Source organism: Rhodococcus sp. P4_C10 (genome assembly GCF_056402135.1).
In genome coordinates, this window is record NZ_JBFUHZ010000003.1 from 1 (window position 1) to 110,741 (window position 110,741).

The following is a 110,741-nucleotide window of genomic DNA, read 5'->3' on the forward strand; positions in this document are numbered from 1 at the left end:
GCCCGAGGCAGCGGGGAGGGCGCATCTGTGCCCGAGCCCGGCAGGCGCGTCCGCGGGCCCAGGGGGGATTGAGCCGCGGGCCGCGCCGCGGCGGGCTCGGCGGGTCCGGCCGAGCTCGTGAGGGGCGAAGCCCCGACCGGACGAGTCTGCGGGCCGACTGGGTCGGCCAACGGCATCAGCCGAGGCTGAGGGGTTGACGGCCGCGGCTCCGGTGGGCGCCGCAGCGCGGGTGGAATTGCGGTCGTCGGCCGTCCTGCAAATTATCGCCATCATTGGATTGAATGCAATGAATAATTGAGATGCGCATAAGTGACACCTATCACAATCGGTGGCGGGTGGCGCCATACGCGCAGATCATGCCGGGGCCAATGATTTTCGGCGGTATGGTCCTTACCGCCGAGTAGGTAGCCGGGTCAGCTTCAGGGGGGTTCAAATGGTGGACAAGTTCGATCGGCCGCAGAAAACCGCGATGATCGTCGCGCGGCGGATAATCGCGGACATCTCGGACAGGGGTCTCGTTCCGGGGGATCGACTGCCCCCCGAGAGGGTGATGCTCGAGGAGTACAACGTCGGCCGCGGCACCCTCCGCGAGTCCCTGCGCTTCCTCGAGCTCTCGGGTGCGATCTCGTTGAAGCCCGGACCGGGCGGCGGCCCCACCGTCGAGAAGCCCGAGGCCTCGCACCTGATGAACAGCCTGGGTTTGCTGCTCCAGTTCGAGGGCGCCCAGTTCGCCACCATCGTCGAGGCGCGGATCGGGCTCGAGCCGTTGATGGCACGGTTGGCGGCCGAGCGGATCACCGCCGATCAACTCGTCCAGCTCGAGGTATCGCTCAACGACATGCGCGGCAGTGTCGACGACCTGACGCGGTTCCTGGCGGCGAACGGTCAATTCCACAACGTCATCGCGTGGGCGTCGGGCAACGCGCTGTTCGGATATCTCATCGACGCGCTGGACGGCGTCTTCGCCGGCGCCTCGCTCGGGGTGGACTACCCGGAGCTGGCGCGGGCCAAGGTGCTCGAGGCCGACATTGCGGTCTTCGAGGGGATCGCCGCCGGCGACCCCACCGCAGCGGAGCTGGCGATGCGCAGCCACGTCTCGGAGTGGACCGCTTTCCTGGTCAAGAAGTTTCCCGCCGCGCTGGCCCGGCCGATCACCTGGGAGTCCATGCTCTAGCGTGTCGTCGCGGCCCCTGTTCAGGCGGGTCTCAGGTTTCCGTCCTATCCTGCAGGGTCGGGACCGTACCCGTCGAAAGAGCAGGGCTGAGACATGAGCAACCCGGACGATCCGCGCAATGGGCGTGAAGACAGCAATGGGCGCGACGACAGTGCTGCGCAGGCGCGCGAGCACGGCACCGCCGAGCCCGCCGAGACGGTGCAGTGGTCGCGCGGGCCGGGGGTCGGCGATGCCGCCGGGCCGGCGCCGGACCAGCGGACCGAACAGTTCCCCGCCCCGCAGCCCTCGTACACCGGCGACCCCACCCAGGCCTACGGGCCGGTCCCGAACCCCACCCAGGCGTACCCGACGTACCAGGGGCAGAACCCCGGCTACGACCCCAACCAGGGGTACGCGCCGCCGTCGAACCCCACTCAGGCCTACCCGACGTACCAGGGGCAGAACCCCGGCTACGACCCGAACCAGGGGTACGCGCCGCCGCCCAACGCCACTCAGGCCTACCCGACGTACCAGGGGCAGAACCCCGGCTACGACCCGAACCAGGGGTACACGCCGCCGCCCAACGCCACTCAGGCATACCCGGCCTACGGCACCCCGCCGCCTGCCGATCAGCCCCCGTTGCCGCCCGACGACGGGCAGCCCGACGGCGGGAAGAAGGGGCCCAACAAGGGGGTGCTCGCCGCGGCGCTGGTGATCGCGGGGCTGTTGCTCGTCGCCGTCGTGGGGTTCGGCGTCATGCTGCTGACGTCCGGCGGTCCCGACTCGGGGTCGACGGCGGCCGGCCCGAAGGTCACCACGACCGTGCCGCGGCCCTCGACGACGCCGCGCACCACCACCCCGCCCGCACCGCAGACCACCCCGCCGGACCTGTCCCAGATTCCAGGTGGCCTCGGCGAGGTGATCGGGGCCGCGGGCGCGGCGGTGGGGACCGTCGACTCGAACGACGGCTCCACGCTGATCCTGGACGGCATCGGTGGCTCCAAGGTCACCGTCACCACCAGCGCCGACACCAGGGTGATCTCGCTGACCGCATCGAAGGTCGGCGACCTCGCGCCGGGTGAGATGGTGGTGGTGCAGGGCGACAAGGCGGCCGACGGCACGGTGGCGGCCAAGGTGATCGTCAGCACCGCCCTGCCGGAGTTCGGGCACTTCGGAAACTGAGAATTCGGCGCGGCATCGAGCCGAGTGGCCCGCAGTGGCCTGACGATCGATAAGGTGACTGGCGATGACGCTTATCTGGTTCGCTCTCTCTGCGATCGCGCTCGCGGGCGCGCTCGCGCTCCTCTATGTCGATCGCAGCCGACGTGAACAGTTCGGCAAGGTACGGCAGATCTGGGCAAAGGCCCAGGGCTACGCGTACAACGAGGCCGACCCGCAGTTGCCCTCGAAGTGGCACCGTGCCGCGATGGCCAAGCAGGAGTACCTGGGCGCCATCGACGTGGTGCACGGCACCCGGCGCGGTGAGAGCTTCGTGTTGTTCGACCTCGAGGAGACCGCGACGGTGGTCGCGGTACACCGCGCGGTCGGCTCCGACGTCGACGTGGACCTGCGGCTCAAGTCCACGCCGCCGCCCAAGGACTCCGACATGAACCTGCTGGGCGCGATCGGTCCGCGGGTGGTCTTCGCGACCGATCTCGAGATCGCCCGCCGCGTGTGCGACCAGCGGATGGTGCACTTCACCGAGTCCGTGCCGCCGCAGGTGCAGATGCTGTGGAGCGAGGGCGCCTGGACCCTCGGCACGCTGCCCACCAGCAGCACCGGCCGCGACTGGGACGCGGCGATCGACGCCGTCGCCCGTCTCTCCGGTCTCCTGCACGTGCTGCCGCCGGTGTCCGAGCCGGCCGGGATTCCCGCGGACACCAGCCACGATCCGGGACGGCCCCGCGCGCACGGCGATCGCTCGGACAGCGCCCCGCGCAACTGATCTGATCGCTAGCCTGGGCGCATGACGCTCCCAGGTGACAGTGCCCGCCGCCCGTCCAGTCGTCCCGTCGCCCTGGTCACCGGGCCGACCTCCGGCATCGGCGCCGGGTTCGCCCGGCAGCTCGCCGCCTCCGGACACGACCTGGTGCTCGTCGCGCGGAACGGCGACGCGCTCACCGAGCTCGCCGCCGAGTTGAAGTCCGCGTACGGGGCCGCCTCCGAGGTGCTGCCGGCGGACCTGGCCACCGAGAGCGGCCGTGCACTGGTGGCCGACCGGCTGCGGCCCGGGGTGGACGTGCTGGTGAACAACGCCGGCTTCGGCACCTCCGGCGAGTTCTGGACCGCGGACCCCGCACTGTTGCAGGCGCAGCTCGACGTCAACGTCACCGCGGTGATGACACTGACCCGGGCCGCGCTGCCCGCGATGATCGCGGCGAAGTCCGGTGCGGTGGTCAACGTGGCGAGCGTCGCCGGCCTGCTGCGCGGCCGCGGCTCGACCTACTCGGCCAGCAAGGCATACGTCGTCTCGTTCACGGAGGGCCTCGCGGGCGGGCTGCACGGCACCGGGGTCCGCGTGCAGGCCCTGTGTCCCGGCTTCGTGCGCACCGAGTTCCACCAGCGCGCGGGCATCGAGATGGGATCGATCCCGAACGCAATGTGGCTGTCGGTGGACCAGGTGGTCACGACCAGCCTCGCCGATCTGGGCAAGGGCAAGGTGGTGAGCATTCCGGGCGCGCAGTACAAGGTGTTGACCACGGCCTCGCGGCTGGTCCCGCCGTCGCTGGCCCGCACGCTGGCGAACACCTTCGGCCGCGGCCGGGGCCGAACGTAGCCAGAATGCGCGGATTGCCCCGGAGTGGGTAGATTCCATCGCGTGACTCTTGTGGCGGTAGTGGCTGTTGTTGTTGCTGTTGTCGTGTGTGCCTGGGCGGTGGCCGTCGTGCGGCGACTGCGACGGATCCAGGCGAGCCTGTCGGCCAGTCGCCGCCTGCTCGAGGTCGAACTGAACCGCCGCTACGAACTCGTCGACGCACTCGTGGTCGCGGCCCGGCGGGCCGACGCGCCGTCCGCGGCGCTGGCGCCGCTGGCCGGGGCGCGGTCGCTGGCGCTGGGCTTCCGTGAGCAGCAGTTGACGCTCGGCGAGCAGGCCGGCTCCGAGAACGCGCTGTCGGTCGCGCTGCACCGGGTGCTGCTCGAGGTCGCGGAGGACCCGGCGGTCAAGAACGACTGGTCGGTGCAGCGACCAGCCCTCGAGGTGCGCAACACCGAGCAGCGACTGGTCGGGGCGGCCCGCGTCTACAACGGCACCGCCACCGCCCTGAACACGTTGGTGCGCGGGCTGCCGGCAGGTCCGGTGGCGCGGGCGTTCGGCGGTCGTCCGGTGCCGCTGTTCGAGGCCACCGTCGCAGAGCTGCACGTGGCCGCACCGACGGCAGCGCCGGCCAACAGCTAGCCGCATCCGCCACGGGCGGCGAAGCGCCGACGGGGCCGCACGCCCGCGGCCGCCGACACCCCGACTACGCTCGATGCCGACAGTGGCATGCGAGAAGGAGCGGTCGATGACGGAGAAGGCGGAGCTCGCCGGGCTGGTACGCGAGCTGGCTGTGGTGCACGGCAAGGTGACGTTGTCGTCCGGCAAGGAGGCCGACTACTACGTCGACCTGCGCCGCGCGACGCTGCACCATCGGGCCGGACCGCTGATCGGCACGCTGCTTCGCGAGCTGGTCGCGGACTGGGACTTCGACGCCGTCGGCGGCCTCACCATGGGTGCGGACCCGGTGGCGATGGCCGTCATGCACGCGCCCGGCCGCCCGATCGACGCGTTCGTGGTGCGCAAGGCCGCCAAGGCGCACGGCATGCAGCGGCAGATCGAGGGCCCGGACATCGTCGGCAAGCGGGTGCTCGTCGTCGAGGACACCACCACCACCGGCAACTCGCCGCTCACCGCGGTGAAGGCGCTGCGCGACGCCGGCGCCACCGTCGTCGGCGTGGCCACCGTGGTGGACCGCGCGACCGGTGCGGACGCCGTCATCGCGGCGGAGGGCCTCGAGTACCGGTCCCTGCTCGGACTCGGCGACCTCGGCCTGTAACCCGGCGGGCGGCATCCGCCTGCGGCTATGACGCCTGACGCATCACCATGTCGCCCAGTCCGACGACGTACTCGTCGGCCTCGTCGTCATAACTGACGCTGACGGTGGAGGGGTAGTAGCCGCTCTGCTGATACGCCTGCGGCTGCTTGATCGGCTCCTGGAGTTGCGGCTTCGTCAGCAGCCACTCACGGGTCATCATCGGTTCCATGAAGGAGTACTTGCCGTCCCAGGTCCCGTTGATGAAGACCTCGGTGAAGTCGAACTCGCCCGGAATCATGGGTTCGGTGGAGTCGGCCCAGTGGACGCCCATCTTCGGCTGTGCCTGCTGGGCGAGCGGTGGTTCGGGCGGGGTCGCGTAGTCCTGCGGGACGTACTTTCCCTCAGGGACGTGCTCGGCCATCGCCGCGTAGTCGGGGTTCGCGGGATCGACCTCGGCCACCGAGTTCTTGTCGACCATGTAGAAGTGTGTGTCGAAGTGTGGCTTGTCGAAGACCCCGGGGGGAATGTGACCGTGGGGGTTCCAGTCGAGGGTGGCGTACTCGAAGGCCGTCGCAGAGGCCTGCTCGGGCAGATCGAGTTCAAAGACGTCCGAGGGCGTGTCCATGTTCTCCGGAAGGCCGTCGAGCGCAGACTCCGATATGCGCATCCCGACATCGGTCGGGTTGCCGTCCGCATCGACGGTGACGAACGCCCGGGCGGTGCCGTTCCCGACATCCTGCGGGGGGCCGTAGAACACGCCGCCCTGGCTCTGCTCCGCCTGGTCGCTCTGCTCCGCCTGGTCGTCGCTGCAACCGGCGAGCATCACCGAGGCACAGGCGACCGCGACCAGTCCGGTTCTGTGGAGTTTTCTGCTCGAACACATCCTGCACCTCGATCGATGAGTGCCGTGGGTGGGGCGAACCCATCCAGTCTAGGCGCCCGACGGGTCGGGCTGTAGTGCAGAATCTGGGCGGCGGAGGAACATTCGTGACGAGGGGAGAATCGGGTCAGATGACGGTCAGAAGGACGGCGACCACGCTCGCGGACGGTCGGGAGTTGCTGTACTTCGACGACACCGAGCCCTACGCGAGCGGCGCCGCGACCCGGCAGCTGAGCGACACCCGGGAGCTGCCGGCGACCACGGTCGACTCGACCATGCGCTACGACGTGCTCACCGGCGAGTGGGTGACGCTGGCCTCGCACCGGATGGACCGCACCTTCCTGCCCGCGGCGGACGCGTGCCCGCTGTGCCCGACCCAGCCGGGCCGCGCCGCCACCGAGATCCCCGCCGACGGGTACGACGTCGCGGTGTTCGAGAACCGCTTCCCGTCCCTGGCCACCTCCGCGGCCGATCCGGCGACGGAATGCGTTGACGGCGAACCGCTCTGGCCGCACCGCGCCGCCGCCGGCCGGTGCGAGGTGGTGTGCTTCACCAGCGACCACGACCGGTCCTTCGCGCAGCTGCCGGCCTCCCGGGTACGGACGGTGCTGACGGCGCTGGCCGACCGGACGCGGGAGCTGTCCGCGCTGCCGGGCATCGCGCAGGTGTACTGCTTCGAGAACCGCGGTGCCGAGATCGGCGTCACCCTCGAGCACCCGCACGGGCAGGTGTACGCCTACCCGGCGCTGCCCCCGCGCGCGGAAGCCCAACTGCGACAGGCGGACCGGCACTTCCGGCAGACCGGACGGTCGCTGCTGCGTGACGTGCTCGACGCCGAGCGCCGGGCCGGCACCCGGGTGGTCGCCGAGACCGCGCACTGGACAGCGTACGTCCCCGCCGCCGCACGCTGGCCGGTCGAACTGCACGTGGCGCCGCACCGGGACGTCGCGGACCTGACCGAGCTGACCGGCCCGGAACTCGACGACCTTGCGCCGCTCTACCTCGACGTCCTCGGCCGGCTGGACAGGTTCTTCGACGGGGTCGAGAAGCTGCCGTACATCGCCGGCTGGCACCAGGCCCCCACCGGCGAGGGCCGGGAACTGGGAAGGCTGTACCTGCAGGTGTTCTCGCTGATGCGTTCGCCGCACCGGATGAAGTTCCTGGCGGGCTCGGAGTCCGGGATGGGCGCCTGGATCAGCGACACCACGCCCGAGCGGATCGCCGCGCGGTTCCGGGAGGTCGCGCCGTGAGCGACGCGGTGTGGGTCGACCCGGTCTCGGACGCGGCACTGGTCGCCGCCGTCACCGCCGGCTTCCGCGGCGAGTTCGGCGCCGACCCGGAGGGCGTGTGGACGGCGCCGGGCCGGGTGAACCTGATCGGCGAGCACGTGGACTACGCGGACGGACTGTCGTTGCCCGTCGCGCTGCCGCACCGCACGGTGGTCGCGGTGCGGCGACGCCGCGACGGGGTGCTGCGGTGTGCGTCGAGCCTCGGTGGGCCCCCGTGGCACGGCCGGGTCGAGGAGATCGGACCGGGGTGCCCGTCGGGTTGGGCGTCGTACCTGGCCGGCGTGGTGTGGGCGATGCGGCGGGAGGGCCTGCTCGGCAACGACTTCGGGGGCGCGGACGTGTGTGTCGAGTCCTCGGTCCCGGTGGGGGCCGGGTTGTCGAGTTCTGCGGCGCTCGAGTGCGCCCTGGCCCTGGCACTGGCCGAACTGTCCGGGCTGCCGACCGACGACGCCGGCCGCGCCGCGCTGGCCGCGTGCTGTGTGCGGGCCGAGAACGAGATCGCGCTGGCACCGACCGGCGGCATGGACCAGGCGGTCGCGTTGCGGGCCCGGGCCGGTCACGCCCTGCTGGTGGACTCGGCGGACGGCTCCGCGACGCCGGTGCCGCTCGACCTGTCGGGGGAGGGGCTGGCGCTGCTGGTGATCGACACCCGTGCCCCGCACCAGCTGGTCGACGGGCAATACGCGCAACGCCGGAAGTCGGTGGAGGAGGCGGCGGCCCGGCTGGGGGTCGCTTCGCTGCGCGAGGCGGCGGACGCGGGCACGGACATGCGTGAGCTCACGGACCCCACCCTCACCCGGCGGGCCCGGCACGTGGTCACCGAGATCGTGCGGGTGCGGGAGACGCTCTCGCTCATGGCATCCGGGCGGTACCGGGATCTCGGCCCGGTGCTGACCGCCTCGCACGTCTCGCTGCGCGACGACTTCGAGGTCTCGTGTGCGGAACTCGACTGCGTGGTGGAGGCGGCCGTGGCGGCGGGCGCGTACGGCGCGCGGATGACCGGCGGCGGATTCGGTGGGTCGGCGGTCGCGCTGGTGGAGGCCTCGTCCGTCGACGCGGTCGCGGAGTCGGTGTCTGGCGCCGCGCGGTCGAGAGGCCTGACCGCGCCGCGCTTCCTGGCGGCGGTGCCGTCCGACCCGGCTCGTCGCGTCTTGGCGGTGCACGCGGCACCGACCCAGAACGGCAGGTGGATGTTGCTCTCGCCGAGCTTGCCCGCCAGGTACGGGGCCGCGGCGCCGCCGACGAAGCGCACGAAGCTGTAGGCGGCCGACGCGGTGGACCGCTCGACCGGGGCCGAGATCATCACCGTCTCGGTGATCAGTGTGTTGTTCACGCCGAGGAACAGCCCGGCGGCGACGACGCCGACGACCAGCACGGTCTTGTTCTCGGTGAACGCGGCCATCACCGCGAGGTCGACGGCGAACAAGGCGAGCGAGGCCGTCATCATGTTCAGCGTCCCGTAGGCACGCTGCAGTCGCGGGGCCAGGAACACCGACGAGACCGCCAGCATCAGACCCCAGCCGAAGAAGATGAATCCGATTGAGTACGTGCCCATGTCGAGCGGGAACGGGGTGTATGCGAGCAGCGTGAAGAAGCCGTAGTTGTAGAGCAGTGCGGTGATCGCGACGGTGAGCAGGCCGCGGTGCCGTAGCGCCCGGAACGGGGCGGCGAGCGAGGTGCGGTCGGCCTTCGGTGCGGGGGTCGCGGGGAGCATCACCACGATCAGGATGAACGCGACCGCCATCAGCACCGCGACGCCGAAGAACGGCCCGCGCCAACTGACGCTGCCCAGCACACCGCCGAGCAGCGGTCCGGTGGCGATGCCGATGCCCAGGGCCGCCTCGTACAGGATGATCGCGCGGGCGACGCCACCGCTGGCCGCGCCGACGATGGTGGCGAGCGCGGTCGCGATGAACAGCGCGTTGCCCAGGCCCCAGCCGGCGCGGAAGCCGACGATCTGGCCGACGGTGTCGGACATGCCGGCGAGCGCGGAGAACACCACGATGATCGCCAGGCCGGAGAGCAGGGTCTTCTTGGGGCCGATCCGGCTGGACACCACGCCGGTGATCAGCATGGCGACGCCGGTGACAAGCATGTACGAGGTGAACAGGAGCGAGACCTGGGACGGCGTCGCGTTCAGTTCCTCGCCGATCGGCTTGAGGATGGGGTCGACAAGGCCGATGCCCATGAAGGCGATGACGCTGGCGAAGGCGACCGCCCACACCGCCTTGGGCTGGTGCAGGATGCTGGGGCTGTCGGTCTCGGCGCGGGAGGCCGTGGTGGTGCTGCTCACGGGCAAGTCCTTTGGAGTGAATGGGCCGCTGTGGCGAACGGGCTACGGCGGCCAATTGACGAGCTAGCGCTGAACTGCCGAGGACCGCAGGGCCGCGCGCAGGGCGGCCAGGCTTCGCGAAAGCTGTTCGACCTCTTCGCTGTCCATGTCCGGCAGGTGTTCGGCGAGGGTCGCCCCGATCTCGGCGCGTCCCGCCATGAGCCACTGGTGTCCGGCGTCGGTCAGTTCGACCACGACTGCCCTCGAATCCGAGGGGTCGCGTTGCCGGGTCGCCAGGCCGGCGTCGGTGAGCTGCTTGAGCAGCGCCGTCGCCGTCGGCTGTGAGCAGCGGTCGATGCGGGCGAACTCGCTGATGCGTAGCGCGCCGTACTCGTCGAGGTGGCCCAGTGCCCGCATCCACGCCCGCGGCCGGTCGTCGGTCGAGATCGACGACGCCAGCCGGGTGAAACGTGAGGTGTTGGTGACCAGCTCCGCGAGAACCTCGCGGAGCCTCGTCTCGGAACCGGCCTCGATGCTCACCGAATTAATATTGCATAGGCAAACTATGTATGTAAACCCCCGGGGGTTGGGATCTTCACCCTCGGGGTGAAGAAGTCGGCCGTCGGCCGGACGAAACTCGCAGTTCAGGGTGTTCGCCCGCGACCGCGAAAAGGTCGTCGCCGCCACACCGGGAGAGGGGGAGCGATGCCGACCGAATTCTGCTCCGATCCGGCCGGGACTGTTGTCTCCCCCGCAGGGGCGGGAGACACTGGACTGGCAGCGTGTGGAGCTGAGGGGGTGGGGCGGATGCCCCCACTGGCTGGCCCGCGGCGAGCGGCATTCCTGTTCGCCGCCGTGCTCGCAGTGATCGGATACATCGGTGGTCTCGGACCCGCGTCGGCCGCTGCCTACCCGTCGGCCGGCGACCCGTCCGGTTCCGTGCTGAACGGCGCCGAGGCGCCCGTTGCGGGTCTACCCCCGGCGATTGGAGCGGATCCCGGCGCGGGCGTGCCTCGGGCGGGGGTACTGCAGGGGCAACAGTTGCCGGGGTGCAACCAGACAGTCGACTGTCAGCCGCCCGATCTGGGGACCGTGCCCGACTACGGAGTGCCCGATGACGGGACCGTGCCCGACTACGGTGTGCCGGACACGGGACCCGCGCCTGATTACGGTGTGCCGGACACGGGACCTGCGCCTGATTACGGAGTCCCCGACACCGGACCCGTGCCCGACATCGAGGTTCCGCGGTGCAACCCGGACCTGATGCCGTGTGGACCGGTGGATCCTCCCGAGATCGTATGTCCGCCGACGTGCATTCCCGACTGTGAGCCTTATTGCAGTGGGCCGCCGCCGATCACGTGCGAGCCGAACTGCGTGCCGCCGCCGATCACGTGCGAGCCGAACTGCGTGCCGCCTCCGGTGAAGGTCTGCCCCGAGGATCCGTCGCTGTGCCCGCCGGGCGGAGAGATCAAGCCCGGTGAGATCAAGCCCGGCGAGATCAAGCCCGGCGAGATCAAGCCCGGTGAGACCAAGCCCGGTGAGACCAAGCCCGGTGAGATCAAGCCCGGCGAGACCAAGCCGGGGGAGGGCGCCCCGGTCGAGCGACCGGCGGCCATCCCCGGCAGCGCGCCCCCGCTGACCACGATCCCCGTCCCGATCCCGGCGGGAACGCCATCCCCGGCGCCCGACCAGGGTCTGCTGCTCAGCACCCCCGTGGTGGCGCCAGGCGAGGCGCTGACCGCGACCGGCGAGGGCTGCCCGCCAGGTGCGACGGTGTCCATCTCGCTCGGCGGCGCGTCCGCCGGGCAGGTCGCCGCCGACGATGCCGGCACATTTACCGCGCCGCTGTCGACGGAGACAACGTCGGTCGGGCAGTACCGGGTGGCCGCGGACTGCGGACCGGTCCTCACCGCACCGCTCGACGTCGTGCTGGTCAGTCACGCGAGCGGCGCCACGTCCACCGGGGTGGTCATCGTGTTCTTTCTTCTCGTCGGCCTCCTGATCTACCGGCGCCGCCTGCTACCCGTGTCACCGCCTGCCGAGGAGCACTCATGAAGTCGTGGTTGATCGTGCTGGCCGTCGTCCTGTTGGGCGCACTGGGCCCCACGACCGGAGCGGCCGTGGCGTCGGACGCGGCGACACTTGCCGCAGACGCGGTGACACTGTCGGCGACCGTCAACGGGCAGGACGTGGCGTCTGCGGACCAGCAGCACCCGGTCCGGCTCGACCCCGCCACACCTGCGGACGTCGCGGTCACCGTCACCAACGGGGGCTCGGTGCCGCTCACCGTCGCCGCCGTCGACTTCTCCGGGCATGTCCTCGGGCTGAGCTTCTTCGCATTCCATACCTCCGTGGCCGCGACGGTCGGGCCGGGTGCGACGAAGACGCTGTCCTATCCTCTCGACCTGTCCGGGCTCGACGGCCAGGCCACCGGTCTGGTCAACGGCACTCTGGCGGTACAGGGGGCCGACGGCGAGCCGGTCGCACAGTTGCCGACGGTCGTCGACGTGCAGGGCTCGCTGGTCTCCGTGTACGGACTGTTCGGGCTCGCGCTGGTGATCCTGACAGTCCTGGCGCTCGTCGACACGGCGCTGGCGATCGCCCGGAACCGGATGCCGCAGAACCGGTGGCGGCGTGGGCTGCGGCTGCTCACCCCCGGGATCGGGATCGGGCTGGTGCTGGTGTTCACGCTGTCCGCGTTCCGGGTGTGGGTGCCGAGCACCGAACGCTGGCTGTTCGTCGCCGGGGCATTCGCCGTGGGGTTCTTCCTTCTGGGCTACCTCACGCCGACGCCGCCGGACGCCGACGCGGAACTCGACGAGGCACTCGCCGATCAGGAACGAGCTGAACAGGAACTGGCGGATCAGGAACTGGCGGAACGCAAGCCGGCCGGACGGGACGAGCGATGACCACCGAAGCGGAATCGGCACTGGTTCGGGACTCGTTGCCCGGCTACGAGATCGGCGGCGAGATCGGCCACGGCGGCTGCGGCGTGGTGCTCTCCGGCAGGCACCGGGCGCTCAGCCGCCCGGTCGCCATCAAGCAGTTGCCGCCGGCATTCGCGTCGGACCCGGCGGTCCGGCACCGATTCGCCGCGGAGGGCCGGTTGCTCGCCTCGCTGGACCATCCGCACGTGGTGCCGGTGTACGACTTCGTCGAGCACGACGGGCTGTGCCTACTGGTGATGGAAATGCTGCCCGGCGGCACCGTGTGGAGCCGCTTCACCAAGGTCGGCTTCAACGCGCACTCGGCGGTCGCGGTGGCCCTGGCCTGCGCGGCCGGTCTGACGGCGGCTCACACGCGCGGGATCCTGCACCGGGACGTCAAGCCGGAGAACCTCATGTTTGCCGCGTCCGGGGCGGTCAAGGTCACGGACTTCGGGATAGCGAAGGTGGTCGGCGGCGATCAGACCCTCGCCACCCGTGAGGGCGACGTCCTTGGCACGCCCTCGTACATCGCCCCCGAACAGGCGCGCGGCGGGGATCTCTCGCCCGCGACCGACGTGTACGCGCTGGCGACGATGCTCTACGAACTGCTCTCGGGTTCGCTGCCGTTCCCGGCCGTCGACACCGCAATGGCAATGCTCTTCATGCACGCCTTCGACGAGCCCATCCCGTTGCTCGAGGTGGCGCCCACGATCCCGGAACCGATCGCCGAGGTGGTGATGCGGGGTCTCGCCACCGACCCGGCTGTCCGGTTCCCCACGGCGGAGGCGTTCGGAGTGGAGCTGGCCGCGGCGTCGACGGGGCGTTGGGGTCCGGGTTGGCTTGCCTTGGAGGGTATTCCGGTGATGGGGGCGGACTCGATCGTGACCGCCGCCGGGTCGGGTGTGGTCTCGCCGACTGCGCCCGAGTCCGAGACCTCGCCGCTGCCGGTGACCCGGCCGCATCCGAAGCGGGCGACCGGCGCGGACACCGCGCCGCCGACCGAGCGGGGCGGGGCGGAGCCTCCGCCGACCGCGCCCGGGTCGCCCTCGTCGGCCGGCGCGACGGCTGACCGGCCGACCGCAGCGTCCGAGTCGACGGCGGGCTACGACTCGGACGCGACAATGAATCCCACTGTGCAGCACAGGCCCACGTCGAGCCCCCCGGTCCGCCCGTCGATCACGGTGCACGCACCGGGGGCCCGGTTGGTGGACCTCAGGGACTCGGACCTCGTGCCGGTGCAGTCGGTCCTGACGGTCCCGTCACCGCGGGTGCCGTTCCTCGCGGCCGGAGCACTGGGGGCGCTCGCGGTCGCGGTCGCGCTGGTGGGGGTCGGCTCCCCGGCGTCGGCCCCGCTGCCGCCGCCCGGGGCGGTCACGGTGGCGGGTGCGGACCCCGCCGTCACCGACCCGGTCGCGCTCGACCTCACCCAGCCGATCCCGGTGACCGTCGCCGATCCCGGGCCGGCGGACGCCGCGACGGTCTCGCTACGGGTGCTCGGACGGGCCGTGCAGAGTCAGAGCGCGCCGCTGCTGCCCGGCGCGCCGGCCGCGGCGACCGTGCCACCGCTCGGTGGTGGCTACCTGGTGGCGGGCTCGCTCACCGGCGAGGTGGCGCTGACCCAGGCCGGCGGGGTGACACAGACCTGGCAGTTCCCGGTGCGGACCGCCCAGCGCCCGACGACCACGGCGGTGGCGGCGGGCGTGGTGGTGCTGCTGCTGTTCGCCTTCGCGTACCTGGAGTCGTTCCTGCGCTCGCTGTTGCGCGGGCGCCGGCGGGTCACGGGGTCCGTCGGGGTGCCGGCGAGCGCGGCAGTCCTGGCGGTGGGAGCGGTGGGAGCGGTGTGGGTGCTGCTCGGTCACCAGCCCACCGTCGCCACGATCGTGGTCAGCGCCGTGCTCGCGTCGGCGGCCGGGGTCGCCGCCGTGGTCGGCGCGTCGCGGGTGGGCCGCACCCGCCGGTACCGGCGGGCGCAACGCCGCTGACCGGTCAGCCCTGAGGGGAGCGGACGGCCTCGGCGAACGCCGTCATCAGCGCGGGGTCCTTCACGCCGCGGCTCGACTCGATGCCGCTCGACACGTCGACGCCCCAGGCGCCGCTCGATGCCACCGCCCGCGCCACGTTCGCCGGCGTCAGCCCGCCGGCCAGCACCCAGCGCCGGGTGGGCAGCGCGCTGCGGTCCTGCCAGTCCCAGGTGACGCCCGCGCCCGCGACCGCGCCGTCCACCAGCAGCAGGTCCTCGCCGAGGTCCGAGTCCAGGTCGGTCGCGCTCCCGGTGTTCAACGCCCGCACCACCTTCAGGCCCGCGTCGTGCAGCAAGGCGACGTCCGCCGCGGACCGCAGGTCGTGCACCTGCACGGTGCCCAGTCCCGCCACCCGGGCCGTCTCGACGATCTCGTCGAGGCCGATGCCGACGTACACGCCGACGGCGAGGGTGCCGTCGGGGACGCGGGCCCGCAGTCGCGCCGCGTGCTCCGCGGTCACCTGTCGCGGGCTGCGGGCCAGCACCAACCCGACCGCGTCGACACCCAGGCCCACGGCCAGGTCCACGGTGGCCTCGTCGCGCAGTCCGCACATCTTGATGAAAGTCATGAAACTCGAGGTCCTCCCGGTGGGCGTTCGGTTCCAGGATATTCGGTGCATCGGGCCGGTCCGGCCGCGGCAGCCGTTACGCTCACCCCGCACACGAGACGGCACGCACACGGAGGTTGACGGCATGAAGCTCGAGCACGCGGTGTTCCTGGGCGCCACGACGGCGACGGTTGTCGGTGCCGTCATCGGAAACGAGCGGCTCCAGCAGGTGGCCAAGCCCCTGATGGCGCCCGCGCTGGCGGTCCGGGTGCTGCGCCGCCGCGCGGACGTGGACGCCGCCGACGCCGGGCTGCTGCTGGCGGGGCTCGCGGCCGCCACCGTCGGCGACGTGTTCATGATCGAGCCCGACGACGACGCCCGGTTGGTGCGCGGCGCCTCCTCGTTCGCGGTGATGCAGGCCGGCTACTCCACGCTGCTGGCCCGCCACGGCGCCCGCCCGACGGCCCCCGCGCTGGTGCCGCGGCTGGCCGGCTGGCTGGGTGCGGCTGGCGTGCTGCGGTCCCGGGCACGGACGGTGTCCACCCCGCTCACCGCGTACGGCGCCGTGCTGGGCACCACCTCGACGCTGTCGGCAGACCCGGCGCTCGCGCCTGGCGCGACGGTGGTCGCCGGCACCGCACTGCCGAACGCGGACCGCCGCAGCTGGCTCGCCCTCGGCGGCATGCTGTTCACCGGGTCGGACGCGCTGATCGTGGTGCGGCGCTTGTTCGTTCGCGGCGAGGGCGGTCGCCGCGCGGCGGAGGGCGTGATCCTGGCCAGCTACGCCGCCGCCCAGGTGCTGCTGGTCGAGGGCATGCTCGCACTCGGCGCTTCGAGGCGTGGCGGGAACTGACGTCTCGGCGGGAAGTCCTCAGGGGCACAAGATGATCCGGTCTCGGTTCTTGGGGTCGACCCGGATGGTGACCGTCGCCCCGGGGGCGAAGCGTTCGCGGTCCTCCTCGGCGACCTCGTAGACCACCCGGCCGGTGTAGCTCTCCTCGCCCGGCACCACCAGCCGCAGTTTCAGCGCGGTGAGCTGACCGTGGTCGGGGGTCTCGGCCAGGCGCTGGGCGCTCTCGACCGTGGCCCAGCCCTCCATCCCGCGCTTGAGCAGCTTGCGGTCCGCGTGGGTGGGTCGGTTCGCCCACATCATCCCCAGTCCGAGCGTTGCCCCGTACGCCGCGAGCAGTCCGCCGACCTGATAGGGCGCGGTGCCCTCCTCGGTGTACTGGATCAGCCAGCCCAGCCAGACCGCCAGGACGATCACGTAGCCGGCCGTGATGGCGAGCACGGTGCGGACGATGCGATCATGGAACATCACAGTCCTCCTCCGTCCAGGATAGGCGCGACGGTGCCCGGCGACCTGCACGGCTTCGTCCCGCGATCGCCGGGCCACTAGGGTCGTTTGTGACGGCAGCGTCGGGACGGCGTTGCCATTGCCGACGGTTGAAGGGGTGTGCGCGTGGGTTCACGTCGAGTGTGGCCGGTTGTGATTGCCGCCGTGGTGGCGACTACCGCCGCGGCCTGCGGGACGTCCACCGCGGAGCAGGCGGCGCCGTCCGCCGACACGACCACGGCGGTGGAGACGACGACTCCGGCACCGGCGACCACCGCCGCGGTCACCACGACCACCACCCCGGCGCCGCTGACCGCCACGACCACTGCCGGGCCCACCACGCTGGCGACCGTCGAGTTCGTCCGGAACGAGGCCGTCTACTTCTCCTCGGCCGACGGCCGATTCCAGTGCGGCATCGTCGAGCTGGCCTCGCGAGTGGAAGCCGGATGCCAGGGCACCACCACCCCGGTTCCTCCGCGTCCGGACGACTGCATGATCGGCTGGGGCAACGGCATTCGCATCACCGGCGACGGCCGCGGCGCCTTCATGTGTGCGGGCGGGCCGATCTACCTCACCGCGACCGATGCCCCCGGCGCCCCGCTGGCCGCGGGGCAGAAGGTCAGCTCGTTCGGGTACACCTGCACGTCCGAGGCGGCGGGCGTGACCTGCCGCAAGGACGACACCGGCCACGGCTTCCGGATCGCCGCGACGTCCAACGAAGTCTTCTGAGAGCGGGCACCACGACATGACCGAACACGAGCCCGGACCCACCGAGTGGGGGGAACACCCGCACGGGGTGGGGCCGTGGGCGGTCGAGCACGACGAGCCCGAACCGACCGACCCGCGCTACGACCCGGAACTGCTGGCGTTGGGGGACCGGCGCAATGTCGTCGACGCCTACCGGTACTGGACGCGCGAGGCCATCGTCGCGGACATCGACAGCCGGCGACATCCCTTCCACGTCGCGATCGAGAACTTCGGGCACGACGCGAACATCGGCACCGTGGTCCGCACCGCCAACGCCTTCGCAGCCGCCGCCGTGCACATCGTCGGCCGTCGGCGCTGGAACCGCCGGGGCGCCATGGTCACCGACCGGTACCAGCACATCGTCCACCACCCCGACGCCGCCGAACTGTTCGAGTTCGCCGCGCGGGAGGACCTGGTCGTGGTCGCCGTCGACAACACCCCGGGCTCGGTGCCGATCGAGACGGCCAACCTGCCGCGCGGGTGCGTCCTGCTCTTCGGCCAGGAGGGGCCTGGGGTGACCGAGCACGCGAAGCGGTCGGCCGCGATGACCGTCTCCATCGCGCAGTTCGGCTCGACCCGCAGCATCAATGCGGGGGTCGCGGCGGGGATCGCCATGCACGCCTGGATCCGCCAGCATGCGGACCTGGGACAGTCCTGGTAGCCAATCGGCGCGCGAGTAGGCAGGATCTGTTGTCATGGGGGACGAGTGGTCGAGCAGGGCGGACGCAGCCGAGGAGGCGATGGTCGCCCGACACGTCCGGCGGCTGTGGGCGCTGCCGGGGACCGCGCTCGGCGTGGTGGCCTGGCCTGCGGTACGTAAGGAACGACTCTTCCTGACCTGGCACTACTGGTGGCAGGCGCACCTGCTCGACTGCATGATCGACGCGGCCGAGCGGGAACCGACCGCGAAGCGGCGCCGCAGGATCGCGAAAACCGCCCGGGCCCACCGGATCCGGAACCTGACCGGCTGGACCAACAGCTACTACGACGACATGGCCTGGCTCGGCATCTCGCTCGAACGCGCGCAGCGACTCCAGCACGTCGACTACCGGATCCCGATCCAGGCGCTCGAGTCCGAGGTCTTCGACTCCTGGGCGCCGGAACGCGGCGGCGGCATCCCCTGGTGCAAGAGGTCGAACTTCTACAACACCCCGGCCAACGGTCCGGCGGCGATCATGCTCGCCCGGACCGGGCGGCTCTGGCGCGCGCAGTCGATGTCCGACTGGATCGACGCCACCCTGCGCGACCCGGCAACCGGCCTGATCTTCGACGGCATCCGGACCGGGATCCGGGCGAGCGGCATCGATCTGGCGGCCCAGGCGCTGCTCAGCGGACGGCGGCGGACACCGAACCTCGAGCCGGGCGCGGAGCGGCAGGAACTCGACCGCGCGATCTACAGCTACTGCCAGGGTGTGGTGCTCGGGCTGGAGACGGAACTCGCCGTGCGGGTGGGCGATCCGCGCCACCGGGAGCGGGTGCACGCGCTGGTCGCCGCCGTCGACCGGAACCTGACCGTGGACGGCGTCATCTCCGGGGGCGGGGGCGGGGACGGCGGACTGTTCGACGGCATCCTGGCCCGGTACCTGGCGTTGGTCGCCGCCGACCTGCCCGGCGACGATGCCGCCGACCTGAGGGCTCGCCGGACGGCCGGGGCGATCGTGCTGGACTCGGCCGACGCGGCCTGGGACAACCGGCTGCAGGTGGAGGGGTTGCCGCTGTTCGGCCACGACTGGGCGAAGCCCGCGCAGATGCCGGGGCTCGGCGACGGCATCGCGACCTTCACCGGCGGGACCGTCCGGTCCTCGGACATCGCGGAGCGGGACTTCTCGGTGCAGCTCGGCGGCTGGATGCTGATGGAGGCCGCGCACGTCGCGGCCGGGGCGTTCGGACGCTGACCGGAACGTCGAGCGGGCCGGTCAGGTCGGGGTCGACTCCGCCTGGATCACCCGGGTCACCGCGTCGATCAGGGCGAGGTGGGTGAAGGCCTGCGGGAAGTTTCCCTGGTGCCGACCGGTGGCCGCGTCGATCTCCTCGGCGTACAGCCCGAGCGGGCTGGCCAGCGCCAGCAGCCGTTCGCACAGCGCGCTCGCCCGCTCGTCCTCGCCGATCATCGACAGCGTCGTCACCAGCCAGAACGAGCAGGTCACGAAGGCGCCCTCGGCGCCGCTGAGCCCGTCGTCGGTCTCGGCGGTCCGGTAGCGCAGCACCAGACCGTCGGCGGTCAGTTCGTCGGCGATCGCGTTCACCGTGGCCCGCACCCGCGCGTCGTCCGGGGGCAGGAACCCCATGATCGGGAGCAGCAGCACGGCCGCGTCGAGCGAGGTGGAGCCGTAGCTCTGCACGAACACCCCGCGGGCGTCGACGCCGTGCGCGCACACGTCGGCGTGGATCTCGTCGGCCTGCTCGCGCCACCGGCGGGCCAGGTCGGCGTCGCCTCGGTCGGCGGCGAGCGTCGCCCCCCGATCGACCGCTACCCAGCACATCGCCTTCGACGCGGTGAAATGCTGCGGCTCGCCACGGATCTCCCAGATGCCGCGGTCCGGTTCGCGCCACACCGCGAGCGCGCCCTCGACCAGGTTGGTCACCAGGGTCCAGGCCGGGGGACCGAGCCGGCTGGCATGTTTCACGTGGGTGGCGATGGAGTCGACCGCCATGCCCCACATGTCGTGCTGCTGCTGGTCCCAGGCGCCGTTGCCGATCCGCACCGGCCGGGCGCCGTCGTAGCCGCCGAGGTGGTCGAGGGTGTGCTCGGTGAGCTCCCGTTCGGCGTCGAGGCCGTACATGATCTGCAACGGACCGGACGCGAGGGTGTCGACGAGGAAGGCGAAGTACTCGAACGCCTCCCACTCGTGGCCGAGCTCGAACAGGGCCCGCAGGATGAACGTCGAGTCCCGGATCCAGGTGAAGCGGTAGTCCCAGTTGCGTTCGCCGCCGGGCGTTTCCGGCAGCGAGGTGGTCGCGGCGGCCATGATGGCGCCGGTCGGCGCGTAGGTCAGTCCCTTGAGCGTGAGCACGCTGCGCTCGAGGTGCGGTCGCCACCGGTGGTCGGGCATCCGGGTGTGCCGCAGCCAGCGCAGGAAGAACCGCTCGGTGTCGTGGACCTGCCGCGCCGCCTCGTCGTAGTCGGCCGGCGCCCAGTCTCCCCAGGACAGCGCGACGAAGGCGGTGTCGCCGGCGTCCAGGTCGACCCGGCCGCCGGCGCGCGCGCCGCCGAGGCCCAGTCCGAGGCTGGTGGTCAGTGTCAGCGCGACGGTCGAACCGTGCGCGGCGGCGCGTGCGGACCCGTAGCCGTCGGCGGAGTACCGCCACGAACCGGGAGTGCGGCCGTAGTCGAACAGCGGAAGGCAGTTCGTGGTGAGCTCGACGGTCCCCTCCACGCAGACCACGGTGCGCACCAGGCAGCCCAGCGCCACGAAGCCGGACGGCGGCCGCCGGTAGTGCTCCATCCGCCCGCCACCCCGATACGGCGCCATCGCCATGGCGTCGCGCACCACCAGGGTGCCGGTGGGGGTGCACCAGGTGGTCTCGAGCACCAGTGTCCCCGGCAGGTAGCGGCGCTGGGAGGGCACGGTGAGGCCGGCGGGCGCCAGCCGGAAGTAGCCGGCCGTCCGGTCCAGGAGCGTGCCGAACACGCTCGGGGCGTCGGGCCGCGGCAGGCACAGCCACTCCACGCTGCCGTCGGGGGCGATCAGTGCGGAGGTCTCGCAGTCGGAGAGGAAGGCGTAGTCCGCGATCGGCGGGAAGTCGGACATCGCGTCGGCCGTCCTTCCCTGCAGTCGGGGAGGACGACTCTACCCAGGCCCCGCCCGTCAGTCGACGGTGTAGTCCTCGGCGGGGCGCGCCATCTCCTGCCGGTACTGCCGAATCCCGATGATCGTGCCCACCACCAGCAGGGTGATCAGGACTCCGAGCACGGCGGGCATCAGCCACGGGACCCGGTGCAGGAAGCCACCGGCGTAGAACCCGAGCAGCAGCAGCACCGGGGCCCAGGCGAGGGCGCCGAGGGTGCTCGCCACGGTGTACGTGCGGTGGTTCATCCGGGCCGCGCCCGCGACCATCGGGCAGAGCGTGCGCACCCACGGGATCCAGCGGGCGACCAGCACCGACCAGAACCCGTGCCGGTCCAACAGCGTGTTCACCTTGTGCAGGTGCTCGGTGGTGACGTACTTGCCGCCGCGGCGCGCGACCAGTCGATGACCGGTTCGGTGCCCGATCGCGTACCCGACCTGGTTCCCGGCGATCGCGGCGATCGCGGCGCCGGCGGCCAGCGCCCACACGTGGACGGCGCCCGAGGCGTGTCCGGCGAGCACGATGCCCGCCGTCAGGAGCATCGAGTCGCCGGGGAGGAACAACCCGACAATGAACGCGCACTCGAGAAACACGAAGGTGACGACGATCAGCCACACCAGCATCGGCCCCGCCGTCTCGAGCGGTCCGAAGACGCCTGCGGCAAGTGTCACTGAGTCGAGTCCGGTGTCGGAGCCGAGGTCGGCGTGGGGACTGGGCCGGTCATGAGGGCGGCGCCTGTCACAGAACTTCGAGCATCACGGGATCAGGGCGTGCGCTCGTCTTGGGGCGCGGCGGCGGGTTCGGGCGCCACGCCACCGGCCTTGCGGGAGGCCAGGAACCGCTTGCCGACCTCCAGCATGATCGGGATCACCGAGACGAAGACGATGAGGATGAAGATGACGTCGACGTTCTTCTGGATGAACGTGATCTGGCCGAGGAAGTAGCCGAGCAGCGTGACGCCGGCACCCCACACGATGCCGCCGATGACGTTGTAGGTGAGGAACACCGAGTACTTCATCTTCGCCGCGCCGGCCACCAACGGGGCGAAGGTGCGCACGATCGGCACGAAGCGGGCCAGGAAGATGGTGGCGGGGCCGTGCTTGTCGAAGAAGGCGTGCGACTCGTCGAGGTAGGCCTTCTTGAAGATCTTCGAATCGTTCGACTTGAAGAGGGTGGAGCCGCCCTTTGCCCCGATGAGGTAGCCGACCTGGTCGCCGAGGATCGCGGCGATCGGGATCGTCACCATGAGCACCCACAGCGGTGCGAACGGCTCGATCTCCGTCGACTTCGACGCCGCGATGAGACCCGCCGTGAACAGCAGCGAATCACCGGGCAGCAGCGGGAACAACAGGCCCGACTCGATGAACACCACCAGCAGCAGGCCCGCGAGGACCCACGTGCCGAACGAGTTCAACATGTTGACGGGGTCGAGGAATCCGGGCAGCAGCGCCAGATTCGTGGTCACGGACTCTGATGCCGCCTGCACAATCACGCGGCCCAGAGTACCGGGGTCCGCTGAGTGCACGCTGAGCCCGTCGCCTTGACATGCGGAATCAAGCCTGGTCAGTGGCCGCGGGCCTGGTCAGGGGACGCAGAGGAGACTATCGGCGTCCGGGTTGCCATACTGCATGTACCCAACCGGAGCACCGACACGATCGGTGCCACCCCCACCGACTCGCTTTATGGAGGTCAGTTCCGTGCCGATCGCAACTCCCGAGGTCTACGCCGAAATGCTCGGTCGGGCCAAGGAGCACTCCTTTGCCTTCCCCGCCATCAACTGCACCTCCTCCGAGACGATCAACGCCGCGATCAAGGGCTTCGCGGACGCAGGCAGTGACGGCATCATCCAGTTCTCGACCGGCGGCGCGGAGTTCGGCTCCGGCCTCGGCGTCAAGGACATGGTGACCGGCGCCGTCGCGCTCGCCGAGTTCGCGCACGTCATCGCCGCGAAGTACGACGTGACCATCGCGCTGCACACCGACCACTGCCCGAAGGACAAGCTGGACGGCTTCGTCCGCCCGCTGCTGGCCATCTCGCAGGAGCGCGTCAACGCCGGCCAGAACCCGCTGTTCCAGTCGCACATGTGGGACGGCTCCGCCATCCCGATCGACGAGAACCTGGAGATCGCCAAGGAGCTGCTCAAGCTCTCGGCGGCCGCGAACATCATCCTCGAGGTGGAGATCGGCGTCGTCGGCGGCGAGGAGGACGGCGTCGAGGCCGAGATCAACGACAAGCTGTACACCTCCCGCGAGGACTTCGAGAAGACCGTCGACGCCCTCGGCGTCGGCGAGAACGGCAAGTACCTGCTGGCCGCCACCTTCGGCAACGTGCACGGCGTCTACAAGCCGGGCAACGTCAAGCTCAAGCCCGCAGTGCTCGAGGAGGGCCAGCGGGTCGCCGCGGCGAAGCTCGGCCTGATCGCAGGCTCGCAGCCGTTCGACTTCGTCTTCCACGGCGGCTCAGGTTCGCTGAAGTCGGAGATCGAGGACTCGCTGAACTTCGGCGTCGTCAAGATGAACGTCGACACCGACACCCAGTACGCGTTCACCCGCCCGATCGCCGGACACCTGTTCTCCAACTACGACGGCGTCCTGAAGATCGACGGCGAGGTCGGCAACAAGAAGGTCTACGACCCGCGCAGCTACCTCAAGAAGGCCGAGGCCGGCATGACCGCTCGCGTCATCGAGGCCTGCAACGACCTCAAGTCCGCGGGACGGTCCGTCTCCGCCGGCTAGTTCGACCCGACGAAAGTGCAGTTGTCGACGCGGCCACTCGGCCGATACGTCGACAACTGCACTTTTTTCGTTGAGCCCGAGTTGCCCGAGGGGTTTTTCGTTGAGCCCGAGTTGCCCGAGTTGCCCGAGTTGCCCGAGGGGTTCGTCGTTCGTGCCCGGGTCAGCAGACCTTCCAGACCTCGCCGTCCTGCTGCAGGGTGAACGAACGCGCGGACCGGTCGTTCGGGGCGGCCGCGGTGTGGACCGTCACCTGGGCGATGGCGGTGCCGTCGGTGACGGAGACCGCGTCGACGCTGTCGATCACCGGAATCGAACCCTGATCCGTCGAGGCCTTGTACACCTGGGCGAACTGCGCGTCGTGGATCCGCTGGTAGTAGCCGCCCAGCTCGCCGCACGTCGAGGCGCGCAGCGTGGTCAGGTCGCCCGCCGCGATCGCACCGGTGAAGGTGTGGATGGCGTCCTCGACCTGGGACTGCGTGTTGTCGGCGCTGCGACTGGACAGCAGGTACGCCCCCGCGCCGACGGCCAGGGCCACCACCGCGACGACCGCCACCAGCAGCGGCCACCGTCGACGGCCGGTCGGGCCGGGCTCGGTCGCGGGGATCCTCGCCGGCCGCGGCGCGGCGGCCGGGACGTTCGCCGCGGGTGCCGCAGGAACCTCCTGCGCGCCTGCGGCCGGGGGCTGGACCCGGGCGGGCGCGGGGCGACCCGGCCCCACCCGGACGGGCGCGGCCCGCGTCGCGTGCGGGATGACGGTGGTGGGCGTCGAGTTGTCCGGTGCGGGGTCTCCCGGCGCCGTCTCCGCAGTTTCAGTCGCCGGGGCCGCCGTCGCCGGGGCCGCCGACTTCTCGGCCGCCGTCGCCGGGGCCGCCGACTTCTCGGCCGCAGACGGCTCGGACCGCGTCTGCTCGGGGGCAGGCCGTTCCAGCCGGACCGTCGCGCTGTCGGCGTCGGCCGATGCCGCTGTCGAGGCATCCGGGCCCGACGCGTCCGCAGTCGGGGAGTCCGAGAGCGTGGGGTCAGGCGTCTTGGGGTCCGGCACGTGGTGCACCCTTTCAATCGTCGATCCGTGTCCTGGTGTGGGCAGCCTATCGAGCATGGGGCCGCCGGGGCACAATGGTCGCCATGACCTCTTTCGGTGATTTGCTCGGCCCGCAGCCCACCCTCCTTCCCGGAGACGAGGACGCGGAGTCGGAACTGCTCAACCATGCCGACCCCAAGCAGGTGGCCGCGGAGCACCCGACGGCCTCGATCGCCTGGGCTTACCTGGCGGAGGCGGCCCTGGACGGGGGCGAGACGATCACCGCCTACGCGTTCGCCCGCACCGGCTACCACCGGGGCCTGGACCAGTTGCGGCGCAACGGATGGAAGGGCTTCGGCCCCGTCCCGTACAGCCACGAGCCGAACCGCGGATTCCTCCGCTGCGTCGCGGTGCTGGCGAAGGCCGCCCAGCAGATCGGTGAGTCCGACGAGCACGCCCGCTGCCTCGACCTGCTCGAGGACTGCGACCCGCGGGCCGCGGAAGCACTGGGTCTCGGCTAGCCGGTGGCGGCCCGCCGGCTTCGTCTCACGGAGCGCGGCCGGAGGCGATTGAAGGTCTCCACCACGCGTCTTCGCGCCTCCCTGTTCCCGGTCCTGCAGTGTGCGATTGCGGCCGGGCTGGCCTGGTGGGTCGCCAATGACCTTCTCCACCACCCGAATCCGTTCTTCGCGCCGATGGCCGCGGTCATCTCGCTGGGACTGTCGATCGGTGCGCGGCTGCGGAGATCGATGGAGTTGGTGGCGGGTGTCGCCGTCGGTATCGGCGTCGGCGACCTGCTGATCTCCCAGATCGGCAGTGGCGCCTGGCAGATCATGCTTGTCGTGGCGCTGGCCATGGCCACCGCGACCTTCGTGGACGCCGGACCGATCATCCCGATGCAGGCCGCCACCTCGGCGGTACTGGTGGCGACGCTCATCCCGCCGGACGTGGGCGGTGGTCCCGACCGGATGATCGACGCGCTGATCGGCGGGATGGTCGGGGTTCTCGTCGTGGCCTTCGTCCCGAGCCACCCCGTGCTCCGCGCCAGGCAGAGTGCCGCCGGCATTCTCGGCACGGCCGCCGAGGTCCTGCAGATGGTCGCGGACGGCCTGATCGCGAACGACCCGGAACCGATCGTGGCGGCGCTGCGCAAGGCCCGCGGCACGCAGGCCCAGATCGACGGGCTGCGCGCGCAGATCGTCGGGGGCCAGGAGGTCAGCCTCGTCTCCCCGATGTACTGGCGTTCGCGGCCCCGGCTCGAACGGCTCAGCGCGGCCGCCGACCCGATCGACAACGCGATGCGCAACATCCGGGTGCTGGCCCGGCGGTCGCTCACGCTGGTCCAGGACGACGAGATCCTCGACCCCCGGCTGGTGGACGAGATCGAACGGCTCTCGCATGCCGTGGAGGTGCTGCGCCGGATGGCGCTCGCCGACCCGGGGCAGCAACCGGACCGGGCGGAGGCGGCCCGGGTGTTGCGGTCGGTGGCAGCCGCGGCGAAGCCGGAGATGGTGAAGGGCGCGGGCATCTCGGCGACCGTGGTGTTCGCTCAGATCCGGTCGCTGATCGTCGACCTGCTCCAGGTCGCGGGCCTGAGCCGGATCTCGGCCATCGCAACGCTGCCGCCGACCGTGCCCCATCCCGCGTATCCGCCGGACCTGTGACCTGACCGGGCCGCTTCCCGACTGCCTCAGGGGTACGCCCGGACTGCCTCCGGTTTCGACATATGCGAATGTGTGCATATGATGGGTCGCGAGTCGGCGGCGGGTTACCCGCGTGAAGGAGGCAGTCATGGGTGTGGGGCACGGTCACAGTCACGGTGGTGCGCCGACCACGGTCGGGCCGTCGCGGTCGCGGATCAGCCGGATGGTGATCGCCCTCGGCATCCTGCTGGCGTTCCTGGGACTCGAGGTGGCCGTCGGGCTCGCCATCAACTCTCTGGCGCTGCTCGCGGACGCCGGCCACATGCTCACCGACGTGGTGGGGATGTCGATGGGCCTGGTGGCGCTGCTGCTGGCCAGTCAGGGTTCCAAAGCCGCCGCCCGGACCTTCGGCTGGCATCGCGCCGAGGTGCTCACGGCGATGGCCAATGCGGTGCTGCTGCTCGGGGTCGCGGCGTGGGTGATGTACGAGGCGATCGGCCGGATCGGGGACGCTCCGGACGTTCCGGGCCTGCCCCTGATGCTGACTGCCGCCGCCGGTCTGGCGGCCAACATCGTGGTCATGCTGCTGCTGCGCGCCGACGCGAAGGACAGCCTTGCGGTCCGCGGCGCCTACCTCGAGGTGCTCGCCGACGCGGTCGGCAGCGTCGGGGTGCTCATCGCCGGCGCCCTGGTGATGGCGTTCAACTGGGCCTACGCCGACATCGTGGTGGGCGTGCTGATCTCCCTGTGGGTGGTGCCGCGTGCGGTCAAGCTCGCGGGGGCGGCGCTGCGCATCCTCACCCAGGCCTCGCCCGCCAACGTCGACGTCGACGCGGTGCGGGCGGACCTGCACGCCCTGCCGGGGGTCCAGGACGTGCACGACCTGCACGTGTGGACCCTCACGACCGGGATGGATGTCGCCACCGTGCACCTGACCTGTGAGTCCGGGGCCGTGGGGGTGCTCGGCGCGGCCAAGGTGGTGCTCGACGGACACGGCCTCGGCCACGCCACCGTGCAGGTGGAGTCCAGCAGCGAGGGCTCGCGCTGCAAGGAGGACCTCACCTGGTGAAGCGGGTGACCCCGGCTCCCGGCCGCCAGAGGTCGACGTGCAGCTTGTCCTCCTCCACGGTGGTGAGCACCGCCTCCTCGACGGCCAACTCGAAGATCTCCGCGTCGCCGGGGTCGTTCGGGTAGGCGTCGATGATCTTGCTCTTCTCGGCCCCGAGCAGTTCGCGTGCCCGGCCGGAGATCTTCGCGTCGCCGCCGGACATGGTGGCGTCGCCCGGATTGGAGTGCAGCGCGTAACGCGGATCGCGCCGCAGGTCGAGCACCTTGCGGGCGCCCGGCATGGAGCCGAGCACCAGAAGTCCCTCGAACATCTCCACCTCGGTGCCGCTGACGCGGGGCGCGCCGTCGGTCCTGAGGGTGGCCAGGACGTGGTGTTTGTTCGCCTCGAGCCGGGCCCGGATCGCCGCGGCCAGAACGGGGGCCTCTGCGCTGAACTGCTGCCAGGTGGTCATCGGTCCAGTGTGCACGCGGGCACCGACAAATCTCCGAGACCCGATGGGCCGCCGCGGAACCGGTCCTGACCGAGTGGTTACTGGACACAGGTAGGACACAGGTAGCCAGTACTCATGTGGTCGTCGGTGCCAGACGATAGCGTCTGCGACGTGAACCCAGTCAGCATCCTCCGCGGTGGCCGCAGGGCGCGCCGGACGGGCGCCACTGGTCCCCACACGAACTCGGCGAGCACGCCGGCTGTGGTGGGGTCCGAGCCGGTGCCGCTCGCGTCCGGTCCGGGCGAACTGTGGCGCGCCCAGGTGCAGCGGCCGGACCTGGCGTTGTGGGTCGCCCACTGTGTCGAGATCCGTTGCGCCGAGACGGGTGGCGCCGAGACCGGTGGCGCCGCGGGCGTCGGTTCGGGCTCCGGGGCGAGGCTCGACGTGGACCGGCTGCGGGCGGCCAGTCGTTGCGCGACCGCGGAACTGGGGACCGGGCTGGTGCGGCTCGTGGAGGTCGACGGCCTGCCGCACCAGCTGTTCGACCCGACACTCGATGTCGAGCCCGACTACCTCGACCTGCGCGACGAGGCCTCCCCGCGGGCAGCGGCGGAGGCGTGGATGCGTGCGGAGCTCACCGGACCGGTGGACTTCGGCAACGGCCGGCTCGCGCGGATCGCGGTGCTGCAGATCGGCGATGCGCACCACCTGTGGTTCAGCCGCGCCCATCGAACCGTCCTGGACGGATTCGGGGCGGTGACCCTGCTTTCGCGCGCCGCGGAACTGTACGACGCCGCGACCGGCGGCGGCGCCGCGCGTCCGAACCGGGCCCTCGCGCCCTCGGCGATCGACGACCTGGACCGTGGTTACGCCGTGTCGCAGCGACGGAGCACGGACGCCGCGTACTGGGCCGAACGGCTGGCCGGTGCGCCCGTGTACACCGGCCTCGCCGGGGAGGTCGCGCCCGGCTTCGGGCCCGGCGAACTCGCGCCCGCGGACGGCTCCCGGCGCGGTGACCTGACCGTCGACGCGGTGCTGCCCGGCGGATCGGACCTGCTGGTGGCGGCGGAGCGACGGTACGGACTGGGTTCCGCCGCGCTCGCCGCGTCGGCCCTCGCGGCCTACCTCGCGCGGGTGACCGGGCGGACCGACCTGGTGCTGGACCTGCCGGTACCGGCCCGGATGGGGGCAGGACTTCGGTACTCGGGCGGCTCGCGGGAGAACACGGTGCCGTTGCGGTTGCATGCCCCCGTCGACGCCACGGTGGGGGAGCTGCTCGCCGATGCCCACCAGGCCCTGGTCGGGGCGGTGCAGCATCAGCAGTTCCGGGTCGCGGCCGGTGACGGGCCCGTGGCACACGGACCGTTGCTGCAGGTCGCCCTGTCTCCCAGGGAGATTCGCCTGACCGGGCTGGACGTCGAGATTCGCGACCTGTCCACCTCGCCTGTGGTGGACCTGCGGGTCGAGCTGGCCGAGTGCCCGGACGGCATTGTGCGGCTGGGGTTCACGGCGAACCCGTACCGCTACGACGAGGGCACGCTCGCCAGGCACCACCGGCGGTTCCTGTGGCTGTTCACCCGGCTGCTCGAGGCCGCGCCGTCCGACCTCATCGGTGAGTTACGGACGGAACCGAAGGTGCCCCTGCGGGTGGTCTGAGCGGGTCAGAGCCAGAAGCGCATGAGGTAGTTGCCGTACTGGGCCCACTCAGCGGGCACCCCGGACAGGCCGAACAGCCCGTAGATCGCGTCGAAGAAGACGATGTTGATCGCGGGCACGAACAGCAGGGCGACCAGGAACAGCAGGCCGAGGCCCTTGAACTGGTCGAGCGAGCGCCGGGTCCGGGGCGACAGCGAGGGCTCGAGGGCGGTGTAGCCGTCGAGGCCGGGTACCGGGATCAGGTTCAGCACCGTCGCCATCACCTGGAGGAACGCCAGGAAGCTGAGCCCGTACCAGAACACCGGGTGGGTGCCGACGTCTGCGAACAGCCGGATCACCGCCAACAGCACCACCGCCGAGAGCGCGTTCGCGGCGGGGCCGGCCAGCGCGATCCGGCGCGCCGCGCCGGCCGGCAACAGGTCGATGCGCAGGTACACCGCGCCGCCCGGCAGGCCGATGCCGCCGATCGCGATGAACAGCACGGGCAGCCCGATCGACAGCAGCGGATGGCTGTACTTGAGCGGGTTCAGGGTGAGGTAGCCACGGGCCGCCACCTCGTCGTCGCCGTACCGCCACGCCGTGTACGCGTGCCCGAACTCGTGCAGGCACACGGTGACCACCCAGCCCGCGACGACGAGCAGGAAGACCCCGACGTTCGCCAGCGTCGACCGCGGCTCCGCCTGCCAGGCGAGCACGCCGCCCGTGACCGCGATCGCGACCACCCCGAGGAACACGGGGCTCGGTCGGACCGCGGCCCGTCGGGTGGAGGCGCCGGGGAATGTCATAGGCCCAGTATCGCCCGTGGGTGGTGCGTCATCCGGTATCCATGGATCAGCCGCGGACGAGCAACCACTCCCGGGTGTCCCGGTAGAAGCTCGACCGTTTGAGCGCCCGCGGCGTGGTCACCCCGTCGCGGGTCACCACCGCCCCGACCGCGCCGAGCTGGATCGCCCGTCCCGGTGACCATCTGGTCGGCAGGAACGCCCACCGGCGCGCGACGCCCGCGCGCAGGCCCGGCATCTCGAGGGTGGGGGTGATCCGCAGCGTCGGCACGGTCCCGGAGAACAGCCGGGTCGAGTCGATGTAGGCCTCGCCGACCAGTTCGGCGCCTTCCGGGCCGGTCACGGTGGCCTCGCCGACCAGCGCGGTGCCCGCGTCGTCGCGGATCAGCGGCACGGTTCGCGCCCGGCCGTGCCGTGCCAGTTCGGCTGCGCGGTCGCCGACCGGCAGCCCGTACAGCCGGGTCGCGGCAGACCGCGTCGGGCTCACGTAGGCGAGTTCGACGTGCAGTCGGTCGCTGCGCATCAGCCGGGTCAGGGCCGCGGCCAGGGCGCCGTCGCCGCCCACCACCACCAGCCGGGGAGCGCCCGGGCCGGCGTCGTCGAACTGCGGGAGCAGGGTGTCGAAGTCGGGCTTGGCGGGCACCGCGGGCGCCGTCACGGCGGGCAGCTGCGCCAACGGCCCGGGCACCGTCACGTCTCCACAGGCAAGCACGATGGTGGTCACAGGGTCAGCTCCCGGTCGGTGTGAATGTCGCGGTGGTCCGCCCCGACGATACGAACGTCGCGCGCGGCCGGCGACACCGGTGGCCCGGAACCGCGGAAGTTCCGCAGATCAGGTAGCGCAATACGCGTGTGCGGCGGGCCGAAGAGTCCTAGCGTTGAACGGTGTAGTCGCTACGCCCTCGCGTGGCTACGCCATCTAGTCGCTACCGACATCGGAGTGCACGATGCAGATCACCGAGATGCAGCTCAACGAATTCTCGCGGGCACGATCCCGCACCCACGCCCGCGTCACCAGGTTCTGTCGGTCCGGTCTCGCGGCGGTGGTCACCGAACTGCGTCGCGACGGTGCCGCCGAGACCTCGGAGGAACTGGCCGCCGCCCGCACGCTGCTCGCGTTGGGGATCGGCCAGATGTCCACCCTGACGTCGCTGCACGAGCACCCGTTCCAGGTGCAGCCCGTGTTCGGCGAGCAGGAGGTGCATGCGGACATCGGCCGGTTCGTCGCACACCCGGACCGGGTGCAGGTCTCCGCGGACCTGCCCGCGGACGCGCCGCACGGACCGGTGCGGATCGTCTGGTTCAACATGGACTCCCTGGTCGGCGGGACGCAGACCGTCGAACCGCACCTCGAGGGCGACGGGTCGTACCGGGCCGAGAGCGAGGTCCAGTCGGGTGTCGGCGTGGTGGTCGCGGGGCTGGTCCCGGCGGTCGACGAGGGTCAGGTCCGGGCCGGGTTCGCACTCGTCGCGGAGTGAGCGCGGCCGGCCCGGGTGGCGCCGGATGCCGGAGTGCCGGGGACGGGACACCTTGTCCCGAGAAATGTCGGGCCAGGTCATAGACTCGGCAGATGGTCGTTGCATGGTCCACGGTGAACCGTGATGCGCAACTGCACACGGTGATGTCGGCTCTTCGCAACCGACGCGGCCCGTGGGGGGCCGTGCTGACAGGTGACGCCGGGGTGGGGAAGACAACGTTGGCCCGCGACGCCGTCGAGGCGTTTGCGCCGCAGAGCCGGTGGGCGGCGGGCACCGAATCCGCACGCAGCGTTCCGTTGGGGGCGTTCGCGCACGTGGTCGGGGTGTCCAGTCCGATGGAACCGGCGTCGGTGCTGCGCGCGGCCCGGGCACACCTGCAGGAGCTCGGCACCGACGTCGTGATCGGCGTCGACGATGCGCACCTGCTGGACAAGCTCTCCGCCACCTTCGTGCATCAGCTGGCGGTCAATCGCATTGCGCCCCTAGTGGTTACCGTGCGCAACGGGGAGCAGGTGCCGGATGCGGTCACCGCCCTGTGGAAGGACGGGTTGCTCGAGCGGGTGGAGCTCGCGCCGTTCACGCTGGACGAGACCAGGGCGTTGGTGCAGTCGGTGCTCGGCGCGCCGGTCGAGGAGTCCAGCGTCAAGCGAATCCACCTGATGTCGGAGGGCAATCCGCTGTTCCTGCGGCACGTCGTCGACGGTGCGGTCGAGGTCGGGCGGCTGCGTGAGGTCGCCGGGGTGTGGCAGCTGCGCGGCGAGACGGTCGTCAACCCGCACCTGAGCACGCTGATCGAGGCGCGCATCGACCACCTGGACCCGGCATTGCGACACGTGTTGGAGCTGTTGGCCTTCCAGGAGCCGTTGTCGCTGGAGGTGCTCTCCACGCTGAGCGACCCCGCGACGGTGGAGGCAGCCGAGAGCGCGGGGCTGATCCGGGTGCGTCAGCGCGACGACACCGGGCTGACGGTGAAGCTCGCGCACCCGCTGTACGGCGAGGTGGTGCGCGCCGGCACCGGCGTCCTGGCGGCCCGGAGGCTCCGCGGCGAGCTGGCCCGGCAGATCGCCGCGCACCCGCCCGCCCACGTCAGCGACCGGATCCGGCTGGCGGCGCTGGCGTTGGACAGCGACTCGCCCCCCGAGCCCGACCTGCTGATCTCCGCGGCCAGCGCGGCGCTCACCCTCGGCGAGCTGGAGTTGGGGGAGCGGCTGGCCCGGGGCGCGATGGCGATGGGGGCCGGGTTCGCGGCGGCCCTGCCGTTGGCGAACACCTTGGCCTGGCAGGGACGTGGCGCCGAGGCGGAGGCCGTGCTGGGGCCGATCGACACCACGAACCTGGGCGAGTTCGACCTGCTGCTGTGGTGCCTGCCGCGCGCGGCGAATCTGTTCTGGATGCTGGGCAGGCCCGCCGACGCGGCCGCGGTGATGGACTCGACGCGCGCCCGGCTGACCCACCCGTCGGCGCTGAACCTGGTGGACGCGCTGGAGGCGATGTTCGCGGTGTACACCGTCCAGGCCGGGGCGACCGCCCAGATCTACGACGTCATCGACTCGCCGCACGCGCTGCCGCTGGCGACGGCCTGGGCCGGTGCCAGCGGCGCCCTCGCCACCGCGTACCTGGGCCGGTTCGACGAGGTCGAGCCGTTCGCGGTGCGGGGGCTGGCGGCCGCGGCGCAGTCCGAGAGCGGGAATCTGCGCTTCACCATCGGACTCGGCCAGGTGTACACGCACAGCATGCGGGGCGACTTGGGCGCCGCGGCGGCCATGGCTCGTGAGTACGCCGACTACGCGGAGATGCAGCAGCCGGGGCGCTCCCTCGGCGGGGTGCTGCTCGGGCGCGTGTACTACCTGCAGGGTGCGCTGTCGGCGGCGGAGACGGAATTCCGTCAGGCCGCCGCGGTCCTCGAGGGCACCGGGTACTCGTGGGCGTTCCTGTCGGCGGCGTTCCTGTGCCAGACCCTCGCGGCGCGAGGCCTGGCCGTCGAGGCGCAGGAGGCGTTGATCCGGGCCGAGCGGCTCTTCGGCGCCAACACCGAGTTGTTCCGGTCGGACCTCGAGGTGACCCGTGCCTGGGTGGCGGCTGTGGTGGGCGGCCCCCCACGCGCGGACCGGGGCCCGGGTCGCGGCGGCGGCGGACCAGCTGGCGCAGGAGGCGTTGTGCCTGTACCTGGCGGCCCGCTTCGGCGACGGCAGTGTCGCCGACCGGCTCGGGCAGATCGCCGCGCGCGTGGACAGCCCCCTGATCTCGATGGGTGCCGCGCACGCCCGGGCGGTGGCCGACCGGGACGGGGCCCGACTCGACGTACTCGCCGGCAAGCTGGAGGCCGTGGGCGCGCTGCTGGCGGCGGCCGACGCCTGGGCGCAGGCCGCGACGGCACACGCCGCGGCGGGCAACCGCCGCGCGGAGCTGGCGTCCACCGCGTCGGCCAAGCGGCTGGCGGAGCGCTGCGACGGGGCGTCGACCCCGGCGCTGACGGCGGTCTCGAACCCGCTCCCACTGACCGGCCGGGAGCTCGAGGTGGCGTCGATGGTCGCGCAGGGGCTGTCCAACAAGGAGATTGCCGAGCAGTTGGTGGTCTCGGTGCGCACCGTGGAGGGCCACATCTACCGGTCCTGCACCAAGCTCGACGTGCCGGACCGGTCGGCGCTGGCCGCCGCGGTCCGGATCGAGGGCAGGTAGCCCACTACCCGCGCGGGAGTCCGTCACCTCGGCAAGACTGATGGGGAGCGACGGCGATCTGCGAGTCCAGGAGGGAATGGCGATGATGCGGCGTTCGCGTCCCGCGGGACCGGACCCGGCGCGTCTGGGCGGGGCGAAGTTTGCGCCCCCACCGGTGCGTGCCGCCGAGCCGGTGGTGTTCGAGACCGTTCCCTTCCGCACCACCGAGTCGCCGCCGCGTCAGCTGAACCTGCGGCACGTGGTCTCCGGCCCGCGACCGACCCGGGGGCCCGTGCTGATGATCGCGGGCACGAGTGTGCGGGCGAACATCTTTTCGCCGCCGACCGAGGACACCCTGCCGGGAATGCTGTCCCGGGCCGGGTTCGACGTGTGGATCTCGAACTGGCGGGCCAGTTTCGAATTCGCGCCGAGCCGGTTCTACCTCGACGACGCCGCGGTCCACGACCACCCGGCGGCGGTCGCGACGGTGCTCGCGGCGACCGGTGCGCAGACCCTCAAGGCCGTCGTGCACTGCCAGGGGTCCACCAGTTTCATGATGTCCCTGATCGCGGGGCTCGTGCCGGAGGTGACCACCGTGGTGAGCAACTCGGTGGCGCTGCACCCGCAGTTCCCCACCCTGGCGTTCCTGAAACTGCCCCTGGCCGTGGCCACCTTCGGGAAGGTCATGCCGTACTTCAACCCGCAGTGGGGCCTGCACGCATCCGGGTTCTGGCCCAAGGTGTTCGACTGGGCGGTGCGGGCGACGCACCACGAGTGCAACAACGCGGTGTGCAAGCACACCAGCTTCACCTACGGCAGCGGCTTCCCGACGTTGTGGTCCCACGAGAACCTCGACGAGGCCACGCACGAGTGGATCAAGGGTGAGTTCGGATTCGTCCCCGTCACCTTCTTCGAGCAGATGGAGAAGTGCGCGCTGCACGGAAGGCTGATGTCGATGGGCGTCTACGACGAACTGCCGGAGGACATGCTGGCCCAGCCGCCGCAGACCGACGCCCGGTTCGTGTTCATGACCGGCGACCAGAACCGGACGTTCCTGCCGTCGGGCATGGCGAAGACCTTCGACTACTTCGAGGCCATCGCGCCGGGGCGCCACGTCTTCCAGCAGATGGCCGGGTACGGCCACCTCGACGTGTTCCTCGGCCGACATGCGGCCCGCGACGTCTTCCCGTTCATCGTCGACGAACTGGGCAGGGACTGACATGCCGCGCTCGCTGCTGTGGAGCCACCTGGTGCTGCTCGGATGCGCCTCCCTGCTCGCGGGGTCGGCCGTCGCGGCCGCGCTGACACCGGGCGGCAGCGGCCCACGGCCACTGCCCGACGGCGTGTTCCTGGCCGTGTCGCTGCTCGCGTTGGTGACCGGGCTGCTGATGGCAGGGACGGAATGGCTCAGCGGACTGGGCTGGCCGCCGCGGGTGGCGGTGGTCGCCGGGCTGGTGGCGATGGCCGTTGCCTACCAGTCGGATTCGCTGGGTGCGGTCGCGGTGGCGGCGTGGTGCGTTCAGTGGTGTGCGGTCGCGTACTGGTTCTACCGGCTGGCCTTCGACGCGAGGGCGGACCGGTGACCGGGGCGGGCGGGGCGACCGGTGTCCGCTTCGACGAGGTGATGACCGGCCGGCTCGCGCTCGGGGAGACGGACCCGCGGGCCGGATACCGCAGCCCCGGCGCGGTGGGGGTGGTGTTGCGCGGCCGGATCCGGATCGCGGACGTCGACGCCTTTCTCGACGACCCCGCGCACGGCGCGGAACTGCTGGGGGACGTGGACATCCCGGTGCTCGGTGGCCGGTTCGAGTCGGAGGCGGGCCGGTTCGGGCTGTTCGTGCCGAGCGGCAGTGCCCGGCTCACCCACATGGTCTACCAGTCGCGGGTGCTGATCGACGGCCGACCGCACTGGTTCCACGGGCACAAGGAGATTCGGGTCGCCGGCCCGTGGCGGCTGTGGCCGGCGACCACCACCCTGCTGGTGACGCTGCACGACGGGGCAGGGCAGGCCGAGGACGCCGGACCGGTGGTCGGCGCGGGGGTGCTGCGACTGCGGCCGACGGACTTCCTGTCGCTGCTCGGCTCGCTCCGGGCCACCGGCGGCGCGACGGTGCGTCGGCGCTGGTCGGCCCGCGGCCGGTTCGCCGCCTTCTTCGCCGGGGGCCTGGTCTCGACGTACCTGCTCCGGAGGCGGGCATGAGCGGGCGGGGGAGGGTGGCGGCGAGCTACGACGTGGTGATCGTGGGCAGCGGGTTCGGGGGTGCGGTGGCGGCGTGCCGGCTGTCCGCGGCGGGGCGCAGCGTCCTGGTCCTCGAACGCGGGCGCCGTTGGGACCCGGCGACTTTCCCCCGTCGGCTCCGCGACCCGTGGCTCTTCGACGGCCGGGTTCCGCACCGGCGCAACGGCTGGCTGGAGGTGCGCTGGCTGGACCAGATGCTGGTGGGACTGGGTGCCGGGGTGGGTGGCGGGTCGTTGATCTACGCCAACGTGTGCATCGACGCCCGGCCGGAGACCTTCCGATCGGGTTGGCCGTCGGCGATCACGGCGGCGGAACTCGAGCCGCACTACCGGGCGGTCGGCGAGATGCTGCGGCCGACCACGGTTCCGGAGGGCCAGCACCCGGCGCGGCTCGACCTGATGCGCAGGGCGGCCGGCAAACTGGAGGACGGTGCGCGATTCCGGAAGGTGCCGCTGGCCGTCAGCTTCCGGGAGGACCTGGTGCTCGACGGCGCGGCACCGCCCGGACTCGGGGCGTCGATGGAGTTCCTCAACGCGCACGGCGTGCGGCAGGGCACCTGCGTGCACTGCGGCAGCTGCGATGTCGGCTGCCCGGTCCGGGCGAAGAACACCCTGGACATGAACTACCTTGCCGAGGCAGAGAATTCGGGGAACGCGACGATCTCGCCGCTGTCACTGGTCCGGACCCTCTCGCGGGAGCCGGGCGGTGGCTGGCGGGTGCACTACGACCACCTGGAGGACGGGCGCCGGCGGCCCGACTCGGTGGTGGCCCGGCGGGTGATCCTGGCGGCCGGTTCCCTCGGGACCACCGAGTTGCTGCTGCGCGCGCGGGACGACTACGGCACGCTGCCCGGGCTGCCGCGGGCGCTCGGCCGGGGGTGGAGCTCGAACGGGGACTTCCTCACCCCGTCCCGGCACCGTGGCCAGGTGGTTGCGCCCACCGTCGGACCCACCATCACCTCGGCAATCGACCACCTCGACGGGGATCGTGGCCGCAGGTACTTCGTGGAGGACGGCGGTCTCCCGAACCTGTTCCGGAACGCGTACGAGGCACGGCTGCGCGAAGGCGGCGGCACGTCGTGGCAGCGCTGGTACTGGGAAAGGCTCGCCAGGGCAGGTGAACTCCGTACGGTGATGCCCTGGTTCGGGCAGTCGATCGACGCGGCGGACGGGGTGTTCCGGCTGCGGCGGTCCCGGGTGCGTCCGCGGCGCAAGGTGATGAAACTGAACTGGAACCCTTACCGAACCGAGACGGTCATCGTCGCGATGGCGGCCGAGCACGAGCGGTTGGCGAAGGCGACCGGGGGCGAGGTGCTGCCGCTCGCGAGCTGGAAGTGGCTCCGCGCCCTGGCGACGCCGCATCCGCTCGGCGGGTGCAACATGGCCGCCGCGCCGGGGGCCGGCGTCGTCGACCACGCGGGAAGGGTGTTCGGTCACGACGGGTTGTACGTGATGGACGGTTCGGTCATCCCCAGGGCGATAGGCAGGAACCCCTCGAAGACGATCGCCGCGGTCGCCGAGCGGGCGGTCGCGTTGCTGCTCGAGGAACCGGAGCGGCGGATCGAGTAGTCGCCTACGGGTGTCCGTGTCGGTCCCTGGTGGCATGCTTGAACCCGAGGCGGAAGACATTCGTGGTGCGGATGAATCCGAGGTGAGTGGCGATGACAACCGTGACAGTCACGATGGTCAACACGACCAACGAGGAACTGCTGCTCGACCCCGTCGAGTTCGGCTACCCGCTGCCGCCGGGTCTGGAGCGACGCAAGGCCCCCAACCGGGTCGGTCCGCACGCTTCGGGCGAGTTCGTGATGCGCCGCGGTCTGAGCTTTCTGCTCGGTGGAGACGCGGACCGCCCGATCTACGTTCAGGTCGACGGCGCGGTCTGGTCGACCCCGGCCTGCGTGGTGCGGTCCAACGCCGGGGAGCGGGGGCTCGAGGTCCAGGTCAGTCCCGCGCCGTGGTTGCACGGCAACGGGCGGCACGGGCGCAAGCCGTCGCGCACACCCTGACGAGTGATTCGGCCGCGGACGGTGGTGCGCCACGGGGTGCGAGGTGGTCGCCGGAGCGGCATCGAGGGGCCTCCGGCCGCCGCCGCGGCGCGGGCCGAACGGGCCCGCGCCCGTACTGGACTCAGGTGCGTCACACCTCTGGACTAAACTGTCCTTCCGGCCACTGTCCACGGACGGCTGGCCTCTGCGCTGAGATGTGCAGACGCCCGTCAACCGTAGGAGACGTCATGCCGGCAATCGTCCTGATCGGAGCCCAGTGGGGCGACGAGGGGAAGGGCAAAGCCACCGACCTGCTCGGTGGTCGCGTGCAGTGGGTGGTTCGCTACCAGGGCGGCAACAACGCCGGTCACACCGTCGTGCTGCCCAATGGCGACAAGTTCGCGCTGCACCTGATCCCGTCCGGAATCCTCACCCCCGACGTGACCAACGTGATCGGCAACGGCGTGGTCGTCGACCCGGGCGTGCTGCTCACCGAGCTCGCGGGCCTCGAGGACCGTGGTGTGGACACCGACCGGCTGCTGCTCAGCGCCGATGCGCACCTGATCATGCCGTACCACGTGGCCATCGACAAGGTCACCGAGCGCTACCTCGGCAACCGGAAGATCGGCACGACCGGCCGTGGAATCGGCCCGTGCTACCAGGACAAGATCGCCCGCGTCGGGGTCCGCGCGGCCGACGTCCTGGACGAGAAGATCCTCACTCAGAAGGTCGAGGCGGCACTGGAATTCAAGAACCAGGTGCTGGTCAAGATCTACAACCGCAAGGCCCTCGACCCCCAGCAGGTCGTCGACGAGGTGCTCGCGCAGGCGGAGGGCTTCAAGCACCGCATCGCCGACACCCGGCTCCGGCTGAACCAGGCCCTCGACGCGGGCGAGACGGTGCTCCTGGAAGGCTCCCAGGGCACGCTGCTCGACGTCGACCACGGCACCTACCCGTACGTGACGTCCTCGAACCCCACCTCCGGCGGCGCCGCGGTGGGCTCGGGCATCGGCCCCACCAAGATCACCACGGTGCTCGGGATCCTCAAGGCGTACACCACGCGCGTCGGCTCCGGTCCGTTCCCGACGGAGTTGTTCGACGAGTTCGGCGAGTACCTGGCGGACAAGGGCGGGGAGGTCGGCGTGACCACCGGTCGCGGCCGCCGCACCGGCTGGTTCGACGCGGTCATCGCCCGGTACGCCACCCGCGTCAACGGCATCACCGACTACTTCCTCACCAAGCTGGACGTGCTCTCCAGCCTCGAGACCATCCCGATCTGCGTCGCATACGACGTGGACGGCGAGCGGGTCGAGGAGATGCCGATGTCGCAGACCGGCGTGCACCACGCCAAGCCGATCTACGAGGAGATGCCCGGCTGGTCCGAGGACATCTCGGCCGCCCGCACCTTCGAGGACCTGCCGGCCAACGCGCAGGCGTACGTGCTGCGACTCGAGGAGCTCTCCGGCGCGTACATGTCGTGCATCGGCGTCGGCCCCGGCCGCGACGAGACCATCGTCCGCCGGGACGTTCTGCGCTGACCTCAGCGTCGACACAATCGGCACCGACAACCCTGCCCCGCGTACCCGTACGCGGGGCAGGGTTGTCTCCGGAGGTGTTGTCCCTGCGTTCAGCCGACCAGCAGCTCGGCCCGCCCGATGTGCAGCGGACGCTCGGTGGCCGTCGGCAGCCCACACTCCGCGGCCCGCTCGTGGGCCCCGGTGGTCGGCAGCACCGCCTGCACGGTGACGGTCAGCGACCGCGGGTCCCACCGCCGTGCGGGCGCGAGGATCTGCACCAGCGCGGTGACGTCGAAGGTGAACCCGACCGCGGCCGTCCCCGGCCCCGGGTCGGCGTCGAGGCCGAACGCCGCGAAGGTGCCGGCCAGGTGCTGGTCCGGGAGGGCATCGGCGGTCGGGTCGGGGGCGTTGAGGTACACCTGGTAGGCGACGCCGGGGGTGCGGTCCGCAGCGAGTCCGTCGACGGCGAGCAACACCGCCCCGAAGCCCGCGGCGGCGGCGGTCTCCGGCGCGTGCGCCACCGTTTCCAGACAGCTGTCGGGGACGACGAGTTGCGTGGTGACCCGATCCGTCACCTCGAACGGGCCGTCGGTGGCGGCGACGCGCATCGGTGTCGGCGCGACGGCGACCAGGCGCCGCGAGGACGCCGACGCCTGCGGCTGGTCGTCGTAGCGGTAGCCGAGTTGCTCGGTATGGTCGAGGACGTCGCCGACCCGGCAGCGCACCGGCGTCCCGGTCGGGTCGAAGAATTCGAACTCCGCATCGATCCAGGCCGGGTCCGACGGATTCGAGTGGCGTTCGAGCCACTGCACCCACAGCCGGTCGAGGTTTGCGTGATGCAGCCAGTACACGGGGTCGAGGGCGCCGCGGACGGCGCTGCTCATCAGGGCGCCGGGCTCCGAGTCGCACCCGCTGCCGCCCACCGCGACGCGGACGCTGCCGTGCGGCACGTTTTCGAGCTGACCGGAGAACCCGGTGCGGTTCGGCTCCGCGAACGACGGCTGCCACATGGCGGTGAACGTGGAGGTGATGCTCGGGCTCAACGCGGCGCCCGCCATCACGTCGGCGTTGCGCAGCGGGGACGGCAGGGCCAGAGGGTTCGGCGAGCCGTCCGGCAGCCGGAGGCCGGTGTCGCGGAACGGGTGTGGCAGCGCGTTCTGCGGGGCAGGGTTGCCGTAGTTCCAGTAGGGCAACGCGAAGTCGGTGGGCCCGCCGTTGGCGGCGACGGTGTCCCGGACGATCAGCTCGAAGTAGTGCAGGTGCATCCGGTGCCAGGGTAGGAAGAACCAGTTGCCGTGGCCGCTGCTCGCGGCGCCCGCGGCGGCGACGGCGGCGTCGAAACGCGCTCGTAGCCCGGCCTGGAAGGCCCAACTGGTGGGGTCGTGCGCCGGCCGCGACTGCATGGTCCGCACCGCCTCTGCGTAGGCCAGCAGGGTCGGGTCCCAGGACGCGTCGGTGCTCAGCCGCCAAACGTTGCGGCGGACCCGTGGCAGCGGGTCCGCCCCTCGGCTCTCCGCCGTCGCCTGCAGGCGGTCCAGGTGCAACACGATCTCCGGTCCCGCCACGTCCGTCGCGCTCGCCTCCGGCTCACCGAGCACCGTGACCTTGAACCGGCGGACGGCGGCGGCGGTCTCCGCGCAGTAGGTCGGTGCCAGGTCCTGTGCGGGCAGGCAGTGCGGGTCCCAGTTGCGCAGCGCCGTCTGCAGCTTGCCGACCGCGTCCCCCGACGCGTTGCGGGCAGTCGACATGCGGTCGAGTCCGCCGGCGATTGCGGTCAGCACGTCGTCGCCATGGAACAGGACAGAACAGATCATCAACAGGCTCCCCGGCATTTCTGGGACAGGTGCGGTTCCGCAGTTCCTCAATCTTGGTGCTGGACCCGTCCGCGGTCGCGCGTAGTGGACTACCTGTTACGCCGCGGGCCGGGTGGAAGCGCTCCGACGGCGTTTCGGGCCTGGGAGAGGCTTTGCGGTGCGCCAGGGTCCCGGTAATGCGCTTCCGGACGGCCGCTCGTCGAATTCCGGTGATTCCGAGGCGGTGTCGGCGACGGTAAGGACGGTCTGCCGATGTTCGGCACCCCCGCCCAGGGGGCGCGGAGGCCTCGCAGCCGGGGGGACTAGAAGAGCGTCGGCTCGTCGAAACCCGGCACGTGCTCGAGGGCGAGCAGCACGCGCTTGGTGACGGCGCCGCCGTGGGCGGAGAACCCGCCGACCTTGCCGCCGGCGGCAAGCACCCGGTGGCACGGGACCAGCAGCGGAATCGGGTTGCGCCCCAACGCCTGTCCGACGGCTTGCGCCGCGCCGGGGCTGCCGACCCGGTCGGCCACCTGCCCGTAGGTGAGGGTGGACCCGGCCGTGATCGTCCTGGTCACGGCGTACACCCGCGCATCGAAATCGGGAACCTGGCTCAGGTCGAGCGGCACCTGAGCGCTGGGGTCCCGGCCGCTGACCAGCAACTCGGTGACGGCCTCGACGGCCCGCCGGCCGACGGCGTCCGGATCCGATTCGACAGCGGCAGGGAACTCGGCCCGGATCCGTTCTCGGGTGGCGACGTCGCTGCCCTCCGGCAACTGGACCCCGACCACGCCGCGATCGCCCCAGGCCAGTGCGCACCGCCCGATCGCGGTGTCGAAGAGGGTGTATCGGACGTCGGGCACGACCCCAGTATGCGTCAGGGGCGAGGAGTCGACCGGCGCATGCAGTCCAGTTGAGTGGAACTGGACCCCTTCAGTTGTGGGCCCGTTCTAGTGGTGCGGCGCGGACTTCGTCAGGAACTCGACGTTCTGCCGGGCCCGGACCGCCTCCAGGTCGTGGCGGGCGCGGGCGGCGTCGCGTTCCTCCGGAAGCACTCCGGCCAGCGGTGCAGCCGGGCGGAACTGCTCGAGCCGGAAGACCTGGCCGCCGTTCGAGCGGAGGGCGGCGAGGTAGAGCACGGCGGCGCCGAGGATGAGGGCGAGGATGGTCAGCGCGGGGATCATGTGCTCATCCTGCGGGCGACTGGACTTATTGCAAATATCCAGTTTTGTGTATCTGGACCCTTCGGCTCGCTGGGGTGTCGTCGCGGCACGGCGGCGAGGTGGTTCCCCGGCGCCGCCACCAGCTGGCATTGAAATCAATGGCCATTGACTCAATACTGGCCTCTATGGCAGTGAGAGTGCTCGGCGCAACAACCCTGGCCCGCGACCTCGGCAAGTGGCAGGGCGACCAGGGCCGGGGCGACGAACCGAGGGACGCGGACAGGGCAGGCGACGACCGGGGCGGCCGCCGCAGGCTGAGCGTGCCCGCGTACCGGGCGCTCGCGGACAGCGTGCGTCTGCTGGTCCTCGACGGCCGGATTCCGATCGGCGTCGCGCTGCCCAGCGAGCGCGACCTGGCGGCGGTCCTGGAGCTGAGCCGGACCACCATCACCTCGGCATACGCCGTCCTGCGCGAGGAGGGCTACCTGCAGAGCAGGCAGGGTTCGCGCAGCACCGTCGCGCTGCCGGCCGTCGTCGGCGGTGCGGGCCGGTCCGGGGGAGTGGTGCGGACCGCGGCGTCGCTCCGGGCGGTGTCCGCGGACGAGGAGGGCTCGGCGCCGCCGGTGGACCTGACCTGCGCCGCCATGTCCGCGGCCGTCCCGCAGGTGCAGGCCGCGTTCGCGTCGGCCCTGGAGGAACTGCCGGCGCACCTCGCCGGTCACGGGATGGAACCGGCCGGCATCGAGGTGCTCCGCAGGGCGGTCGCCGACCGCTACTGCCGACGCGGGCTGCCCACCGAGCCCGAACAGATCATGATCACCTCCGGCGCCCAGCAGGCGCTGGTGCTGCTCCTCGGGCTGCTCACCGCGCCCGGTGAGCGGGTGCTGATCGACCACCCGACCTACACCAACGCCATCGAGGCGATCAGGCGCGCGGGTGCCCGGCCGGTGCCGGTACCGCTCCGGCTGTCCGAACAGGGCTGGGATCTCGACGGAATCCGCAGCAGCGCAAGGCAAACCGCGGCCAGACTGGCCTACCTGATCCCGGACTTCCACAACCCGACCGGATTCTGCCTCGACGAGCCGGGCCGCGCGGAGCTGGTCGAGATCGCGCGCGAGACGTCGATGACGCTGATCGTCGACGAGACGATGACGGACCTGGGCCTCGACATGGACGCGCCGCCGCCGGTGGCCTCGTTCGCGCGGGGGCCGGGGCGTGCGCAGGTGATCACCGTCGGCTCGGCGTCCAAGGCGTTCTGGCCGGGACTGCGGATCGGCTGGATCCGGGCCGAGACGTCGATGATCGGGGCGCTGGTCGCGTCCCGGTCTGCCCAGGACCTGGGCACCGCGGTGCTGGAACAGCTGGCCACGGTACCGCTGATCGAGGGGGCGGAGCTGGTGCTGCCGCAGCGCCGCGAGCAGCTGCGCAGGCGGCGGGGCGCCCTGCTCGAGGCGGTGGCGGAGGAGCTGCCGCAGTGGCGGTGCCAGGTCGGCAGCGGCGGGATGGCGCTGTGGTTTCAGCTGCCCGCGCCGATGTCGACGGCGCTGGCAGCGACCGCGCCGTACCACGGGGTGCTGCTCGCCGCGGGTCCCCGTTTCGGCGTCGAGGGCGCCTTCGAGCGCTACGTGCGACTGCCCTACGCGCTCGACGAGGAGTCCCTGCGGGCCGGGGTGCGGGGCGTCGCCGCCGCGTACCGCGCGCTGGACGGCGGCGTCGAACGGGTGCGCCCGGCCATGGTGGTGTGAGGCATCCTTGTCGCAGCAGGACGCTCGGCCGGGGTGGCCCGGCCGAGCGTCTTGCCGTGCGGGGTGGAGCGGCTCAGCTCCAGATCGTGTCGATGTCGGTCGCGGTACGGGCCGGCGGCGCCGGCTCGTCGGTGGCGGTGCGCGAGAAGCGCGGCGCCGGGTAGTGCTGGGTGACGCCGTCGATCTCGACCAGCGACCCGCGGGCCGCGATGTGCGGGTTGTCCGAGGCCTCGGCGAACGTGAGCACCGGGGTGGCGCAGGCGTCGGTGCCGTCGAAGATCGCGGCCCACTCGTCGCGGGTCTTGGACAGGAAGCGCTCGGTGAACACCTTGCGCAGCTCGGGCCACGCCTTCGTGTCGTTCTGCGCGGGCAGTTCGGCCGGGTCCAGCTCGAGACCCTCGAGCAGCACCGCGTAGAACTGGCGCTCGATGGCGCCGACCGCCATGTACTTGCCGTCGGCGGTCTCGTAGGTGTCGTAGTACGGGGCGCCGGTGTCGAGCATGTTCACCCCGCGCTCGTCGGACCACACGCCCTGGCCGCGGAAGCTCCAGATCATGTGCGAGAGGGCGAGGGTGCCGTCCACCATCGCCGCGTCGACGACCTGGCCCTGGCCGGAGTTCTGCCGCTCGACCAGTGCGGCGAGGATGCCGAACAGCAGGAACATCGAGCCGCCGCCGAAGTCGCCGACCATGTTCAGCGGCGGCACCGGCCGCTCACCCTGACGGCCGATCGCGTGCAGCACGCCGGTCAGCGAGATGTAGTTGATGTCGTGGCCGGCGGACTGCGCCAGCGGGCCCTCCTGGCCCCAGCCGGTCATCCGGCCGTAGACCAGGCGCGGGTTGCGGGCGAGCGCCGCGTCGGGCCCGAGGCCCATCCGCTCGGTGACGCCGGGGCGGAAGCCCTCGATCAGCACGTCGGCGCGCTCGATCAGTCCCAGGACCTTCTCGATGTCGGCGGGGTCCTTGAGGTTCGCCTCGACGATGCGGCGCCCGCGCTGGGTCTGGTCGTGAGGCAGGTCGGGGCCGGGGATCATGCCGGCGCGCTGCACCCGGATCACGTCGGCGCCGAGGTCGGCGAGCAGCAGTGCGGCGTGCGGGCCGGGGCCGATCCCGGCGAGCTCGATGACTCGGACGCCCGCGAGGGGGCCCTTCCCCGACCCGGGCTGAGCGACGGGGGATGTAACGGCGGCGTCTTCGGCGGACACGGTTCTCCTCGTTCTGGGTCTGGCGTTCTGGGCATGGTGGGGCGTGTTGAACAGACGTTAACTTGATTCTGCGGTGGGGTGTGCCGCGGGTCACGGGTGGGCGGGGTATTGCCTGTTCCGCCGTCGCCGAGCACAGTGGAGCGATGACGTTCCCCGGTCGGCTCGTCGCGTTCATCGCCAGCACCGATCTGGACGTGTCGTCGATGTTCTACGTCGACACGCTCGGTCTCCGGCTCGTCGAGCGCACCCAGTTCGCCCTGGTCGTCGACGGGGGCGGCACCTACCTGCGGGTCACGCTGGTGCAGGCCAAGGAGGACACCGGGTACACGGTGCTCGGCTGGCAGCTCGACGACCTGGACGCCGGCGTGGACGAGCTGCGGTCCAAGGGGGTGGAGTTCACCCGGTACCAGGGCATGGATCAGGACGAGCACGACGCGTGGACCGCCCCCGACGGCACCCGCGTCGCCTGGTTCCGGGACCCGCACGGCAACGTGCTCTCGCTGCACCAGACGGCCGCGGGGCAGGCGTCAGCCCAGTAGCTCGCCCCACACGAAACCGGCCAGCAGGACCGCGAATCCGCCCATCTCCCCGACGATGAGCAGCGTCATCGACAGGTGCAGGCCGACGCCGCCGTGCGCGAACTGGTTGTCGGTGTCGCGCCGTGCGCCGTGCAATACGTAGCTGCCGATCGCCGAGACGAAGAAGAACACCGCCGTCGCCGCCGCGGTCAGGTTCAGCCAGGTCGGCCACGCGCTGAGCTCGACGAACACCGCGATGAGCAGCGTCGCAAACGAGTACATGAGGGCGGCGCGGTGCGCGATGTCGACGTACGGGTGCGCCAGGTGGTTCTCGGAGAGCGCCATCTGCCGGTACTTCCACACCCCGAGGCCGAGCGCCAGCAGGAAGAGGAGTCCGGCGGCGAGCAGCGTCAGCGTGGTGTCGATCCCCAGGTCCATCCGGACATTGTGGCCTGACCGCGGCGGCTGACCCGGTGTCCGGATCCGGTCTGGCACAGTGACGCCCGTGAGCACGGGCGCGGAGGTACTGGTCGGTCTGGCGATCGTGGTGGGGCTGGTGGGGATCGTGGTGCCGATCCTGCCCGGCGCGCTGCTGATCTTCGGGGCGATTGCGGTGTGGGCGATCGTCGAGGGCACGGGCAGCGCGTGGGCGGTGTTCGGTGTCGCCTCGGCCGCGCTGGTGGTGTCGGGCGTCGTCAAGTACACCTGGCCGGGACGCCGGATGCGCGACGCCGGGGTACCGACGCGGTCGCTGGTTGTCGGCGGGTTGCTCGGCATCGTCGGCTTCTTCGTGGTGCCGGTGATCGGTCTGCTGATCGGATTCCTGCTGGGCACCTACCTGGCCGAGGCGGGCCGTCGGCGCACCCATGCCGACGCCTGGCGTGCCACGGTGCACGCCACCAAGGCGGTGGGACTGTCGATGCTGGTGGAACTGCTCGGCGCCCTGGTCGCGGCCGGAATCTGGTTCGGCGCAGTCCTTCTCGCCTAGCTGTGGGCCGCTCTCAGCTGGGGGACGGGTCGGTCAGCCGGTACCAGGCGCGGGCGTTGCCGCTGAGCACGGCGTCCAGGTCGTCGCCGACTGCCTCGGTCACCAGGTCCAGGTCCGCGGCCTCGAAGGCCCGTCGCGCCCGGGTCCCGGGGAGGTCCGTGCCGAACATCAGCGCCGACGGGTTCACCGCGTGCAGGCGGCGCAGGGCGTCGCCGACGTCGTCGATGGTGGCCCGGCCGAACCCGGTGGCCTTGACCTTCGCGCCCCGGTCCACCAGGTCCAGCAGGTACGGCAGCCCGCGGGTGGACATGCCCAGATGGTCGATGCTCACCGCGGGGAGCTTCTTGAACACCGGTTCCAGGGACAGCAGCAGCGAGGCGTCCACGTAGAACTCGGCGTGCCAGCCGGCGAGGTCCCAGGCGCGCAGGGCCAGCGTCGTCAACAGCTTCATGTCGGTTGCGCTGCGCCGTAGGTTGAACCGCAACGCGCGGACCCCGGCCCGGTCCAGCGCGAGGATGTCCTCGTCGGTGGCGTCGGCGTCGAGTTGGGCGACTCCCACCCAGCCGGGACCCAGCTCCTGCAGGGCCGCGAACAGGTACGACTGGTCGGTGCCCTGGTACGAGGCGGTCACCACGGCGCCGCCGTCCACCCCGAATCCGTCGACGCGGGCGCGGTAGTCGGCGATGGTGAACGGCTCGGGGAGGTAGCCGTTGTTCTCGACCAGCGGGAACCGGGGATCGAGGATGTGAACGTGAGCGTCAAACACGATAAGAGCATGCCACCTGTGTGGGAAAACACTGCGGCGCCCGACCCGTGACGGGTCGAGCGCCGCAGTACCGTTCGGAAACTACTTCTTGGAAGCGCGCAGCATGTCCTCGCGCTCGACGACCTTGATGCGCTCGCGGCCCTCGGGCTCGCCGAGCGAACGCTCGTGGGCGTCGAGGCGGTACCAGCCGTCCCAGGTGGTGTAGGGGACCTGCTTCTCGTCGAGGAACTTCACCACTGCGTCCTCGTCGGGCTCGGCGGCGCCGACCAGGTCGGGGGCGTCCGCGAGCAGGTTCGCCACGGTCTCGTTGGCGTCACCCTTGGTGTGGCCGATGAGGCCGACGGGGCCGCGCTTGATCCAGCCCGTGACGTAGGTGCCCGCCAGTGGCGCGCCGTCGTCGCCGATGACGCGGCCGGCCTCGTTGGGGACCGTGCCGGCCTGCTCGTCGAACGGCAGCTTGGCGATGTTCTGCGAGAGGTAGCCGACGGCGCGGTAGACGGCCGTGACGTCCCAGTCGTTGAACTTGCCGGTGCCCTTGACGTTGCCGGTGCCGTCGAGCGCGGTGCGCTCGGTACGCAGACCGACGACCTTGCCGTCCTCGCCGAGGACCTCGGTGGGGGACTCGAAGAAGTGCAGGAACAGCTTGTGCGGGCGGTTGCCCACGTCGCGGATGGCCCAGTCCTGCAGGGTGTTCGCGACCATGTCGACCTGCTTGGAGCCGCGGCGGGCGGCCTCGGAGCCCTCGTCGTAGTCGATGTCCTCGGGGTCGACGATGACCTCGATGGTCGGGGAGTGGTCGAGTTCGCGCAGTTCGAGCGGGGTGAACTTGGCCTGCGCGGGTCCGCGGCGTCCGAAGACGTGGACCTCGACGGCCTTGTTGTTCTTGAGGCCCTCGTAGACGTTGGCCGGGATCTCGGTCGGCAGCAGTTCGTCGCCGGTCTTGGCGAGGACCCGCGCGACGTCGAGGGCGACGTTGCCGACGCCGAGGACGGCGACCTTCTCGGCGTCGAGGGGCCACTCGCGGGGCACGTCGGGGTGGCCGTCGTACCAGGAGACGAAGTCGGCGGCGCCGTAGCTGCCGTCGAGGTCGATGCCGGGGATGTCGAGGGCGCGGTCGGCGTTGGCGCCGGTGGAGAAGATGACGGCGTCGTAGTAGCGACGCAGGTCTTCGAGGTTGATGTCGGTGCCGTAGTCGATGTTGCCGAGCAGGCGGACCTGGTCCTTGTCGAGCACCTTGTGCAGGGCGGTGATGATGCCCTTGATGCGGGGGTGGTCGGGCGCGACGCCGTAGCGGATCAGGCCGAAGGGGGCCGGCATGCGTTCGAAGAGGTCGATCGAGACGCCGCGGCCGGCGGCGGTATCGGATTTCATCAGGGCGTCGGCGGCGTAGATGCCGGCCGGACCGGCCCCGACGATGGCCACGCGCAGTGGGCGGGCGAGGTTCTGAGTCATCGGAAACGAACTACCTTTTCGATTAGCGGACAGGCGGCGCGGTGCTCTGGATCAGGCAAAGGTGGAGAGCTTTCAGCTTAAGCTAAGCCCTGCCTAACGTCCTGTCCGGTCCAGGACAGTCGTGTCCGGTCCCAGGCGCAGGCGGCAGTCTTCGATCATGCACCGCCCGGCCCCGGATGGGTAGACCACCGACATTTGAGGGGCCACAAACAGCGGTTGTGTCAAGGCATTGTTGTGGGGGTCGACCAGGGCCGCAACCATTCGAGTCACGGCTGAGCGAAACCCTTCACCGCCTCGCGGGCGCCGCGTAGCAATGCTCCTCATGACCGAGACGCTCGCCCGCCGCGCCCCGGCCGCCGCCACCCGGCCCGGGACGGCGGCGCCCAGGGAGGCCCCCGCCGGGGCCACGCCGCGCCGGCTTCGCCGCGGCGGCCGGGCCGCAGTGCCGCTGCTGCCGGTCCTGGTCTTCCTGGGGTTGTGGCAGCTCGCCGCGGTCAGCGGGCTGTGGAACGAGATCTTCGTGCCGTACCCGGCGACCGTCTGGCGCGCCGCGGTCGATGCCTCCACCACCCACGACGGGGTCCGCGGCTACCAGGGACACCTGCTGTGGGAGCACCTGTACATGACGCTGCGCCGGGTCACGGCGGGCGTGGTGATCGGCGTGGCCGTCGGGGTGGCGCTCGGTCTGGCGATGGGCACCGTCGGCTGGTTGCGCCGCATCCTCGAACCCTGGCTGACGTTCCTGCGGGCGCTGCCGCCGCTGGCCTACCTGTTCCTGCTGGTGATCTGGCTCGGGATCGACGAGGCGCCGAAGATCGCCCTGCTCGCCCTCGCGGCGCTGCCGCCGGCCGCCGTCGCCACGACCGCCGCGGTGCTCGCGGCCCCGGTCGGCCTGATCGAGGCCGCGCGTGCCCTCGGTGCCACCCGGGCCCAGGTGATCCGCGACGTGGTGGTGCCCTCCGCGCTGCCGGAGACCTTCACCGGGGTGCGTCTCGCGGTCGGCATCGCCTACTCGTCGGTGGTCGCCGCGGAACTGTTCAACGGCCTGCCCGGAATCGGCGGCATGGTCAAGGACGCCTCGAACTACAACAACACACCGGTGGTGCTGGTGGGCATCGTCGCCATCGGACTGTCCGGACTCGTCATCGACGCCCTGCTGCGTGCCGCCGAACGGCGCGCGGTGCCCTGGAGAGGAAATCTATGAGTAACCCCGTCAGTCGTGCCCGCCGGGTGCTGGCCGTCGCCGTGGCCGGAGCGGTCCTCGCGCTGGGCGTGGCGGCCTGCTCGGTCGACTCGTCGGCGAGCAACGACAAGCCGACCATCCGCGTTGCGTACCAGTCCTTTCCGAGTGGCGACCTGGTGGTCAAGAACGGTCACTGGCTCGAGGACGCGTTGCCCGGCTACAACGTCAAGTGGACGAAGTTCGACTCCGGAGCGGACGTCAACACCGCGTTCGTCGCGGGCGAGGTCGACTTCGGCGCGATCGGATCGAGCCCGGTGGCGCGCGGACTGTCGGCGCCGCTGAACATCCCGTACCAGGTTGCGTTCGTGCTCGACGTGGCCGGCGACAACGAGGCGCTCGTCGCCCGGAACGGCACCGGCATCGAGTCCGTGGCCGACCTGCGTGGCCGGAAGATCGGCACCGCGTTCGCCTCCACCGCCCACTACAGCCTGCTGGCCGCGCTGAACCAGGCCGGCCTGTCGGCCTCCGACGTGCAGCTGGTGGACCTGCAGCCGCAGGCCTCGCTCGCGGCGTGGCAGCGCGGCGACGTCGACGCGGTCTACACCTGGCTGCCGACGCTCGACGAGCTCCGCCGCGGCGGCAAGACCCTGATCACGAGCCGTGAGCTGGCCGCCGCCGGCAAGCCCACCCTCGACCTGGGCGTGGTGTCCGCGGACTTCGCCGCCGCGCACCCCGAGGTCGTCGACGCCTGGCGCACGGCCCAGGCGCGGGCCCTGACCGCCATCGCCGACGACCCGGCCGCGGCGGCCGAGGCGGTGGCAGCGGAGATCGGAAGCACGCAGCAGGACGCGGCCGCACAGCTGAAGCAGGGCGTCTTCCTCGCGCCCGCCGCGCTGTCCTCGCCGGACTGGCTCGGCACCGAGGGCGCGCCCGGCAACCTGGCGAACAACCTGCACAGCGCCGCGCAGTTCCTGGCCGAGCAGAAGCAGATCGGTGCCGCGCCGGACCTGGCCGTCTTCCAGCAGGCGCTGTACGTGGAGGGACTGCCCGGTGCCGTCCAGTGACGCGGAGCCGCACGTCCGGCTCGGCGACGTCACCCATTTGTACGGGGAGGTCACCGCGGTCGGGCCGCTCTCGCTCGACGTGCCCGCCGGGGAGTTCCTGGTGCTGGTCGGGGCGTCCGGCTGCGGCAAGAGCACCCTGCTTCGGCTGATCGCCGGCTTCGAGCGACCGACCGCGGGCGAGATCAGCGTCGCGGGCGTGTCCCCGGAACCGGGTGTGAGCGCGGGCGTGGTGTTCCAGCAGCCGCGGCTGTTCCCGTGGCGCAGCGTCGGGGGCAATGTCGACCTGGCGCTCGAGTACGCCGGGGTGCCGCGGTCGGAGCGGGCCGCGCGGCGCGAGGAGCTGCTCGTGCGGGTCGGTCTCGACGCCGTGTCGGACCGGCGGATCTGGGAGATCTCCGGCGGCCAACAGCAGAGGGTGGCCATCGCACGGGCACTGGCCGCGGACACCTCGCTGCTGCTGCTCGACGAGCCGTTTGCCGCGCTGGACGCCCTGACTCGCGAGCGGCTCCAGGAGGATCTGCGGGCGGACGGCGCGGCATCCCGTCGAACCACTGTGTTCGTCACGCACGGTGCGGACGAGGCGGTCTTCCTCGGATCGCGCATCGTCGTACTCGGCCGGCGGCCGGGCCGGATCGCGCTGGATCTGACGGTGGACCTGCCGCGTTCGGGGGTCGACCCGGACGAGTTGCGGGGGTCGCCGCGATTCGCCGCGCTGCGTGCTCAGGTGGGGCACGCGGTCAAGGAGGCTGCCGCCGCGTGAGCCGCTCCGGGAGGTTGTGAAAAACTGTCCCCATGAGCTACGCAGGCGACATCACTCCCGAGCAGGCATGGGACCTGCTGCGCGAGCATCCCGGGGCGGTCCTCGTCGACTGTCGTACCGACGCGGAGTGGCGGTTCGTCGGGGTTCCGGACACCTCGGAACTGGGCCGGACCCCGGTGTTGATCGAGTGGGTCAGCGTCAGTGGCGCCCGCAACGACAACTTCGTCGACCAGCTCAAGGAAGCCGGCATCACCGGCGGCGAGGCGCGCGAGGTCGTGTTCCTGTGCCGTTCGGGCCAGCGTTCCATCGGCGCGGCCGAGGCCGCGACCGCGGCCGGAATCGGCCCGTCCTACAACGTTCTCGACGGCTTCGAGGGTGGCATCGGCGCGGACGGTCACCGCGGCGCAGCCGGCTGGCGCGCGGTCGGACTTCCCTGGAGGCAATCATGAGTGGCATTCCCCGCGGCGGCGCGTTCCACAAGGAACTGCCCCCGAACGTCGGCCTGGGCACCCTCGGGGTGCGGGGCGGTGTGATGCGTACCGGCTTCGAGGAGACCTCGGAGGCGATGTTCCTCAACTCGGGGTTCGTCTACGAGTCGGCCGGTGCGGCGGAGGCCGCCTTCACCGGCGAGGTCGACCACTTCGTGTACTCGCGGTACGGCAACCCGACCGTGAAGATGTTCGAGGAGCGGATGCGCCTGATCGAGGGCGCCGAGGCCTGCTTCGCCACCGCGAGCGGCATGTCCGCGGTGTTCACCGCGCTCGGCGCACTGCTCGGCGCCGGTGACCGGCTGGTCGCCGCCCGCAGCCTGTTCGGCTCCTGCTTCGTGGTGTGCAACGAGATCCTGCCCCGCTGGGGCGTCGAGACCGTCTTCGTCGACGGCGACGACCTCGAGCAGTGGGAGCAGGCACTGTCGGTGCCGACGACCGCGGTGTTCTTCGAGACGCCCTCCAACCCGATGCAGTCGCTGGTCGACGTGCCGCGGGTCTCCGAGATGGCGCACGCCGCCGGCGCGAAGGTGGTGCTGGACAACGTCTTCGCGACGCCGCTGCTCCAGCGCAGCCTCGACCTCGGCGCGGACGTGGTGGTCTACTCCGGCACCAAGCACATCGACGGCCAGGGCCGGGTGCTCGGCGGTGCGATCCTCGGCAGCGAGGAGTTCATCGACGGGCCGGTCAAGAACCTGATGCGCCACACCGGCCCCGCGCTGAGCCCGTTCAACGCGTGGACCCTGCTCAAGGGCCTCGAGACCATGCCGGTCCGGCTGCGGCACACGGTGGACTCCACGCTGCAGATCGCGAAGTTCCTGGAGGGACACAAGGCGATCCGCTGGGTGAAGTACCCGTACCTGGAGTCGCACCCGCAGTACGACCTGGCGAAGCGGCAGATGAGCGGCGGCGGCACCGTCGTCACCTTCGAACTCGAGGCCCCCGAGGGCGAGGGCAAGAAGCGGGCCTTCGAGATGCTCGACGCGCTGCGCGTCATCGACATCTCGAACAACCTCGGCGACGCCAAGTCGCTGATCACCCACCCGGCCACCACCACGCACCGCGCGATGGGGCCGGAGGGTCGCGCGGCGGTCGGGATCACCGACGGCGTGGTGCGGCTCTCGGTGGGTCTCGAGGACGTCGAGGACCTGCTCGCGGACCTGGCCGGCGCGCTCGACTAGTCGAGCCAATCCGGCGGCCGACGCCGGCCGCCGGGCACGTAGCGAACTCTCGGAGGTCAGTGTGTCGGTGGCAGGTGCGGCGATGGTCGGGCGCGGTGCGCCTGTTCCGCGTCGGCGTCGAGGGCGGATGGTCGCCGCGGCGCTGATCGCGGTGGTGGCGACGTTCGCGTCGGCGGCCTGCGGCGGCTCGACCGGTACCGGGGGCGCCGACGCGTCCGGCGGCGCGTCCGCCGGCGACGGCACGTTCCCGGTGACCGTGCGGTCCGGGGCGTCGGGATCAGGCGACGAGGTGACGATCGCCGCGCGGCCGGAGGCCGTGGTCTCGCTCAGTCCCACCGCCACCGAGACGCTGTGGGCGCTCGGCGCCGGCGAGCAGGTGGTGGCCGTCGATGCGCTGTCCGACTACCCGGCGGGCGTGCCGACGACCGACCTGTCCGGCTTCTCCCCGAACGTGGAGGCGGTCCTCGGCTACCAGCCGGACCTGGTGATCGCGATGGACGACACCGGCGGACTGGTCTCCGGGCTGAAGGCGGCCGGGGTGCCGACCCTGCTGCTGCCCGCGGCCGCCGACCTCGACGACGCGTACTCGCAGATCGAGCGGATCGGCGCGGCCACCGGACACCTGCCCGACGCGGCGGCGCTGGTGGCGTCCATGCGCGGGGAGATCGACGCGGCGGTGGCGGCGGCCCCGCCCCGTGCCGAGCCGTTCACCTCGGGCGGAGCCCCGGGTCGTGCATCGACCTCGGGCGGAGCCTCGGGCCGTGTATCCACCTACTTCCACGAACTCGACGACACCCTCTTCACCATCTCGGGCCAGACCTTCCTCGGCGAGATCTACGGCCTGTTCGGGCTGCGGAGCATCGCCGACGCGGCCGGCGCCGGGGACGCCTACCCGCAGCTGTCGGCCGAGTACGTGGTGGCCGCCGACCCCGACCTGATCTTCCTGGCCGACGGCCAGTGCTGCGGGGTCACCACGGAGAAGGTTGCCGCCCGGCCCGGCTGGTCCGGGATGGCCGCGGTCCGGGACGGCCGGGTGCACGTGCTCGACGAGGACGTCTCGAGCCGCTGGGGCCCGCGGGTGGTGGACCTGGTGACCGCGATCGGCGGCGTGCTCGCCGCCCAGCCGGCGCCCGTCGGGTGACCGTCCCGGCCGCCGGCGCCGGGCCCGCCGGGACCACGGCGGCGTCGCGCGTCGACACCGGGCCGCGCCGGGGACGGTCCGCGCTGGTGCTCGCGGCGGCAGTCCTGATCCTGATGGCCGCGCTGCTCGTCGGGGTGCTGGTCGGCCCGGCCGGGCTCACCGCCCGGTCGGTGCTGCTGGATCTGCTCGACGCGATCCCCGGTGTGCACGTGGACTCGGGGCTGACCCCGCAACAGCACGCGATCCTGTGGCAGATCCGGCTGCCGCGGGTGGTGCTCGGTGCCCTCGTCGGCGCGACCCTGGCCATCGCGGGCGCCGCCTACCAGGGCGTCTTCCGGAACCCGTTGGCCGATCCGTACCTGCTCGGAGTGTCCAGCGGGGCCAGCCTCGGTGCGACGGTGGCGATCGTGGCCGGTGGCGCCGGCGTCGCCTACGGGGTGCCGGTCGCCGCGTTCGTCGGCGGGGTGCTCGCGGTGGCCGCGACGTACCTCCTGGGCCGCGGCATCGGCGGGGTCCGCAGCGAGGTGGTGATCATCCTGGCCGGCGTCGCGGTCGCGGCCTTCGCCAACGCCGTCCAGACCTTCCTGATGCAGCGCTACGACGAGACGCTGCGGCAGGTCTACAGCTGGCTGCTGGGCCGGCTCAGCACCGACGGCTGGACCGACATCCGGGTGGTGCTGCCGTACGTGGTGGTCGCCGCGGCGGTGATCCTGCTGCACCGGCGGACGCTGGACGTGATGGCCGTCGGTGACGTGGAGGCCGCCAGCCTTGGCGTGAATCCGGCTCGGGTGCGGCTGGTCCTGGTGGGCGCCGCGACCCTCGGCACGGCCGCGGTGGTCAGCGTCAGCGGGCTGATCGGGTTCGTCGGCATCGTGGTGCCGCACGCGATCCGACTGGTCGTCGGGCCCGGGCACCGGTTGCTGCTGCCGTTGTCGCTGCTGCTGGGTGCGGCGTTCCTGGTGCTCGCCGACGTGGTCGCTCGGTGGGCGCTGGCGCCGGCCGAGTTGCCGATCGGCGTGGTGACGGCCGCGATCGGTGCGCCGTTCTTCCTGCTGGTGCTGCGTCGCAGCCGGGGCGTGGCATGAGCGGGGGAGTCGGGGCGCCGGGTGTGCCGCCGGCCGTGGCGTGCGTGGGGCTCGGGGCGAGCCGGGGCGGCGTCCCGGTGCTCGACGGGATCGACCTGCTGGTGCGGCCCGGCGAGTGGGTCGCGATGGTGGGACCGAACGGCGCGGGCAAGACCACCCTGCTGCACGCCCTGGCCGGGCTGGTGCCGTCCACCGGGACGGTCACGGTCGGTGGCCTCGACCCGTCGCAGACCGCGCGCCGGGCGATGTCGCGGGTGGTGGCCCTGATGCCGCAGCGGCCGGTGGTGCCGGAGGGGGTGACGGTGACCGAACTGGTCCGGCTCGGACGCACGCCCCACGTGCCGAGGTTCGGCACCGAGTCCGCGCACGACCGCGACGTGGCCGACGAGATCATGGCGCGACTGGACCTGACCCGGTTGGCGCACCGACGCGTCACCGCGCTGTCCGGCGGCGAACTGCAGCGGGTGGGCCTGGCCCGCGCGCTGGCGCAGGAACCGCAGGTGCTGCTGCTGGACGAGCCGACCAGCGCACTCGACATCGGTCACCAGCAGCAGGTGCTGGACCTGGTGGAAAGCATGCGGGCGGCCGACGGCCTCACCGTGGTCGCGGCCATGCACGACCTGACGCTCGCCGCCCAGTACGCGCGCCGGCTGGTGCTGCTCGCCGGCGGCCGGGTGGTCGCGGACGGGACGCCGCGAGAGGTGTTGCAGGCGAAGACGATCGACCGGGTCTACGGCGCCCGGGTGGAGGTGCTGGACCGGCCCGGCGGGCTGGCGGTGCTGCCGGTTCGCAGCCGGCCGGGCGACGGCTCGGTGGCGGGCTGATGGAACTGGTCCTGCTGGGTACCGGCGCCGCGGACGGCTGGCCGAATCCGTTCTGTACCTGCGCGTCCTGCATGCTGGCCGCGGCCCGCGGCGACATCCGGGGGCAGACCTCCGCGTTGGTCGACGACGTGCTGCTGCTGGACTGCGGGCCGGAGGCGCCACGCGCGGCGGTCCGGTCGGGTCGCACCCTCGCCGGGGTGCGGCACGTCCTGCTCACCCACGCTCATCCGGACCACGTGGGCCCGGCGGCGTTGCTGTTCCGGTCGTGGGCGGGCCGGACCGAACCGCTGGACGTACTCGGCCCGCCGGAGGCGCTGGACCTGTGTCGCGACTGGGTCGGTCCGGACGACCCGGTGCGGTTCGTGCCGGTCGCGGCGGGGGATACGGTGACGTTGGGCGGGTACCTGGTGCGGGTGCTGGCCGCCACCCACTGGGCGGTGCGCGAGGGCGACGCCGTGCTCTACGACCTCGCCGGGCCGGACGGCCGAAGGTTGTTGTGGGCCACCGACACCGGGCCGCTGAGCGGGGCTGCCCTGGCCTGCGTCCGCGGCGCCGCCTACGACGCGGTGTTCCTGGAGGAGACGTTCGGCACGAAGACCGACCACGGCGGCGACCACCACGACCTGACCAGCTTCCCGCGGACGCTGGCGGCGCTCCGTGAGGCCGGCGCGGTCACCGACGGCACCGACGTGGTCGCCGTGCACCTGGGCCACCACAACCCGCCGCTGCCCGAGCTTGCCGAGCGGCTGAGTCATTGGGGTGCAAGGGTTCTCGACGACGGTGTGGTGGTGTCGATCGGCGGGGACTCGATCGGTGCGCCACCGCTCCGCCCGGCCGGCGCGTCCCGGACCTTGGTGCTGGGCGGCGCCCGGGCGGGAAAGTCCACCTACGCCGAACGTCTGCTCGCCGCCGAGCCGAGGGTGCTCTACCTGGCGACGGGCGGAACCGACGGCGGCGACGCCGACTGGGCGGTGCGGGTGGCCGCCCACCGGGCCCGGCGGCCCGAGGGCTGGCACACCGTCGAGACGGCGGACGCGGCGGTGGCGCTGCGGGGCGCGCGCGATCCGGTGCTGTTCGACTGCGTCGGCACCTGGCTGGCGGGCCGGCTCGACCACCATGATGCTTGGCGCAGTGGCGATTTCAGTGCGGTCGACGCGGACGTCGAGGACCTGCTGAGTGCCTGGCGGTCGGCGTCGGTGCGGGTGGTCGCGGTGAGCAACGAGGTGGGCAGCGGGGTGGTCCCGGCGACGGCGTCGGGTCGCCGGTTCCGGGACCTGCTGGGCCGGGTCAACGCGTCGCTGGCCGCCGAATCCGAGTCCGTGGTGCTGGTCTCGGCCGGGCTGCCGGTCACCCTCCGCTGAGGTTCCCCAATGTCACATTGAGGGTCGTGAAGTGAGCCGATGTGACATTGGGGGCCGCGGTAGGTCGGTTCGTTCGTTGTCGACGCTTGGGGCCGCGCGGCACGTGGCGCTACACGTTGAGCCTGCCGAGCCTCATCACCTCGCGGTTGCCCGTGCACCAGCGCTGGACCGCGCACACCGAGCTGATCCGCCAGCCATCCTCGCCTCGCCGGAGACCCATGTCGTACTGACCACCGGAGGTCCACAGTGGTCCACCGGTGTTGTTGGGCTTCACGTGAGTGGCCACGACCTGCGAGATGCACCTGGCCTCGTCACCCGAGCCACTGACCAGGTGCCCGGACACCTGGTGTTGCGTCGCGTCGAGGTTGCCGAGCAGGCGCTCGGCGTTCTTGACGTAGTCGGCGCGCGGCGTGTCGGTCGGAGCGCCACCGAAGACGCCGCTGTAGTCCAAAGTGATTGTCTCGGTGAAGACCTCGTGGAGGTCAGCCCACCGGCGCTCGTCGATGTAGTAGGTCATCTTCGTGCAGGTCTCGATGATTTCCGCACGATCGTCGGCGCTGAAGCGCTCATCGGTCATTCAACTGTTCCCTTCGTTCACGGGTGATTGCGGACGCTCGCCGGCCGCGCCACTGGCGAGGAGATCGTCGATCGCCATGGTGTCGACGCCCCACTCGCCCAGGACTGCACGGGTGTGTGCGCCGGGCGCGGCCGCCGGTGCCGGGAGCCCAGGAGGCGTGCGTGAGAAACGCGGGGCCGGAGCTGGTTGTACGACGCCGCCGACCTCGACGAAGACATTCCGCGCGCGGTTCGCCGGATGCCGGGTCGCCTCCGTCGGGCTGAGCACCGGCGCGAAGCACGCATCGGTGCCCTCGAGCAGGTCGCACCACTCCTGGCGGGTCCGGGTGGCGAACAGCTCGGCGAACGTGGACCGTGTCGCTGCCGCGTCGGCCGTACGGTCGACTTCGACACCCAGACGGTCGCACAGGTCGTTGTAGAACCGGGACTCCAGAGCGCCGATCGCGACGAACTGGTGATCGGCCGTCTCGTACACGTCGTAGTGACCGGCACCGCCGTCGAGGACGTTGCTGCCGCGTTTCTCGGACCACTCTCCGGAGCCGATGAGTTCGTGGATCGCGGTGGTGAGGAGCGCCGCCCCGTCCACGATCGCGGCATCGACCACCTGGCCCCGTCCCGACGACCTCGCCTCGAGAAGCGCGCTCACGACACCGAGGGCGAGCAACATGCCGCCGCCGGCGAAGTCGCCGACGATGTTGCCGGGCGGGACGGGTCGATCGGGTGTCCCGATGCCGTGGAGCGCACCGGCAAGCGCGATGTAGTTGATGTCGTGGCCGGCGGTCTGGGCGAGTGGGCCGTCCTGGCCCCAGCCGGTCATGCGCCCGTAGACCAGACGCGGGTTGCGTGCACGGCAGGTCTCGGGACCGATGCCGAGGCGTTCGGCCACGCCGGGACGGAAGCCCTCGATCACCGCATCCGCGCTCTCACAGAGGCGGAGGAATGCCTCGACGGCGTCAGGGTTCTTGAGATCGAGTGCCACGGAGCGGCGGCCTCTCCCGACCGGCTCGTGCTCCAGCAGTGCCTCACCGCGCGGTGCGAGACGGTCTATGCGTACGACGTCCGCGCCGAGGTCGGAGAGCAGCATGCCGGAGAAGGGCAGTGGACCCATGCCCTGCAGTTCCAGCACGCGTACTCCGGCGAGAGGGCCGCTCAAAGCCCGGCCCCCGGAGCGGTGGCGGGCTCGCTGGTCGACCCGAGGGTGCGCACCAGCTTGACGGTGTTCTCCAGCAGCTGCCCGATCAGCTTCGTCGCCCCGGGGTCGATGAGTGTGCCGTCCTCGAAGCGGGTGTGCGCCCGGGTGACGAAGACCTCCGGATGGTTCACCACATGGGACTGGGTGAACACGAAGGACTGACGCAGTTGGGATTGCGCGCGCGCCGTGCCGAGGATGCTCGGCGATGCGCCCATGAGCGCTACCACCTTGCCCTCGAGCCCGGAGTTCCCTGGTGGGATCGAGATCCAGTCGAGTGCGTTCTTGAGCACCCCGGGGACTCCGTAGTTGTACTCGGGAGTCGCGATGACGAGAACGTCGGCAGCGCGAACCGCCTCTCGCAACTCGGCCACGACGGCGGGTCCGCCCTGGCGGGCGTCGTCCTCGTTGAACGGCGGAATCTCGGCCAGCCGGGTGAACGGTTCGATCTTCAGTTCGTCCGGGCTCAGCCGGATGATGTTGTCGAGCAACAACTGGTTGTAGGAGCCGGCGCGAAGGCTGCCTGCGATCCCGACGGCAGAGAGAGTGCGGGGGACGTTCACGTCATTGGTCATCGTCAGGAGCCTTTCTCACTGCTGTTGGACGCGTGGCTCGCGCGGGAGTCCCAGGACGCGTTCGGCGATTGCGTTCTTCATGATCTCGTCGGTTCCGCCGCCGATCCGCAGGCCCAGGGCGCCGGTGAGCAGTTCGGTCCAGGGGTTCTCGAGGACGCCGTCCGGGCCGAGGGCGCGCAATGCGGTGTCCGCGGCGAGGTACTGGCCCTCCGTCGAGAGCAGCTTCGTGATCGAGCCCTCCGCCCCTGGCGGACGCCCCTCGTTGGCTGCGGTGCGCAGCCGGAGCTTGAGGATGCCCAGGATGTGCTGGATCGTGTGCACGTCGGCGAACTGTCGTCGGATCGTCGGGTCGTTGCTGTGATCGCTGGTGCGGAGCAGCTCCAGCAGTGGTTGCGCGCCAACGATATCCGGCTCCAGCGAGTAGCGCTCGGCCATCAGGGTGGTCATCGCGACCTCCCACCCCTGGCCGGGTTCGCCGAGAATCGCGTCGGCCGCGACCTCCGCGTCGTCGAAGAAGACTTCGTTGAAGGTGTGTGCTCCGGTCGCCTGCTTCAGCGGCCGAACCGTGACTCCCGGCTGCTTCAGGTCGACCAGGAACGCGGTCAGACCGTGATGTCGGGGAGCGTCCTCGCTGCGGGCGAGGAGGTAGCCGAAGGACGCGTACTGGGCGTAGGACGTCCAGATCTTCTGCCCGTTGATCCGCCAGCCGTCCGCCGTCCTGCGTGCGGTGGTCCGGATGGCGGCGAGGTCGGATCCGGCGTCGGGCTCGGAGAACAGCTGGCACGAGAGTTGGCGGCCGGCCAGGAGCGGCGTCAGGTACCGCTTGCGTTGCTCGGCGGTTCCCCACCGGGCAAGGGTCGGCACGATCATTCCCATCGTGACCGACTGGGCGTCGAGCGGCAGGCGGAATCGACCCTCCTCTTCGGCGAACAGGAGTTTCTGGGGGACGTCACCGCCCGCGCCGCCGTACTCCGTCGCGATGCCGATACCCGCCCAGCCCTCCGCGTGTTTGCGGGCCTGCCAGGCGAGTGCCTGCTCCACGTGGCGAACGGATTCCTCGGCGGTACGAGCGCCGAAGACGGTCAATCTGCCGGTGTCCGGCTCCTCGAAGAACGGGGCGTTCGCGGCGAGCCACTTCGCGGCTTGCTCGCGGTAGGTGACGTCGGCGGGCGAATCAGCGAAATCCATGGTTGCTCCTAGCGGGTCTCGGCGAGCAGAAGGCGGGCGGCGACCGCGTCGCGGTGATCGTCGGGACTTCCCAGAGTCATTGCGCGGCTCCGGGCCCGGCGGACGTGCAGGTGCGCGTCGTGTTCCCACGTGAATCCGATCCCGCCGTGGGTCAGCAGATTCGCCTCTGCTGCTTGCACATAGGTGTCCGAGCACCACGCCTTCGCCATCGATGCGACGAGGACGAGTTCCTCCGTCGCGCCCTGGTCGGCGAGCCATGCAGCGTGATAGACCAGCGACCGTGCGCCCTCGATCTTGAGCAGCACGTCAGCGCACCGGTGCTTGATCGCCTGGAAGGACCCGATTGCCCGTCCGAACTGCGTTCTCGTCTTCGCGTACTCCACACAGGTGTCCAGGCAGGCCTGTGCGCCTCCCAACTGCTCGGCGGCCAACGCGATGTTCGCGAGCGCGAACGCCCGCTCGACCGTGTCCGAGTCGGTCGCGCCGAGTCGGACGGCCGGGGTGTCGTCGAAGCGGATCCGGCTCGATCGGGTGACCAGATCGTAGGGTGTGGCTTCGTCTGTGGGCGCGTCGAGGGCTCCGCGCTCGACAGCGAACAGACCGGTCCCGGTGGTCGTGCGCGCCGGCACGATCAACAGACCTGCCGACTCCGCGTCGATGACCGCTTCGGCGACGCCGGTCAGCCGCGCGTCGTCGGACGAGTGGACCGGAAGGTTCGCCATCGACCCGACCCCCACGGGGAGCGCGAACGTGGCGATCAGCTCGCCGTCGGCGATCCGGGGGAGGAAGTCGGCGCACGCCGTGTCGTCATCGGCCGCGAGGAGTGCGGTGGCAGCCAGGCCGACACTGGCCAGGTACGGCGACCGGACGAGACGGCGGCCGAACTCTTCGAGGACGATCGCGAGTTCGACCATCCCGCCACCGGCCCCGCCGTACTCGACCGGAATCGGGACCGACATCAGGCCGAGCTCGTCGGCCGCGCGGCGCCAGGCCGTTTCGTCGTAGTGGAGGCCGGCCTCCATGAGTGTTCGTACCTGCTGCCGATCGGAGGTGTCGAGGAATCGACCGACGCTGTCGCGGAGAGCAGCCTGCTCTGGGGTGAAACCGAATTGCACGATCTTCCGCCTAGGTGAGGAGGTCGGCCATGAGGCGAACCGCCTCAGGCTGTCGGGTCATGAGGGACATCGAAGTAATCGGCGCCGACGTCCAGGGGTCGAGCAGTTCCTTGATCCGTTCGGGTGGGCCGCACAGGGCGATGTCGTCGACCAGGTCGTCCGGTACGGCCGCGATCGCCTCTTCCTTGCGTCCGGCAAGGTACAGATCCTGGATCTTCACTGCCGCGTCCGTGTAGCCGTAACGGCATGCGACGTCGTTGTAGAAGTTCTTACCCCTGGCGCCCATGCCGCCGACGTAGAGCGCGATGCTCGGCTTGACCTGGGCTCGGCACTCGGCGGCGTCGTCCCCCACCACCACGTCGAGGATCGGGCACAGGTCGAAGTCGGGTCGGGGTGTGAACCCGGCGGGAACGATCGCGTCGAACCGGCGCGGGGAGAAGAACACCGGGAACCAGCCGTCGGCGATCTCACAGGCCAGTTCGATGTTGCGTGGCCCGATGGCCGCGAGGTAGATCGGCAGGTTCTCTCGTCGGGGATGCAGGATCATCTTGAGCGGCTTGCCCAGGCCGCTGCCGTCGCTCCCCGTGTAGGGGACGTCGTAGTAGGTGCCGTGGTGTTCGAGGGGGGCCTCGCGGCGGAGCACCTGCCGGACCACGTCGACGTACTCCCGGGTGCGCTGCATCGGCTTGCCGTAGGGGATGCCGTGCCAGCCTTCGACGACCTGCGGCCCGGACATGCCGAGGCCGAGGCGGAATCGGCCGTCGGAGAGATGGTCCATCGTGGCTGCGGTCTGTGCCGTGAGAGCTGGTGAGCGGCCGGCCATGCCGAGGACGGCGGTGCCGAGTCCGATCCTGGACGTTTGTCCGGCAAGCCATGCAAGGGGCGTGATGCCGTCGGACCCGTAGGCCTCGCCGGACCACACGCAGTCGAATCCGACGTCCTCCGCGAGACGCACGAGGTCGAGAGTGTTGTCTCTTCCAGATCCCCAATAGCCAAGGTTCAGGCCGAGTTTCATGACTCCTCCAAATATGGACTTGGGCGGCAGAGAGTGCCGCGGGAGTGAGCGGGATCGTCAAGGGTCAGGTCCCTGTTGGTCGCGTCGCATCACGAACATAGCAGCAGATTCTGATCTCCAGAAGTATTTTCTGGAACCTCTTGTGGCGTCAATGAACTCGTGCCATGCTCTCCTCCAACCGAGCACATCGAGTGAGCCGACCGGGCAGGTGGGCCGCGCGATCGGTATCCAAGTTTCCGACCGAGCGGTCGGGCCGCCGCTGAGACGGATTCTGGCTCACCGCCGTTGAATGGAGTCCTTATGAAGGCCGTGGATGACCTGATTCTCGTTACGAACCCCGCCCCGGGCGTCCAACAGATCACCTTGAACCGTCCGAGCAGGCTCAACGCCCTCAATCCCGGCCTGATCATCGAGCTCACCAAACACCTCGATTCCTTGGTGCGGGCCGACGATGTCAAGGTCGTCGTGCTCACCGGTGCCGGCCGTGGTTTCTGCTCCGGCGCCGATCTGTCGGGTGAGGTGTTCCCGACCGGTGTGGAGAGCGATCCGAACCGGCACTGGGCGGCCATTCAGTCGTGGTACTCCGGGGTGGTGGCGCGGTTGCGCCGGATCCCGCAGCCGGTGATCGCGGCCGTCAACGGGCCGTGCGTCGGCGGTGGCTTCTCTCTCGCGATGGCGAGCGACATCCGGCTGGCCGCGCCGGAGGCCTACTTCTCCGCGGCCCAGATCAACATCGGTCAGTCGGTCTCGGAGATGGGTGCGAGCTATCTGCTCCCGCGGATCATCGGCGGTCGCGCGACGGAGATCCTGATGACCGGCCGTCGAGTGCAGTCCGACGAGGCCGAGCGCATCGGCTTCGTGAGCCGCGTCTGTCCCGACGGTGTCGTGGACGCCGCAGTGGAGGTGGCTGGGGTCCTCGCGGCCAAGGCGCCGCTGGCCCTGCGGATGTCGAAGGAGGCACTCAACGCCTCTCAGGAGATCGGCAGCCTCGAGGCCGCGTTGACCATGGAGGACCGCACGCAGGTCGTCTGCGTCCTGAGCCAGGACCTGGCCGAGGGAGAACTCGCCTTCCGTCAGAAGCGCAAGGCCGTGTTCTCAGACGCTCTCGTCGGATCGGCGCAGGTGTCCGATGAGTAAGCCGTCCGGCAACCGGGCGGTGTCCCGCTTCGAGCTCTACCTGGACGCGACGCCGAGTGTGGCCGCCGGGTGGTCGATGGGCACCGTCCGGGAGCCGGCCCGACTCTTCGGGGCCAACGGCGTGCGGCTCCATGAGGACGGGCGCTTGTGGATCTCGGAGCTTGTGGGCGAACATCTTTCGGCGTGGGACGCCGACCGGGACATCTTGTCGACGGTGTCACCGATGGGCTCGGAGCTCCGGGGACCCGACGACATCGCCTTCGACTCCGAAGGGACCGTCTACGCGGCCGAGACGATGAACGGGAGAGTGAGCGGTCGCCGCGCCGACGGTACGTACTTCGTGCTGGTCGACGACTGCCCGGCGGTGAACGGAATCACCGTCGACCCCGAGACCGACAGGTTGTACGTCGACGAGATGCGCGAGGGCGGTCGGGTCCTGGAGATCGACCGACACCAGAGAAACCAGGTCCGGGTGATTGCCGAGGGTCTGGATTGGCTCAATGCCCTGGCGATGGGCCCCGATCGGCGGCTGTACATGCCGCAGGTCTTCGAGGGGACCGTGCTGGCCGTGGATCCGGAGTCGGGTGCGGTCGAGAAGGTTGTCGACAGCCTCGCGCACCCGACGGCGGTCAAGTTCGCCCCCGACGGCCGACTTGTCGTGTCCCAGGCGAGCATCGGTGAGGTCACGGCGGTGGATCTGAGCACCGGCGAGCGGCAGCGGCTGGTGAGTCTCGCGCCCGGAATCGACAATTTCGACATCGACGCACGCGGCTACATCTACGTCTCCAACTTCGTCGAGGCGAGCGTGGCTCGGTACTCAATGGAGACCGGTGAGCTCGACAAGGTGCTCTCGGCGGGCTCGTTCCTCGGGCCCTACCAGGTCGCCAGTGGAGCCGAAGGTCTCGTCGCAGCGGACCACGGGAGCATCTGCCGGGTGGACGGTGAAGGCAACCTCGAGCGGATGAGCAGGCTACTTCTCGACCAGCCGTTCGCGGCCGTCGGTGTCGTCGAGGTCGCCGGCGTCCTCGTGGCGCTGAGCCAGGCCGGCGAGGTGTTCCGTCGTGTCGACGACTCGGGGGAGTGGGTCAAGATCTTCGGTTCGCTCAGTGGAGCGAACTCGGAGTACTTCGCACAGGACGCCGACGGGGTGAACGCCGTCGGTGTCGGCGACGACCAGTTGCTGGTCGGGATGCGCCGCGGCGACGTCGTCGTCCTGGATCTGGACGGCACCGTGAAGTCGCGGCGGGCGTCGGGGCTCACGACCGTCACCGCGATCACCGGCGACCGCCGTGCGATCGTCGTCAGCGACGAGACCACGGGATCGGTGCTGGTTCTCGGCGAGGGCGAACCGCATGCGCTGACCGGCTTCGTCCGGCCCCAGGGCGTGGCTCTCACCGACGACTACGTGGTGGTCGCCGATCAGGGCGCACGGCAAGTCGTGTGCGTGAGCCGAGACGGCGACCGACGCGAGGTGGTGGCCACGGATCTCCCGCTCGGACTGCCCCAGGTTCAGGCCAATGACGGTCGCCGGTCGTCGGTGACCATCGCGGCGGACGGATCGATCATTGTCGGATGCGACGGCGACGGGAGCATCCGCCGCCTCGTCCGCAGCTGAGACCGCTGGGAGTGCACATGAATCTTGCTGGACCACTGCGGTACTGGGCGCAGCGCGACCCGGAACGCATGGCGATCGCGATGGGCGATCGCGAACTCACGTGGGCACAACTGGACGATCGCACCTCGAGGCTCGCGCAAGGACTGCGCGGCCTCGGGGTGGGGCTCGGCGATCGTGTGGCGGCTCTCGTTCCCAACTGCGTCGAGTTCTGCGAGACGGTGCTGGCTTGTTTCAAGCTGGGCGCGACATTCGTGCCGCTGAACTACCGGCTGGCACCTGCGGAGCTGGCCGAGATCATCGACCGCTGCGGCGCGACGACGATCGTCGCGGACCGAACGATGCTGGACAAACTACTCGAGTACGACGAACAGTCGGTCCGCCGGCTTCGGCTCATCGTGACCACGGCTCCTCGCGACGGTGAGCGATTGTTCGAAGAGGTCGTCGCTGCATCCGCGCCCGAGGACCCGCGGGCGCTCTTCGCCGGCGACCATCCGGCGTTCATCTGTTACACGTCGGGAACGACCGGCGTACCCAAGGGCGCGGTCCTCAGTCACCGCAATGTGCTCGCGGTGTGCGCCGAGCGGGTCGCGATCGATGCGTGGAACTCCACCGACAGCACGTACTTCCCCTATGCGCTCGCCTTCACCGGCGGACTGATCGCGATGTGGATGCCGCTGTACTCGGTGGGCGGTCAGACCGTGCTCGAAGCCGAGTTCGACCCGGTACGGACCCTCGAGGTCTTCGAGGAGCGTCGTATCACCCAGTTCATCGCGGTCGGATCGATCCTGGAGGCGCTCACTCAGGCCGCAACCTTCGAGTCGACCGACCTGTCCAGCGTTCGGATGCTCGGCACGGGTGGCCAGGCCATCTCCATCGCGATGCTGCAGGCATTCGGGCGCAGGGGACTGTACGTGTGCCAAGGCTATGGCCTCACCGAAAGCGGTGGGCTGTCGCTGGCGCTGTCCGGCGAGATGTCGGAGAAGAAGCTCGGCTCCACCGGTATCCCGACGCCGCAGACGACGGCCAGGGTGGTGGGCATCTCGGGCGAGGACGTTGCCCCGGGTGAGATAGGCGAGCTGTGGTTGCGCGGTCCCCAGATCATGGAGCGCTACTGGGAAGATCCCGCGGCCACGAACGATGCGATGGTCGACGGCTGGTTGCTCACCGGCGATCTCGTGAGGCAGGACGACGAAGGCTACTTCTACGTCGTCGACCGTGCCAAGGACATGCTGATCTCGGGCGGGGTCAACATCTACCCCGCCGAGATCGAGCGGGTGCTCGCGGGATACCCGGGGATCAGCGAACTTGTGGTCATCGCCGCCCCCGACGAGAAGTGGGGTGAGGTGCCGGCGCTGATCGCACGACGCGACGAGCACGCAGCAGAAGTTCCGAGCGCCGACGAGCTGATCGAGTACTGCCGTCAGCGACTGGCCCGCTACAAGGCCCCCAGATACGTCCTGTTCCAGGATGATCCGCTCCCCCGCGGATTGTCCAACAAGATCCTCAAGAGCGAGGTTCGTGCGCAGTGCCTGCCAATGCTCGGCCTCGGCGTGGACGACACGCCCACGATGGCATGACGAAGAACTGATGAGGCAGGAGAAACACGTGACACAGCTGTCGGAGATCGAGACCACGTTCGTAGGCCTGGCCGCTCCGGGTCAGCTCCGGGCGGGAGCGGGCGGTTGGCCCTGTCAGGGCGTTTACCACCGCCCCCGGGGAACTCGGCCGAAGGTTGCCGTGATCGCAACCCACTACAACGTCGACTTCTCCCAGCACTACCTGGCCGATCATCTGGCTGCACGCGGATTCGGCTTCCTGGGCTGGAACACCCGGTTCCGCAACGACCCACTGCACTTCCTGCTCGATCGGGCACTCGTCGACATCGGGGTCGGCGTGAGGTGGCTACGCGAGGAGATGGGCGTCGAGTCGGTGATCGTCCTGGGCAACTCCGGGGGGTGCTCGCTGATGGCGGCGTACCAGTCGCATGCGACCACCCCGAATGTCGTTGCCCTACCAGGGATGCGACCGGCGCCCGGGCTCGACGACCTCGTGCCGGGCGACGCCTTCATCGCGCTGGCGGCACACCAGGGTCGACCCGACGTACTGACCAGTCAGCTCGACCCTGCGGTCATCGACGAGAACGACCCCACGCTCACCGATCCCGAGCTCGACCTGTGGAATCCCGACCGCGAGAGACCGTTCACGGCCGAGTTCCTCACCCGCTACCGGGCCGCGCAGCGCGACCGCAACGCGCGGATCACCGCGTGGGCCAAGTCCGAGCTGCGGCGCGTCGATGCCGTCGGTCAGCGCGATCGTGTCTTCACGGTTTCGCGGACGTGGGCGGACCCACGCTTCGTGGATCCGGCCATCGACCCCAACGGGCGCAAGCCGAACTGGTGCTACCACGGTGAGCCCAAGCAGTCGAACGGCTCGACCTGGGGCCTGGTGACCTCGTGCACTCTGCGGACATGGCTCTCGATGTGGAGCCAGGAGACGTCGCAGTGCAACGCCGGTCCCCACCTGGCGAACATTTCGGTGCCGAGTTTCGTCGTCAACGGTGCCGCAGACACTGGGGTGTTTCCCAGTGATGCCGAGGCGCTCTTGGGTGGATTTGCCTCGGTGGACAAGGGTGCTGTGGTGATCCCGGGTGATCACTACTTCGACCGGCCGACCGACACCCGTCCGCAGGTCGCCGACGTGATTGCCGAGTGGATCGGACAGCGATTTCAGCTGTAGCGCCCCGATCGCGTAGGGGCCTGCGACCCCGCCGGCAGGGTCCGGGTCGGCTCGCGGCGTGTGAGCGATGCGTTGGCACCGGAAACGGGGCGCCACCGTTTGCGGTCGGCGTGCTTGCACACGATGCGGCGGTCGCAGTGCTCCTCGGGCGGTGACGGTTTCCCGCCCGAGGGCTGGCGTACGGGCCGGCTTGTGTCATGTCCCGCGCCGGTTCGGGATTTCTCCGCATCGGCTGAAAAGTGGTGCCCTACTGGCGAGTAGGGGTGTCCTCGCTCGTGTGCTGAAGTTGCAGCCCGGGTCTCGGTGGGCTTCCCCCTGAACTGCGAATCTGCCATTCCTCTGGACAACAGAATGATTCTCTAGCAAGCTGTGGCTTGAGTGGCGGATGTCACATGCTGTGTGGACGACGGGTCGGCGGCAGGTTGGTGTCGGCGATCTGCGGGTTGCCGAAGAGAAGGGAACTTAGTTGAGTAACAACAAGTTTGAGATCAGCGGGGTGTGCCATCTGGCGCTCGTGTGCGAGGACATGGAACGGACCGTCGACTTCTACACCAACGTGCTGGGCATGAAGCTCTCCAAGACCATCGCATTGCCGAAGGGAGGACAGCACTTCTTCTTCGACATGGGAGGCGGCCAGTTCCTGGCGTTCTTCTGGTTCGACGGCGCTCCGAAGAAGAGTCCCGGCATCGCCTCGCCGGTCGCTCTGCCCGGGGCCGGCGACATCGCGACTGCACATGGGTCGATGAACCACGTGTCGTTCAAGATTCCGGCCGACAAGTTCGAGGAGTACAAGACGAAGCTGGAGGCGGAGGGAGTCGAGACTGCGCCGATCCTGAATCACGACGACAGCAAGTGGGGCTTCTCCCCGGAAATTCACGACGGCACCTACATGAGGTCGATGTACTTCTTCGATCCCGATGGAATCCTGCTCGAGTTCGCGGCCTGGACGCGGGAGTTGGGCGAGGACGAGGTGGTGCATCTGCCCGTCGGTGCGGACGGTGTCCCGTCCGGTGTCGGGGACACATCGCGATGACTGACCAGCGCACGGCTTCGGCCGCTGTGTGAACGACCGTTCAGCCGACCTCGATAGACGGTCTACCTGAGCCGAATTGACTGAACTACCGAGACTTTCGTCATGTTGAGGCTCTTCCTGGGAGAGGAACAATCGTGAAATTTCTAGGTGCAAAAGTCTGTGGTGCCGCTGCGATTCTTGCGCTCGCGGTCACCGGATGCGGTGGCCAACCCGCCGCGCAACCGGGAACAGCTACGGGGCTCGAGGCGTCCGATGCCAACCCGGCCGGGCATCTGCGGGTGGGTTACTTCCTCCCGCCTCGACCGGTGGATCCCCACACGGTTCCGTCGACCGTCGCGGCATATCCGTACCTCACGCCGCTCTACGACCGCCTCACCCAGATCGTGAACGGTGAGCAGGGGGCGGTGCTCGCCCCGATGGTTGCGACCCGGTGGGAATTCGGGCCGGACGGCCGATCCGTCACCTTCACCCTTCGTGACGACGTCACCTTCTCTGACGGAGCGAGGCTCGATTCGGTAGCCGTGAAGGCCTCGCTCGAACGTGCCATTCATCTACCGGGATCGACAGTTTCGAGCTTCTTCTCGATGATCGAGGGCATCGACGCTGTCGATCCGTCGACGGTGACGATACGAACGAACCGGCCTGCCTCGGACCTGCCGTACGTCCTGTCCGGCGTCGAGGGGATGCTCATCAGTCCCAACGCCGTGAACAACCCGGATCTCGACCTGCGTCCGGTCGGATCCGGCCCGTACAACCTGGACACTCTGCGCGTCGGTGATTCGGTCTCGTACGTGCGGAGGGAGGGGTACTGGGACCCGTCCGCGCAGTTGCCGGAGCGGATAACCATCACCGGTTTCGCGGACGGCAACGCGCGAATCAACGCGTTGCGTTCCGGCCAGATCGACCTCGCATACGTCATGCCCGTCGACTACACCCAGGCGTCGAATCTCGGTCGTGGATACGACCTCTACTCCTACCCGCCCTCCACGGAGTATGTGGTGAATGTCAACACGAACTCTGCCGACATGGCTCGGCCGGAGGTTCGTCAGGCGCTGAACTTCGCGATCGATCGGGAGGGCATCAACAAGTCGATCATGCACGGTCAGTGCACGCCCAATCCGCAGGCCGCCACTCCAGGAACCGTCGGATACCTCGACGAGCCGCCGATTCGGTACGACTTCGACCCCGAACGAGCCCGGCAGATTCTCGAGTCGGCGGGCGTGGGCAACCTCGAGATCGAGATGCTGGCACCGTCACGGGTTTCACCGGTGGTCGAACTCGCGACCGCGGTGCGATCGCAGCTCGAAGACATCGGGATCAAGGTGAACTATCAGGAAGTCGATCAGGCTGAGATGAATTCGCGGTTCGCACAAGGAAACGCGTACGACGCGGTCCTCAACGGGCGAGTGCCACGGGCGAGTTCGCTGCAATCGTTCCAGTACTGGTACCGGACGCCACAGCTGTTCCCCGGACCTCGTCCGGCCGGCTTCGACGAGGCCTTGGACCGCGCGTTCGACCCGGCCCTCACCGAGGATCAGCGCGCACAACACCTCGAGGACACCGCGGCGATCGCAACCGAGCAGGCAATGAACGTCTTCATCTGCGCCACCCCCACTCAGTTCGCATATTCCGACAAGGTCATCGGAGCAACTGAGATGGCGATGTCCCAAATCCAAGGTGTCCCCGACCTCCGTCACGTCGGTGTGGCGAAGTAGCCGGCCCTCAGAGTTCGGGAGTTGTTGCATGAGTATCGATGTCGTTGGACGCCTGACGTCGGCGCCCGCTGATGCAGAACCGGTTTTGCGAATCGAGGGGTTGTCGGTGGACTTCGTCACCGACCATGGGTGGACCCGGGTGGTCGACGGAATCGATCTGTCGATTGCGGCGGGATCGGTGGTCGGCCTAGTGGGGGAGTCCGGGTCTGGAAAGACAGTGACTTCACTCGCTGCGATGGGGTTGCTGCCGGCTGCGACGTCGAAGATATCGGGGTCGATCCGAGTGGCCGGCCGTGAATTGGTCGGCATGACCGATCGCGAGCTGGCGGATGTGCGCGGCACGGAAGTGTCGATGATCTTTCAGGAACCGCGCCGCAGCTTGGACCCGGCCTTCACGGTCGGGTCGCAGATCGCGGAGGTCGTGCGCAGGCACGAACGGGTGGGTCGGAAGGCCGCCTGGGCACGCGCGGTGGAGATGCTCGATGCCGTGGGGATCGACGATGCGGCGCGACGCGCCGATGCCTACCCGCATGAGTTCTCCGGTGGGATGTGTCAGCGGGTGATGCTGGCGATCGCAATGGTGTGCCGACCGAAACTGCTGATCGCCGACGAGCCGACCACCGCCCTGGACGTCACCGTGCAGGCGCAGATGCTCGATCTGATGCGTGAGGTGCAGCAGCAGTTCGAGGTTGCGATCCTGTTCATCACCCATGACCTCGGAGTCGTCGCGCAGATGTGTGACGCCGTCAACGTGATGTATGCCGGACAGGTGATCGAGTCCGCACCGGTCGAGGATCTGTTTCTGTCCCCGCAGCACCCTTACGCCCAGGGCCTGCTCGATGCGATCCCGGATCACCGGGACCGGTCGGCTCCGCTGCAGGCGATCGCGGGAGCGGTACCCGCGCCGTGGGACTGGCCGGATTCGTGCCGGTTCGCGCCGAGATGCCCCCACGCGGGTCCGGAATGCGAAGCCGGCCCCGTCCCACTCGCGGGTGCGGCGGCCGAGTCCACCCGTGCGGTGCGATGCGTACGTGCGAATGATCTGGTGTTGGAAGGGATCACGGGATGAGACCGCTGCTGGAGGTGTCGGATCTCGTCAAGACCTATCCGGTGAAGCGGAACCTGCTCGGTCGGGTGCGTGAACGCACCACGGTGACCGATCATGTCTCCTTCACCGTCGAGAGGGGCGAGACCGTCGGGATCGTAGGGGAATCCGGTGCAGGCAAGTCCACCGTCGGCCGTCTTGCACTGCGATTGATCGAACCGGACTCGGGATCGATCGTGTTCGACGGTCGCGATGTTCTCGGTCTGTCCAGGGCGGAGCTGCGCGAGTTCCGGCAACGGGCTCAGATGATCTTCCAGGATCCGTTCTCGTCTCTCGATCCCCACATGACGATCCGCGAGGCGGTCGGCGAACCGCTCACGATCCACCGCGGTCTGAAGGGGATGGAACGCGACGCCGCGGTGACCGACTTGCTGGCGCGGGTCGGGCTGAGGGCCGACCAGCTCGACAAGTACCCGCGTGAGTTCTCCGGCGGACAGTTGCAGCGCATCGCGATTGCGCGCGCGCTGGCCACCGAGCCGGATTTCATCGTGTGTGACGAACCCGTGGCGGCACTCGACGTCTCGATTCAGGCGCAGGTGCTCAACCTGCTCGTCGACCTGCAACGCGAGCGGGGACTGGCATACGTGTTCGTCTCGCACGACCTGTCGCTCGTGCGGTTCCTCGCGCACCGCGTCGCGGTGATGCGCAAGGGTGTGATCGTGGAGATGGGCCCCACCGAGCAGGTTTTCACCGATCCGCAGCACGCCTACACCAAGACCTTGCTGGAGGCGATCCCGGATCCGCGGGCGCACTTCCTCCGCAGACGAGCCGAAGCCGGCGCAGGTCGTGCCGCGTCGGCGATGGTCGGCACCGCAAAGGAGTCCTGATGGTGCCCCTGATCGCCAAGCGGATCGCCTCGGCGATCCCGATGTTGTTGTTCGTCAGCTTCTTCGTCTACGCGCTCGTCGACCTCGTTCCGGGGGATGCGGCGACGGCGCTGGCCGGTGACAATGCCAGCGCCGAGCAGATCGAACAGACCAGGCAGGCGCTCGGGCTGGACCAACCGTTGATCGTGCGGTACCTCGACTGGCTCGGTGGGGCGCTGACCGGAGACCTGGGGACCTCGCTCTACAGCACTCAGTCGGTGGTGCAGATCATCGCCGAACGGCTTCCGGTGACTCTCTCGCTCACACTCGTGACGATGCTGATCGTGGTGGCCGTCGGACTGCCGGCGGGTATCGCCGCTGCGGTGCAGCCGAACTCGTGGTTGGACCGGGCTCTGACCGTGCTCTCGAGTGTGGCAATCGCGGTGCCGCCGTTCATCGTTGCGCTGGCGCTGGTGATCCCGCTGGCAATCCTCAGCCCGATCTTCCCCGCCACCGGATACGCGAAGCTCACCGACGGAGCAGGTGCGTGGCTGCAGCATCTGATCCTGCCGGCGATCGCGATCGCCGCCATCTCCGCTGCCGAACTGGCACGGCAGACCCGCGCCTCGCTCGTGGACGTGTTGGGCCGGGACTTCATTCGCACTGCCCGTGCCAAAGGCTTGCTGCAGAGCACGATCGTCGGCAGGCACGGCCTCAAGAACGCCGGCGTACCGATTGTCACGGTGCTGGGCCTGCAGGTCTCGCGGGTCCTTGCCGGTGCGGTGACCGTCGAGTTCGTGTTCGCGCTCCCGGGGCTGGGCACACTCGCCGTGAGCTCCGTCTTCTCTCGCGACGTCCCGGTGATCCTCGGCATCGTCATGGTCTGCGCGGTGTTCATCGTGGTGATCAACGTGATTGTCGATGCCACCTACGGCTACCTCAATCCTCGCGTCCGCGTCTGAAAGGCCTGACCATGATCAGCACGACCGCTGCTGGGGTGACACGTCCGCCCAATCGCTTCGTCCATTTCTGGACCACCAGTCGCCCGCTCCGTTTGCTGCGGAGCAACCGGATGGCGATGGTCGCCTTGGGATTCCTCGTCGTTGTGATGCTGCTGGCCGCGTTCGGCGGCCTGCTCGCACCGTACGATCCGAACGCACAGGATTTGTCGAACAGCTTCGCCCCGGCCGACGGAGCGCACCTGCTCGGGACCGACCTGTACGGCCGCGACAATCTCAGCCGACTGCTGGATGCGGCGTCGGTGACGTTCGCGGCAATCGTTCAGGCCGTCGGTGTCGCCGCGCTGTTGGGAATCCCGTTCGGGTTGCTCGCCGGGTTGCTCGGCGGCGGGGTGGGGGCGGTGCTGTCTCGGATGTCCGACGCATTGCAGGCGCTGCCGCCGCTGATCCTGGCCATCGCCATCGTCGGTATCCTCGGCCCGGGGCTGACCAACGCGATGCTCGCCATCGGTATCGTGCTTGCCCCGTCCCTCTTCCGTCTCGCTCGCGGAGCTGCCGAGTCGGTGGCCACAGAAACCTACATCGAGGCCTGCCGGGCACTGGGATGTTCCCAGTGGCGGCTGCTGTGGCGACATGTGCTTCCCAACGCCGCATCGCCGATTCTGGTGCAGCTCACCTTTTCTGCCGGCGTTGCCATTGTCGCCGAAGCATCGTTGAGCTTCCTCGGTCTCGGCGTACAGGCACCGCAGACATCGTGGGGCAGCATGCTGCGCGATGCGTTCAACAGTGTCTACACCGATCCGACCGCCCTCATCGCTCCCGCGGTCATGATCGTTGGCACCGTTCTTGCGCTGTCCACGTTCGGCGACGGTCTGCGCGACGCTCTCGAAGGCACCGGCACCACCCGCAAGATTCGGCTGCTCACTCGAAACAAGTGACATTCGGCTGTCCGGAAACGACCCTGCGACTGGGTGTGCTGATGAGAAACGCTTCGGTTCTGGGGTTGGCCACCGTGGGCTCCCCCTATACTGCCGGGGTGAAAGCCCCGGTCAGCGACGCTAGTCGCCCGCAGTACCCGATCGAATCCGTGGACAATGCACTGCGAATCCTGTTGTTGCTGGGTGAGCGTCGCAGTATCCGTCTCACCGAGGTGAGTGAGTACCTCTCTGTTGCCTCGTCTACCGCGCATCGCCTGCTCGCGATGCTGCAGTACCGCGGGTTCGTTCGGCAGAGCGAGGGGGCGAAGACGTACGAGGCCGGCCCGGCGTTGACGACGATCGCGTTCGCGGTGCTGCGGCAGAGCGATGTGCGTGCCCGGCTTCACCCACTCCTCGAACGTCTTTCGGTCGAGTTGGGTGAGACGGTTCATCTGGGTCGTCTGGACGGGACGACGGTAACCTTTGTCGATTCGATCGAGAGTCGTCAGGCGGTCCGAGTGGGGTCCCGATTGGGCATGTCGATGCCTGCGAGTTGCACCTCGTCGGGCAAGGCGTTGCTCTCGTTGCACAGCAACGAGGTGTTGCGGGAGTTGTATCCGTCGCAGACTCTCGAGGGGCTGACGGAGAAGTCCATCACCAAGCGATCGGTTCTGCTCCGTCGGATCGCCGAGGTTCGCGAGGACGGTTATGCGACCAGTATGGGGGAGAGCGAGGCGGGGGTGGCCTCGGTTGCGGTTCCGCTGGGTGAGTATGCCTCTGCGCGGTATGCGTTGAATGTGTCCACTCCGGGGGATCGGATGACACCCGAGAATCGGGTGGAGATCGTGGCGGCGCTGCGCCGGTCCGCGGATGAGGCTGGGGTCTATTTCCTCTGACCGTATGGCCTGAGCGGTTCGGTCAGAACGGATCCTGGGTCCGGCCAACGAGATCGGCCACCGAGTTCAGTACCAGCGTCGGGCGGTAGGGGAACAGTTCGACGGACTCGCGCGTGGAGATCCCGGTGAGTACCAGGATGGTCTGCAGTCCCGCCTCGAGGCCGGAGACCACGTCGGTGTCCATCCGGTCGCCGATCATCAGGGTGTTCTCGGAGTGCGCACCGATCGCCCGAAGCGCCGAACGCATCATCAGCGGGTTGGGCTTGCCGACGTAGTACGGGTCGCGTCCGGTGGCCCGGGTGATCAGTGCCGCGACGGCGCCCGTCGCGGGCAGCGACCCGTCGCGAGACGGCCCGGTGGCGTCGGGGTTGGTGGCGATGAACCGGGCGCCGCGCTCGACCAACCGGATCGCGGTGGTGATGGCCTCGAACGAGTACGTCCGGGTCTCGCCCAGCACCACGTAGTCGGGGTCGTTGTCGGTGAGCACGTAGCCGATCTCGTGCAGCGCGGTGGTCAGACCGGACTCGCCGACCACGTACGCGCTGCCACCCGGCCGCTGGTTGTCGAGGAACGTCGCGGTGGCCAGCGCCGAGGTCCAGATGGACTTCTCGGGGATGTCCAGGCCGGAGCGCACCAACCGGGCCCGGAGGTCCCGCGGGGTGCGGATGGAGTTGTTGGTCAGCACGACGAAGGGCGTTCCCGCGGCCTGCAGTTCGGCGAGGAACTCGTCGGCGCCGGGCACCAGGTGTTCCTCGTGGACCAGGACGCCGTCCATGTCCATCAGGTAGGTCCAGTTGGCGGGGGACTGCTGCTCGTCGCGGCTCACGGGTCAAGTGTGCCGCCTGGTCGGGGTTACCGACCAGTCCCGGAGGTCGTGTGCCGCGTCACGGTGGTCGCGGCCGTGTCGCGAAAGGGCTTCGCAGCGAACAAGGACTGGGCCGCGAGAACAACCATCCATCGTGAATTGAGAAGGTACGACACGCCGAATGTGTACGAAACGCGGAATCGGTACGGATTCCGCGAGTTGTACCGAAACGGTGAGTCGTACCTTTTCGAGTCAGGGCCGGGGAGGTGTTTTCGGAGCGGGTGGACGGAGCGGGTCAGTCCTGCTCGTACGCCTTCCGGATCACGTCGATGTCGATCTTGCGCATCTGCATCATCGCCTGCACGGCTCGTTGCGCGCCGGCGGTGTCCGGGCCGCCGATGTACTTCTCGAGGTCGCTCGGCACGATCTGCCAGGACACCCCGAAGCGGTCCTTGAGCCAGCCGCACTGCGACTCCTCGCCGCCGTCGGTGAGCCGGTTCCAGTACTCGTCTACCTCGGCCTGGTCGGCGCAGTCGATCTGGAAGGAGATCGCCTCTGTGAAGCGGAACGCCGGGCCGCCGTTGAGGGCGGTGAACTCCTGGCCGTCCAAGGTGAACGCGACGGTCAGCACGGTGCCCGCGGGCATCGGCATGCCCTCGGAATAGCGGCTGACGGCGCCGATGCTCGAGTTCTTGAAGACGGACGTGTAGAACTTCGCGGCGTCCTCGGCCTGGGTGTCGAACCACAGGCACGGCGTGATCTTCTGCATGACGGTCGGTCCTCTCGGTCGGTCGAGTGGGTACATCGATGTAGACCAGACTCGCGGGCCGAACTCATCGCGGCCAGAACTCGGGCAACTCGTCAGAAGCGGCGGATCTGGTTGATCGGCGGCAGTTCCGACAGCGGGGTCAGCCCGACCGGTACGCCGGCGCCGTACGCGTTGAGCACCTGGCCGAAGCCCGCGTAGATGCCGACATGGTCGTTGGCGGTCCGGAACGTGACGATGTCGCCCGGCGCCATCGCGGCGAACGGGATCGACGCGCCGACCCAGGCCTGGTCCTGGCTGACCCGGGGCAGGTGCACGCCGGCCTGGCGGAAGGCCCACTGCGTCAGACCTGAGCAGTCCCAGGCATTCGGCCCGGTTCCGCCCCACAGGTAAGGCTTGCCGGTCTGGGTGGTGGCGGCGGCCAACGCGATCAGCCCGGCGGGGCTGGAGATGGGCAGTGCGAAGTCCGAACTTCCGGACCCTGTGGAACTGCCGGACCCGGAGGAGCTGCCCGCGCTGCCGGACGACGGTTGCGCGAACGCGGGTGCGGCAGGCAGGGTCACCACGCAGGACGCCAGTGCGGCCGCGACGAAGGTCCGGCGGAGGTGCCTGGTGCGGTTTCCGCTCACTGTCGATGGGGTCACGTGGATGTCCTCCTGGCCGGCGTCGAGTAGCGGTCAGTTGTTAGATAACAATTCGACCGTGGAGTGTTACAGATCACTCACCGCGTCGACTCGGTCGATCACGCGACTCGATGCACCGCACTCGGACGCTGCACCGCGTTCGGACCAGGTGCCGTGGCCAGGCTCAGAACCGCTGGACGTTGTGGATCGGTGGCAGGTCGGCGAGTGCGGTGAGGCCGATCGGGACGCCCTCGTCGTACGCATTGAAGACCTGCCCGGAACCGGCGTAGATGCCGATGTGGTCGGCGGCATCGCGGAAGGTGATGACATCGCCGGGTGCCATGTCGGCGACGGGTACGTCCTCGCCGAAGAGTGCCTGGTCCTCGCTGACCCGGGGTAGTTCCACCCCGGCTGTCCCGAAGGCCCACTGGACGAGTCCGGAGCAGTCCCACTCGTCGGGCCCGGTGCCGCCCCACTGGTACTCCTTGCCGGCCTGGGTCTGCGCAGCGGCCAGGGCGAGCAGGCCGGCCGGACTCGACGACGGGTTCGACTCCGGGATCCACACCAGCGGCGCCACATCGGTGTCGGCGGCCTCGTCGGCCCTGGCCTCGACGATCCTGCTGAACTTGTCCGTGGTGGACCGCGCGAGCACGGGCGGGATCAGCACGGCGCCCGCGGTCGACACCGCCAGGCCGGCAGCGCCGAGGGCAGTCCGAATTCGGTCGCGTCTGCGGTCAGCCGCGGTCCTGGGCGTCATGTCGGTGTCCTTCTCATGCCCGGGCGCCGGCCGTGACGGCAGGGGGTCTTGGATTCCGGCAGGGTACTACGCGGCGCGCACAGTCAGGGTGTTGTGCCACGCGTTTGGCGACCTGCGGTGCGAGGATGACCGAGTGGTGGAACCGGACCGGCCCGACGAACGATTCACCCTCGCGAGCGAGCGGACTTTCCTGGCCTGGATGCGGACCTCGCTCGGACTCCTGGCGGGCGGCATCGCGATGGTGCACCTGGTGCCTGAGTTCAGCACCGGCTGGGTGCGGACCTCGCTGGGCCTGGTGCTGCTGGCGTTGGCGTTGCTGGCCGCGCTGGTCGGCATGCGGCGCTGGTTGCAGGTGCGCAACGCGCTCGAACGCGGCGCCCCGATGCCGGAGGCGAAGGACCTGTGGCTGTTCGCGGTCGTCATCGCGCTGGTCGCGGTGGCCGCCGTGGTGGTGACCGTGCTCGGTGCCGTCTGAGTTCGGTGTCGCCGATCGAGACCCGGCGGACCGACGACCGGGTCAGCGTGATTGATTTGTTGTAACGGCCGTCACGGCACGGCATCCACTTCGGTGTTTCCACAGCAGTTTCCAAGAGGAGGAACGGTGGCTCTCAAGCTCGGGTACAAGGCGTCCGCGGAACAGTTCGGCCCGCGCGAGCTCGTCGAACTGGCGGTGTCTGCAGAGGCGCACGGCATGGACTCGGCGACGGTCTCCGACCACTTCCAGCCGTGGCGGCACAACGGCGGCCACGCGCCCTTCTCGCTGTCCTGGATGACCGCGGTCGGCGAGCGCACCACGACGCTGCAGCTGGGCACGTCGGTGATGACCCCGACGTTCCGGTACAACCCGGCGGTGGTGGCGCAGGCGTTCGCGACCATGGGCTGCCTGTACCCGGGCCGCGTCATGCTCGGCGTCGGCACGGGCGAGGCGCTCAACGAGATCGCCACCGGCTACCAGGGCGAGTGGCCCGAGTTCAAGGAGCGCTTCGCGCGGCTGCGCGAGTCGGTGCAGCTGATGCGTGCGCTGTGGACCGGCGAGCGCACCGACTTCGAGGGCGAGTACTACCGCACCACCGGCGCCTCGATCTACGACGTGCCCGAGGGCGGCATCCCGGTCTACATCGCGGCCGGCGGACCGGTCGTCGCGCGGTACGCGGGCCGCGCGGGCGACGGCTTCATCTGCACCTCCGGCAAGGGCATGGACCTCTACACCGAGAAGCTGCTGCCCGCGGTCGCGGAGGGTGCGGAGAAGGTCGGGCGCGACGTCGCCGAGATCGACAAGATGATCGAGATCAAGATCTCCTACGACACCGACCCCGAACTGGCGCTGGAGAACACCCGGTTCTGGGCGCCGCTGTCGCTGACCCCCGAGCAGAAGCACAGCATCGAGGACCCGATCGAGATGGAGGCCGCGGCGGACGCACTGCCGATCGAGCAGGTCGCCAAGCGCTGGATCGTCGCGTCCGACCCCGACGAGGCGGTCGAGCAGGTCAAGCAGTACACCGACGCGGGCCTGAACCACCTGGTCTTCCACGCGCCGGGCCACGACCAGCGCCGCTTCCTCGACCTGTTCCAGCGCGACCTGGAGCCGCGGCTGCGTGCATTGGCCTGACCCAGGCGCGTGCATTGGCCTGACCCAGGCGCGCGCATTGGCCTGACCCAGGCGCGCGCACTCGCCTGACCCGGGCGCGTGCATTGGCCTGAGCCAAGTCGGCGGCGGGTGGATCACTAGGCTTGTCCCTCATGGACGCCAAGGAATCCGCCCGCCGCATCGGTCTCGTCTTCGGCGAGGCCACCCGGGTGCTCAAGTTCCGAAATGCCGTCGACCCGGAGGCCGCGGAGGGGGAGGGCCCCGACGAGGTGACGATTGCGGTCGGCGACGGCTGCCCGGGGCCGGGGTACGCGTCCTACTCGACCCTGGACATGGCACGCTTCCCCACCAACGTGACCACCGACGACGGCTCCCAGATCCGCACCGAGCTGGTCACCGTCGGCCGCGCCGACTACCGCCCGCTCGCGGACGTGCTGGCCCGCTGCGCCTTCGCGATCGCGACAGGCTCGTTCCACGTGACACCGAACTGCATCATCCCCAACGCGGTCCGCGAGGTGGACCCCGACGCCGCGATGCGACACGCCCTGCTGGTGGCCCCGTTCATCTGGCCGGACCTCGAGATCCTGGTCGAGGACGACGACGGTGTCACCACCTGGCTGCAGGCCGTGCCGATCAGCGACAGCGAACTCGACTTCGCGTCGAACAGCGGCCCGGACGCGCTGTTCCGGCGGCTCGAGGAGGCCGGCGCCGACGTCTCCGACATCAACCGGGCACCGGTGGTCTGAGCGCGGGGCGTGTGCCCGAAGCGCTACCGGGCGGTCGGCGCATGCATCAGTGATGCACCTGTGCGCGAGGATCGACCAGTGGAATCGTGATCGGCGGCCGCACCTCGCGCCGCACCGAGTACTTGGCCTCACCGTGCAGCAGGTGCTCGCCGCCGGGGACGGACAGGTCCACGGTCAGCGACCCTGCCTCGCAGGCAACGGAATCGATGGCCCCGAGCCGCACCGCGACGGCCGTCTCGCACATGGCGAACGCAACCCGCAGGTCGAAAGCGATCAGGGCGACCTCGGTGCCGTCAACGAGCAGCGCGACCTCCGGTCGGTGCTCGGAGGTGACGCGGAAGGGATCGACCAGCATCACCACCTCCTCCCGCCCGGGCGCGGCCGCGGTGACGCGCGCGGCCTCGGTGAGGGCCCGGAAGCGTTTCACGCCGGACAACAGCAGGGGGCAGGGGTCCTGATCGAGGAACCGCAACGCGGTGGACAGGATCCGGCTGTCGATCAGCCGTAGCGTCGAGCGCGGCACCGAGCGTGTCCCGGTCACCCGGGCCGGGGTCATCCCGGTCGGCGGCACGTGTGGCTTCATGCGTGCGGTGAGGGCATCGTCGGATTCCTGCCCGAACACCGCGGCGCGCAGGGTCGACCTGGGCACGATCTCAGTTCTGGTCACGGCCGTTCTCCTCGGTGATCTGGTGGCCGGCGTCTCCCCGGGGCTCGAGTCGCACGGACCGGCCGCGCACCTGCCCCGGCGGCGGGTCGACCGCGACGGCGGGCGGCGCCGGCCTCGGCTGGGTGTCCACGTGCTCGTTCAGCCACCGCCGGGCCCGTCGGGCCCGCGCCATGAACCCGGCGCCCACGGCCGCGGCGACGGAGGTCAATCCCGCCACGGCGATCGGGGCGAACTGTGGGTCGCCCTCCGAGTCGGGTGCGACCTTCTCGTCGGTGGCTGTAATCGGCTGATCGGTGGTCGTTGTCGACGACACCTTCTTCGTCGTGGTTGTGGTCTTGTTGCCGGGGCCGGGCCCGGGGCCGGGGCCAGTACTGGTGCTGGGGCCGGACTCGACCTCGAAGTCGGCTTGTGCGGACGCCTCGGGGCTCGCGCACTCGATCCGGGCCAGTTGGCCACCCGGGACGGCCTTCGCCGGGACCGTGGTGGGTTGGTCGAAGGTGTCGCCGTCCTGGGTGACGTTGCCCAGTACGGCTCCGTCGAGCGTGACGCTCCACGATTGGGTGCACCGGGGCAAATTCGTCCCGTGGAACACGACCTTGGCACCCGGGGCACCGTGATCGGGCGAGACCGTCAGGATCGGATCGGACGGTACCTCGGTCACGGTGAACTGAGCTCGCCCACCGCATTCCGTGGAGAGTGAGTATTCCCGAGGTTCGACATCCGGCACCGTGAACGATCCCTCGAGAATCAATTCATTGGACTCGACTTGCACCGATCCGGTGACGGAAATGAGGGTTCCGGAGGGTCTCATCGTCACGTTGGTGGAGGACATGTCGACAGCGGATCTCCTGCTGGACGAATAGGGGCAGGTGATGCGTGCGTTTACGGTCTCGCCCACCGGCGCCTCGGCCGGGTCCAGCGTGAGCGTTGCCGCCGCGCAGCAACCGGGGTCGACGGGGTCGACGGGGTCACTGGGGTCGACGGGGTCGACCGGGTCGACGGGCTCGACCGGGTCGACGGGGTCGACGGGGCCAGGTTCGGTGCTCGGCGCCGCCGCAGCGACCGACTGCGGCAGAGTAGCCCCCGGTGCGGGCCCGAAGACGCCCAGCGCCAGCGCCAAGACCGCGCCGGCCAACACGGGCATCATCGACCAGGATGCAGTTCGCATCGACATTCATCCCCTGGGGCCAGATCACACCGATCGAGCCTGAGAACGACACTGCCACCGTGTGCCGGATCGGGCACGAGTAGACGACTACCCGATTCCGGCGCCGCGGCGAGCGGCTGTGGCCGTCGGAGGACCACGATCCGCACCACTAGGGTGGACGCCATGGCTTCCGGCGAATCGGCACTCTCGAGCATCTACATCGCCTCCCCGGAAGGGGACACCGGAAAATCGACGGTCGCACTCGGCATCCTGCAGATGCTCGCCGGCAGCGCCGCCCGGGTGGGGGTGTTCCGGCCGATCGCCCGTTCCACCGAGGAGCCGGACTACATCCTGGAACTGCTGCTGGCCCACACCACCGCGGAGCTCGGCTACGACGAGTGCCTCGGCGTGACCTACGAACAGGTGCACGCGGATCCGGAGCTGGCGATCAGCGAGATCGTCGCCCGCTACCACGCGGTCGCGCAGCAGTGCGACGCCGTGGTGATCGTCGGCAGCGACTACACCGACGTGGGCAGTCCCACCGAGCTCGGCTTCAACGCGCGCATCGCGGTGAACCTGGACGCGCCGGTGCTGCTCGCGCTCCGCGGCTCCGAACGCAGCCCGGAGGAGGTCCATAAGCTCGGCGAGATCTGCGCGTCCGAGTTGCGGGCCCAGCACGCGCATCTGGTCGGGGTGGTGGCGAACCGCTGCGACCCCGAGCGACTCGACGAGGTCACCGCGGCACTGGCCCCGCTGGGGGTGCCGGCGTGGAGCCTGCCGGAGGTCCCGCTGCTGGTGGCGCCGACGATGGACGAGCTGCTCACTGCAGTCGACGGCGAGATGTACAGCGGCGACAGCGAACTGCTGCAGCGGGAGGTCCTGCAGGTGATGGTTGGCGGGATGACCGCCGAACACATCCTCGAGCGGCTCGCCGAGGGCATGGTGGTGATCGCGCCCGGCGACCGGTCCGACGTGCTGCTGGCCGTCGTCAACGCGCATGAGGCGGAAGGCTTTCCGTCACTGGCCGGGATCATCATGAACGGTGGCCTGCGCCCGCACCCGGCGGTGGCGAAGCTGATGGCCGGGCTGCGGCCGAGGCTGCCGATCCTGCAGACCACGCTCGGCACGTTCGACACCGCGTCGGCCGCCGCCCGCACCCGTGGCCGGGTCGCGGTCGGATCGCAGCGCAAGGTGGACACCGCGCTGAGTCTGATGGAGCAGCGGGTGAACTCGACGGAACTCCTGGCCAGGCTCGAGGTGGCGCGCCCGGAGGTGGTGACGCCGCAGATGTTCGAGTACCAGCTGATCGAGCGGGCCCGCGCGGACCGCAGACACATCGTGCTGCCCGAGGGCAACGACGACCGGATCCTGCGCGCCGCCAGCCGGCTGCTGCAGCGGCAGGTGGCCGAGCTGACGATCCTCGGCGAGGAGGGCCCGGTGCGCCGCCGCGCCGCCGAACTCGGCGTCGACCTGGCCGCCGCGACGGTGCTGGACCCGAGGGACTGCGAGTACACCGAGGAGTTCGCCGCCGAGTACACCCGACTTCGGGCGCACAAGGGCATGACCCTCGAACGTGCCCGCGAGGTGATGGCGGACATCTCCTACTTCGGAACGATGATGGTGCACAAGGGCATTGCCGACGGCATGGTCTCCGGCGCCGCGCACACCACCGCGCACACGATCCGCCCGTCCTTCGAGATCGTCAAGACCGAGCCCGGGGTGTCGACGGTGTCGAGCATCTTCCTGATGTGCCTGGCCGACCGCGTGCTGGCGTACGGCGACTGTGCGGTGGTGCCCGACCCGACGGCCGAACAACTCGCGGACATCGCGATCTCCTCCGCGCGAACGTCCGCGCAGTTCGGCATCGACCCCCGGATCGCGATGCTCTCCTACTCCACCGGCGACTCGGGTTCGGGCGCGGACGTGGACAAGGTGCGCACGGCCACCGCGCTGGTCCGTCAGCGGCGGCCGGACCTGTTGGTGGAGGGTCCGATCCAGTACGACGCCGCGGTGGAACCGACGGTCGCCAGCGCGAAGATGCCGGGCTCGGACGTGGCGGGCCGGGCCACCGTCTTCGTCTTCCCGGACCTGAACACCGGCAACAACACCTACAAGGCGGTGCAGCGCAGCGCCGGCGCGGTCGCCGTCGGCCCGGTGCTGCAGGGACTGAACAAGCCGGTCAACGACCTCTCCCGGGGTGCGCTGATCGAGGACATCGTCAACACCGTCGCCATCACCGCCATCCAGGCGCAGGGCCAGTCCGCGAAGAAGGGGGAGTCGTGAAAGGCTCTGTCCTGGTCATCAACTCGGGGTCGTCGTCGATCAAGTTCCAGCTCGTGGACCCGGACGCCGGGGACGCCGTCGCGGACGGCATCGTCGAGCGGATCGGCGAGCCCGAGGGGCTGGTGAAGCTGCGGCACGGTGGCGTCGACACCGAGCACCGCGGGCCGATCGCCGACCACTCCGAGGGGCTGCGGCAGGCGTTCTCGATGCTGGCCGAGGTCGGGCTGGACCTGGCGTCCGCGGGCATCGCCGCGGTGGGGCACCGGGTGGTGCACGGCGGCGAGGTGTTCTACCAGCCGACCGAGATCACCCCCGAGGTGCTCGCCGAGATATCCCGACTGTCCGAGCTTGCGCCGCTGCACAACCCGGCCAACGCGACTGGCATCGAGGGCGCCATGCGGGAACTGCCCGACGTGCCGCACGTCGCGGTCTTCGACACCGCGTACTTCCACACGCTGCCCGCGCGGGCCCGGACCTACGCCGTCGACCGGGACGTCGCCCGCGAGCATTCGGTGCGCCGCTACGGTTTTCACGGCACCTCGCACGAGTACGTCGCCGGTCAGGTTGCGGCGACGCTGGGGCGGGACCTGGGTGAGCTCAACCAGATCGTGCTGCACCTGGGCAACGGCGCGTCCGCGTCGGCCATCGAGGGCGGACGGGCCGTCGACACCTCGATGGGCCTGACCCCGCTCGAGGGCCTGGTGATGGGGACCCGCAGCGGCGACATCGACGCGGGCGTCGTGACCCATCTACACCGCAGCGCCGGGATGGACGTGGAGGAGATCGACGCCCTGCTCAACCGCCGTTCCGGGCTCAAGGGTCTGTGCGGGGTCAACGACTTCCGCGAGCTGCGCCGGTTGATCGACACGGGCGACGCCGACGCGGTGCTGGCCTACGACGTCTACGTGCACCGGCTGCGCAAGTACATCGGCGCCTACCTGGTGACGCTCGGCAGGCTCGACGCGATCACCTTCACCGCCGGTGTGGGGGAGAACGTGGCGGAGGTGCGGGCCGACGCGTTGGCCGGGCTCTCCGGTCTCGGCATCGAGGTGGACCCGGATCGCAACACGGCGAAAGACCGTGGTGCCCGCTTGATCTCGACCGACGACTCGGCGGTGGCGGTGCTGGTGGTGCCGACCAACGAGGAGCTGGCCATCGCCCGCGCCGCCCTGCGGTTCGCCCGGTAGCGGCCCGCTACCTCGCGACCCGCTCCCACATCTGCAGGTAGGCCTCCGCGCCGCGGCTCAGGTCCTCGACGAGCTGGTCGCCGTCCACACCGGCGACCAGGCGCGCGTCCGCGATCCAGTCGGGGATCATCCCGTACTGCGCGACGCCGTCGGTGTTGACGTCGAAGACTCGGTCCCCGGTCCGCTGACGGTCCATCACGGTGCCGCCGTCGAACGTGGTGAACGGGTAGCGCAGCGGGTTCTCGGCGGCGTCCTCGCGGGGTGCGACCTGCGGTGCGAATCCATTGGTGTCGGCGCCGAAGCCGAAGCCGAAGTAGTAGTTGTCGCTGCGCTGTGCCCGCGTCTCGTGCCAGGTCTCCACGAAGCCGGGCAGGGTGCCCGCGTACTGCGAGACGAACCCGCCGAGCGCGTAGATGCGCGGGACGTTCGTCTCGTCGGTCCAGCCGTGGCTGGACACCACGCCCGAGTAGTCGGCGGCCTCGAGCAGCTTCAGGGTGGCGTCGGATGCCTTGGCGCTCATGTGGTCGATGTCGACGATCATGCCGCGGCTCATCATGCCCCGGACCGCGTGCTCGCCGAGGTCGGTCAGTCCTCGCGTGTTGCAGTGCGGGCCGTCCGGGTAGGTGGGCGCCGCAATGCCCAGTGGCAGTGAGGAAGCCATGTCGGCGATCTCGGCCGGGGCGATCGTCTCGAGTGTCTTGTCCGTCGCCGCACCCTGGCACGGCTCCACCTGCCAGAATTTCCCGGTGCCCAGGAAGTTCCCGATGTTGATTGCCATGCCGGTGGTGCCGGGGTCGAATCGCGTTCCGCCGAGCGCGTTGTCGAACTTGTGGGTGAGGATGAGCTGCCGCACGCCCATCGCGTAGACCTCGTCGAGGCCGCGGTCGATGTCCTCCGCCGTGCACTGGGGCACGTCGCCGCGCAGGGTGCAGCCGAACAGTTCGGAGACCTCGATGCCGAGGGTGACGGCCAGCTTTCCCTCGGCGGCGACCTGACGGACCTGCTCGGGCGAGTTGACGATCCGGAACCAGCCGCGGCCGGGGCCGCCGTACTGGGCGTCGATGTAGTCCTGCATCTCGCGCACCTGCGCGGCCTGGATTCGGACGGTGTCCATCTCGTCGCACGAGTTGCGTTTGGTCGGATACATCTCGCACAGCACCCGGTTGGCGACGAACATGTCGGTGAAGATCCGCAGCCCGCCGCGCCAGGCCCGCTCGACCCACTTGTAGTAGGTCTGCTCGTGGGTCATCGAGTCGTTGGCCGGCCAGTCCGCGAAGGTCGGCCACCCGGTGGTGTCGTGCTCGGTGAACGGCGAGCCGTGCGAGAGCACGTTCTCGAGCAGGGCGGGCATTCCGTCGCTGCCGTGGTCGGGGCAGTCCCGCAGGGCCGCGGTGATGCCCTGCGGGTCGAAGGGCTTGCCGCAGTGCACGTTTCCGCCCACGAACTCGGACGCATCGAGGTGGACGTGGTTGTCGATGAAGCCGCGAACCTCCCCGTTCGGCCCGGTGGCGGTCGACGGGGTGCCGGTGGCGTTGACCTCGGCGTCGGGGAAGTCGGCGCAGCCGCCGGTCGGGCTCACGGTGAACCGGCCGCCCGCAGGATTCGCGCCGGGGTCGGTAAGCGTCAACGCGCCGTCCGCGGTGCTCAGTTGGCTGCCGTTCGCGGTGGCGGTGATGCTGTAGGTGCCGGCGGTGTGGGTCACCGTCCAGTCCGTCGTCGCCACGGCGTCGCGCGTCGAGACGACCGCGCGGGTGTCGTCGTGGGCGACCAGGTCGCCGCCGGGGCCGTAGAACATGAATCGGCCGAGTTGGGCCGCGTGCAGCCGGAACGGTTCGGCGTCCGACTCGGCGACGTCGGCGCGATAGCCGTCGCCGGCGCGGCGGACGAAGTTCCCCGTCTGCTCGGACCTGAGTGCGTAGCAGCCGTTGGCGAGGCCGTAGACGGGGTTGCCGGCGAGGGCCTCGGGCGGATCGGCCGGCTGGGCGACGGCGATGCCCACCGAGGAGGCGGCGAGCGCGAGGGAAACGGACAGTGCCTGCACGAGGCGTCGGCGAGCCCGCCGGAGGGTGGTCATGCTGTCGTTTCCCGTCCATTCAGTTAGCTGATTGCGTCGGGAAGCATAGCCGGGATGGACGGATGTCCAGTAGGTATTGGCCAGGTATCGCCCAGGCATCACCCAGGTGCCGTCCGAACGCCGGCTCGAGTCGGTGGCGGCGCCGCTCAGAACAGGCTCTTGGGGCGCACCGCGTTCGCCATGTCCACCAGGGCGAACCGGTGGGCGGCCTCGGATGCGTTGCGGGCCAGTGCTCGCAGGCCGGCCTCGGTGCCGGCGCGCAGCCCCTTCTCGGTGAACGGCACCCCGAGGATCGGTTCGAACTCGGGGTCGGCGGTGTGCCCGAGCAGCACCCAGTCCAGCGCGGTGCCGAGCACCAGGGTGCGCATCTGGAGGGCCCGGCCCTCGTCCGACGGCAGCAGGGCGACTCGCCGGGCGGCGTCGCGCAGTGCGACCTCGTCCATCTCGCCGATCGGTGCGCCGGACAGGCGGGTCAGCACCGCGGTCATCCGGGCGACGCTGAAATGTCGCGAGCTGGGTGGGACCTGGTCCAGCGCGGCGATCGCCCCCGCGGTGTCGCCGCGGTCCGCGAGCTGACGGGCCAGGCCGAAGGCGGCGCTCACGGCCCCGCGGTCGGTGCGCCAGACGGTTCGGTAGTAGTTCTCCGCGAAGGCGCGCCACCGCGGAGGGTCCTCGCTCTCCCAGTGCTCGAGGATCAGCTCGGCCGTGGCCGCCAGCGCCAGCTTCGGTGCGGCCTCGCCGGGCAGCGCCTGCAGGGTGGCATCGAACTGGCTCATCGCCGTCTCGAAGTCACCCTCGACCAGTGCCGCCATCCCTCGGTACCAGTCCACCCGCCAGTGCTCCCCGGGTTCGCCGAGCCCGTCGAGCACCTGCCGGGCCGCGGCGCCGTCCCCCAGGTCGATGTGCGCCTTGGCCTCGACCAGGCTGAGCTGCCGGGTGACCGCCGCCGCAATCGGGCCCGCGACGCGTTCGATGCCGTTCTCCCTCGCCAGGCGCAGCGAGTCCAGCGTCTGGCGGGGTTCGGTGTGGATCGCGGCGGCGAGCAGGGCCGCGCTGGGGTCGCTCCGGTCGATCAGCGGGACGGCCAGTGCCGCGGTGACCTCGAGCGGGTCGAGGGCGACGCTCTGGCGGTGGCCGTGGACGTAGACGTCGGTGGTCTGCACCGCCTCGTCGGTGCCGAAGGTGGTCCGCGCGGGGCTGAACAGTTCGGACAGTCCCGGGTGTTCCTCACCCGTCTGCTGCGCGAGGATCTCCCGGAGCACCCCGAGCAGCTGCCGGGCCATCTCCTCGGCGGACTGGAACCGTCGGCTGGGGTCGGAGTTGGTGGCGCGGAGCAACAGGCGATGGAAGAACTCGTACTCGGCCAGCAGTGGCGCCTGCTCGGGGTCCGGCAGCCCGTCGACGTAATGCCCCTTTTCCGAAGGCATCTGGAGGGTGAGGACGGCCAGTGTTCGGCCGACGGTGTAGATGTCGGAAGCGATGGTCGGTCCGGTCCGGACGATCTCCGGCGCCTGGTAGCCGGGCGTGCCGTACAGGTAGCCGTAGCCCTCGATGCCGGAGACCGCGCCGAGGTCGATCAGCTTGAGCTGGTCGTCGGTGACCATGACGTTCTCCGGCTTGAGGTCGTTGTAGGCCAGTCCGATCGAGTGCAGGTAGGCCAGCGCGGGCAGGATCTCGAGCATGTACGCGATGGCCTGTTCGACCGGCATCCGCTCCGGCCGGGGATGAGTACTCAGCACCTCGCGCAGCGAGTTGCCGCCGACGTACTCCATCACGATGTAGCCCATCGGGCTGCCGTCCGGCCGTGGATGCTCGACGAAGTTGAAGATCTTCACGATGCCCGGATGCTCGACCTCGGCAAGGAACTGGCGCTCGGCCAGCGCCACGGTCTGTGCCTCCGAGTCACCGAAGTGCAACAGGCCCTTGAGCACCACCCAGCGGTCGCTCACGTTGCGGTCGACGGCGAGGTAGATCCAGCCGAGCCCGCCGTGGGCGATGCAGCCCTGCACCTCGTACTGGCCTGCCACCAGGTCGCCCGCCGCGAGCAGCGGGGTGAAGTCGAAGACCGTGCCGCAGGAGGCGCAGATGCCGGCCGCCGGTGCGGGTTCGGACCTGCCCGCGGCGCTGCGGCCGACCGGGTTCGAACACTTCCAGCAGAACCTCTTGCTTTCGGCGACAACGGGATTGGTCATCACCACGGCGGCGGGATCGGGCGCCGCTACCGGGGGCACCTCGACCAGGCCGCCGCCGAGCCGGCGTCGGACCGAGGTCCGGGAACGCTGTGAACGAGACCGGCGGCCGGTGGGGGCGGACGGCCGGCCGGCCGGCGCCGAGGTCTCCGAGGTCTCCGCGGGGCCGGATGCGCGGGTGGTGGAGGCGGGCGGCAGTGCGGCGGCCGTGGCGGCGTCGGTGGGGGCGGACGGCGCGGTGGCGGTGGGTTCAGAGGGCGCCGTGTCGGCCGGCTCGGACGACCCGGTCACGGCGTCGGCGGGGTTCGAGCTCTGGCCCGAGTCATCCTGTGTTCCGCGCATTCTCGCGCTCAGTCCTGGTAGTTGGGGACGGGTGGGCCGGGCGAGGGACCGAGGACGCCGAGCCACCGGTCGTAGATCCGTGACCAGGTGCCGTCCTGCCGCATCCGCTCCAGGCTGGCGTTGACCAGACGGACCAGGTCCGGGTCGTCCTTGTTGATCCCGATGCCGTACGGCTCCGGGCTCAGGCTCTCGCCGACGATCTGGAGGTACGGGTCCTGCGATGCGAGCCCGGCGAGGAGAGAGTCGTCGCTGCTGACCGCGTCCACCTGGCCCTGCTGCAGGACAACCAGGCAGTCCGACCAGCTCGGCACGGTGAGCACGATCGCGTCCGGCTGGGCGCGCTGCAGATGCGTCAGCGAGGTGCTGCCGGTTACGGTACACACCCGGCGGCCGGCGAGGTCGGCGACGCCGCGGATACCGGACCCCTGCGCGACCAGAATGCGTTGCTTCGCCTGGAAGTAGACGGTGGAGAAGTCGACCTGCTCGCGGCGTTCGCAGTTGACGGTCATCGTATTGACCACCACGTCCACCAGGCGGTCCTGCAGCGCAGGGATCCGGTCCGCAGAGGGCAGGATCCGGAACTCCGCCAGGTTCGGGTCGCCGAGCAGGTCCCGCGCCAGCTCCCTCGCGATGTCCGCGTCGAATCCCTCGATCGACCCGGTGATCGGGTCCCGGAAGCTGAAGAGGTTGCTCCCGGTGTCCAGGCCGACCACCAGTCGGCCGCGCGCGCGGATCCGGTCCAGCGTCGGGCTGTCGGGTGCGCCGTCGGGGAACGGGCGCAGGCTCGCGGTGGGGTTCGAGCACTGTTCGGGGACGGGTTGGCCGGTGGGGCTGGGCGCCACAGCCGCGCCCTCGGGCAGTGGGGCGTTGGTGCCCTCGGGGTTGGCGGCGACGGGCGCGGTGGCCGAGGGTTGGGTGGCCGCGGGCTGGGTGGAACCGGTGGCCGTGGAGACGTCGTCGGGGCCGCCGCACCCGGACAGGACGCCCGCCAGGGCCGCGGCGACGACCGCGGCGGCCAGTATCCGCCGTCCTCGCCTGCCGTTCCCTGTCACTGGTACTCCCGCCATCGGGGCCACAGACCCAGCCCGATCCCGACCACCGCCAATGCCGACAATACGAGGGCGCCGGGTGCCAGGCCGGCGAGGGTGGAGTGGGCCCGCACCAGGTTGCCGCGCAGCTCCGCCCTGGCCTCCTCGATGGCCGCGTCGAGCTCCTTGTCGGCGATGAAGAAGAAGGCCGCCGAGTCGAGCTGGCCGGGGCCCACCGCGATGTCGGACGCCCCGGTCCAGTCCCCGGCGGCGAGCAGCCCGTCGAGTCGCTCGTGTGCCTGGGCCCAGGCCGTCCGTGCCGCCGCGGCGGCCGCGATCTCGTCCTCGCCGACCTGCATCCCGCTGCGGTCGTACTCGTCGAGCAACGCCTGCAGGCGGTCGAGATGCTCGACGAACTGCGAGTGGTAGCGGGCACTGACGTCGCGTCGAACCAGGGCGAGGGTCTCGTCGGCGCGGGCCTGCTGGGTCAGGATTCGGGCGGTGGTCAGGGTGGACAGCGGCCGTGCGCCCTGCTCGAGCGCGTTGCCGGTGGCGGTCGAGGAGATCAGCCCGGCGATCAGCAGCCAGCCGAGCAGCGCGGTGACGGCGGCCGCGGCCAGGATGAGTCCCGGGTTCAGGGTCCGGCGGGTCCACCGCGCGAGCAGGACCATCGCCGCCACCAGCGCGGCCAGAGACGCGAGCAGCAGGCCGATGGACAGCCATGGCGGGGTGGCGAACTCGGACTGGGTCTGCACGACGGTCGCGGCCTGCGCGGTGTGCAGCTGCTCGGCCAGCGGCAGCAGCGTGGTCTGCATGAGCGTCGACGCCTCGCGCAGGTAGGCGGCGCCGACCGGGTACCCGATGCGGTTGTTGCTGCGGGCCGTCTCGACCAGACCGGTGTACACCGGCAGGGACACGGACAGGTCGGTGAGCAGTCGGTGGGCGGTGTCGTCGGCGGTGGAGATGCCCGCGGACGCGTCGACCAGGTCCTGGCCGGCGTCGGTGACGGCGCGGGTGTAGCGGGCCCGCACGTCGGCGGGTTCGAGGCCGCCGGAGATGAACGCAGTGGTCGCGGCGGCATCGGCGATCGACAGCGAGCTGTAGAGGTCCTGCGAGGCGTAGGCGAGCGGCTCGACCTGGGTCAGCAGCGAGTCGAGGGTGCGCGCCCGGTCCGAGACCTGGACGGCGGCGGCGCCGCCGGCGACCAGCGAGAGTACGGTGAGCGCGAACGCCACCAGGAGCAGCTTGCTGGGGGTGGTGCCCAGGTAGGCGCGGACGCGGCGAGATCGCCGCGGACGGGGCACGTCCGGCGACGGATGGTGCGTCGCGGCGGGCACGGGACGATCGTCGCCCAGCGGCTCCGTCGACGGCGCGACGCGATCAACCACCACGCACCCCTTCTATCTGGCCCGAGTGCCTGATACAGGGCAGCATATAAGCAGTAAACGCGCTGAGCGGTCGGTGACTCGCCTATGTTTTGTGGCCAACGAGTTTCGGACGGGGCACGAGGTGTGACGGCGGTCTGACGACGCGGTCTGATGTGGAGCGGGTGAACGAAGTCGATGCGTGGTGACGGAGACGGCTGGGCGAAGAGCGACGACGGCAGCCGCCAGTGGGGCCGGTTCGGTGCGGCGGGGCTGCTGTTGCGCGCGCCCGCTCCGAGCGGCGGGTCCGCGGTGTTGCTGCAGCACCGTGCGCAGTGGAGTCACCAGGGTGGCACCTGGGCGCTGCCCGGTGGTGCCCGCGACAGCCACGAGAGCACCACCCGGGCCGCGGTCCGCGAGGCCGAGGAGGAAGCCGGGATCGCCGGAAGTGCGCTGCGGGTGCGCGCGGAGCGGGTCACCGCGCAGGCGGGCAGCGGCTGGACGTACACGACCGTGATCGCCGACGCGGAGACCACGCTGCCGACGGTGCCGAACGGCGAGAGCACCGAACTGCGGTGGGTGCCCGAGGAGGACGTCGCGGACCTGCCGCTGCACCCGGGCTTCGAGGCCAGCTGGCCGTCGTTGCGGGCGGTGCCGGTGAGGCTGCTGCTCGACACGGCCAACGTGCTGGGCTCGCGCCCGAACGGCTGGTGGCGCGACCGCGTCGGGGCCACCGGCGAACTGCTCGCCGAGCTGGCGCGGACGCTGCCACGGACCTTCGAACTGCCCGACGGCGGCTTCGGCTGGTTGCCGCGGATCGAGGCGGTCCTCGAGGGCCAGGCGCGGGTGGTGGCGGAGGTCGGCGACCGGGTTCCGGTGCACGTCGCGACGGGCAGCGGCGACGACACCCTGGCGTCGCTGGCCGGGGCCGATCCCTTCGCCGACCAGGCCGTCGAGCGGGTTCGGAGCCTGCTGGCCGGGGACGAACAGCAGTTGACCGCGGTGGTCACCGCCGACCGCGGGTTGCGCGACCGGCTGCCCGAGACGGTGGTCCGGCTCTCGCCCTCGACCGTGCTCGGCTGGCTGGACTGACCGCACCGCGTTGGTCCCCAATGTCACATTGGTTCCCCGTCGGACACCCGATGTGACATTGGGGACCAGTGGGGGAAGGGTCAGCCGGCGTTGCGGGCCAGCGCGTCGGACAGCGACCGGGCGGCCGCCTGCGGGTCCGCGGCCTCGGTGATCGCGCGGACCACCACGATGCGGTCGGCGCCGGCGTCGAGCACCTCGGGGAGCCGCTCCTCGTCGACCCCGCCGATGGCGAACCAGGGCCGGGCGGGGTGCGACTCGGCGGTGCTGCGCACCAGGTCCAGGCCCGACGCGGCGCGTCCCGGCTTGGTCGGGGTGGCCCACACCGGCCCGGTGCAGAAGTAGTCGACGCCGTCCTCGATCGCGGCGAGCTGGGCCTGCGCCCGGTTGCCGGTGGAGCGCCCGATCACCACCCGCTGGCCGAGGATCTGCCGGGCGTAGTGCACGGGCAGGTCGCCCTGGCCGAGGTGCAGGACGTCCGCCCCCGCGGCCAACGCCAGGTCGGCGCGGTCGTTCACCGCGAGCAGGGCGCCGTGCCTACGGGCGGCGGCGGCCAGCTCGGCCAGCGCGCCCAATTCCTCGCGGGTCTCCATCGGGCCGAACTTCTGTTCGCCGGCCGAGCCCTTGTCCCGCAGCTGGATGATGTCGACGCCGCCGGACAGGGCCGCCTCGGCGAAGTGTGCCAGGTCACCGCGCTCTCGGCGGGCATCCGTGCACAGGTACAGCCGGGCGCTGGCCAGGCGTTCGCGGGGGGTCAGATGGTTACCGGAATGCGAGGGGGACACGTGCTCAACGGTAGTCTGATGGCGAACTAAGTGACACGGGAGTCCCGGCGAACGCGGGGCTGAGAGGGGGCTCGCGAGCCTTGACCGTCATACCTGACCCGGATCATGCCGGCGCAGGGAGTGAGGTGGAGTGGTGAGCAGAACTCTCGCGGTGATCGGCGGCGGCGCGATCGGACTCGCGGTCGCCTGGCGGTCCGCACAGGCGGGCTGGAAGGTCACGGTCCACGACCCCGCGGTCGGCTCGGGGGCGTCGTGGGTGGCCGGCGGCATGCTGGCCCCGCTGTCCGAGGGGTGGCCCGGCGAGGACGCGCTGCTGCAGGTGGGCGCGGCGTCGCTGCAGCGGTGGCCGGACTTCGGCGGTGAGCTCGGTGCCCTCGTCGACGAGCCGTTGTTCACCTCGCACAGCTCCCTGACGGTCGCGCTGGACGCGGCCGACGCCGCGGACCTGCGCACCGTCGCCGAGTGGATCGAGACCCAGGGTTACCGGCTCGAGCTGCTGTCCCGGGCGCAGATCAGGGCGGCCGAGCCGTCGTTGGCCCCCAACATCCGGCTGGCGCTGCTGGCCTCGACGGAGTCCGCGGTGGACAACCGGGCGCTGGTGCGCGCGCTGCGGCTGGCGTGCGAGGCCGCCGGGGTCGCGTTCGTGGCCGAGTCGGTGGGTGACCCGGAGTCGCTGCCCGCCGACCAGGTGGTGGTGGCGGCCGGCACCGGGGCCGCCGCGCTGTGGCCGGGTCTGCCGGTGCGCCCGGTCAAGGGCGAGATCCTGCGGCTGCACCATCGCCCCGGGGTGGCCCCCGCGCCCACCCAGACCATCCGTGGCAGCGTGCACGGCCGGCCCGTGTACCTGGTGCCGCGCGGCGACGGCATCGTGGTCGGCGCGACCCAGCACGAGTCGGGAATCGACACCCAGGTCACCGTCGGCGGGGTGCGGGACCTGATCGCGGACGCCCAGATCCTGATGCCGAGCATCGGCGAGTACGAGCTCTACGAGACCGCGGCGGGCCTGCGACCGATGAGTCCGGACAACCTGCCGATCATCGGCCGGGTGTCGGACAGGGTGGTGCTCGCGGCCGGGCACGGCCGCAACGGCATCCTGCTCACCCCGGTGACCGCGGACGCGGTGGTCGCCGAGCTGTCCGGCGCGCCGCTGCCCGAGGCCAAGAACTGCGCGCCGGACCGCTTCGGTCCGACCGGCCCCGCTCACTGACCGCACCGCCCACTGACCGGCTCCTTCCACCGATCGACGAATGAGGAATTGATGACGAACACACCGGTGAACATCGGTATCACCGTCAACGGCGAAGACCACCAGCTGTCCGAGCCGTTGACGGTGGCGCAGCTGCTCGACCACCTCGGTCTGCCCGCCAAGGGCATCGCCGTCGCGGTGGACGGCGCGGTGCTGCCGCGCACCTCCTGGGACACCCCGGTCGGCAAGGGCTGGGAGATCGAGATCCTCACGGCGGTCCAGGGTGGCTGAGTCGACGGCGGCTGGGACCGGCACCCTCACCATCGGCGACCGCAGTTTCGGCTCGCGCCTGATCATGGGCACCGGCGGCGCCGCCAACCTCACCGTGCTCGAGGAGGCCCTGGTCGCCTCCGGCACCGAGCTGACCACGGTGGCGATGCGCCGGATCGACGCCACCGGCGGCACCGGCGTGCTGGACCTGTTGCGCCGGCTCGACATCGCGCCGCTGCCGAACACGGCGGGCTGTCGCGGCGCCGCCGAGGCGGTGCTCACCGCGCAGCTCGGTCGCGAGGCGCTCGAGACCGACTGGGTCAAGCTCGAGGTGATCGCCGACGAGCGGACCCTGCTGCCCGACGCCATCGAACTGGTCTCGGCGGCAGAACAACTCGTCGACGACGGCTTCACCGTGCTGCCGTACACCACCGACGACCCGGTGCTGGCCAAGCGGCTCGAGGACGTGGGCTGCGCGGCGGTGATGCCGCTGGGCTCGCCGATCGGGACGGGCCTGGGCATCTCCAACCCGCACAACATCGAGATGATCGTCGAGGCGGCCGGGGTTCCGGTGATCCTCGACGCCGGCATCGGGACCGCCAGCGACGCGACGCTGGCCATGGAACTCGGCTGCGACGCGGTGCTGCTCGCGACCGCGGTGACGCGGGCGAAGGACCCGGCGCTGATGGCGTCCGCGATGGCGTCGGCGGTGGTCGCCGGGTACCAGGCCCGCCGGGCCGGCCGGATCCCGAAGCGGTTCTGGGCGCAGGCGTCGTCACCGATGTAGGGGTGGACACGGGGAGGTCTCGGGGTGAGTGTCATCCCAGGGGATGACGCCGGAATGAGACCTGCGGGCGATGCGCTCGGCTCCGGTGTCCGGCAGAGTTCACCTCATGATTGAAGTGAGGGGTTTGACGAAGACGTTCGGGCCCACGAAGGCGGTCGACGACCTGACCTTCACCGTGAAGCCGGGGATCGTGACCGGATTTCTCGGGCCGAACGGTGCCGGCAAGTCGACGACGATGCGGATGATCCTGGGCCTGGACCGGCCCACGTCCGGCACGGCGTTGATCGACGGCCAGAAGTACCACGACCTGAAGCAGCCACTGCGGACCGTCGGCGCACTGCTGGACGCAAAGTGGGTGCACCCCAACAGGTCCGCGAAGGCGCACCTGCAGTGGATGGCGGCGTCCAACGGGATCCCGTCGTCGCGGGTGGACGAGGTGCTGCGGCTGGTGGGCCTGACCGAGGTGGCCGGCAAGAAGGCCGGCGGATTCTCGCTCGGCATGTCGCAGCGGCTCGGCCTGGCCGGCGCGCTGCTCGGCGACCCGAAGGTGCTGCTGTTCGACGAGCCGGTCAACGGCCTCGACCCCGAGGGCATCGTCTGGATCCGAAAGTTCATGCAGCGCTTGGCCGCGGAGGGACGCACCGTCCTCGTGTCGAGCCATCTGCTCTCCGAGATGGCGCTGACCGCAGAGCATCTCGTGGTGATCGGCCGTGGCCGGCTGATCTCGGACACGACGGTCAAGGAGTTCGTCGACCGGTCGTCCGAGTCCACGGTACGGGTCCGCAGCCCCCAGTTGGACGCGCTGCGCAGCGTGCTCACCTCGCACGGCCTGACGGTGCGCGAGGACGGCCACGCGGCGAGTGCCGCGGCGGCGCTGGTGGTGCTCGACTCCACCACCGACGCGATCGGCCAGATCGCGGGTAGTAACGGGATCGTGCTGCACGAGTTGGCGTCCCAGCAGGGATCGCTCGAGGACGCGTTCATGAAACTGACCGGTGACGACGTGCAGTACCACGCCGCGGGCGTCGAAGAAGTGATGGGAGGGGCACTCTGATGGGTGTTCTGGCCGCAGAACGAATCAAGCTCACCTCGACCAAGTCGCCGTGGTGGTGCACGGTCGCCATCGTGGTGCTGGGCCTGGGCCTCGCCGCGGTGATCGGACTCAGCGCCAAGGCGAGCATCAATGCCTTCAACAACGAGAACGCGAGCGGCGACAAGCCGGATTTCGAGCCGTTCCTGCCCCAACTCTCGGACGCCGTCGGCGGCGTGTCGGGCTTCGGCGTCCTGGTGCTGATGATCATGGCAGCCCTCGCCGTCACCAGTGAGTACCGCTTCGGCCTGATCCGGACCACGTTCCAGGCCGTGCCGCGGCGGGACTCGGTGCTGGTCACCAAGGCGGGCCTGATCGGGGTGTTCGGTGCCGTCCTGACCTTCGTGCTGACCTTCGGCGCCTACGCGATCGCCAAGGTCACCGCCGGTGAGGAGGCCGGGGCCGCCCTGAAGCTGACCGGCGACGAGGCCTGGAGGGCGATCTACGGCGTGCCGATCTACGCGCTGCTCTGCGTGTTCCTCGCGGTGGCGGTGGGCACCCTGGTGCGTCAGTCGGCGGGCGCGATCACCCTGCTGCTGCTGTGGCCGCTGCTGATCGAGAGCCTGTTCGGCCTGTTCGGCACCTTCGGCCGCAACGTGCAGCCGTTCCTGCCGTTCATGAACGCCAACCACTTCCTCGGCTCGGACCAGGGCGTGGACTGGCACTGGGGGCCCTGGGGCAGCCTGGTCTACTTCGCGGCCTTTGTGGCCGTCGTCTTCGGCGCCTCGCTGTTCCTGGTGAACCGCCGCGACGCCTGACCTGCCGTAGCGCTGGACACGCTGCGGTAACCGTGCGCGACCGTCGCCCCGACTGTGGGGGGTGGCGGTCGCGCACTGCCGTCTGCGGAGCCCGACATTGTCTGTAACCCTCGGTTACCCTTCGAAGGGTGAGCGAGGACCCTGCGCCCCAGCCGGTGGTCGACTGGTTTCGAACCATGAACCGCCGACCCGCGCTCGTCGACGCCGTCCGCCGGGCGCGCCGGGCGCTGCCCGGGGACCCCGCCTTCGGCGATCCGCTCTCGACCGCCGGACCCGGCGGCGTCCGCGCCATGGCCCGGGTCGCGGACCGGCTGCTCGAGGACGGTCCCGGCGCGTCGCGGGAGGTGAGCCTCGGCACCCTGCAGGTCTGGCAGGCCCTGCTCGAACGCACCGGCCGGGGCCGCGGCACCCGCCAGGTCACCATCGTGTTCACCGATCTGGTCGGGTTCTCCAGTTGGTCACTCGGCGCGGGCGACGAGGCCACCCTGACGCTGCTGCGGCAGGTGGCCAGCGCGGTGGAACCGCCGTTCGTGGAGCGCGGGGGACATGTGGTCAAGCGGCTCGGCGACGGGCTGATGGCCGTGTTCGCCTACCCGGAGCGCGCGCTGGAGGCGGTGTTCGAGGCCCGCGACCGGCTCGCCGAGGTGGAGCAGGAGGGCTTTCGGCCGCGGATGCGGGTGGGCCTGCACACCGGGATGCCGAGACAGTTGGGCGACGACTGGCTGGGCGTGGACGTCAACGTCGCCGCCCGGGTCATGCAGGCCGGGGCGGACGGCAACGTCGTTGCGTCCGCGCACACCCTCGACGCGCTCGACCCGCAGACGCTCGAGACCCTCGGACTGCGGGCCAGGCCGTACCGGCGCGGGTTGTTCGCGCCGGCCCCGCGCGGCGTCCCCGACGACCTGCGGATGTTCACCCTGACCAGGTAGGCGGCTCCGCCGCCTGAGCGCCTCTCTGGTAGCGGTCGCCACCAGAAAGGAGCGTCAGTGCAGGCGCCAGAGCGGGGACACCGGACCGTGGCCGGCGCCGAGGTCGTACGACGCCGCCAGGCACCGGGTCACCCACTGCTTGCCGAACTCGACGGCCTCGGGCATCGGGTACCCGTTGGCCAGCGCGCACGCCACAGCGGCGGCGAGGGTGTCGCCGCCGCCGTGGTCGTTGCCGGTCTCGATCCGCGGGCTGGTGAACTCGTGGAAGGTGTCGCCGTCGAAGAGCAGGTCGGTGCTGTCCGGCGAGGTGCGCAGGTGCCCGCCCTTGACCAGCGACCACTGCGCGCCGAGCCCGTGCAGGGCCTCCGCGGCCCGGCGCGCCGACGCGTCGTCCACCACCTCGATGCCGGTGATCAGGCGGATCTCGTCGAGGTTCGGCGTCACCAGCGACGCGATCGGGATCAGGGTGTTCCGGACCGCGTCGAGTGCCTCGGCATGCAGCAGCGGGTCGCCGTGCATCGATGCGCACACCGGGTCCACCACCAGCGGCACGGCGTGGTCACGGCCGATCCCCACCTCGCCGCAGACCTGTGCCACCGCCTCGATGATCGCGGTGGACGCCAGCATCCCGGTCTTGGCGGCGCTCACCCCGATGTCGGTGACCACGCTGCGCACCTGGTCCGCCACCACCTGCGGCGGAATCTCGTGAAACCCGCTGACCCCCACGGAGTTCTGCACCGTCACCGCCGCGACCGCGACGCACGCGTGGACCCCGCACAGGGCCATGGTGCGGGAGTCGGCCTGGATTCCGGCACCGCCACCGGAATCGGTGCCGGCGATGGTGAGGACGCGGATCGGGGTCTCGCCGTCGGGGGTCAGGGGCAGCAGGTTCACGGCCAGAGCCTATCCATCCGCCGGTGCCGTGCGGCCGGTGGTGCCCGACGCCCCGGCCGCCGTCGCCGCCATCGGCAGGTACACCCGGCCGCCCGCCGCCGCGAACTCCGCGGACTTCTCGGTCATGCCGGCCTCGACGGCCGCCGCGTCGGTCAGCCCGTTGCGTTCCGCGTACTCGCGGACGTCGGCCGAGATCCGCATGGAGCAGAACTTGGGGCCGCACATCGAGCAGAAGTGCGCCGTCTTCGCGGGCTCGGCGGGCAGCGTCTCGTCGTGGTACTCGCGGGCCGTATCCGGGTCCAGGGACAGCGCGAACTGGTCACGCCAGCGGAACTCGAAGCGCGCCTTGGACAGTGCGTCGTCGCGTTCCTGCGCCCGCGGATGCTGCTTGGCGAGGTCGGCGGCGTGCGCGGCGATCTTGTAGGTGATCACCCCGACCTTCACGTCGTCGCGGTTCGGCAGGCCGAGGTGCTCCTTCGGCGTGACGTAGCAGAGCATCGCGGTGCCGGCCTGGGCGATGATCGCGGCGCCGATCGCGGAGGTGATGTGGTCGTATGCGGGCGCGATGTCGGTGGCCAGCGGTCCGAGGGTGTAGAACGGGGCCTCCTCGCACAGCTCCTCCTCGAGCCGGACGTTCTCCACGATCTTGTGCATCGGCACGTGCCCGGGGCCCTCGATCATCACCTGCACGCCATGGGATTTCGCGACCCTGGTGAGCTCGCCCAGGGTGCGCAGCTCGGCGAACTGGGCCTCGTCGTTGGCGTCCGCGATCGAACCGGGACGCAGGCCGTCGCCGAGCGAGAAGGTGACGTCGTACTCGCGCAGGATCGCGCAGAGCTCCTCGAAGTGCGTGTACAGGAACGACTCCCGATGGTGCGCCAGGCACCACGCGGCCATGATCGAGCCGCCGCGCGAGACGATGCCGGTGACCCGCTTCGCGGTGAGCGGGACGTACCGCAGCAGCACCCCGGCGTGCACGGTCATGTAGTCGACGCCCTGCTCGCACTGCTCGATCACGGTGTCGCGGTACACCTCCCACGTCAACGCGGCCGGATCTCCGCCCACCTTCTCGAGGGCCTGGTAGATCGGCACCGTGCCGACGGGCACCGGGGAGTTGCGCAGGATCCACTCCCGGGTCTGGTGGATGTCCTTGCCGGTGGACAGGTCCATGATGTTGTCCGCGCCCCAGCGCGTGGCCCACACCATCTTCTCCACCTCCTCGCCGATGGACGAGGTGACCGCGGAGTTGCCGATGTTCGCATTGATCTTCACCGCGAACCGCTTGCCGATGATCATCGGTTCGGACTCGGGGTGGTTGTGGTTCGCGGGGATGACCGCGCGCCCCGCGGCGACCTCCGCGCGCACCACCTCCGGGTCCACACCCTCACGGGCCGCGCAGAAGTGCATCTCCGCGGTGACGATCCCGGCCCGGGCCCAGGCCAGCTGGGTGCGCGCTGTGTTGGATCCCCGGTCGCGTCGCTCGCCCCCGATGTCGACGGCATCCGGCTTGCGCCACCCGTCGCGGGTCTTCGGGAGCCCCGCCTCGAGGTCGATCACCGCGTCGGCGTCGGTGTACGGGCCAGACGTGTCGTAGAGGTCCAGGTGTTCGCCGTTGGTGAGGTGTACGCGGCGGACCGGCACCGACAGGGTGCCCACGCCGGGGGCGTCGACCTGGCGGTACTGCTTGCTGCTGCCCTCGATGGGGCCGGTGGTGACGGTGCTGGTCGCGACAGCGGTGTCCGCGACAGCGGTCTTCGTGACAGGGGTGATCCCCATGATGGTGCGCTCCCTACGCCGGCATTACCCGGTCAGGTTCATACGGTCGACGGCCCTGACGCTCGAAATGAGCTAGCCGTCCTCTCAGCCCGCTGGTGCGAGCCCCCGTGGGATGTGTAGTTGTCGAGCGCGACGATAGCGCCCGCCGGCCGAACCCACCACCCGGGCCGGGCCCGTCCGGGCCCCGCCGTCCCGCTAACTGGAACTTGTTACAGAAATCGACACTGACGGCCGGGCCGTGCCATATAGTGGCGTACGTCACATTACGGTGACGCGCAGGGTGAAGGAGTATGTCGATGATTGCAGAGGCGCCGACCGCGGAAGTGTCGAACAATGCAGCTCAGAACCGTTTCGAGTTGTGGCTCAACGGCGATCTCGTCGGCATTCTCGGTTACTACGATTTGGACTCGAGGGCGCGCGGGGCGGGACGTGGGGGACGGGGCGGTCCGCCGGTCGTCTCGTTCATGCACACCGTGATCGTCGAGGACTTCGGCCACCGTGGACTGGCCGCGGTGATGGTGCGCAAGGCCCTCGACGCGGCCCGCGGTTACGGCTGGAAGGTCCGCCCGGTGTGCACGTACCTGCAGCGGTTCGTCGTGGACAACCCTCAGTACCGGGACATGCTCGTCCCCGTGTGAGGCATCGCCCGGTCGGTGTCCGGGTTCTGGTGGCCCCAGGTGCCGATTTGGCTACGATTGGGCGAATAGTGGGCCACATCTTCCGGCTGGGCTTGGCTGAGTCACAGAAGCTGATTACATGGTGGTGTGGATCACATCTTCAGGCGGCGACCAGTCCAGGCCGCGACGGTGACCAGGCCCGTCGTTGCACCAGCTGACCCGGCGCTGGCCTGCGTCGAGGACAACCCCTCGCACTCCCGCTACGACCTCTGGGTCGGCGACGAACTGGTGGGGATCCTCGGCTACCGCGCAGCGGACGGCGTCACCGAACTGCCCGCCGGTGTCGGCGGCCTCGGCGACGGCGACGTCATCGCGTTGATGCACACCGTCGTCAAGGAGGACTTCGGCGGCCGTGGCTGGGCGGCCGTCCTGGTGCGCGAGGTGCTCGAGGAGAGCAGGGTCCGCGGAATCCGGGTCCGTCCGGTGTGCACCTACCTGCGGCGCTACCTCGGGGCGCACCCCGAGTACCTGCCCCTCGTCGACGACTGGGACTGACCGCCCGACTAGGCCAGCTCCACCACGACCGGGGCGTGGTCGCTGGCGCCCTTGCCCTTGCGTTCCTCCCGGTCGATGGACGCGCCGGTGACCCGGGCCGCGAGTGCCGGGGAGGCCAGTGCGAAGTCGATCCGCATGCCCTGACGCTTGGGGAAGCGCAACTGCGTGTAGTCCCAGTAGGTGTAGACACCGGGGCCGGGCGTGTGCGGTCGGGTGACCTCGGCGAACCCGATCTCGGTGAACGCGTCGAATGCATCCCGTTCGGGCTGCGAGGTGTGCGTCTTGCCCTCGAACAACGCCGGGTCCCATACGTCCTCGTCGGTCGGCGCGACATTCCAGTCGCCGACGAGTGCGACCTGTGCGTCGGGGTCCTCGGCCAGCCACTTCGCGGCGTCGTCCCGCAGGGTGGCCAGCCAGTCCAGCTTGTAGCGGTAGTGCGGGTCCGCCAGCTCACGGCCGTTCGGCACGTACAGGCTCCACACCCGGACACCGCCGCAGGTGGCGCCGATCGCCCGCGCCTCCACCACCGGGGTCGCGATCTCGAGGCTGTCGGGGACCTCCTTGGCGAAGCCGGGCTGGCCCTCGAAACCGACCTGGACGTCCTCGAGGCCCACCCGGGAGATCAGCGCGACACCGTTCCACTGGCTCAGGCCCACGTGCGCCACCTCGTAGCCGAGGTCGGTGAACCGTTCGGTGGGGAACTGGTCGTCCCGGCACTTGGTCTCCTGGATGGCGAGCACGTCCGTCTCGGTCCGCACCAGCCAGTCCACGATCCGGTCCGTGCGGGCCCGTACCGAGTTCACATTCCACGTCGCCAGTCGCATGAGGTCAGCGTAGTGCGGGGTGCCGACATGCCGGGCGCCCGCCACCGCGTCACGCGGCGGGCGGGTCAGGCGGGCGCGGTGGCGTAGCGGTACCGGTGGTGCTCGACCATCCCCAGCGACTCGTACAGCGCGAGCGCCGGCGCGTTGTCGGCGACCACCTGCACGTAGGTGTGGGTGGCGCCGAGGTCGCGGCCCCAGCGGATCATCTCGGCGCAGATCAGCATGCCGAGCCCGCGTCGACGGTGGTCGGCGGCGACCTCGACGGCGGACAGCCCCACCCAGTGACGGCCGTCGGGGGCCTCGGTGACCGCGGCGCGGGTGACGGCCAGCGCCTCCGCGGGTCCGCCGAGCGAGCCGAAGCCGACCCGGCCCTCGCGGACCGCGCCCAGCACCTCCGCGGCGGACGCGGGCAGCGCATCACCGTGGTAGTGGTACAGCGAGAGCCACCGCTCGTCCGGGGCGTCGTCGACCCGGACCATGGACTCCCCGTCGGGCAGCGTGAGGTTCGCGATGTCCGCGGCCATCACCTGCACCTCGCCGGAGACCTCCCAGCCGGCGGGCGGGGTGGCGAGCCGGTCCGGCAGCAGCAGGGTCAGCGGCTGGCCGCGCTCGGCGTACCAGGCGCGCAGCCGGTCGAGGGTGTCGCCGCTGTGCAGGTCGCCGATCCGGTCGGCCGGGCCCAACGCGGTCGCGGCGTTGGCGCGGCGGGTGAAGCCGTCGCCGTACCGGGCCAGCCAGCCGTTGACCCAGGTCTGCTCGGTGCCGGGCCAGCCGTCGGCGGCCGCGAACTCGAGCGACCGGATCTCCCGGGTGAGCACGGGGCGGGGGCCGACGGTCTTGAGCGCGACCACCTGGTCGGGCGCGACCTGCACCACCCGGCCGTCGGGCGATCGGACCACGACGGCGGGGCTGAGCGAGACCAGCTCGCCGATCATGTCCGTCAGCGGTCGCGGGTAACCGGGCGGCAGCTTGTAACGCAGCACCACCCGGCTGCCCAGGACGGCGTCAGCCTTCATCGTGACCGTCAGTACTCATGTCGTCTTGGGTCAGTACTCGTCGTGACCGAACGGGTCTTCGACCGTGCCCGGTACCCAGCTCAGGCCCGGCTTGCCCCATCCGGAGCGCTTGATGATCTTCTTCGCGGCCCGGGCGTGCCGGCCGATCAGCATGTCCGTGTAGAGGAAACCGTCCAGGTGGCCCACCTCGTGCTGGAGCATCCGGGCGAAGAAGCCGGTGCCCTCGATGACCACGGGGGAGCCGTCGGCCTCGAGGCCGGTGACTCGCGCCCAGTCGGCGCGGCCGGTGGGGAACTGCTCGCCCGGCACCGACAGGCAGCCCTCGTCGTCGTCCTCGGGGTCCGGCATGGTCTCCGGGATCTCGGAGGTCTCGAGCACCGGGTTGATCACGGCGCCGCGGCGACGCTCGCCGTCGGGGCTGGCGTCGTAGTCCGGGCAGTCGTAGACGAACACGCGCAGTCCGACACCCACCTGGTTGGCGGCCAGGCCGACGCCGTTCGCGACGTCCATGGTGTCGTACATGTCGGAGATGAGTTCGGCGACCTCGGACACGGGCTGGGTCACGGGCTTGGTCGGCTCGTGCAGCACCGGGTCACCGACGATCACGATGGGAAGGATTGCCATGCTGACCAGGATAGTGGGACGGTCTGCGGCGACGCGCCCGCACCGGATGCGAGTCCCCGGTCGGGTCTACCGTGGTTCAATATTCTGCGAAAGCACAGCGGTGTAGTTCGTGTGTGATTCGTTGCCCGGTCAGCTGAGGCTGTCGGGCAGCCGGGGTAGTTTGTGGGATCGCTGAGTTTGGGCGAGAGCTCGAAGTGGGGAGTGAGATGGACGGCGCAGTCGCGCGTAGCCGGAATTCCGAGGCCACCGAGCCGCAGGGTGCGGACGACGTCGGCACCGACGGACTCACCCGACGCGATCACGACATTCTGTCCTTCGAACGCCAGTGGTGGAAGTACGCCGGCGCCAAGGAAGAGGCCATCAAGGACCTCTTCGACATGTCGGCGACCCGCTACTACCAGGTGCTCAATGCCCTGGTCGACCGCCCGGAGGCGCTCGCCGCGGACCCCATGTTGGTCAAGCGGTTGCGACGGCTGAGGGCCAGCCGGCAGAAGGCCCGGGCTGCCCGCCGCCTCGGATTCGACATCACCTAGATGCCGGCGATCGCGCGATGGCAACTAAGGTCGGTGACGTGAGCACCCCGAATCCCGAGCCGTCGGGCCCGCCGCTTCGCGCCCTCGCGATGGTGCTGATCGCCCTCGCGATCGCCTTCGCGGGCATCGGCGCAATGGCCCTGTCCGGGTCCGACTCGGATTCGCAGGCCCCCACCATCGTGCCGAGCGTGGCCCCGGTCAAGGGCTCGGCCAACTCCCCTGCCGCATCCGCGCGCCCCACCACGCCGCCAACGGCCACCACCTCGGCGGCCGTCACCACGACCAGCCTCCCGACCTCCGCCGCGGCGCTCGACCGGTCCGCGATCCCCGTGCGTGTGTTCAACAACAGCATCGTCAGCGGGCTGGCCGCGGAGACCGCGAGCACGCTCGAGTCCGAGGGCTGGACGGTGTCCGAGACCGGCAACTACGCCGACGGCACGATCGCCAAGACCACCGTCTACTACCGCCCCGGTTCCGCCAGCGAGAAGCAGGCCGCGACGGAGATCGCGGCGGAGATCGGCGCCACCGCCGAGCCGCGCTTCGCGGGCATCGAGTCGTCCTCACCCGGCGTCATCGTGATCGTCACCTCCAAGTAGCGGTCACCGTCTCGTACGTCGTACACCTGGTCGGCCGGTCCATCCCGGCTGGCTATGATCAGTTCACTTCCAGCCCACCTGAAGGAGCGGTTTGATGGCCATGCTTACCCGACGCGACACGCAGACTCGCGGCCGCAAGTCCTGGCGCGTCGTTGCCCCGATGGTCGCGTTGGCGGCCGTTGGCCTCACCGCGTGCAGCAACGGCGAATTCCCCAGTGACGTTCCCGGCACCACGCCGCCGGTGTGGACCGGCATGCCGGCCCCCGCGGGCGCCCCCGGTTCGGGCGGCCACGCGGGTGAGGGTGCCGAGCCCGCCGACCAGGTCCGCACCAGCCTGCGCAACGCCGACGGCACCAACGTCGGTTCCGTCGTGTTCGCGTCGGCCGACGACCACGTCACGGTCACCGTTCTCGGGTCCGGGCTGACCCCCGGCTTCCACGGCCTGCATGTCCACTCGGTGGGCAAGTGCGAGACCAACTCGGTGGCGCCGACCGGCGGCGCACCGGGCGACTTCCTGTCCGCCGGCGGCCACTTCCAGGCGGCGGGGCACACCGGCCACCCGCAGAGCGGTGACCTGACGTCCCTGTACGTGCGCGAGGACGGCACCGCCGACCTGGTCACCTCCACCGACGCCTTCACCATCGAGGACCTGCGCAACAACGGCGCAGGCACCGCCATCGTCGTGCACGCGGGTGCGGACAACTTCGGCAACGTGCCGACCCGGTACGGCCTGCCCGAGGGCGCGAAGGTGCCGGACCAGGCGACGCTGGACACCGGCGACGCGGGCGCCCGCGAGGCCTGCGGCGTCATCAAGTAGCCACCCGACCGCAAGTCGCCTCCGACGACGGCCGTCCGCCTTCGTCGACAACACCCGACGCCGCACCGGAATGACGCTGGCCACATGCCAGTTCCCGGTCGCGGCGTCGGTGTGTTTGCTGTGATTGGATCAACACCGTGGCAGTCCACTTCGCCGGTTCCGCCCGGCCGACACTCGGTGTCGAATGGGAGATCGCGCTGGTCGACCGGGCCACGCGCGATCTGTCGAACACCGCGCCGCAGGTCTTCGAGGCGATGCAGTCGATCGACGGCTTCGACCCGGCTCGACTGCACAAGGAATTCCTCCGCAACACCGTCGAGCTGGTGACCGGGGTGTGCGACACCGTCGGCGAGGCGATCGCTGACCTCGACGAGACCATGGTCCTGCTGCGCCGCGCGTCCGCCCCGTTGGGCGTCGAGCTGCTCTGCGCCGGCACCCACCCGTTCGCGCAGTGGAGCTCCCAGCAGGTGACCCGCGCCCCGCACTACGACGAGATGATCGAACGCACCCAGTGGTGGGGTCGGCAGATGCTGATCTGGGGTGTCCA

Annotated in this window: 111 protein-coding genes, 2 pseudogenes and 1 riboswitch (1 of these 114 running past the window's edge); of the genes and pseudogenes, 69 read left to right on the forward strand and 44 right to left on the reverse strand. The window is 70.3% G+C overall.

What is annotated here, in order from left to right:
* Nucleotides 1-433: 433 nt before the first annotated feature.
* From AC1DWC_RS02335 to pyrE, 6 genes are all read left to right on the forward strand, one after another.
* Nucleotides 434-1,174 carry a FadR/GntR family transcriptional regulator gene (locus AC1DWC_RS02335; RefSeq protein ID WP_477905817.1) on the forward strand — a complete coding sequence of 247 codons (741 nt, stop codon included), beginning with the start codon at nt 434-436 and terminating at the stop codon, nt 1,172-1,174.
* A gap of 93 nt (nt 1,175-1,267) precedes the next feature.
* The gene (locus AC1DWC_RS02340) at nt 1,268-2,335 is read left to right on the forward strand and encodes a DUF5666 domain-containing protein (protein ID WP_477905819.1); all 1,068 of its coding nucleotides are present in this window, start codon (nt 1,268-1,270) and stop codon (nt 2,333-2,335) included.
* A 64-nt stretch (nt 2,336-2,399) separates the two neighbouring features.
* Nucleotides 2,400-3,098, forward strand: a complete 699-nt coding sequence (locus tag AC1DWC_RS02345; protein ID WP_477905821.1) for a type III secretion system chaperone family protein — start codon at nt 2,400-2,402, stop codon at nt 3,096-3,098.
* 21 nt (nt 3,099-3,119) lie between these two features.
* Nucleotides 3,120-3,929: an SDR family NAD(P)-dependent oxidoreductase gene (locus tag AC1DWC_RS02350; RefSeq protein ID WP_477905824.1), complete on the forward strand. Its 810-nt coding sequence runs from the start codon at nt 3,120-3,122 to the stop codon at nt 3,927-3,929.
* Nucleotides 3,930-3,971: 42 nt separating this feature from the next.
* Nucleotides 3,972-4,550, forward strand: coding sequence for a LemA family protein (locus tag AC1DWC_RS02355; RefSeq protein ID WP_477905826.1), 579 nt, complete (start codon nt 3,972-3,974; stop codon nt 4,548-4,550).
* 106 nt (nt 4,551-4,656) lie between these two features.
* Nucleotides 4,657-5,187, forward strand: coding sequence for an orotate phosphoribosyltransferase (pyrE, locus tag AC1DWC_RS02360; RefSeq protein ID WP_072847460.1), 531 nt, complete (start codon nt 4,657-4,659; stop codon nt 5,185-5,187).
* A gap of 25 nt (nt 5,188-5,212) precedes the next feature.
* On the opposite strand, the gene AC1DWC_RS02365 is transcribed toward pyrE, so the two are convergent.
* A complete protein-coding gene (locus AC1DWC_RS02365; RefSeq protein ID WP_477905829.1) occupies nt 5,213-6,049 on the reverse strand; it encodes a DUF5602 domain-containing protein in 837 nt (278 codons plus the stop codon).
* A gap of 128 nt (nt 6,050-6,177) precedes the next feature.
* Between AC1DWC_RS02365 and galT the strand changes: the two genes are divergently transcribed.
* Nucleotides 6,178-7,296 carry a galactose-1-phosphate uridylyltransferase gene (gene galT, locus AC1DWC_RS02370; RefSeq protein WP_477905832.1) on the forward strand — a complete coding sequence of 373 codons (1,119 nt, stop codon included), beginning with the start codon at nt 6,178-6,180 and terminating at the stop codon, nt 7,294-7,296.
* Nucleotides 7,293-8,486: pseudogene (gene galK, locus AC1DWC_RS02375) on the forward strand (galactokinase); the annotation flags it as partial. The gene galT and the pseudogene galK, both read left to right, overlap by 4 nt.
* A gap of 2 nt (nt 8,487-8,488) precedes the next feature.
* On the opposite strand, the pseudogene AC1DWC_RS02380 reads toward galK, so the two are convergent.
* Together AC1DWC_RS02380 and AC1DWC_RS02385 are read right to left on the reverse strand one after the other, a co-directional pair.
* Nucleotides 8,489-9,634: pseudogene (locus AC1DWC_RS02380) on the reverse strand (MFS transporter); the annotation flags it as partial.
* A gap of 57 nt (nt 9,635-9,691) precedes the next feature.
* Nucleotides 9,692-10,147: a MarR family winged helix-turn-helix transcriptional regulator gene (locus AC1DWC_RS02385; protein ID WP_477905834.1), complete on the reverse strand. Its 456-nt coding sequence runs from the start codon at nt 10,145-10,147 to the stop codon at nt 9,692-9,694.
* A gap of 867 nt (nt 10,148-11,014) precedes the next feature.
* Here AC1DWC_RS02385 and AC1DWC_RS02390 point away from each other — a divergent pair.
* From AC1DWC_RS02390 to AC1DWC_RS02400, 3 genes are read left to right on the forward strand one after another with little or no spacing between them, the layout of a single operon-like run.
* A complete protein-coding gene (locus tag AC1DWC_RS02390) occupies nt 11,015-11,662 on the forward strand; it encodes a hypothetical protein (protein ID WP_477905836.1) in 648 nt (215 codons plus the stop codon).
* Nucleotides 11,659-12,516: a hypothetical protein gene (locus AC1DWC_RS02395; RefSeq protein WP_477905838.1), complete on the forward strand. Its 858-nt coding sequence runs from the start codon at nt 11,659-11,661 to the stop codon at nt 12,514-12,516. The genes AC1DWC_RS02390 and AC1DWC_RS02395 overlap by 4 nt, the downstream gene beginning before the upstream one ends.
* Complete coding sequence (locus tag AC1DWC_RS02400) at nt 12,513-14,516, forward strand: serine/threonine-protein kinase (RefSeq protein ID WP_477905840.1); 2,004 nt, start codon at nt 12,513-12,515, stop codon at nt 14,514-14,516. Before AC1DWC_RS02395 ends, AC1DWC_RS02400 begins: the two co-directional genes overlap by 4 nt.
* Before the next feature lie 4 nt (nt 14,517-14,520).
* On the opposite strand, the gene AC1DWC_RS02405 is transcribed toward AC1DWC_RS02400, so the two are convergent.
* Nucleotides 14,521-15,123, reverse strand: a complete 603-nt coding sequence (locus tag AC1DWC_RS02405) for a phosphoribosylanthranilate isomerase (RefSeq protein ID WP_477905842.1) — start codon at nt 15,121-15,123, stop codon at nt 14,521-14,523.
* Nucleotides 15,124-15,247: 124 nt separating this feature from the next.
* Here AC1DWC_RS02405 and AC1DWC_RS02410 point away from each other — a divergent pair, with 124 nt between their 5' ends.
* Complete coding sequence (locus AC1DWC_RS02410) at nt 15,248-15,955, forward strand: lysoplasmalogenase family protein (protein WP_072846142.1); 708 nt, start codon at nt 15,248-15,250, stop codon at nt 15,953-15,955.
* Nucleotides 15,956-15,973: 18 nt separating this feature from the next.
* On the opposite strand, the gene AC1DWC_RS02415 is transcribed toward AC1DWC_RS02410, so the two are convergent.
* Nucleotides 15,974-16,420 (reverse strand): DUF3592 domain-containing protein, encoded by a 447-nt coding sequence (locus AC1DWC_RS02415; RefSeq protein ID WP_072846211.1) that lies wholly within the window; start codon nt 16,418-16,420, stop codon nt 15,974-15,976.
* A gap of 183 nt (nt 16,421-16,603) precedes the next feature.
* Between AC1DWC_RS02415 and AC1DWC_RS02420 the strand changes: the two genes are divergently transcribed.
* The 3 genes from AC1DWC_RS02420 to AC1DWC_RS02430 are packed head-to-tail and all read left to right on the forward strand — an operon-like array spanning nt 16,604 to nt 19,080.
* On the forward strand, nt 16,604-17,167 hold the full coding sequence (locus AC1DWC_RS02420; protein ID WP_477905844.1) for a DUF6636 domain-containing protein: 564 nt from the start codon (nt 16,604-16,606) through the stop codon (nt 17,165-17,167).
* Between the two features lie 16 nt (nt 17,168-17,183).
* Nucleotides 17,184-17,846, forward strand: coding sequence for a TrmH family RNA methyltransferase (locus AC1DWC_RS02425; protein ID WP_072846144.1), 663 nt, complete (start codon nt 17,184-17,186; stop codon nt 17,844-17,846).
* Nucleotides 17,847-17,880: 34 nt separating this feature from the next.
* Nucleotides 17,881-19,080 carry a glycoside hydrolase family 76 protein gene (locus tag AC1DWC_RS02430; RefSeq protein ID WP_477905846.1) on the forward strand — a complete coding sequence of 400 codons (1,200 nt, stop codon included), beginning with the start codon at nt 17,881-17,883 and terminating at the stop codon, nt 19,078-19,080.
* 21 nt (nt 19,081-19,101) lie between these two features.
* On the opposite strand, the gene AC1DWC_RS02435 is transcribed toward AC1DWC_RS02430, so the two are convergent.
* From AC1DWC_RS02435 to AC1DWC_RS02445, 3 genes are all read right to left on the reverse strand, one after another.
* On the reverse strand, nt 19,102-20,937 hold the full coding sequence (locus tag AC1DWC_RS02435; protein ID WP_477905848.1) for a glycoside hydrolase family 15 protein: 1,836 nt from the start codon (nt 20,935-20,937) through the stop codon (nt 19,102-19,104).
* A 57-nt stretch (nt 20,938-20,994) separates the two neighbouring features.
* The gene (locus AC1DWC_RS02440) at nt 20,995-21,597 is read right to left on the reverse strand and encodes a DedA family protein (RefSeq protein WP_072846212.1); all 603 of its coding nucleotides are present in this window, start codon (nt 21,595-21,597) and stop codon (nt 20,995-20,997) included.
* Between the two features lie 140 nt (nt 21,598-21,737).
* Complete coding sequence (locus AC1DWC_RS02445; RefSeq protein ID WP_477842657.1) at nt 21,738-22,466, reverse strand: VTT domain-containing protein; 729 nt, start codon at nt 22,464-22,466, stop codon at nt 21,738-21,740.
* A 190-nt stretch (nt 22,467-22,656) separates the two neighbouring features.
* Here AC1DWC_RS02445 and fbaA point away from each other — a divergent pair, with 190 nt between their 5' ends.
* Entirely contained in the window at nt 22,657-23,709 is a 1,053-nt protein-coding gene (fbaA, locus tag AC1DWC_RS02450) for a class II fructose-bisphosphate aldolase (protein ID WP_477905850.1), read from the forward strand.
* Between the two features lie 160 nt (nt 23,710-23,869).
* On the opposite strand, the gene AC1DWC_RS02455 is transcribed toward fbaA, so the two are convergent.
* Complete coding sequence (locus AC1DWC_RS02455) at nt 23,870-24,751, reverse strand: Rv0361 family membrane protein (protein WP_477905852.1); 882 nt, start codon at nt 24,749-24,751, stop codon at nt 23,870-23,872.
* Nucleotides 24,752-24,834: 83 nt separating this feature from the next.
* Between AC1DWC_RS02455 and AC1DWC_RS02460 the strand changes: the two genes are divergently transcribed.
* The 3 genes from AC1DWC_RS02460 to AC1DWC_RS02470 all read left to right on the forward strand — a co-directional run bounded on the left by AC1DWC_RS02460 (nt 24,835) and on the right by AC1DWC_RS02470 (nt 27,442).
* Nucleotides 24,835-25,251: a DUF3151 domain-containing protein gene (locus AC1DWC_RS02460; protein WP_072846214.1), complete on the forward strand. Its 417-nt coding sequence runs from the start codon at nt 24,835-24,837 to the stop codon at nt 25,249-25,251.
* A 48-nt stretch (nt 25,252-25,299) separates the two neighbouring features.
* On the forward strand, nt 25,300-26,394 hold the full coding sequence (locus AC1DWC_RS02465) for an FUSC family protein (RefSeq protein WP_477905854.1): 1,095 nt from the start codon (nt 25,300-25,302) through the stop codon (nt 26,392-26,394).
* A gap of 127 nt (nt 26,395-26,521) precedes the next feature.
* Nucleotides 26,522-27,442: a cation diffusion facilitator family transporter gene (locus AC1DWC_RS02470; RefSeq protein WP_477905856.1), complete on the forward strand. Its 921-nt coding sequence runs from the start codon at nt 26,522-26,524 to the stop codon at nt 27,440-27,442.
* Here AC1DWC_RS02470 and AC1DWC_RS02475 read toward each other — a convergent pair.
* Nucleotides 27,432-27,893 (reverse strand): pyridoxamine 5'-phosphate oxidase family protein, encoded by a 462-nt coding sequence (locus AC1DWC_RS02475; protein WP_072846150.1) that lies wholly within the window; start codon nt 27,891-27,893, stop codon nt 27,432-27,434. The genes AC1DWC_RS02470 and AC1DWC_RS02475 overlap by 11 nt on opposite strands.
* A gap of 150 nt (nt 27,894-28,043) precedes the next feature.
* Between AC1DWC_RS02475 and AC1DWC_RS02480 the strand changes: the two genes are divergently transcribed.
* Nucleotides 28,044-29,528 carry a condensation domain-containing protein gene (locus AC1DWC_RS02480; RefSeq protein WP_477905859.1) on the forward strand — a complete coding sequence of 495 codons (1,485 nt, stop codon included), beginning with the start codon at nt 28,044-28,046 and terminating at the stop codon, nt 29,526-29,528.
* Between the two features lie 5 nt (nt 29,529-29,533).
* Here AC1DWC_RS02480 and AC1DWC_RS02485 read toward each other — a convergent pair whose 3' ends face one another.
* Together AC1DWC_RS02485 and AC1DWC_RS02490 are read right to left on the reverse strand one after the other, a co-directional pair.
* On the reverse strand, nt 29,534-30,313 hold the full coding sequence (locus AC1DWC_RS02485; RefSeq protein ID WP_477905861.1) for a site-2 protease family protein: 780 nt from the start codon (nt 30,311-30,313) through the stop codon (nt 29,534-29,536).
* Between the two features lie 46 nt (nt 30,314-30,359).
* Nucleotides 30,360-31,034: a hypothetical protein gene (locus AC1DWC_RS02490; protein WP_477905863.1), complete on the reverse strand. Its 675-nt coding sequence runs from the start codon at nt 31,032-31,034 to the stop codon at nt 30,360-30,362.
* 223 nt (nt 31,035-31,257) lie between these two features.
* Here AC1DWC_RS02490 and AC1DWC_RS02495 point away from each other — a divergent pair, with 223 nt between their 5' ends.
* On the forward strand, nt 31,258-31,788 hold the full coding sequence (locus tag AC1DWC_RS02495; RefSeq protein WP_072846153.1) for a hypothetical protein: 531 nt from the start codon (nt 31,258-31,260) through the stop codon (nt 31,786-31,788).
* A 482-nt stretch (nt 31,789-32,270) separates the two neighbouring features.
* Here AC1DWC_RS02495 and AC1DWC_RS02500 read toward each other — a convergent pair whose 3' ends face one another.
* The 3 genes from AC1DWC_RS02500 to AC1DWC_RS02510 all read right to left on the reverse strand — a co-directional run bounded on the left by AC1DWC_RS02500 (nt 32,271) and on the right by AC1DWC_RS02510 (nt 33,553).
* Nucleotides 32,271-32,600: a hypothetical protein gene (locus tag AC1DWC_RS02500; protein WP_477905865.1), complete on the reverse strand. Its 330-nt coding sequence runs from the start codon at nt 32,598-32,600 to the stop codon at nt 32,271-32,273.
* 131 nt (nt 32,601-32,731) lie between these two features.
* Nucleotides 32,732-33,295, reverse strand: a complete 564-nt coding sequence (locus AC1DWC_RS02505) for a hypothetical protein (RefSeq protein ID WP_477905866.1) — start codon at nt 33,293-33,295, stop codon at nt 32,732-32,734.
* A 27-nt stretch (nt 33,296-33,322) separates the two neighbouring features.
* Entirely contained in the window at nt 33,323-33,553 is a 231-nt protein-coding gene (locus AC1DWC_RS02510) for a hypothetical protein (protein WP_477905868.1), read from the reverse strand.
* A gap of 761 nt (nt 33,554-34,314) precedes the next feature.
* Between AC1DWC_RS02510 and AC1DWC_RS02515 the strand changes: the two genes are divergently transcribed.
* From AC1DWC_RS02515 to AC1DWC_RS02545, 7 genes are all read left to right on the forward strand, one after another.
* Entirely contained in the window at nt 34,315-34,467 is a 153-nt protein-coding gene (locus AC1DWC_RS02515) for a response regulator transcription factor (RefSeq protein WP_477906020.1), read from the forward strand.
* An 82-nt stretch (nt 34,468-34,549) separates the two neighbouring features.
* Nucleotides 34,550-35,665: a hypothetical protein gene (locus AC1DWC_RS02520; protein WP_477905870.1), complete on the forward strand. Its 1,116-nt coding sequence runs from the start codon at nt 34,550-34,552 to the stop codon at nt 35,663-35,665.
* Nucleotide 35,666: 1 nt separating this feature from the next.
* Nucleotides 35,667-36,029, forward strand: coding sequence for a hypothetical protein (locus AC1DWC_RS02525; protein ID WP_072846155.1), 363 nt, complete (start codon nt 35,667-35,669; stop codon nt 36,027-36,029).
* Nucleotides 36,026-36,646, forward strand: a complete 621-nt coding sequence (locus AC1DWC_RS02530; protein WP_477905872.1) for a hypothetical protein — start codon at nt 36,026-36,028, stop codon at nt 36,644-36,646. The genes AC1DWC_RS02525 and AC1DWC_RS02530 overlap by 4 nt, the downstream gene beginning before the upstream one ends.
* Nucleotides 36,643-38,253, forward strand: coding sequence for a GMC oxidoreductase (locus AC1DWC_RS02535; RefSeq protein ID WP_477905874.1), 1,611 nt, complete (start codon nt 36,643-36,645; stop codon nt 38,251-38,253). The genes AC1DWC_RS02530 and AC1DWC_RS02535 overlap by 4 nt, the downstream gene beginning before the upstream one ends.
* A 92-nt stretch (nt 38,254-38,345) precedes the next feature.
* Nucleotides 38,346-38,693: a hypothetical protein gene (locus AC1DWC_RS02540; protein ID WP_477842682.1), complete on the forward strand. Its 348-nt coding sequence runs from the start codon at nt 38,346-38,348 to the stop codon at nt 38,691-38,693.
* A 227-nt stretch (nt 38,694-38,920) separates the two neighbouring features.
* A complete protein-coding gene (locus AC1DWC_RS02545) occupies nt 38,921-40,210 on the forward strand; it encodes an adenylosuccinate synthase (RefSeq protein WP_072846159.1) in 1,290 nt (429 codons plus the stop codon).
* 89 nt (nt 40,211-40,299) lie between these two features.
* Here AC1DWC_RS02545 and AC1DWC_RS02550 read toward each other — a convergent pair whose 3' ends face one another.
* The 3 genes from AC1DWC_RS02550 to AC1DWC_RS02560 form a co-directional block, all read right to left on the reverse strand.
* Nucleotides 40,300-42,003 (reverse strand): tyrosinase family protein, encoded by a 1,704-nt coding sequence (locus AC1DWC_RS02550; RefSeq protein WP_477905876.1) that lies wholly within the window; start codon nt 42,001-42,003, stop codon nt 40,300-40,302.
* A gap of 302 nt (nt 42,004-42,305) precedes the next feature.
* Nucleotides 42,306-42,845: a methylated-DNA--[protein]-cysteine S-methyltransferase gene (locus tag AC1DWC_RS02555; protein WP_477905878.1), complete on the reverse strand. Its 540-nt coding sequence runs from the start codon at nt 42,843-42,845 to the stop codon at nt 42,306-42,308.
* An 87-nt stretch (nt 42,846-42,932) separates the two neighbouring features.
* Entirely contained in the window at nt 42,933-43,166 is a 234-nt protein-coding gene (locus tag AC1DWC_RS02560) for a hypothetical protein (protein WP_477641742.1), read from the reverse strand.
* Nucleotides 43,167-43,330: 164 nt separating this feature from the next.
* Between AC1DWC_RS02560 and yczR the strand changes: the two genes are divergently transcribed.
* Nucleotides 43,331-44,890: a MocR-like transcription factor YczR gene (gene yczR, locus AC1DWC_RS02565; RefSeq protein ID WP_477905880.1), complete on the forward strand. Its 1,560-nt coding sequence runs from the start codon at nt 43,331-43,333 to the stop codon at nt 44,888-44,890.
* Nucleotides 44,891-44,963: 73 nt separating this feature from the next.
* Here yczR and AC1DWC_RS02570 read toward each other — a convergent pair whose 3' ends face one another.
* Nucleotides 44,964-46,094, reverse strand: coding sequence for a CaiB/BaiF CoA transferase family protein (locus AC1DWC_RS02570; RefSeq protein WP_477905882.1), 1,131 nt, complete (start codon nt 46,092-46,094; stop codon nt 44,964-44,966).
* A gap of 143 nt (nt 46,095-46,237) precedes the next feature.
* On the opposite strand from AC1DWC_RS02570, the gene AC1DWC_RS02575 reads away from it, so the two are divergent.
* The gene (locus AC1DWC_RS02575; RefSeq protein ID WP_477905884.1) at nt 46,238-46,633 is read left to right on the forward strand and encodes a VOC family protein; all 396 of its coding nucleotides are present in this window, start codon (nt 46,238-46,240) and stop codon (nt 46,631-46,633) included.
* Here the strand turns inward: AC1DWC_RS02575 and AC1DWC_RS02580 are convergent.
* Nucleotides 46,622-47,050, reverse strand: coding sequence for a hypothetical protein (locus tag AC1DWC_RS02580; protein ID WP_477905886.1), 429 nt, complete (start codon nt 47,048-47,050; stop codon nt 46,622-46,624). The genes AC1DWC_RS02575 and AC1DWC_RS02580 overlap by 12 nt on opposite strands.
* 67 nt (nt 47,051-47,117) lie before the next feature.
* On the opposite strand from AC1DWC_RS02580, the gene AC1DWC_RS02585 reads away from it, so the two are divergent.
* Nucleotides 47,118-47,600, forward strand: coding sequence for a DUF456 domain-containing protein (locus tag AC1DWC_RS02585; RefSeq protein ID WP_477905888.1), 483 nt, complete (start codon nt 47,118-47,120; stop codon nt 47,598-47,600).
* A 13-nt stretch (nt 47,601-47,613) separates the two neighbouring features.
* Here AC1DWC_RS02585 and AC1DWC_RS02590 read toward each other — a convergent pair whose 3' ends face one another.
* Nucleotides 47,614-48,366, reverse strand: a complete 753-nt coding sequence (locus tag AC1DWC_RS02590) for an amidohydrolase family protein (protein WP_477842114.1) — start codon at nt 48,364-48,366, stop codon at nt 47,614-47,616.
* An 81-nt stretch (nt 48,367-48,447) separates the two neighbouring features.
* The gene (locus tag AC1DWC_RS02595) at nt 48,448-49,818 is read right to left on the reverse strand and encodes an FAD-dependent oxidoreductase (protein WP_072846170.1); all 1,371 of its coding nucleotides are present in this window, start codon (nt 49,816-49,818) and stop codon (nt 48,448-48,450) included.
* A 322-nt stretch (nt 49,819-50,140) separates the two neighbouring features.
* On the opposite strand from AC1DWC_RS02595, the gene AC1DWC_RS02600 reads away from it, so the two are divergent.
* From AC1DWC_RS02600 to AC1DWC_RS02640, 9 genes are all read left to right on the forward strand, one after another.
* On the forward strand, nt 50,141-51,022 hold the full coding sequence (locus AC1DWC_RS02600; protein ID WP_477905889.1) for an ABC transporter permease: 882 nt from the start codon (nt 50,141-50,143) through the stop codon (nt 51,020-51,022).
* Nucleotides 51,019-52,065 (forward strand): taurine ABC transporter substrate-binding protein, encoded by a 1,047-nt coding sequence (locus AC1DWC_RS02605; RefSeq protein ID WP_477905891.1) that lies wholly within the window; start codon nt 51,019-51,021, stop codon nt 52,063-52,065. The genes AC1DWC_RS02600 and AC1DWC_RS02605 overlap by 4 nt, the downstream gene beginning before the upstream one ends.
* Nucleotides 52,052-52,825, forward strand: coding sequence for an ABC transporter ATP-binding protein (locus tag AC1DWC_RS02610; protein ID WP_477905893.1), 774 nt, complete (start codon nt 52,052-52,054; stop codon nt 52,823-52,825). The genes AC1DWC_RS02605 and AC1DWC_RS02610 overlap by 14 nt, the downstream gene beginning before the upstream one ends.
* 32 nt (nt 52,826-52,857) lie before the next feature.
* Nucleotides 52,858-53,274, forward strand: coding sequence for a rhodanese-like domain-containing protein (locus tag AC1DWC_RS02615; protein ID WP_072846173.1), 417 nt, complete (start codon nt 52,858-52,860; stop codon nt 53,272-53,274).
* On the forward strand, nt 53,271-54,494 hold the full coding sequence (locus AC1DWC_RS02620; protein ID WP_477905896.1) for an O-succinylhomoserine sulfhydrylase: 1,224 nt from the start codon (nt 53,271-53,273) through the stop codon (nt 54,492-54,494). Before AC1DWC_RS02615 ends, AC1DWC_RS02620 begins: the two co-directional genes overlap by 4 nt.
* An 82-nt stretch (nt 54,495-54,576) precedes the next feature.
* A complete protein-coding gene (locus AC1DWC_RS02625; protein ID WP_477906022.1) occupies nt 54,577-55,635 on the forward strand; it encodes an ABC transporter substrate-binding protein in 1,059 nt (352 codons plus the stop codon).
* A gap of 113 nt (nt 55,636-55,748) precedes the next feature.
* On the forward strand, nt 55,749-56,720 hold the full coding sequence (locus AC1DWC_RS02630; RefSeq protein WP_477906024.1) for a FecCD family ABC transporter permease: 972 nt from the start codon (nt 55,749-55,751) through the stop codon (nt 56,718-56,720).
* Nucleotides 56,717-57,544 carry an ABC transporter ATP-binding protein gene (locus AC1DWC_RS02635; RefSeq protein ID WP_477905898.1) on the forward strand — a complete coding sequence of 276 codons (828 nt, stop codon included), beginning with the start codon at nt 56,717-56,719 and terminating at the stop codon, nt 57,542-57,544. The genes AC1DWC_RS02630 and AC1DWC_RS02635 overlap by 4 nt, the downstream gene beginning before the upstream one ends.
* Nucleotides 57,544-58,905 (forward strand): bifunctional adenosylcobinamide kinase/adenosylcobinamide-phosphate guanylyltransferase, encoded by a 1,362-nt coding sequence (locus tag AC1DWC_RS02640; RefSeq protein ID WP_477905900.1) that lies wholly within the window; start codon nt 57,544-57,546, stop codon nt 58,903-58,905. Before AC1DWC_RS02635 ends, AC1DWC_RS02640 begins: the two co-directional genes overlap by 1 nt.
* Nucleotides 58,906-59,014: 109 nt before the next feature.
* Here the strand turns inward: AC1DWC_RS02640 and AC1DWC_RS02645 are convergent, their stop codons facing one another.
* Genes AC1DWC_RS02645 through AC1DWC_RS02670 form a run of 6 tightly spaced genes read right to left on the reverse strand, consistent with a single transcriptional unit; the run spans nt 59,015 to nt 64,563 of the window.
* On the reverse strand, nt 59,015-59,482 hold the full coding sequence (locus AC1DWC_RS02645; protein ID WP_477905902.1) for a nuclear transport factor 2 family protein: 468 nt from the start codon (nt 59,480-59,482) through the stop codon (nt 59,015-59,017).
* Entirely contained in the window at nt 59,483-60,634 is a 1,152-nt protein-coding gene (locus AC1DWC_RS02650) for a CaiB/BaiF CoA transferase family protein (RefSeq protein WP_477905904.1), read from the reverse strand.
* Nucleotides 60,631-61,245: an NADPH-dependent FMN reductase gene (locus tag AC1DWC_RS02655; RefSeq protein WP_477905906.1), complete on the reverse strand. Its 615-nt coding sequence runs from the start codon at nt 61,243-61,245 to the stop codon at nt 60,631-60,633. Before AC1DWC_RS02655 ends, AC1DWC_RS02650 begins: the two co-directional genes overlap by 4 nt.
* 15 nt (nt 61,246-61,260) lie before the next feature.
* Nucleotides 61,261-62,433 carry an acyl-CoA dehydrogenase family protein gene (locus tag AC1DWC_RS02660; protein ID WP_477905908.1) on the reverse strand — a complete coding sequence of 391 codons (1,173 nt, stop codon included), beginning with the start codon at nt 62,431-62,433 and terminating at the stop codon, nt 61,261-61,263.
* 8 nt (nt 62,434-62,441) lie between these two features.
* Complete coding sequence (locus tag AC1DWC_RS02665; RefSeq protein ID WP_477905910.1) at nt 62,442-63,548, reverse strand: acyl-CoA dehydrogenase family protein; 1,107 nt, start codon at nt 63,546-63,548, stop codon at nt 62,442-62,444.
* Between the two features lie 10 nt (nt 63,549-63,558).
* Complete coding sequence (locus AC1DWC_RS02670; RefSeq protein ID WP_477842085.1) at nt 63,559-64,563, reverse strand: LLM class F420-dependent oxidoreductase; 1,005 nt, start codon at nt 64,561-64,563, stop codon at nt 63,559-63,561.
* 300 nt (nt 64,564-64,863) lie between these two features.
* On the opposite strand from AC1DWC_RS02670, the gene AC1DWC_RS02675 reads away from it, so the two are divergent.
* From AC1DWC_RS02675 to AC1DWC_RS02725, 11 genes are all read left to right on the forward strand, one after another.
* A complete protein-coding gene (locus AC1DWC_RS02675) occupies nt 64,864-65,700 on the forward strand; it encodes an enoyl-CoA hydratase/isomerase family protein (protein WP_477905911.1) in 837 nt (278 codons plus the stop codon).
* Nucleotides 65,693-67,315 carry an SMP-30/gluconolactonase/LRE family protein gene (locus tag AC1DWC_RS02680; RefSeq protein ID WP_477905913.1) on the forward strand — a complete coding sequence of 541 codons (1,623 nt, stop codon included), beginning with the start codon at nt 65,693-65,695 and terminating at the stop codon, nt 67,313-67,315. The genes AC1DWC_RS02675 and AC1DWC_RS02680 overlap by 8 nt, the downstream gene beginning before the upstream one ends.
* A 17-nt stretch (nt 67,316-67,332) precedes the next feature.
* Complete coding sequence (locus AC1DWC_RS02685; protein WP_477905915.1) at nt 67,333-68,892, forward strand: class I adenylate-forming enzyme family protein; 1,560 nt, start codon at nt 67,333-67,335, stop codon at nt 68,890-68,892.
* Between the two features lie 10 nt (nt 68,893-68,902).
* Nucleotides 68,903-70,051 (forward strand): alpha/beta hydrolase family protein, encoded by a 1,149-nt coding sequence (locus AC1DWC_RS02690; RefSeq protein WP_477905917.1) that lies wholly within the window; start codon nt 68,903-68,905, stop codon nt 70,049-70,051.
* A gap of 466 nt (nt 70,052-70,517) precedes the next feature.
* Nucleotides 70,518-71,084, forward strand: a complete 567-nt coding sequence (locus AC1DWC_RS02695; RefSeq protein ID WP_477905919.1) for a VOC family protein — start codon at nt 70,518-70,520, stop codon at nt 71,082-71,084.
* Between the two features lie 305 nt (nt 71,085-71,389).
* Nucleotides 71,390-72,799 carry an ABC transporter substrate-binding protein gene (locus AC1DWC_RS02700; protein ID WP_477905921.1) on the forward strand — a complete coding sequence of 470 codons (1,410 nt, stop codon included), beginning with the start codon at nt 71,390-71,392 and terminating at the stop codon, nt 72,797-72,799.
* 28 nt (nt 72,800-72,827) lie between these two features.
* The gene (locus AC1DWC_RS02705; RefSeq protein ID WP_477905922.1) at nt 72,828-73,868 is read left to right on the forward strand and encodes an ABC transporter ATP-binding protein; all 1,041 of its coding nucleotides are present in this window, start codon (nt 72,828-72,830) and stop codon (nt 73,866-73,868) included.
* On the forward strand, nt 73,865-74,731 hold the full coding sequence (locus tag AC1DWC_RS02710; protein ID WP_477905923.1) for an ABC transporter ATP-binding protein: 867 nt from the start codon (nt 73,865-73,867) through the stop codon (nt 74,729-74,731). Before AC1DWC_RS02705 ends, AC1DWC_RS02710 begins: the two co-directional genes overlap by 4 nt.
* Nucleotides 74,731-75,672 (forward strand): ABC transporter permease, encoded by a 942-nt coding sequence (locus tag AC1DWC_RS02715; protein ID WP_477905924.1) that lies wholly within the window; start codon nt 74,731-74,733, stop codon nt 75,670-75,672. Before AC1DWC_RS02710 ends, AC1DWC_RS02715 begins: the two co-directional genes overlap by 1 nt.
* An 11-nt stretch (nt 75,673-75,683) precedes the next feature.
* The gene (locus AC1DWC_RS02720; RefSeq protein ID WP_477905926.1) at nt 75,684-76,607 is read left to right on the forward strand and encodes an ABC transporter permease; all 924 of its coding nucleotides are present in this window, start codon (nt 75,684-75,686) and stop codon (nt 76,605-76,607) included.
* A 41-nt stretch (nt 76,608-76,648) separates the two neighbouring features.
* On the forward strand, nt 76,649-77,482 hold the full coding sequence (locus AC1DWC_RS02725) for an IclR family transcriptional regulator (RefSeq protein ID WP_477905928.1): 834 nt from the start codon (nt 76,649-76,651) through the stop codon (nt 77,480-77,482).
* A gap of 22 nt (nt 77,483-77,504) precedes the next feature.
* Here the strand turns inward: AC1DWC_RS02725 and AC1DWC_RS02730 are convergent, their stop codons facing one another.
* The 4 genes from AC1DWC_RS02730 to AC1DWC_RS02745 all read right to left on the reverse strand — a co-directional run bounded on the left by AC1DWC_RS02730 (nt 77,505) and on the right by AC1DWC_RS02745 (nt 80,433).
* Complete coding sequence (locus AC1DWC_RS02730; RefSeq protein ID WP_477844592.1) at nt 77,505-78,263, reverse strand: HAD-IIA family hydrolase; 759 nt, start codon at nt 78,261-78,263, stop codon at nt 77,505-77,507.
* A 319-nt stretch (nt 78,264-78,582) separates the two neighbouring features.
* Nucleotides 78,583-79,056, reverse strand: a complete 474-nt coding sequence (locus tag AC1DWC_RS02735; protein WP_477905930.1) for a VOC family protein — start codon at nt 79,054-79,056, stop codon at nt 78,583-78,585.
* Nucleotides 79,057-79,148: 92 nt separating this feature from the next.
* Nucleotides 79,149-79,697 (reverse strand): C40 family peptidase, encoded by a 549-nt coding sequence (locus tag AC1DWC_RS02740; RefSeq protein ID WP_477905931.1) that lies wholly within the window; start codon nt 79,695-79,697, stop codon nt 79,149-79,151.
* 163 nt (nt 79,698-79,860) lie between these two features.
* Nucleotides 79,861-80,433: a C40 family peptidase gene (locus tag AC1DWC_RS02745; protein WP_477905933.1), complete on the reverse strand. Its 573-nt coding sequence runs from the start codon at nt 80,431-80,433 to the stop codon at nt 79,861-79,863.
* Between the two features lie 133 nt (nt 80,434-80,566).
* On the opposite strand from AC1DWC_RS02745, the gene AC1DWC_RS02750 reads away from it, so the two are divergent.
* From AC1DWC_RS02750 to AC1DWC_RS02760, 3 genes are all read left to right on the forward strand, one after another.
* The gene (locus tag AC1DWC_RS02750) at nt 80,567-80,908 is read left to right on the forward strand and encodes a YidH family protein (protein WP_477905935.1); all 342 of its coding nucleotides are present in this window, start codon (nt 80,567-80,569) and stop codon (nt 80,906-80,908) included.
* A gap of 126 nt (nt 80,909-81,034) precedes the next feature.
* Nucleotides 81,035-82,042, forward strand: coding sequence for a glucose-6-phosphate dehydrogenase (coenzyme-F420) (gene fgd, locus AC1DWC_RS02755; RefSeq protein WP_072846182.1), 1,008 nt, complete (start codon nt 81,035-81,037; stop codon nt 82,040-82,042).
* Between the two features lie 131 nt (nt 82,043-82,173).
* Complete coding sequence (locus AC1DWC_RS02760) at nt 82,174-82,767, forward strand: suppressor of fused domain protein (RefSeq protein WP_477905937.1); 594 nt, start codon at nt 82,174-82,176, stop codon at nt 82,765-82,767.
* A gap of 46 nt (nt 82,768-82,813) precedes the next feature.
* Here the strand turns inward: AC1DWC_RS02760 and AC1DWC_RS02765 are convergent, their stop codons facing one another.
* Nucleotides 82,814-83,434: a hypothetical protein gene (locus AC1DWC_RS02765; RefSeq protein ID WP_477905939.1), complete on the reverse strand. Its 621-nt coding sequence runs from the start codon at nt 83,432-83,434 to the stop codon at nt 82,814-82,816.
* Complete coding sequence (locus tag AC1DWC_RS02770) at nt 83,421-84,602, reverse strand: hypothetical protein (RefSeq protein WP_477905941.1); 1,182 nt, start codon at nt 84,600-84,602, stop codon at nt 83,421-83,423. Before AC1DWC_RS02770 ends, AC1DWC_RS02765 begins: the two co-directional genes overlap by 14 nt.
* A 162-nt stretch (nt 84,603-84,764) precedes the next feature.
* Here AC1DWC_RS02770 and pta point away from each other — a divergent pair, with 162 nt between their 5' ends.
* Both pta and AC1DWC_RS02780 read left to right on the forward strand, forming a co-directional pair.
* Complete coding sequence (gene pta / locus AC1DWC_RS02775) at nt 84,765-86,864, forward strand: phosphate acetyltransferase (protein ID WP_477905943.1); 2,100 nt, start codon at nt 84,765-84,767, stop codon at nt 86,862-86,864.
* Nucleotides 86,861-88,051 (forward strand): acetate kinase, encoded by a 1,191-nt coding sequence (locus AC1DWC_RS02780; RefSeq protein ID WP_477905945.1) that lies wholly within the window; start codon nt 86,861-86,863, stop codon nt 88,049-88,051. Before pta ends, AC1DWC_RS02780 begins: the two co-directional genes overlap by 4 nt.
* A 7-nt stretch (nt 88,052-88,058) precedes the next feature.
* Here AC1DWC_RS02780 and AC1DWC_RS02785 read toward each other — a convergent pair whose 3' ends face one another.
* From AC1DWC_RS02785 to AC1DWC_RS02800, 4 genes are all read right to left on the reverse strand, one after another.
* Entirely contained in the window at nt 88,059-90,125 is a 2,067-nt protein-coding gene (locus tag AC1DWC_RS02785; protein ID WP_477905947.1) for a peptidase, read from the reverse strand.
* A 146-nt stretch (nt 90,126-90,271) separates the two neighbouring features.
* Entirely contained in the window at nt 90,272-92,656 is a 2,385-nt protein-coding gene (locus AC1DWC_RS02790) for a serine/threonine-protein kinase (protein ID WP_477905949.1), read from the reverse strand.
* 8 nt (nt 92,657-92,664) lie between these two features.
* A complete protein-coding gene (locus AC1DWC_RS02795) occupies nt 92,665-93,723 on the reverse strand; it encodes a glutamate ABC transporter substrate-binding protein (RefSeq protein ID WP_477905951.1) in 1,059 nt (352 codons plus the stop codon).
* Nucleotides 93,705-95,072, reverse strand: coding sequence for a hypothetical protein (locus tag AC1DWC_RS02800; RefSeq protein WP_477905952.1), 1,368 nt, complete (start codon nt 95,070-95,072; stop codon nt 93,705-93,707). The genes AC1DWC_RS02795 and AC1DWC_RS02800 overlap by 19 nt, the downstream gene beginning before the upstream one ends.
* 174 nt (nt 95,073-95,246) lie before the next feature.
* On the opposite strand from AC1DWC_RS02800, the gene AC1DWC_RS02805 reads away from it, so the two are divergent.
* Nucleotides 95,247-96,140 carry an NUDIX hydrolase gene (locus AC1DWC_RS02805; protein WP_477905954.1) on the forward strand — a complete coding sequence of 298 codons (894 nt, stop codon included), beginning with the start codon at nt 95,247-95,249 and terminating at the stop codon, nt 96,138-96,140.
* A gap of 80 nt (nt 96,141-96,220) precedes the next feature.
* On the opposite strand, the gene thiE is transcribed toward AC1DWC_RS02805, so the two are convergent.
* On the reverse strand, nt 96,221-96,922 hold the full coding sequence (thiE, locus tag AC1DWC_RS02810) for a thiamine phosphate synthase (RefSeq protein ID WP_477905956.1): 702 nt from the start codon (nt 96,920-96,922) through the stop codon (nt 96,221-96,223).
* Between the two features lie 25 nt (nt 96,923-96,947).
* A riboswitch (TPP riboswitch) is annotated at nt 96,948-97,059 on the forward strand.
* On the opposite strand from thiE, the gene thiO reads away from it, so the two are divergent.
* From thiO to AC1DWC_RS02840, 6 genes are all read left to right on the forward strand, one after another.
* Nucleotides 97,056-98,129 carry a glycine oxidase ThiO gene (gene thiO, locus AC1DWC_RS02815; protein WP_477905958.1) on the forward strand — a complete coding sequence of 358 codons (1,074 nt, stop codon included), beginning with the start codon at nt 97,056-97,058 and terminating at the stop codon, nt 98,127-98,129. It overlaps the preceding riboswitch by 4 nt.
* A gap of 51 nt (nt 98,130-98,180) precedes the next feature.
* Complete coding sequence (thiS, locus tag AC1DWC_RS02820; RefSeq protein WP_072846191.1) at nt 98,181-98,399, forward strand: sulfur carrier protein ThiS; 219 nt, start codon at nt 98,181-98,183, stop codon at nt 98,397-98,399.
* Nucleotides 98,392-99,165, forward strand: a complete 774-nt coding sequence (gene thiG / locus AC1DWC_RS02825; RefSeq protein ID WP_477905959.1) for a thiazole synthase — start codon at nt 98,392-98,394, stop codon at nt 99,163-99,165. The genes thiS and thiG overlap by 8 nt, the downstream gene beginning before the upstream one ends.
* Nucleotides 99,166-99,271: 106 nt before the next feature.
* Nucleotides 99,272-100,219, forward strand: coding sequence for an ABC transporter ATP-binding protein (locus tag AC1DWC_RS02830; RefSeq protein ID WP_477905962.1), 948 nt, complete (start codon nt 99,272-99,274; stop codon nt 100,217-100,219).
* Nucleotides 100,219-101,013, forward strand: coding sequence for an ABC transporter permease (locus AC1DWC_RS02835; protein WP_477905964.1), 795 nt, complete (start codon nt 100,219-100,221; stop codon nt 101,011-101,013). Before AC1DWC_RS02830 ends, AC1DWC_RS02835 begins: the two co-directional genes overlap by 1 nt.
* A 176-nt stretch (nt 101,014-101,189) precedes the next feature.
* Nucleotides 101,190-101,942, forward strand: coding sequence for an adenylate/guanylate cyclase domain-containing protein (locus AC1DWC_RS02840; RefSeq protein WP_477840479.1), 753 nt, complete (start codon nt 101,190-101,192; stop codon nt 101,940-101,942).
* Nucleotides 101,943-101,996: 54 nt separating this feature from the next.
* Here AC1DWC_RS02840 and thiD read toward each other — a convergent pair whose 3' ends face one another.
* Nucleotides 101,997-102,836 carry a bifunctional hydroxymethylpyrimidine kinase/phosphomethylpyrimidine kinase gene (gene thiD / locus AC1DWC_RS02845; protein WP_072846195.1) on the reverse strand — a complete coding sequence of 280 codons (840 nt, stop codon included), beginning with the start codon at nt 102,834-102,836 and terminating at the stop codon, nt 101,997-101,999.
* 9 nt (nt 102,837-102,845) lie between these two features.
* Nucleotides 102,846-104,612, reverse strand: coding sequence for a phosphomethylpyrimidine synthase ThiC (gene thiC, locus AC1DWC_RS02850; protein WP_477905966.1), 1,767 nt, complete (start codon nt 104,610-104,612; stop codon nt 102,846-102,848).
* A 296-nt stretch (nt 104,613-104,908) separates the two neighbouring features.
* Here thiC and AC1DWC_RS02855 point away from each other — a divergent pair, with 296 nt between their 5' ends.
* Nucleotides 104,909-105,250 (forward strand): GNAT family N-acetyltransferase, encoded by a 342-nt coding sequence (locus tag AC1DWC_RS02855; protein ID WP_072846226.1) that lies wholly within the window; start codon nt 104,909-104,911, stop codon nt 105,248-105,250.
* Between the two features lie 168 nt (nt 105,251-105,418).
* Nucleotides 105,419-105,784, forward strand: a complete 366-nt coding sequence (locus AC1DWC_RS02860) for a GNAT family N-acetyltransferase (RefSeq protein ID WP_083577467.1) — start codon at nt 105,419-105,421, stop codon at nt 105,782-105,784.
* An 8-nt stretch (nt 105,785-105,792) separates the two neighbouring features.
* On the opposite strand, the gene AC1DWC_RS02865 is transcribed toward AC1DWC_RS02860, so the two are convergent.
* The 3 genes from AC1DWC_RS02865 to AC1DWC_RS02875 form a co-directional block, all read right to left on the reverse strand.
* Nucleotides 105,793-106,608 carry an exodeoxyribonuclease III gene (locus tag AC1DWC_RS02865; protein WP_477905970.1) on the reverse strand — a complete coding sequence of 272 codons (816 nt, stop codon included), beginning with the start codon at nt 106,606-106,608 and terminating at the stop codon, nt 105,793-105,795.
* Nucleotides 106,609-106,673: 65 nt separating this feature from the next.
* Entirely contained in the window at nt 106,674-107,624 is a 951-nt protein-coding gene (locus AC1DWC_RS02870; protein ID WP_477905972.1) for an N-acetylglutamate synthase, CG3035 family, read from the reverse strand.
* A 30-nt stretch (nt 107,625-107,654) separates the two neighbouring features.
* A complete protein-coding gene (locus tag AC1DWC_RS02875; protein WP_072846197.1) occupies nt 107,655-108,248 on the reverse strand; it encodes a peptide deformylase in 594 nt (197 codons plus the stop codon).
* A gap of 206 nt (nt 108,249-108,454) precedes the next feature.
* On the opposite strand from AC1DWC_RS02875, the gene AC1DWC_RS02880 reads away from it, so the two are divergent.
* The 4 genes from AC1DWC_RS02880 to AC1DWC_RS02895 form a co-directional block, all read left to right on the forward strand.
* The gene (locus AC1DWC_RS02880; protein ID WP_477905974.1) at nt 108,455-108,781 is read left to right on the forward strand and encodes a DUF3263 domain-containing protein; all 327 of its coding nucleotides are present in this window, start codon (nt 108,455-108,457) and stop codon (nt 108,779-108,781) included.
* A gap of 38 nt (nt 108,782-108,819) precedes the next feature.
* Nucleotides 108,820-109,377 (forward strand): LytR C-terminal domain-containing protein, encoded by a 558-nt coding sequence (locus tag AC1DWC_RS02885; protein WP_477905975.1) that lies wholly within the window; start codon nt 108,820-108,822, stop codon nt 109,375-109,377.
* Nucleotides 109,378-109,471: 94 nt separating this feature from the next.
* On the forward strand, nt 109,472-110,194 hold the full coding sequence (gene sodC / locus AC1DWC_RS02890) for a superoxide dismutase[Cu-Zn] (protein ID WP_477905977.1): 723 nt from the start codon (nt 109,472-109,474) through the stop codon (nt 110,192-110,194).
* Nucleotides 110,195-110,331: 137 nt separating this feature from the next.
* Nucleotides 110,332-110,741: the 5' portion of a glutamate--cysteine ligase gene (locus AC1DWC_RS02895; RefSeq protein ID WP_072846200.1), read on the forward strand. Its footprint extends 715 nt past the window's final position; only the first 410 of its 1,125 coding nucleotides appear in the window; its start codon is at nt 110,332-110,334; its stop codon lies off the right edge, out of view.

Coding starts and splice junctions, on each gene's coding strand:
- AC1DWC_RS02520 (WP_477905870.1), top strand. CDS start 34,550: ATGATGCGGCGTTCGCGTCCCGCGGGACCGGACCCGGCGCGTCTGGGC.
- AC1DWC_RS02425 (WP_072846144.1), top strand. CDS start 17,184: ATGACCGAACACGAGCCCGGACCCACCGAGTGGGGGGAACACCCGCAC.
- AC1DWC_RS02660 (WP_477905908.1), bottom strand. CDS start 62,433: ATGGATTTCGCTGATTCGCCCGCCGACGTCACCTACCGCGAGCAAGCC.
- pyrE (WP_072847460.1), top strand. CDS start 4,657: ATGACGGAGAAGGCGGAGCTCGCCGGGCTGGTACGCGAGCTGGCTGTG.
- AC1DWC_RS02690 (WP_477905917.1), top strand. CDS start 68,903: ATGAGGCAGGAGAAACACGTGACACAGCTGTCGGAGATCGAGACCACG.
- AC1DWC_RS02840 (WP_477840479.1), top strand. CDS start 101,190: ATGAACCGCCGACCCGCGCTCGTCGACGCCGTCCGCCGGGCGCGCCGG.
- AC1DWC_RS02880 (WP_477905974.1), top strand. CDS start 108,455: ATGGACGGCGCAGTCGCGCGTAGCCGGAATTCCGAGGCCACCGAGCCG.
- AC1DWC_RS02855 (WP_072846226.1), top strand. CDS start 104,909: ATGATTGCAGAGGCGCCGACCGCGGAAGTGTCGAACAATGCAGCTCAG.
- AC1DWC_RS02515 (WP_477906020.1), top strand. CDS start 34,315: ATGGTCGCGCAGGGGCTGTCCAACAAGGAGATTGCCGAGCAGTTGGTG.
- AC1DWC_RS02415 (WP_072846211.1), bottom strand. CDS start 16,420: ATGTTCCATGATCGCATCGTCCGCACCGTGCTCGCCATCACGGCCGGC.
- AC1DWC_RS02835 (WP_477905964.1), top strand. CDS start 100,219: ATGGGTGTTCTGGCCGCAGAACGAATCAAGCTCACCTCGACCAAGTCG.
- yczR (WP_477905880.1), top strand. CDS start 43,331: ATGGCAGTGAGAGTGCTCGGCGCAACAACCCTGGCCCGCGACCTCGGC.
- AC1DWC_RS02655 (WP_477905906.1), bottom strand. CDS start 61,245: ATGACCAATGACGTGAACGTCCCCCGCACTCTCTCTGCCGTCGGGATC.
- AC1DWC_RS02395 (WP_477905838.1), top strand. CDS start 11,659: ATGAAGTCGTGGTTGATCGTGCTGGCCGTCGTCCTGTTGGGCGCACTG.
- thiS (WP_072846191.1), top strand. CDS start 98,181: ATGACGAACACACCGGTGAACATCGGTATCACCGTCAACGGCGAAGAC.
- AC1DWC_RS02430 (WP_477905846.1), top strand. CDS start 17,881: ATGGGGGACGAGTGGTCGAGCAGGGCGGACGCAGCCGAGGAGGCGATG.
- AC1DWC_RS02550 (WP_477905876.1), bottom strand. CDS start 42,003: ATGATCTGTTCTGTCCTGTTCCATGGCGACGACGTGCTGACCGCAATC.
- AC1DWC_RS02605 (WP_477905891.1), top strand. CDS start 51,019: ATGAGTAACCCCGTCAGTCGTGCCCGCCGGGTGCTGGCCGTCGCCGTG.
- AC1DWC_RS02410 (WP_072846142.1), top strand. CDS start 15,248: ATGAAGCTCGAGCACGCGGTGTTCCTGGGCGCCACGACGGCGACGGTT.
- AC1DWC_RS02790 (WP_477905949.1), bottom strand. CDS start 92,656: ATGCGCGGAACACAGGATGACTCGGGCCAGAGCTCGAACCCCGCCGAC.
- AC1DWC_RS02715 (WP_477905924.1), top strand. CDS start 74,731: ATGGTGCCCCTGATCGCCAAGCGGATCGCCTCGGCGATCCCGATGTTG.
- AC1DWC_RS02680 (WP_477905913.1), top strand. CDS start 65,693: ATGAGTAAGCCGTCCGGCAACCGGGCGGTGTCCCGCTTCGAGCTCTAC.
- AC1DWC_RS02365 (WP_477905829.1), bottom strand. CDS start 6,049: ATGTGTTCGAGCAGAAAACTCCACAGAACCGGACTGGTCGCGGTCGCC.
- AC1DWC_RS02400 (WP_477905840.1), top strand. CDS start 12,513: ATGACCACCGAAGCGGAATCGGCACTGGTTCGGGACTCGTTGCCCGGC.
- AC1DWC_RS02620 (WP_477905896.1), top strand. CDS start 53,271: ATGAGTGGCATTCCCCGCGGCGGCGCGTTCCACAAGGAACTGCCCCCG.
- AC1DWC_RS02545 (WP_072846159.1), top strand. CDS start 38,921: ATGCCGGCAATCGTCCTGATCGGAGCCCAGTGGGGCGACGAGGGGAAG.
- AC1DWC_RS02830 (WP_477905962.1), top strand. CDS start 99,272: ATGATTGAAGTGAGGGGTTTGACGAAGACGTTCGGGCCCACGAAGGCG.
- AC1DWC_RS02640 (WP_477905900.1), top strand. CDS start 57,544: ATGGAACTGGTCCTGCTGGGTACCGGCGCCGCGGACGGCTGGCCGAAT.
- AC1DWC_RS02575 (WP_477905884.1), top strand. CDS start 46,238: ATGACGTTCCCCGGTCGGCTCGTCGCGTTCATCGCCAGCACCGATCTG.
- AC1DWC_RS02760 (WP_477905937.1), top strand. CDS start 82,174: ATGGACGCCAAGGAATCCGCCCGCCGCATCGGTCTCGTCTTCGGCGAG.
- AC1DWC_RS02875 (WP_072846197.1), bottom strand. CDS start 108,248: ATGGCAATCCTTCCCATCGTGATCGTCGGTGACCCGGTGCTGCACGAG.
- AC1DWC_RS02785 (WP_477905947.1), bottom strand. CDS start 90,125: ATGACCACCCTCCGGCGGGCTCGCCGACGCCTCGTGCAGGCACTGTCC.
- AC1DWC_RS02440 (WP_072846212.1), bottom strand. CDS start 21,597: ATGCTGGTGTGGCTGATCGTCGTCACCTTCGTGTTTCTCGAGTGCGCG.
- galT (WP_477905832.1), top strand. CDS start 6,178: ATGACGGTCAGAAGGACGGCGACCACGCTCGCGGACGGTCGGGAGTTG.
- AC1DWC_RS02645 (WP_477905902.1), bottom strand. CDS start 59,482: ATGACCGATGAGCGCTTCAGCGCCGACGATCGTGCGGAAATCATCGAG.
- AC1DWC_RS02745 (WP_477905933.1), bottom strand. CDS start 80,433: ATGACGCCCAGGACCGCGGCTGACCGCAGACGCGACCGAATTCGGACT.
- AC1DWC_RS02535 (WP_477905874.1), top strand. CDS start 36,643: ATGAGCGGGCGGGGGAGGGTGGCGGCGAGCTACGACGTGGTGATCGTG.
- AC1DWC_RS02435 (WP_477905848.1), bottom strand. CDS start 20,937: ATGTCCGACTTCCCGCCGATCGCGGACTACGCCTTCCTCTCCGACTGC.
- AC1DWC_RS02795 (WP_477905951.1), bottom strand. CDS start 93,723: ATGGCGGGAGTACCAGTGACAGGGAACGGCAGGCGAGGACGGCGGATA.
- AC1DWC_RS02805 (WP_477905954.1), top strand. CDS start 95,247: ATGCGTGGTGACGGAGACGGCTGGGCGAAGAGCGACGACGGCAGCCGC.
- AC1DWC_RS02625 (WP_477906022.1), top strand. CDS start 54,577: ATGGTCGGGCGCGGTGCGCCTGTTCCGCGTCGGCGTCGAGGGCGGATG.
- AC1DWC_RS02540 (WP_477842682.1), top strand. CDS start 38,346: ATGACAACCGTGACAGTCACGATGGTCAACACGACCAACGAGGAACTG.
- AC1DWC_RS02635 (WP_477905898.1), top strand. CDS start 56,717: ATGAGCGGGGGAGTCGGGGCGCCGGGTGTGCCGCCGGCCGTGGCGTGC.
- AC1DWC_RS02730 (WP_477844592.1), bottom strand. CDS start 78,263: ATGGACATGGACGGCGTCCTGGTCCACGAGGAACACCTGGTGCCCGGC.
- AC1DWC_RS02495 (WP_072846153.1), top strand. CDS start 31,258: ATGCAGATCACCGAGATGCAGCTCAACGAATTCTCGCGGGCACGATCC.
- AC1DWC_RS02710 (WP_477905923.1), top strand. CDS start 73,865: ATGAGACCGCTGCTGGAGGTGTCGGATCTCGTCAAGACCTATCCGGTG.
- AC1DWC_RS02470 (WP_477905856.1), top strand. CDS start 26,522: ATGGGTGTGGGGCACGGTCACAGTCACGGTGGTGCGCCGACCACGGTC.
- pta (WP_477905943.1), top strand. CDS start 84,765: ATGGCTTCCGGCGAATCGGCACTCTCGAGCATCTACATCGCCTCCCCG.
- AC1DWC_RS02870 (WP_477905972.1), bottom strand. CDS start 107,624: ATGAAGGCTGACGCCGTCCTGGGCAGCCGGGTGGTGCTGCGTTACAAG.
- AC1DWC_RS02340 (WP_477905819.1), top strand. CDS start 1,268: ATGAGCAACCCGGACGATCCGCGCAATGGGCGTGAAGACAGCAATGGG.
- sodC (WP_477905977.1), top strand. CDS start 109,472: ATGGCCATGCTTACCCGACGCGACACGCAGACTCGCGGCCGCAAGTCC.
- AC1DWC_RS02510 (WP_477905868.1), bottom strand. CDS start 33,553: ATGGCCGCCGCGGCGCCCAAGTCGCCCCGCATGCTGTGCGTGTACACC.
- AC1DWC_RS02770 (WP_477905941.1), bottom strand. CDS start 84,602: ATGCGAACTGCATCCTGGTCGATGATGCCCGTGTTGGCCGGCGCGGTC.
- AC1DWC_RS02675 (WP_477905911.1), top strand. CDS start 64,864: ATGAAGGCCGTGGATGACCTGATTCTCGTTACGAACCCCGCCCCGGGC.
- AC1DWC_RS02600 (WP_477905889.1), top strand. CDS start 50,141: ATGACCGAGACGCTCGCCCGCCGCGCCCCGGCCGCCGCCACCCGGCCC.
- AC1DWC_RS02405 (WP_477905842.1), bottom strand. CDS start 15,123: ATGACTTTCATCAAGATGTGCGGACTGCGCGACGAGGCCACCGTGGAC.
- AC1DWC_RS02485 (WP_477905861.1), bottom strand. CDS start 30,313: ATGACATTCCCCGGCGCCTCCACCCGACGGGCCGCGGTCCGACCGAGC.
- AC1DWC_RS02630 (WP_477906024.1), top strand. CDS start 55,749: ATGGCCGCGCTGCTCGTCGGGGTGCTGGTCGGCCCGGCCGGGCTCACC.
- AC1DWC_RS02460 (WP_072846214.1), top strand. CDS start 24,835: ATGACCTCTTTCGGTGATTTGCTCGGCCCGCAGCCCACCCTCCTTCCC.
- thiC (WP_477905966.1), bottom strand. CDS start 104,612: ATGGGGATCACCCCTGTCACGAAGACCGCTGTCGCGGACACCGCTGTC.
- AC1DWC_RS02350 (WP_477905824.1), top strand. CDS start 3,120: ATGACGCTCCCAGGTGACAGTGCCCGCCGCCCGTCCAGTCGTCCCGTC.
- AC1DWC_RS02725 (WP_477905928.1), top strand. CDS start 76,649: ATGAGAAACGCTTCGGTTCTGGGGTTGGCCACCGTGGGCTCCCCCTAT.
- AC1DWC_RS02670 (WP_477842085.1), bottom strand. CDS start 64,563: ATGAAACTCGGCCTGAACCTTGGCTATTGGGGATCTGGAAGAGACAAC.
- AC1DWC_RS02735 (WP_477905930.1), bottom strand. CDS start 79,056: ATGCAGAAGATCACGCCGTGCCTGTGGTTCGACACCCAGGCCGAGGAC.
- AC1DWC_RS02345 (WP_477905821.1), top strand. CDS start 2,400: ATGACGCTTATCTGGTTCGCTCTCTCTGCGATCGCGCTCGCGGGCGCG.
- AC1DWC_RS02720 (WP_477905926.1), top strand. CDS start 75,684: ATGATCAGCACGACCGCTGCTGGGGTGACACGTCCGCCCAATCGCTTC.
- AC1DWC_RS02335 (WP_477905817.1), top strand. CDS start 434: ATGGTGGACAAGTTCGATCGGCCGCAGAAAACCGCGATGATCGTCGCG.
- fbaA (WP_477905850.1), top strand. CDS start 22,657: ATGGAGGTCAGTTCCGTGCCGATCGCAACTCCCGAGGTCTACGCCGAA.
- AC1DWC_RS02685 (WP_477905915.1), top strand. CDS start 67,333: ATGAATCTTGCTGGACCACTGCGGTACTGGGCGCAGCGCGACCCGGAA.
- AC1DWC_RS02595 (WP_072846170.1), bottom strand. CDS start 49,818: ATGACTCAGAACCTCGCCCGCCCACTGCGCGTGGCCATCGTCGGGGCC.
- AC1DWC_RS02615 (WP_072846173.1), top strand. CDS start 52,858: ATGAGCTACGCAGGCGACATCACTCCCGAGCAGGCATGGGACCTGCTG.
- AC1DWC_RS02525 (WP_072846155.1), top strand. CDS start 35,667: ATGCCGCGCTCGCTGCTGTGGAGCCACCTGGTGCTGCTCGGATGCGCC.
- AC1DWC_RS02560 (WP_477641742.1), bottom strand. CDS start 43,166: ATGATCCCCGCGCTGACCATCCTCGCCCTCATCCTCGGCGCCGCCGTG.
- AC1DWC_RS02865 (WP_477905970.1), bottom strand. CDS start 106,608: ATGCGACTGGCGACGTGGAATGTGAACTCGGTACGGGCCCGCACGGAC.
- AC1DWC_RS02580 (WP_477905886.1), bottom strand. CDS start 47,050: ATGGACCTGGGGATCGACACCACGCTGACGCTGCTCGCCGCCGGACTC.
- AC1DWC_RS02475 (WP_072846150.1), bottom strand. CDS start 27,893: ATGACCACCTGGCAGCAGTTCAGCGCAGAGGCCCCCGTTCTGGCCGCG.
- AC1DWC_RS02705 (WP_477905922.1), top strand. CDS start 72,828: ATGAGTATCGATGTCGTTGGACGCCTGACGTCGGCGCCCGCTGATGCA.